This window comes from Serratia sp. Ag1 (genome assembly GCF_000743355.1).
Lineage (GTDB): Bacteria > Pseudomonadota > Gammaproteobacteria > Enterobacterales > Enterobacteriaceae > Chania.
The window spans coordinates 56,403-143,558 of record NZ_JQEI01000030.1 but is presented as its reverse complement, the minus strand read 5'-3'; the positions used below and the strand labels follow the sequence as shown (position 1 = coordinate 143,558).

The 87,156-nt window shown below is 52.8% G+C and carries 77 protein-coding genes, 6 tRNA genes and 1 riboswitch (1 of these 84 cut by a window edge); of the genes, 33 read left to right on the top strand and 50 right to left on the bottom strand.

All coding sequences use genetic code 11. The features are described from left to right. Nucleotides 1-310 precede the first annotated feature (310 nt). Nucleotides 311-1,759 carry a GGDEF domain-containing protein gene (locus IV04_RS18615; RefSeq protein WP_037398417.1) on the top strand — a complete coding sequence of 483 codons (1,449 nt, stop codon included), beginning with the start codon at nt 311-313 and terminating at the stop codon, nt 1,757-1,759. Nucleotides 1,760-1,762: 3 nt separating this feature from the next. Here IV04_RS18615 and IV04_RS26855 read toward each other — a convergent pair whose 3' ends face one another. Both IV04_RS26855 and IV04_RS18610 read right to left on the bottom strand, forming a co-directional pair. Further along, entirely contained in the window at nt 1,763-1,924 is a 162-nt protein-coding gene (locus tag IV04_RS26855) for a YnfU family zinc-binding protein (RefSeq protein ID WP_197062168.1), read from the bottom strand. Nucleotides 1,925-2,000: 76 nt separating this feature from the next. Further along, nucleotides 2,001-2,480 (bottom strand): cold-shock protein, encoded by a 480-nt coding sequence (locus IV04_RS18610; RefSeq protein WP_037398414.1) that lies wholly within the window; start codon nt 2,478-2,480, stop codon nt 2,001-2,003. Nucleotides 2,481-2,760: 280 nt separating this feature from the next. Between IV04_RS18610 and cspE the strand changes: the two genes are divergently transcribed. Then, nucleotides 2,761-2,970 carry a transcription antiterminator/RNA stability regulator CspE gene (cspE, locus tag IV04_RS18605; protein ID WP_002210315.1) on the top strand — a complete coding sequence of 70 codons (210 nt, stop codon included), beginning with the start codon at nt 2,761-2,763 and terminating at the stop codon, nt 2,968-2,970. Nucleotides 2,971-3,016: 46 nt separating this feature from the next. Here cspE and crcB read toward each other — a convergent pair whose 3' ends face one another. Beyond that, a complete protein-coding gene (crcB, locus tag IV04_RS18600) occupies nt 3,017-3,400 on the bottom strand; it encodes a fluoride efflux transporter CrcB (RefSeq protein ID WP_037398407.1) in 384 nt (127 codons plus the stop codon). Nucleotides 3,401-3,472: 72 nt separating this feature from the next. Further along, a riboswitch (Fluoride riboswitch) is annotated at nt 3,473-3,534 on the bottom strand. 68 nt (nt 3,535-3,602) lie between these two features. Continuing rightward, entirely contained in the window at nt 3,603-4,667 is a 1,065-nt protein-coding gene (locus IV04_RS18595; RefSeq protein ID WP_037398404.1) for a diguanylate cyclase, read from the bottom strand. Between the two features lie 219 nt (nt 4,668-4,886). Between IV04_RS18595 and tatA the strand changes: the two genes are divergently transcribed. Beyond that, nucleotides 4,887-5,093 (top strand): Sec-independent protein translocase subunit TatA, encoded by a 207-nt coding sequence (gene tatA / locus IV04_RS18590; RefSeq protein ID WP_037398402.1) that lies wholly within the window; start codon nt 4,887-4,889, stop codon nt 5,091-5,093. A 98-nt stretch (nt 5,094-5,191) separates the two neighbouring features. Here tatA and lipA read toward each other — a convergent pair whose 3' ends face one another. From lipA to leuS, 13 genes are all read right to left on the bottom strand, one after another. After that, nucleotides 5,192-6,157 (bottom strand): lipoyl synthase, encoded by a 966-nt coding sequence (gene lipA, locus IV04_RS18585; protein ID WP_037398399.1) that lies wholly within the window; start codon nt 6,155-6,157, stop codon nt 5,192-5,194. After that, nucleotides 6,150-6,818 (bottom strand): lipoyl(octanoyl) transferase LipB, encoded by a 669-nt coding sequence (gene lipB, locus IV04_RS18580; RefSeq protein WP_037398397.1) that lies wholly within the window; start codon nt 6,816-6,818, stop codon nt 6,150-6,152. The genes lipA and lipB overlap by 8 nt, the downstream gene beginning before the upstream one ends. 96 nt (nt 6,819-6,914) lie before the next feature. Next, nucleotides 6,915-7,181 carry a DUF493 family protein YbeD gene (gene ybeD / locus IV04_RS18575; RefSeq protein WP_021180010.1) on the bottom strand — a complete coding sequence of 89 codons (267 nt, stop codon included), beginning with the start codon at nt 7,179-7,181 and terminating at the stop codon, nt 6,915-6,917. A 103-nt stretch (nt 7,182-7,284) separates the two neighbouring features. Further along, nucleotides 7,285-8,496, bottom strand: a complete 1,212-nt coding sequence (gene dacA / locus IV04_RS18570) for a D-alanyl-D-alanine carboxypeptidase DacA (RefSeq protein ID WP_037398394.1) — start codon at nt 8,494-8,496, stop codon at nt 7,285-7,287. 179 nt (nt 8,497-8,675) lie between these two features. After that, nucleotides 8,676-9,746, bottom strand: coding sequence for an endolytic peptidoglycan transglycosylase RlpA (gene rlpA / locus IV04_RS18565; RefSeq protein WP_037398391.1), 1,071 nt, complete (start codon nt 9,744-9,746; stop codon nt 8,676-8,678). A 10-nt stretch (nt 9,747-9,756) separates the two neighbouring features. Then, on the bottom strand, nt 9,757-10,869 hold the full coding sequence (gene mrdB, locus IV04_RS18560; RefSeq protein ID WP_037398388.1) for a peptidoglycan glycosyltransferase MrdB: 1,113 nt from the start codon (nt 10,867-10,869) through the stop codon (nt 9,757-9,759). Between the two features lie 8 nt (nt 10,870-10,877). Beyond that, entirely contained in the window at nt 10,878-12,773 is a 1,896-nt protein-coding gene (mrdA, locus tag IV04_RS18555) for a peptidoglycan DD-transpeptidase MrdA (protein WP_037398386.1), read from the bottom strand. A gap of 38 nt (nt 12,774-12,811) precedes the next feature. After that, the gene (gene rlmH, locus IV04_RS18550) at nt 12,812-13,282 is read right to left on the bottom strand and encodes a 23S rRNA (pseudouridine(1915)-N(3))-methyltransferase RlmH (protein ID WP_004949595.1); all 471 of its coding nucleotides are present in this window, start codon (nt 13,280-13,282) and stop codon (nt 12,812-12,814) included. Nucleotides 13,283-13,285: 3 nt separating this feature from the next. Beyond that, nucleotides 13,286-13,603 carry a ribosome silencing factor gene (rsfS, locus tag IV04_RS18545; RefSeq protein WP_037398385.1) on the bottom strand — a complete coding sequence of 106 codons (318 nt, stop codon included), beginning with the start codon at nt 13,601-13,603 and terminating at the stop codon, nt 13,286-13,288. A 164-nt stretch (nt 13,604-13,767) separates the two neighbouring features. Continuing rightward, a complete protein-coding gene (gene nadD, locus IV04_RS18540; RefSeq protein ID WP_037398384.1) occupies nt 13,768-14,418 on the bottom strand; it encodes a nicotinate-nucleotide adenylyltransferase in 651 nt (216 codons plus the stop codon). Beyond that, on the bottom strand, nt 14,408-15,442 hold the full coding sequence (holA, locus tag IV04_RS18535; protein ID WP_037398383.1) for a DNA polymerase III subunit delta: 1,035 nt from the start codon (nt 15,440-15,442) through the stop codon (nt 14,408-14,410). The genes nadD and holA overlap by 11 nt, the downstream gene beginning before the upstream one ends. Next, the gene (lptE, locus tag IV04_RS18530; RefSeq protein WP_037398381.1) at nt 15,439-15,999 is read right to left on the bottom strand and encodes an LPS assembly lipoprotein LptE; all 561 of its coding nucleotides are present in this window, start codon (nt 15,997-15,999) and stop codon (nt 15,439-15,441) included. The genes holA and lptE overlap by 4 nt, the downstream gene beginning before the upstream one ends. A gap of 14 nt (nt 16,000-16,013) precedes the next feature. Beyond that, nucleotides 16,014-18,596, bottom strand: a complete 2,583-nt coding sequence (gene leuS / locus IV04_RS18525; protein WP_037398379.1) for a leucine--tRNA ligase — start codon at nt 18,594-18,596, stop codon at nt 16,014-16,016. Between the two features lie 252 nt (nt 18,597-18,848). Here leuS and IV04_RS18520 point away from each other — a divergent pair, with 252 nt between their 5' ends. Beyond that, the gene (locus tag IV04_RS18520; RefSeq protein WP_037398376.1) at nt 18,849-19,331 is read left to right on the top strand and encodes a zinc ribbon-containing protein; all 483 of its coding nucleotides are present in this window, start codon (nt 18,849-18,851) and stop codon (nt 19,329-19,331) included. 42 nt (nt 19,332-19,373) lie between these two features. Here IV04_RS18520 and IV04_RS18515 read toward each other — a convergent pair whose 3' ends face one another. The 10 genes from IV04_RS18515 to miaB form a co-directional block, all read right to left on the bottom strand. After that, complete coding sequence (locus IV04_RS18515; protein WP_037398373.1) at nt 19,374-20,099, bottom strand: amino acid ABC transporter ATP-binding protein; 726 nt, start codon at nt 20,097-20,099, stop codon at nt 19,374-19,376. Next, nucleotides 20,099-20,773 carry a glutamate/aspartate ABC transporter permease GltK gene (gene gltK / locus IV04_RS18510; RefSeq protein WP_037398370.1) on the bottom strand — a complete coding sequence of 225 codons (675 nt, stop codon included), beginning with the start codon at nt 20,771-20,773 and terminating at the stop codon, nt 20,099-20,101. Before gltK ends, IV04_RS18515 begins: the two co-directional genes overlap by 1 nt. Further along, nucleotides 20,773-21,513: an amino acid ABC transporter permease gene (locus tag IV04_RS18505; RefSeq protein WP_037398367.1), complete on the bottom strand. Its 741-nt coding sequence runs from the start codon at nt 21,511-21,513 to the stop codon at nt 20,773-20,775. The genes gltK and IV04_RS18505 overlap by 1 nt, the downstream gene beginning before the upstream one ends. Nucleotides 21,514-21,713: 200 nt before the next feature. After that, nucleotides 21,714-22,610, bottom strand: a complete 897-nt coding sequence (locus IV04_RS18500) for an amino acid ABC transporter substrate-binding protein (protein ID WP_037398364.1) — start codon at nt 22,608-22,610, stop codon at nt 21,714-21,716. A gap of 478 nt (nt 22,611-23,088) precedes the next feature. After that, the gene (lnt, locus tag IV04_RS18495) at nt 23,089-24,618 is read right to left on the bottom strand and encodes an apolipoprotein N-acyltransferase (protein WP_037398361.1); all 1,530 of its coding nucleotides are present in this window, start codon (nt 24,616-24,618) and stop codon (nt 23,089-23,091) included. A 7-nt stretch (nt 24,619-24,625) separates the two neighbouring features. After that, on the bottom strand, nt 24,626-25,504 hold the full coding sequence (gene corC / locus IV04_RS18490; RefSeq protein ID WP_037398357.1) for a CNNM family magnesium/cobalt transport protein CorC: 879 nt from the start codon (nt 25,502-25,504) through the stop codon (nt 24,626-24,628). Between the two features lie 73 nt (nt 25,505-25,577). Next, a complete protein-coding gene (gene ybeY / locus IV04_RS18485; RefSeq protein WP_037398354.1) occupies nt 25,578-26,051 on the bottom strand; it encodes an rRNA maturation RNase YbeY in 474 nt (157 codons plus the stop codon). After that, nucleotides 26,048-27,103 (bottom strand): PhoH family protein, encoded by a 1,056-nt coding sequence (locus IV04_RS18480; RefSeq protein ID WP_037398352.1) that lies wholly within the window; start codon nt 27,101-27,103, stop codon nt 26,048-26,050. Before IV04_RS18480 ends, ybeY begins: the two co-directional genes overlap by 4 nt. A gap of 214 nt (nt 27,104-27,317) precedes the next feature. Further along, nucleotides 27,318-27,653, bottom strand: coding sequence for a zinc ribbon domain-containing protein YjdM (locus IV04_RS18475; protein WP_037398350.1), 336 nt, complete (start codon nt 27,651-27,653; stop codon nt 27,318-27,320). Between the two features lie 88 nt (nt 27,654-27,741). After that, complete coding sequence (miaB, locus tag IV04_RS18470) at nt 27,742-29,166, bottom strand: tRNA (N6-isopentenyl adenosine(37)-C2)-methylthiotransferase MiaB (protein ID WP_037398347.1); 1,425 nt, start codon at nt 29,164-29,166, stop codon at nt 27,742-27,744. A gap of 184 nt (nt 29,167-29,350) precedes the next feature. Between miaB and ubiF the strand changes: the two genes are divergently transcribed. Further along, on the top strand, nt 29,351-30,532 hold the full coding sequence (ubiF, locus tag IV04_RS18465; RefSeq protein WP_037398344.1) for a 3-demethoxyubiquinol 3-hydroxylase: 1,182 nt from the start codon (nt 29,351-29,353) through the stop codon (nt 30,530-30,532). Nucleotides 30,533-30,623: 91 nt separating this feature from the next. Here the strand turns inward: ubiF and IV04_RS18460 are convergent. The 11 genes from IV04_RS18460 to nagB form a co-directional block, all read right to left on the bottom strand. Continuing rightward, nucleotides 30,624-30,698, bottom strand: a tRNA-Gln gene (locus IV04_RS18460). Between the two features lie 16 nt (nt 30,699-30,714). Beyond that, a tRNA-Met gene (locus IV04_RS18455) sits at nt 30,715-30,791 on the bottom strand. A gap of 30 nt (nt 30,792-30,821) precedes the next feature. After that, nucleotides 30,822-30,896, bottom strand: a tRNA-Gln gene (locus IV04_RS18450). A gap of 44 nt (nt 30,897-30,940) precedes the next feature. Continuing rightward, nucleotides 30,941-31,015: transfer RNA gene (locus IV04_RS18445), tRNA-Gln, on the bottom strand. 30 nt (nt 31,016-31,045) lie between these two features. Next, nucleotides 31,046-31,130: transfer RNA gene (locus IV04_RS18440), tRNA-Leu, on the bottom strand. Nucleotides 31,131-31,138: 8 nt separating this feature from the next. Then, nucleotides 31,139-31,215, bottom strand: a tRNA-Met gene (locus tag IV04_RS18435). A gap of 216 nt (nt 31,216-31,431) precedes the next feature. Further along, on the bottom strand, nt 31,432-33,096 hold the full coding sequence (gene asnB / locus IV04_RS18430; protein WP_037398341.1) for an asparagine synthase B: 1,665 nt from the start codon (nt 33,094-33,096) through the stop codon (nt 31,432-31,434). A 309-nt stretch (nt 33,097-33,405) separates the two neighbouring features. Next, a complete protein-coding gene (locus IV04_RS18425) occupies nt 33,406-34,158 on the bottom strand; it encodes an HAD-IIA family hydrolase (protein ID WP_037398338.1) in 753 nt (250 codons plus the stop codon). A 38-nt stretch (nt 34,159-34,196) separates the two neighbouring features. Then, nucleotides 34,197-35,417, bottom strand: coding sequence for an N-acetylglucosamine repressor (locus IV04_RS18420; RefSeq protein ID WP_037398335.1), 1,221 nt, complete (start codon nt 35,415-35,417; stop codon nt 34,197-34,199). 26 nt (nt 35,418-35,443) lie between these two features. Continuing rightward, entirely contained in the window at nt 35,444-36,583 is a 1,140-nt protein-coding gene (gene nagA / locus IV04_RS18415) for an N-acetylglucosamine-6-phosphate deacetylase (protein WP_037398332.1), read from the bottom strand. A 17-nt stretch (nt 36,584-36,600) separates the two neighbouring features. Continuing rightward, nucleotides 36,601-37,401 carry a glucosamine-6-phosphate deaminase gene (gene nagB, locus IV04_RS18410; protein WP_037398329.1) on the bottom strand — a complete coding sequence of 267 codons (801 nt, stop codon included), beginning with the start codon at nt 37,399-37,401 and terminating at the stop codon, nt 36,601-36,603. Nucleotides 37,402-37,782: 381 nt separating this feature from the next. Between nagB and nagE the strand changes: the two genes are divergently transcribed. The 4 genes from nagE to IV04_RS18390 all read left to right on the top strand — a co-directional run bounded on the left by nagE (nt 37,783) and on the right by IV04_RS18390 (nt 46,498). Continuing rightward, nucleotides 37,783-39,813: an N-acetylglucosamine-specific PTS transporter subunit IIBC gene (nagE, locus tag IV04_RS18405; RefSeq protein ID WP_037398326.1), complete on the top strand. Its 2,031-nt coding sequence runs from the start codon at nt 37,783-37,785 to the stop codon at nt 39,811-39,813. Nucleotides 39,814-40,001: 188 nt separating this feature from the next. Continuing rightward, on the top strand, nt 40,002-41,666 hold the full coding sequence (glnS, locus tag IV04_RS18400) for a glutamine--tRNA ligase (protein ID WP_037398320.1): 1,665 nt from the start codon (nt 40,002-40,004) through the stop codon (nt 41,664-41,666). A 579-nt stretch (nt 41,667-42,245) separates the two neighbouring features. Further along, nucleotides 42,246-43,691, top strand: a complete 1,446-nt coding sequence (locus IV04_RS18395) for an OprD family outer membrane porin (protein WP_037398317.1) — start codon at nt 42,246-42,248, stop codon at nt 43,689-43,691. Nucleotides 43,692-43,834: 143 nt separating this feature from the next. Then, on the top strand, nt 43,835-46,498 hold the full coding sequence (locus tag IV04_RS18390) for a beta-N-acetylhexosaminidase (RefSeq protein WP_037398315.1): 2,664 nt from the start codon (nt 43,835-43,837) through the stop codon (nt 46,496-46,498). 203 nt (nt 46,499-46,701) lie between these two features. Here the strand turns inward: IV04_RS18390 and fur are convergent, their stop codons facing one another. The 4 genes from fur to ybfF all read right to left on the bottom strand — a co-directional run bounded on the left by fur (nt 46,702) and on the right by ybfF (nt 49,634). Beyond that, nucleotides 46,702-47,148, bottom strand: a complete 447-nt coding sequence (gene fur, locus IV04_RS18385; RefSeq protein WP_037398312.1) for a ferric iron uptake transcriptional regulator — start codon at nt 47,146-47,148, stop codon at nt 46,702-46,704. A 318-nt stretch (nt 47,149-47,466) separates the two neighbouring features. After that, complete coding sequence (gene fldA / locus IV04_RS18380; RefSeq protein ID WP_037398310.1) at nt 47,467-48,006, bottom strand: flavodoxin FldA; 540 nt, start codon at nt 48,004-48,006, stop codon at nt 47,467-47,469. Nucleotides 48,007-48,257: 251 nt separating this feature from the next. Then, entirely contained in the window at nt 48,258-48,545 is a 288-nt protein-coding gene (gene ybfE, locus IV04_RS18375) for a LexA regulated protein (protein ID WP_037398308.1), read from the bottom strand. A 315-nt stretch (nt 48,546-48,860) separates the two neighbouring features. Then, nucleotides 48,861-49,634, bottom strand: coding sequence for an esterase (gene ybfF, locus IV04_RS18370; protein WP_197062167.1), 774 nt, complete (start codon nt 49,632-49,634; stop codon nt 48,861-48,863). Between the two features lie 295 nt (nt 49,635-49,929). On the opposite strand from ybfF, the gene seqA reads away from it, so the two are divergent. Together seqA and pgm are read left to right on the top strand one after the other, a co-directional pair. Continuing rightward, complete coding sequence (seqA, locus tag IV04_RS18365) at nt 49,930-50,466, top strand: replication initiation negative regulator SeqA (RefSeq protein WP_037398304.1); 537 nt, start codon at nt 49,930-49,932, stop codon at nt 50,464-50,466. Nucleotides 50,467-50,542: 76 nt separating this feature from the next. Next, entirely contained in the window at nt 50,543-52,186 is a 1,644-nt protein-coding gene (gene pgm, locus IV04_RS18360) for a phosphoglucomutase (alpha-D-glucose-1,6-bisphosphate-dependent) (RefSeq protein ID WP_037398301.1), read from the top strand. A 207-nt stretch (nt 52,187-52,393) separates the two neighbouring features. On the opposite strand, the gene kdpE is transcribed toward pgm, so the two are convergent. From kdpE to IV04_RS18325, 7 genes are all read right to left on the bottom strand, one after another. Continuing rightward, entirely contained in the window at nt 52,394-53,083 is a 690-nt protein-coding gene (gene kdpE, locus IV04_RS18355; protein ID WP_037398297.1) for a two-component system response regulator KdpE, read from the bottom strand. Beyond that, the gene (kdpD, locus tag IV04_RS18350; protein WP_037398294.1) at nt 53,080-55,785 is read right to left on the bottom strand and encodes a two-component system sensor histidine kinase KdpD; all 2,706 of its coding nucleotides are present in this window, start codon (nt 55,783-55,785) and stop codon (nt 53,080-53,082) included. Before kdpD ends, kdpE begins: the two co-directional genes overlap by 4 nt. Nucleotides 55,786-55,815: 30 nt before the next feature. After that, nucleotides 55,816-56,385 (bottom strand): potassium-transporting ATPase subunit KdpC, encoded by a 570-nt coding sequence (kdpC, locus tag IV04_RS18345; RefSeq protein ID WP_037398291.1) that lies wholly within the window; start codon nt 56,383-56,385, stop codon nt 55,816-55,818. An 18-nt stretch (nt 56,386-56,403) separates the two neighbouring features. Further along, complete coding sequence (gene kdpB / locus IV04_RS18340; RefSeq protein ID WP_037398284.1) at nt 56,404-58,473, bottom strand: potassium-transporting ATPase subunit KdpB; 2,070 nt, start codon at nt 58,471-58,473, stop codon at nt 56,404-56,406. Nucleotides 58,474-58,486: 13 nt separating this feature from the next. Further along, nucleotides 58,487-60,184 carry a potassium-transporting ATPase subunit KdpA gene (kdpA, locus tag IV04_RS18335; protein ID WP_037398282.1) on the bottom strand — a complete coding sequence of 566 codons (1,698 nt, stop codon included), beginning with the start codon at nt 60,182-60,184 and terminating at the stop codon, nt 58,487-58,489. Further along, a complete protein-coding gene (locus IV04_RS18330; protein WP_037398280.1) occupies nt 60,184-60,273 on the bottom strand; it encodes a K(+)-transporting ATPase subunit F in 90 nt (29 codons plus the stop codon). Before IV04_RS18330 ends, kdpA begins: the two co-directional genes overlap by 1 nt. A gap of 220 nt (nt 60,274-60,493) precedes the next feature. Continuing rightward, nucleotides 60,494-61,420 (bottom strand): LysR substrate-binding domain-containing protein, encoded by a 927-nt coding sequence (locus IV04_RS18325; protein ID WP_051916859.1) that lies wholly within the window; start codon nt 61,418-61,420, stop codon nt 60,494-60,496. 530 nt (nt 61,421-61,950) lie between these two features. Between IV04_RS18325 and IV04_RS18320 the strand changes: the two genes are divergently transcribed. From IV04_RS18320 to nei, 12 genes are all read left to right on the top strand, one after another. Continuing rightward, nucleotides 61,951-62,157 (top strand): YbfA family protein, encoded by a 207-nt coding sequence (locus tag IV04_RS18320; RefSeq protein ID WP_037398277.1) that lies wholly within the window; start codon nt 61,951-61,953, stop codon nt 62,155-62,157. Nucleotides 62,158-62,289: 132 nt separating this feature from the next. Beyond that, nucleotides 62,290-63,243 (top strand): 2-thiouracil desulfurase family protein, encoded by a 954-nt coding sequence (locus IV04_RS18315; protein WP_037398275.1) that lies wholly within the window; start codon nt 62,290-62,292, stop codon nt 63,241-63,243. Nucleotides 63,244-63,258: 15 nt separating this feature from the next. Then, complete coding sequence (phrB, locus tag IV04_RS18310) at nt 63,259-64,683, top strand: deoxyribodipyrimidine photo-lyase (RefSeq protein ID WP_037398273.1); 1,425 nt, start codon at nt 63,259-63,261, stop codon at nt 64,681-64,683. 22 nt (nt 64,684-64,705) lie between these two features. Next, the gene (locus tag IV04_RS18305; protein ID WP_037398272.1) at nt 64,706-65,686 is read left to right on the top strand and encodes an MBL fold metallo-hydrolase; all 981 of its coding nucleotides are present in this window, start codon (nt 64,706-64,708) and stop codon (nt 65,684-65,686) included. A 90-nt stretch (nt 65,687-65,776) separates the two neighbouring features. Next, the gene (locus tag IV04_RS18300) at nt 65,777-66,520 is read left to right on the top strand and encodes a type 2 GTP cyclohydrolase I (protein ID WP_037398270.1); all 744 of its coding nucleotides are present in this window, start codon (nt 65,777-65,779) and stop codon (nt 66,518-66,520) included. A gap of 132 nt (nt 66,521-66,652) precedes the next feature. Continuing rightward, nucleotides 66,653-67,309, top strand: a complete 657-nt coding sequence (gene pxpB, locus IV04_RS18295; RefSeq protein ID WP_037398268.1) for a 5-oxoprolinase subunit PxpB — start codon at nt 66,653-66,655, stop codon at nt 67,307-67,309. Then, on the top strand, nt 67,303-68,235 hold the full coding sequence (gene pxpC, locus IV04_RS18290) for a 5-oxoprolinase subunit PxpC (protein ID WP_037398266.1): 933 nt from the start codon (nt 67,303-67,305) through the stop codon (nt 68,233-68,235). Before pxpB ends, pxpC begins: the two co-directional genes overlap by 7 nt. Next, a complete protein-coding gene (gene pxpA / locus IV04_RS18285) occupies nt 68,225-68,962 on the top strand; it encodes a 5-oxoprolinase subunit PxpA (RefSeq protein ID WP_037398264.1) in 738 nt (245 codons plus the stop codon). The genes pxpC and pxpA overlap by 11 nt, the downstream gene beginning before the upstream one ends. Nucleotides 68,963-69,027: 65 nt before the next feature. After that, nucleotides 69,028-69,759, top strand: a complete 732-nt coding sequence (locus IV04_RS18280) for a DUF969 domain-containing protein (RefSeq protein WP_037398262.1) — start codon at nt 69,028-69,030, stop codon at nt 69,757-69,759. Then, on the top strand, nt 69,756-70,763 hold the full coding sequence (locus tag IV04_RS18275; RefSeq protein ID WP_037398259.1) for a DUF979 domain-containing protein: 1,008 nt from the start codon (nt 69,756-69,758) through the stop codon (nt 70,761-70,763). The genes IV04_RS18280 and IV04_RS18275 overlap by 4 nt, the downstream gene beginning before the upstream one ends. Nucleotides 70,764-70,771: 8 nt before the next feature. After that, nucleotides 70,772-71,416 (top strand): pyroglutamyl-peptidase I, encoded by a 645-nt coding sequence (gene pcp, locus IV04_RS18270; RefSeq protein WP_037398256.1) that lies wholly within the window; start codon nt 70,772-70,774, stop codon nt 71,414-71,416. Between the two features lie 68 nt (nt 71,417-71,484). Continuing rightward, a complete protein-coding gene (gene nei, locus IV04_RS18265; RefSeq protein WP_037398253.1) occupies nt 71,485-72,276 on the top strand; it encodes an endonuclease VIII in 792 nt (263 codons plus the stop codon). Between the two features lie 57 nt (nt 72,277-72,333). Here nei and IV04_RS18260 read toward each other — a convergent pair whose 3' ends face one another. Beyond that, a complete protein-coding gene (locus tag IV04_RS18260) occupies nt 72,334-73,623 on the bottom strand; it encodes a citrate synthase (protein WP_037398251.1) in 1,290 nt (429 codons plus the stop codon). A gap of 632 nt (nt 73,624-74,255) precedes the next feature. Here IV04_RS18260 and sdhC point away from each other — a divergent pair. The 10 genes from sdhC to cydB form a co-directional block, all read left to right on the top strand. Then, nucleotides 74,256-74,645 (top strand): succinate dehydrogenase cytochrome b556 subunit, encoded by a 390-nt coding sequence (gene sdhC / locus IV04_RS18255; protein ID WP_037398248.1) that lies wholly within the window; start codon nt 74,256-74,258, stop codon nt 74,643-74,645. Further along, a complete protein-coding gene (gene sdhD / locus IV04_RS18250) occupies nt 74,639-74,986 on the top strand; it encodes a succinate dehydrogenase membrane anchor subunit (RefSeq protein WP_037398246.1) in 348 nt (115 codons plus the stop codon). Before sdhC ends, sdhD begins: the two co-directional genes overlap by 7 nt. Further along, nucleotides 74,987-76,753, top strand: a complete 1,767-nt coding sequence (gene sdhA, locus IV04_RS18245; RefSeq protein ID WP_037398243.1) for a succinate dehydrogenase flavoprotein subunit — start codon at nt 74,987-74,989, stop codon at nt 76,751-76,753. A 16-nt stretch (nt 76,754-76,769) separates the two neighbouring features. Beyond that, nucleotides 76,770-77,486 (top strand): succinate dehydrogenase iron-sulfur subunit, encoded by a 717-nt coding sequence (locus IV04_RS18240; RefSeq protein ID WP_037398240.1) that lies wholly within the window; start codon nt 76,770-76,772, stop codon nt 77,484-77,486. Between the two features lie 262 nt (nt 77,487-77,748). Further along, nucleotides 77,749-80,556, top strand: a complete 2,808-nt coding sequence (gene sucA / locus IV04_RS18235; protein ID WP_037398237.1) for a 2-oxoglutarate dehydrogenase E1 component — start codon at nt 77,749-77,751, stop codon at nt 80,554-80,556. A gap of 139 nt (nt 80,557-80,695) precedes the next feature. Beyond that, nucleotides 80,696-81,907, top strand: a complete 1,212-nt coding sequence (odhB, locus tag IV04_RS18230; RefSeq protein WP_037398235.1) for a 2-oxoglutarate dehydrogenase complex dihydrolipoyllysine-residue succinyltransferase — start codon at nt 80,696-80,698, stop codon at nt 81,905-81,907. A gap of 113 nt (nt 81,908-82,020) precedes the next feature. Continuing rightward, nucleotides 82,021-83,187 carry an ADP-forming succinate--CoA ligase subunit beta gene (gene sucC, locus IV04_RS18225; RefSeq protein WP_037398232.1) on the top strand — a complete coding sequence of 389 codons (1,167 nt, stop codon included), beginning with the start codon at nt 82,021-82,023 and terminating at the stop codon, nt 83,185-83,187. After that, entirely contained in the window at nt 83,187-84,059 is an 873-nt protein-coding gene (gene sucD / locus IV04_RS18220; RefSeq protein ID WP_037398230.1) for a succinate--CoA ligase subunit alpha, read from the top strand. Before sucC ends, sucD begins: the two co-directional genes overlap by 1 nt. A gap of 777 nt (nt 84,060-84,836) precedes the next feature. After that, nucleotides 84,837-86,408, top strand: coding sequence for a cytochrome ubiquinol oxidase subunit I (gene cydA, locus IV04_RS18215; RefSeq protein WP_037398228.1), 1,572 nt, complete (start codon nt 84,837-84,839; stop codon nt 86,406-86,408). Nucleotides 86,409-86,422: 14 nt separating this feature from the next. After that, nucleotides 86,423-87,156, top strand: partial view of a cytochrome d ubiquinol oxidase subunit II gene (gene cydB, locus IV04_RS18210; protein ID WP_037398225.1) — the 5' portion only. The gene runs 406 nt beyond the window's last position; the window shows 734 of its 1,140 coding nt (coding positions 1-734); the start codon lies at nt 86,423-86,425; its stop codon lies off the right edge, out of view.

The window sequence follows — 87,156 nt, the reverse complement described above, 5'->3', positions numbered from 1 at the left end:
ACCCAGGCAACTTGAAGTATGGTGAGGATTAAGCTATACCCTGTTAGCTTGAGTCGATGAGCTATATTTAAAGTGATGAATGTTTAACTGGTTATTATATAAGACTTTTCTGATATAAAAGTGCGCCCATCAATGTGAACTTCTAATTCCGTAAGAGTGAATTAAGCTGATTCCATTAAATAAGGAGTTGTACAGTTTCTGACTGATTCATTTGGCTTTTCAGATGAGAACTCGTTTTGTCATTCTCATTTTGCCGGGAAAAGAATATGCATAAAGTTTTTGTGGTTATTATGACGCGGTGGTTCAAACGATGAACACTGTATTACATTCGAAACAACGTTTGCCCGCCTCGATTCTGTTGATAAATCTTTTTATTCTGACTTTCGTGCTTTCATTGATTGGCATTTTCACTCGTCCATTAGGCGCACTTTCGCTGTTCTGGCCGGTGAACGCTATTCTGCTCGGGCTGATGCTGCGTCAACCTGGTTATGACACCATCGTCGGATGGGTGGCTATTTACCTGGGTATGGTCGTTGCCGATTTGACTACCGCCGAGGGATGGCGGCTGGCATTGTGGCTGAATGCCTGCAACATGGCGCTGATTGCCAGTGGTTATAGCGTGATGCGAATGTTGCCACAGTCTCAGCGGCGCATGGGGAAACCGCAGGCGATTCTATATATGTTTATTGCCTGCCTGTTGGGGGCCGCACTCTCTTCCACGTTATCGGTGCTGCGCAATGACAGCCTGTTTAACAACACGGTTTTTACCGCCTGGGGAGCGTGGTTCAGCGAACAATTCTCGACTAACCTGCTGCTCTTGCCTGTGGTTCTGGCAGCTCCTCGTTTTAAACAACTGTTGCGTATCCAGATAAACTGGCAATGGCGTACCAGTATGCCGCTACTGGCTTTGCTGTGTTCCCTGGCGTTTAGCGTCTATATCGGTGGGCCGGGAGCGATAGCGTTCCCGATCCCGGCCCTGCTGTGGTGTGCTGTGCGCTATCACTTGTTTACCGTTACCCTGCTGACGCTGCTCACCGGAGTGACCCAGATTATCAGCATTTCCGTTAACATGATGTTGTATGAAATACCCGGTACCCATGCCGGTGTGTTTGATACGCTGATGTCTGCCCGTTTAGGTATCGCAATGCTGGTGATGGGGCCGTTGATTCTGGCCAGTTCTCAGGCCGTTAACCGCAAACTGCTGCGTCAATTGGACTATAACGCCAATCATGATGTACTGACCGGTGCCTTGGAGCGCTGTGTATTTATGCGTAAAGCCAGAGAGTTGCTGGAACATAAGCATCAAGCGAAAGAGGCGTTATCACTGCTGCTGATCGACATCGATCATTTTAAACTGATTAATGATATGTATGGCCATGTGAGCGGCGACCGGGTGTTGGCGACATTCTCCCGTCTCCTGCGGAGTGAATTGCGCCACGATCAGCTGTTTGGTCGCCTGGGGGGTAAGGAGTTTGCCATCGTGATGCCACGTGCGCTGGCAATGCAAGCGGTGGCATTTGGGGAATATCTGTGCCAGCGGATGGAGAGTATTGATATGAATCCTGAAGGCAAAACTCCGTTGCGCATCACGATCAGCGTCGGGGTTGCCAGCCTGGCGATGAATGAAGTGAAATCTTTCGAGCAGTTGATGAACAAGGCGGAGATTGCGCTATCCCGCGCCAAATCCCAAGGGCATAACCGTGTTGCATCGTTTAACATTATCAGCAGTAATACACTGAATAATAATATGTTTAAGTAAACTTCACCCTTGCTTTGGTGTGAACTGTGTACCGCAATTGGGGCAGATCAGCGTGATGTTTTTACGCAATCTAGAACATTGCTGTTTGGTAACATAGCTGCATTTAGGGCAGGCAATTTGGGTGCTGCGGTTGTTAAAACCTTTGACGCTGATGGATTCAGACATGGCATGTACCTGTGTCAGGTGAAAAACTACGCTAACACAGGCGATATTAAAAAGCTTTAATTGTTTTCCTACTGTTTTACAACGCCTTTAAGGCCTGGAGCGTTTCATCAATATCGACTTCATGTTCTGAGAAAGTGTGGGTCACATTCTGGAAGGTGGTAATCGACAGCATACGCAGCGTCTCTGTGGCTTGCGGTGTTTCAGCGGCTTGTGGGCGGATACGGTTCATCAGTAAACCGACCGAGAGCACGGTGTTTTCTTTATCAATATTTGCTTTTACCGGTACTTCTTTTGTAAAAGTGTGAAAGGATTTAATACTGGTTATTTTGATTCTTTCATTAGCAATAATGATGTATTTGCTGGGTGCCTGTACTTTTACCGCAAAGGCCGATGGCCCTTTGGCATTGTTGGTGGGTTCAAAAGTCACCAGCGCATTCTTTTTAATCAACTCTGGGTTTTGCACTTTAATCACGTGAAAATAACGATTTTCCCCGTTCTCGTCGGTGATAAAGCCGAAGCCTTTGTCTTCAAAAAAAGTCGTTATCTTGCCGTTCATCATCATTCTCATAAAGTCATTCGTAACAGTATTTATGATAGCGCGGAATGCCTCGCGGTGACAGGGGGCTATTCTGCGGGAAAGTGCCGGAAGTGCTCAGAGGATCGGGCTATGTTGCTAACGATTACCCAAGGTAACCGGCGATTTACTGTGCAGATTGCGGATTTTTCCACTTTTTATCGATTTTATGTGATCTCGGTTATGGACAAAATCCCATCTAATTGCTGTACTGTATCTGACACACACTTTGTGTCTTACATTCACGTTAAAGGTAAGTTTGATGTCTAAGATTAAAGGTAGCGTTAAGTGGTTCAATGAATCCAAAGGTTTCGGCTTCATTACCCCAGAAGATGGTAGCAAAGACGTTTTCGTCCATTTCTCTGCTATCGCTAGCAATGGTTTCAAAACTCTTGCTGAAGGCCAGCGTGTAGAATTTGAAATCACGAACGGTGCCAAAGGGCCATCTGCTGCTAACGTTATCGCTATCTAAGCTACAGTAGCCAAAATTCTTAAAACCCGCTCCATGAGCGGGTTTTTTATTGCCCGCTTAACGCATTAACCAGCACGAAAGCCAGCAGCGTCATGCTCAGCGAGCCCGCCAGGTTGAGCAACATATTGGCAATTGCCCAAAGCAGACGCCCATCCTGCAATAGATAAACCACTTCGACCGAAAACGTCGAGAAAGTGGTTAATCCGCCACAGAAACCGGTGGTGATCAGCAGTTTCCAGGTCGCATCCAGGTGAGTAACACGGGTAAACAGCGCAAGGGCTAAACCGATAATAAACCCTCCGAGCAGGTTCACGGTCAGCGTGCCCAACGGGATATGCTGATGCAGTGGATTCAATCTCATACTCACCAGCCAGCGCAACACGCTACCTAAACCGCCGCCAATAAACACGGCCAGCAAAGAACTCAACATGATCGAAAACCTTTTCACTAAAAATTGAGGAAGCTCAGAAAGGTTCAAGCATAGCGCTACGCCCCTCTGAGAGGTTGCGTAGACATCATCAGCCTGTGAGGCGGTTATGGAGGAATGTCATCTCCGTCTGTCGGCGCGGGTCTTTTGCCGTGCCGGAGGGATTTTACACGCTGTATCCGCTGTTTTGTAGTCTGACTTTACGTCAGGCTTGGGAGATGGCACGTTCCTGGCGGTTACGGCCATTGTTTTTGGCGCGGTACAGCGCACCATCTGCCGCTTTTAGCCACGCTTGGTAGTCGTGCATGCTTGGCTGATAGTCAGCGATTCCGGCGCTGATGCGCAACTTTAACTCGGGAGCTTCGCGGAAAATAATTTCATCTAAACGGTCTTGAATACGCTTCAGAGCCTGGCTGGCCTGGTCGGCATTAGTATTTGGTAACACCGCACCAAATTCATCACCGCCATAGCGGCCCACGATATCGACCACGCGTAAGCCTAATAACAATTCTTCTGCCAGAACGATCAAGGCTTCATCCCCTAACGCATGGCCAAAGGTATCATTAATCGTTTTGAAGTGATCAAGATCTATCAGGATCAGCGTAGCTTTGCGGTCATAACGTCGGCAACTGTCAAATTCGTTGTGCAGCAGATGTTCCCAGTGGCGGCGGTTATAGAGGCCCGTCAAACCATCCCGCATGCTAATACGCAACAGCTCCTGTTTTTTTTCTGCCAGGTGTCTGGCGGTATTGTAGGTGACAAAACCGAGGAATGTCGGGTAGATAAACAGCATGGGCAAACAGATATACACCTGCATGGGCGTGGTTTGCGGATAAAATGGGAACCCAAGCGCGGCGCTGGTCAGTACGGCTGCAGCAACCTGGGCTACCAGCCCTTTAAAAAACAGTGAAAGCCCGCCTGAGGCAATATTGTTCATGCCCATCATCGACAAGATCACCGCACTAGGTAATGCATTAAAACCCATGATCGCTGCCCAGATACCGCCCAGCGTGGCATCGATCAGCAGATTATTGGTTTCGGTTATGAACGGTTTTGCAGAGCGGATAGAACGCTGGTAGGCAATATGTGGCCAGATGAACCCATTGAATACCAGTAGGACCCATACGGCAAGCGGGGGTTGTAAGGGGAGAATTGTGGCAAGCACACAAAAAAAACCAATCCCCAGGCCGACGATACGTGGCAGGTAAGTCCGTTTGGCGAAACTGAGCCCCGACCGTCGGGCATTGACCGCTAATGGAGCGATTGGCATCTAACGCTTCCCCCTGTGATTAATGACGCAGCGTATCATCCACTTGTGAAACGCTAAATAGCGAGATTCGCCCCATGACGTTAAGCATAGAACATCTCTGAGAGATCTCACTCTGTTACATGTTGTTGTTGTTCTAAAGAGGGAAAAATAGCTAAATATTAATAGGCAAGGTTGGTTCCCTCGCCGCATCTTGCGGCCATAATGAAAAAGAAGGTGAATATGGAAGGTATCAGTATTACCAAACTTCTGGTGATTGCGGTGTTGGTCGTGCTGCTGTTTGGTACCAGCAAACTGCGCACCCTCGGCGCTGACTTAGGTGCGGCGTTGAAAGGCTTCAAAAAAGCCGTAGGGGACGAAACCCCGCCCGCGCAGAACAGCGCAGAAAACCCGTCGGCAGCGCAGAGCGTCGAGAAGAAAGACGTTTAATACAGCCAACCAGCGTTAAGCAATAAAAAACGGATGCCGTGAGGTCATCCGTTTTTTGGCGCGTTTACCGGCCTAAGCGTAACAAAAGATTACCGCGTTTATTTCACTTCCAGGCCTTTCGCTTGCAGATCGGCATGGTAAGAGGAGCGAACAAACGGGCCGCAAGCGGCATGAGTAAAGCCCATCGCCATCGCTTCTTCTTTCATCTCGTCAAACTCGGCAGGGCTGACATAGCGCTGTACCGGCAGATGATGGCGGCTCGGCTGCAAATACTGGCCCAGAGTCAGCATGGTCACCCCGTGGCGGCGCAGATCGCGCATGACGTCTACGATTTCCGCATTGGTCTCCCCCAAACCGACCATCAGGCCCGACTTGGTTGGGATATCCGGGTGCACTTCTTTGAAACGCTCCAGCAGTTTTAGCGACCACTCGTAGTTGGCCCCCGGGCGTACCTGGCGATAAATACGTGGCACGTTTTCCAAGTTGTGGTTGAACACGTCTGGCGGGGTCGCCGTCAGGATTTCCAGAGCGCGATCCATACGGCCACGGAAATCAGGAACCAACGTTTCAATTTTGATATTTGGGCTTTTGGCACGGATTGCGGCGATACAATCAGCGAAGTGTTGTGCTCCGCCATCGCGCAGATCGTCGCGATCCACTGAGGTAATCACGACATAGCGCAATGCCATATCGGCGATGGTCTGTGCCAGTTTCTCCGGTTCATTGGCATCTGGTGCCACCGGGCGGCCATGAGCGACATCGCAGAACGGGCAGCGGCGGGTGCAGATGGCACCGAGGATCATGAAGGTCGCCGTACCGTGGTTAAAACATTCTGACAGGTTCGGGCAAGAAGCCTCTTCGCACACCGAATGCAGGCCATTTTTGCGCATTGCGGCTTTGATGCCTTGAATGCGCGTAGAGTCGGCAGGGAGTTTGATCTTCATCCATTCGGGTTTGCGTAGCAGCTCCTGCCGTTCGGTGACCACCGTTTTTACCGGGATCAACGCCATTTTGTCTGCATCGCGGTATTTGACACCGCGTTCCATCTGAATCGGTTTACTCATAATCGTGCGGGTTCCAGTTATGAAGCTCGACCGTCTGGTAGCCGAGTAAATGAACAAATTCTTGTACCAGGATCGGATGAATGTCTTCTAGGCTAACGCCGGGCTCCAGCGCGCTAACTTGTGTCATTTGCATCCCGGCATAGCCACAGGGGTTGATACGCTGAAATGGGGCCAGATCCATGGCGACATTCAGTGCCAGGCCGTGAAATGAGCTGCCTTTGCGGATGCGTAAACCCAGTGAACAGATTTTCTGCTCGCCAACATAAACGCCGGGGGCATCAGGGCGTGCGCGTGAGGCGATGTTGAAATGGGCCAGGGTATTGATTACGGTCTCTTCCAGGGCGGTGACCAGTTGGCGTACGCCAACTTTGTTGCGTTTCAGATCCACCAGCACATACAGCACCTGTTGGCCTGGGCCATGGTAGGTTACCTGGCCGCCGCGATCGCTCTGAACCACCGGGATATCGCCAGGCATCAGAACGTGTTCCGCTTTGCCTGCCTGCCCTTGGGTGAACACCGGCTGATGCTGCACCAGCCACAGCTCGTCCGGGGTCGACTCGGTGCGGCTGTCGGTGAAGTGATGCATAGCTTGGGATACAGGCGCATAGGGCTGCAACCCCAGTTGACGCAAAATGATCTTATTATGTTGCAAACGAGTCATCGTCAGGTTACAGAAGTGAGAAAGTCATTATACCGAGCGCCCTGGCTGCCGACCAGCATTTATCCCACGGGTTGAAGCAAGGGCGTCAGGTTGAAATTACAGCACCATGCGGACAATCTCAATGTTGCCCAACTCTTCGTATAACGTTTCCACCTGATCGATATGGGTGGCGGTAATGGTGATGGAAACCGAGTGGTAATTGCCTTTGCTGCTCGGCTTAACCTGCGGGTTGTAGTCCCCAGGAGCATGGCGCTGCACCACTTCAACCACCTGGTCTACCAGCTCGGGGTGTGCCAGGCCCATTACTTTGTAGGTAAAGGTGCAAGGGAATTCGAGCAGTTCGTTCAGTTTAGTTTTTTGCATGTGAGTGCGCTCCGTGGTGTAGCTTATCTATAAATCATAACTCCCGCCGGAGCGGGAGTGAGTATTAACTATCATATGGGGCTGAAATCCCCGGTTTCAAGTCTTAACCAAACCAGTGATGGAACATCAGCCTGATGTAATCCACCAGACGGCTGAAGATGCCGCCTTCTTTCACTTCGTTTAACACCACCAGCGGGCGTTGATCGATGGTCTTGCCATCCAACTGGAAGTTGATACTGCCGACAACCTGATTTTTAGCCAGTGGCGCGTGGATTTCTGACGTATTCAGCACGTAGCTGGCTTTCAGATCTTTCATCCGGCCACGCGGGATAGTCAGGAAAACGTCTTTATCCACGCCCAGTTCGACACGGTCAGCATCACCAAACCAGACCGGTTCAGAGGCAAACTCTTTCCCGGCTTTCAGTGGGGCAACGGTTTCAAAGAAGCGGAAACCCCAGGTCAGCAACTTTTTACTTTCGGTTTCACGGCCTTTGAAGGTACGTCCGCCTAACACGGCTGAGATCAAGCGCATTTGGCCTTCGGTGGCGGAAGCCACCAGATTGTAGCCTGCCGCATCGGTATGGCCGGTTTTGATGCCGTCAACGTTCAGGCTGGTATCCCACAGCAGGCCGTTACGGTTCATCTGGCGGATATTATTGAAAGTAAACTCTTTCTCTTTATAGATAGCGTATTCGTCTGGGACGTCACGGATCAGCGCCTGACCGATCAACGCCATATCTCGTGCCGAGCTGAACTGGCCCTCGGCATCCAGGCCGTGTACGGTCTGGAAGTGGGTATTTTGCAGGCCAAGCTGTTTGACGTAGGTGTTCATCAGGTTAACAAAGGCATCCTGGCTACCGGCGACGTAATCAGCCATGGCGACACAGGCGTCGTTACCTGATTGCAGATTGATGCCGCGTGTCAGTTTGGAGACTGGCACCCGATCGCCAGGCTTCAGGAACATCAGCGAGGAGCCCTTGAATACCGGGTTACCGGTTGCCCAGGCATCCTGACCGACGGTGACCAGATCCTCTTGGCCAATCTTGCCAGACTTCAGCGCCTGGCCGATAACATAACTGGTCATCATTTTGGTCAGGCTAGCGGGGTCACGACGGGCATCGGCGTTAGATTCAGCCAATACTTTACCGGAGTTGTAATCAATCAGGATGTAAGCTTCCGCATCAATTTGCGGGACACCTGGAATCATGGTTTTGATATTAACATCGTCTGCATAGGCAACTGACGCTGCGCTTATCGCGATGACGGTGCCGAGCGTTATGCTTTTGATTAAGCGAAAAGAAGTTACATATTTCATGATCGGAACGACAACATCCGTGAGATTAAGTTTAAAAACGAGCCACACTATAACAGATGGGATCCCGACAGGCATTATGCATTCACCCGGCTGATAGTGGTTTGGGCCTATTTAGCTGAAAGAAAATGTTTCGGCTGAATAGGCCCTATCAACCGCGATGGCCTGACGGGGATCACGTTTTAGGGTGCAGCAGTGATAAAAGACTGTTGTTGTGCTTCGTTGGTCAAACGCTGCTGCAGTTCAGCTGCCTGCTGGCGATTATTGAACGGTCCTAACTGCACGCGGTAAACACTGCCATTGGTAGACACTTTACCCGGCACGCCAAACTGCTGGCTGAGCTGTTGCTGCCAACTGCGTGCGCGCTCGGCGTTGCTCAGGGCACCGACTTGAACGACGACACTACCGCTGGTATTGAGCGCTGTGACAGCCATGGGCGCGGCGGCGACAGGCGTGCTGACAATTGGGGGCGGCGGTTCAGAACCTTCCAGTACTCCGGCTGGCAAGGCGCTTGGCGCTCCGAGGAATCCACCGCTACGAACAGGCGAGCTGCCGTTGCTATCGTCGTTCAGACTGCTGTTATCAATCGGACGCGCTACAGCATCGTTGGCGATGGGGGCTTCCTGTTGTAATGGCGTCCCCATGTTGCTCGAACCGAGCTCCGGGCGCTGTGGCAGAGCGTAACTCTGCTTGGCAACGATGGTGCCAATGCTACCGGGGCCGCTAAGCGTGCCATCAGGCGCAACGCTGATAAAGTCCACCTTCACCTTGGTGTTGCTGGTCAGATTGAGACGGTCGGCTGCGGCTTTTGACAGATCGATAATCCGGCCTTGCGTATACGGGCCGCGATCGTTGACGCGAACCACCAACTGGCGGCCATTCGCCAGGTTGGTGACGCGCACATAGCTTGGGATCGGCAGGGTTGGGTGTGCCGCAGTCAGGGCATTATGATCGAATCGTTCACCAATTGCGGTGGTGTTGCCATTGGCCTCTTCGCCATACCAGGCCGCCAGGCCGGTCTGCGAAAAGTTTTGTGGATCTTTAACGATGCGATAAGTTGCGCCATTAGCCTTATAGTCCTGTAACGTACCAGGGTTATAGGGCTCATAGCGAGGCTCCACACCGCCGATTTCGGTCACTGGCCCGTTATAGGGTTGTTGCTGCGGAGCCGGTGGTTGTTCTTGCGTTGTGGTACAGGCTGAAAGTAATACTGTAATAGCCACTGCACCGACCCAAAGCCATTCCTTACGCATGACTTACCCCTTATAGATTTTTAGACAGCATTTTCCGATGCGTGTGGATCGACATAACGATGCCGAACCCAGCCATGAGGACGATCAGCGCCGAGCCCCCATAGCTGACCAGAGGCAAAGGTACGCCAACGACTGGCAAAATACCACTTACCATACCGATGTTAACAAACACATAGACGAACAGGATCAGCATCAATCCACCGACCATGACGCGGCCAAACGTGGTTTGCGCGCGTGCGGCGATCATGAGCCCACGAATGATGACCATCAGATAGAGCACCAGCAAGATCAGAACGCCGATCAGGCCAAGCTCTTCAGCCAGTACCGCAAAGATGAAATCGGTATGGCGTTCAGGCAGGAATTCCAACTGCGACTGTGTGCCGTGCAGCCAGCCTTTACCGGACAAACCGCCGGAGCCGATGGCGATTTTTGACTGAATAATATGGTAACCGGCACCCAGTGGGTCGCTTTCTGGATCGAGCAGCATCATCACGCGATCCCGCTGATAGCCGTGCATCAGGAAGAACCATAGCACCGGAATAAAGGCCGCCAGCAACACGGCGGCAAAAGCAATCAGCTTCCAGCTCATGCCAGACAGGAACAGCACAAACAGCCCGGAGGCAGCGATCAGAATTGACGTGCCGAGATCGGGTTGTGCGGCAACCAACAGCGTGGGCAGGAAGATCAGCACCAGCGCGATACCGGTATTTTTCAGCGAAGGTGGGCAGACATCGCGATTCATAAAGCGAGCCACCATCAGCGGTACGGCGATTTTAGCGATTTCTGATGGCTGGAAACGGACAAAGCCCAGATCCAGCCAGCGCTGTGCTCCTTTACTGATCTGGCCGAAGGCGTCGACTAAAATCAGCAGGATGACGCAAAAAATGTACAGATACGGTGCCCAGCTTTCATAAACGCGTGGCGGGATCTGTGCCATCACCCCCATCACGATCAGGCCCATCAAGATCTGGCCGATCTTACGTTCCATCATGCCGATATCCTGGCCGCTGGCGCTCCACATCACAAAGGCGCTATAGACCAGCAGGGCCAGAATAAATAACAGGAAAGTGGGATCGATGTGGATTTTGGTCCAGATGGAACCCTTTTGTTGGCTTTCAGTCATGTTCTACCTTAATCACCTTCTATACCTGGCGGCAGTGGGGCTGCATCCGGTAATTGCGTATTGTTGTCGCCCAACAGGATATGGTCGAGGATCTGGCGGGTGATAGTACCAACCGCCGGGCCTGAACCGCCGTTTTCCAGAATGATGGCGACGGATACCGTCGGGTTATCATACGGCGCGAAAGCGGTCATCAACTTATGGTCACGCAGATGTTCTGCGAGTTTGTGGGCGTTATAGGTTTCATAGCCAAATACCTGCGCCGTACCCGATTTTGCCGCTGCTTTATAGGGGGTTCCCTCAAAGTACTTGCGGGCCGTGCCGTTTGGCCGGTTGGCGACGCCGTACATACCGTCTTTGGCGATTTCCCAGAAGCCGGAGTGAATATCACCGATCTGTTTGTGTTCTTCCTGACGGAATGGCACCAGAGCGCCGTTGATTCTGGTGCTTTGCAGCAGGTGCGGTATTTTGACATCACCGTCGTTGATCAGTGTATTCAGTGCCTTTGACATCTGGATCGGCGTAGCGGTCCAGTAGCCTTGGCCGATCCCGACAGGAATGGTATCCCCTTGATACCAAGGTTTTTTAAACCGCTTGAGTTTCCACTCACGCGTCGGCATCAGGCCGGAACGCTCCTCAGAAAGATCGATACCGGTATAGTCACCGTAACCGAATTTGCTCAGCCAGCTCGATAGGCGATCGATGCCCATATCATAGGCAACCTGATAAAAGAAGGTATCTGCAGATTCTTCCAGCGCTTTGGTGACATTAAGGCGACCATGGCCCCACTTTTTCCAGTCGCGGAAACGCTTTTCGGAACCGGGCAGTTGCCACCAGCCAGGATCGAACACCACGGTATTACGAGTGATCACCCCGGCACTGAGGGCCGAGACGGCAATATAGGGTTTCACCGTTGATGCCGGGGGATATACCCCTTGGGTAGCGCGGTTGATCAACGGGCGGTTCGGATCGTTGAGCAATCCTTGATAATCTTTGCTGGAGATGCCGTCAACGAACAGGTTCGGATCGTAACTGGGGTTGGACACCATCGCCAGAATGCCGCCAGTGCGTGGATCGCTGACCACCACTGCTGCTCGGCTGCCCACCAGCAGTTGCTCGATATAGCGCTGCAGATTGAGATCGAGAGTCAGATAAACGTCTTTACCGGCGGAAGGCGGTTGTTCATGCAGCTGGCGGATCACCCGGCCACGGTTGTTGACTTCAACCTCTTCATAGCCGGTTTTGCCATGCAGGGTATCTTCATAAAAACGTTCAATGCCTAACTTGCCGATATCGTGCGTAGCCGCATAGTTGGCCAGTTTGCCATCTTTATCCAGGCGCTCGACGTCACGATCGTTAATCTTTGAAACATAACCGATCACGTGGGTGAGGGCAGAGCCATAGGGGTAGTAACGGCGCTGATAGCCTTTCACTTCCACGCCGGGGAAGCGGAACTGGTTGACGGCAAAGCGGGCGACCTGAACCTCGGTCAGCGCGGTTTTGACCGGGATCGAAACAAAACGCCGCGAACGCTTGCGCTCTTTTTCAAAGTTGGCGATGTCATCATCAGTAAGCTCAACAATCGGGCGTAATGCTTCCAGCGTGGCATTGAGATCGTCAACTTTTTCCGGCATTAACTCCAACTGGTAGATGGTGCGGTTGAGCGCCAGTGGTGTGCCGTTACGATCGTAAATAATGCCGCGGCTGGGGGGAATGGGCACCAGTTTGATGCGGTTTTCATTGGAACGGGTACGGTAATCCTCAAAGCGAACGATTTGCAGATTATACAGATTGGCAATCAGGATGCCTGTCAGCACCAGAATGACCAAAAGCGCCACCAGGGCACGGCGTACAAACAGGGCAGATTCTGCCGTATAGTCGCGAAAAGGGTTACTGTCTATTTTCATCCCGTTACTTTATTTCACTCGATTACTGTCACCGCCGGTCACTCCCGGTGGTAAGGATGATTGGTGGTAATACTCCAGGCGCGGTAGAGGCTTTCGGCGACTAAAACACGCACTAAAGGATGCGGTAAGGTCAATGGCGACAGCGACCAACTCTGCTCTGCCGCCGCTTTACACGCCGGGGCCAGCCCTTCGGGGCCACCGATCAGCAGGCTGACGTTGCGGCCATCCTGCTTCCAGCGCTCAAGCTGTTGTGCCAACTGGGGCGTTTCCCAAGGTGTTCCTGGGATGTCCAAGGTGACAATGCGGTTGCCTTTACCGACCGCCGCCAGCATCTGTTCGCCTTCTTTTTCCAGAATGCGTTTGATATCCGCATTCTTGCCGCGTTTGCCCGCCGGGATTTCGGTCAGCTCAAACGGCATATCTTTCGGAAAGCGATGCAGGTAATCCATAAAGCCGGTCTGCACCCAGTCTGGCATTTTGGTGCCGACGGCAACCAATTGCAGTTTCACCGTTTAGCTCCAGAGCTTTTCCAGTTCATACAGGTGGCGGCTTTCTTCCTGCATCACATGCACAATCACTTCGCCCAGATCGACCACGATCCAGTCTGAAGCAGCCTGGCCTTTCATGCCATACAGTTCCATGCCGATGGCACGGGCTTCTTCTATGACACGCTCGGCGATCGACATCACGTGACGGGTCGATGTACCGGTACAGATGATCATGCAGTCGGTGATGCTGGATTTGCCCTGCACATCCAGAGCGATAATGTCCTGGCCTTTCATGTCATCAATTTTATCAATGACGAAATCTTGGAGCGCTTTACCTTGCAAAGGTTCCCCCTCGGGTATGTTCTGTTTATCAGGCTGCAGTATGGCCTGAATAATGATGATATCGGTAGGATCCTGCTCTGTGTGTGCCTCGCGGCCACGGCCCGGTCAGCCAAGGTTTCCGGGTTTTTCAGCGGATACCTGAAAAAGAGCGGCGCAGTATAGCACTATCTGTATAAACCCTGTAACTCGATATAGCGTTGTACGCTGCGTGGTAACAAATCATCACAACTGAGCCCTTGATGGCGGCGCTGGCGTATCTCGGTTGCCGAGATATCCAGCAACGGAGTCTCTGCCAAGTAGACATAACCCTGCGGTTGCTGGCTGAGTTGGCGTGCATCGGTAACCTGATGTTGTTCCAACCATTGCTGTAATTCTGGCGTATCCATCCGATCGCTATAACCAGGGCGCGCCAGTACCAACAGGTGGCAGACCTCCATCAGGGCTTGCCAGCGGTGCCATTTGTGCAGCGTCAGCAGTGAATCCTGGCCAATGATAAACGCCAGAGGTAACGCAGTGCCACGTTCTTTACGAATCGTTTCCAACGTCTCGATGGTGTAGGAAGGTGTCGTGCGATGCAGTTCGCGGTCGTCCACGGTAAACAGCGGGCGATCGGCGATGGCTAATTCAACCATCCTCAGCCGTTGCTGCGGGCTGGCTTCCGGCTGCGGGCGGTGCGGAGGCACATGATTTGGCAAGAGGGTGATGCGGTGTAAGCCAACTTCCTGAGCCAGTGCTTCAACCGGGCGCAAATGGCCGTAATGAATCGGATCAAAAGTGCCACCAAAAAAAGCATGCAGTTGCGGTTTACTGAGCATCAGGGAGACTCGTGATAAGGGGTTTACCGCAAATCAGCATCGATAAGGCTTCCAGCCCTGACCAGACTGACTGGCCGTAATCTTGCTTCACGGTGATTTCAAGCTGGGACAGCAAGTGGACGGCCTGCTGCAATTGTTGGCCTGACAGGCGTTGCAGAGCCTGAGTAATCAGGCTGCGGCGGTTCTGCCAGACTTTGTGCTGGTCGAACAGTGTGCGCAGCGGGGTGCTTGCCATACTGCGTTGCAGGGTCAGTAACATCAGCAGTTCACGCTGTAGAGTACGCAACAGGATCACCGGTTCAACATCCTCCTGCTGTAACTGTTGCAGGATGTGCCAGGCGCGCTTGCTTTTGCCTGCCAGCAAGGCATCCAACCAGTGAAAGGGGCTGAAATGTGCGGCGTCATTAACCACCTGTTCAACGCGTGGCAGCGGCAACTTACCATCTGGATACAGCAAAGAGAGCCGTTCCAGCGCCTGCGACAGTGCCAGCAGGTTACCTTCATAGCAGTAACACAGCAGTTGATTGGCGGCGTTATCAAGATCCAACTGCATGGATTTCGCTCGTTGCGCCACCCAGCGGGGTAACTGTGCCTGCTCAGGCGTTTGGCAACTGATTAAAACGGCGTTAGGGCTGAGTGCTTTAAACCAGGCGCTGTTTTCTTGCGCTTTGGTCAGGCGCGGACCGCGCAGCACCAGCAAAATATCGTCATGCAGCAAGCCCGCCAACTTGACCAACTGTTCGCCCATCGGGGCGCTTGGGCCATTTTCCGGGAAAATCAGCAGCAGGGTTTGCCTGCTGGCAAACAGGCTCATCGCCTGACAGATACTGAAAATGGCATTCCAGTCAGTCTGGGCATCAAGAGAAATACTGTAGTGTTCGGTGAACTGCTGCTGTTGAGCCGCTTGGCGGATCAGATCCTGGCTCTCCTGCAGCAGCAGAGGATCGTTGCCGCTCAACAAATAACAAGCGCGCAGCCCCTCACGGAGCTGCGCGGCAAGTTGTTCAGGGTAGAGACGAATCATTGTGCTGATTGACTGGCTGTTTTTTCAGTGGCAGCGTCGGCTTTCTGTTGAGTCGCCAATTCTGCAGCATTAACCGTCATTAATTTGCGCACAATCTGCTGCGCGGCCTGCTGGCGCATTTCCTGCAGAATGATGTCCTGCTCGGCATCTTTAGCCAAGGCAGTCAAGGGGTTATCAAAGAACGAACGGAATACGGTGACGTTCAGTGGATAGATATCATGCCCCGGGATCAAGACCTGTGCCTGAACGGTCATTACCATCTGGTTTTCTGCCGTTTTACCATCCTGGAAGATCGAAACGGTATCCTGGGTCTGAGTTGAGCTTACGATACGCAGAGACGGCACATCCTTGCGAGTGGCATCGCTCACAATGGTGACGCCGTTGCTGCGCAACTGAGCACGCACGGCGCGCGTCAGTGGGCCAAACGGATCGTAGCTGTCCAGCATCAGCTTGTGCATTTCTGTGGGAACCTGCGTGGTGCCACGCAGGTGAAAACCGCAGCCAGCGGTGACCAGCACCGCCAACCCCAGCAACAGCGTCAGAATACGATGTCGCACAATGCCTCCTTGTGTTAACCCACAACCAGGTTAAGCAATTTGCCCGGAACGTAGATCGCTTTGCGTATCGTGACCCCTTCCAGATATTTGGCTACCAGATGTTCTTCCGCAGCACGTTCACGCACTTGCTCTTCGGTTGCATCGGCAGCCACGGTGATTTTGGCACGAACTTTACCGTTGATCTGAACCACCACCAGCTTGGAGTCTTCTACCATCGCAGCTTCATCGGCGACTGGCCACGCGGCGGTATCCACATCACCTTCGCCGTTCAGCGCCTGCCACAGGCTGAAGCAAATGTGCGGGGTGAATGGATACAGCATACGAACGACGGCCAGTAGAGCTTCCTGCAACAGGGCGCGATCCTGCTCGGTTTCCTGTGGCGCGCGGCCCAGCTTGTTCATCAGTTCCATCACGGCGGCAATCGCGGTGTTGAAGGTCTGACGGCGGCCGATATCGTCGGTCACTTTGGCGATAGTTTTGTGCACGTCGCGGCGCAGAGCTTTCTGATCGGCGTTCAATGCGGCCACGTCCAGCGGCTGAACGGCCCCTTTCTCCACGTGATCGTAAGCCAGTTTCCAGACGCGTTTCAGGAAGCGGTTTGCCCCTTCAACCCCGGATTCCTGCCATTCCAGCGTCATTTCTGCCGGTGAGGCAAACATCATGAACAGACGAACGGTATCAGCACCGTATTTCTCGACCATCAGCTGTGGATCGATGCCGTTGTTCTTCGACTTCGACATTTTGCTCATGCCAGCGTAAACCAGCTCGTGGCCTTCTGGGTCGACGGCTTTGGTGATACGGCCTTTTTCGTCACGTTCAACGATGGCATCTGCCGGGGAAACCCAAATGCGCTCGCCGTTGCTGCCGGTGTAATAGAAAGCATCTGCCAGCACCATGCCCTGGCACAGTAAGCGCTTGGCAGGTTCATCCGAATTCACCAGGCCAGCATCACGCATCAGCTTGTGGAAGAAGCGGAAATACATCAGGTGCATAATGGCGTGTTCGATCCCGCCGATATACTGATCGACCGGCAGCCAGTAGTTAGCCGCCGCCGGATCCAGCATCCCTTCGTCATACTGTGGGCAGGTGTAACGCGCGTAGTACCAGGACGACTCCATAAAGGTATCGAAGGTGTCGGTTTCACGCAGCGCTGGCTGGCCGTTGACGGTGGTTTTTGCCCACTCAGGATCGGCTTTGATCGGGCTGGTGATACCATCCATCACCACATCTTCAGGCAGAATCACCGGCAGTTGATCTTCTGGCGTTGGCATCACGGTGCCGTCTTCCAGTGTCACCATCGGGATCGGTGCGCCCCAGTAACGCTGGCGGGAAACCCCCCAATCGCGCAGGCGGTAGTTGACTTTACGCTGACCAACGCCAAGCGCGACCAGTTTATCCGCGATGGCATTGAAGCCCGCTTCGTGCTCTAAGCCGTCGAACTCACCGGAGTTGAACAGCACGCCTTTCTCGGTCATTGCTTCGCTAGCAATATCCGGCTGGCTGCCATCCAGATTCAGGATGACTGGCTTGATCTGCAGGCCATACTTGGTGGCGAACTCCCAGTCACGCTGATCGTGCGCAGGAACGGCCATCACCGCGCCAGTGCCGTATTCCATCAAGACGAAGTTGGCAACCCAGACCGGCAGTTTTTCACCGCTCAGCGGATGAATGGCAAACAGGCCGGTGGCCATGCCTTTCTTCTCCATGGTGGCCATGTCGGCTTCGGCAACCTTGGTATTACGGCATTCGTCGATAAATTCGGCCAGCGCCGGGTTGTTAACCGCCCCAAGCTGGGCCAGCGGGTGACCGGCAGCTACGGCCACATAGGTGGCACCCATAAAGGTGTCCGGGCGGGTGGTGTAAACGGTGACCTGCTCATCGCTGTTAGTCACGCTGAAGGTGATCTCTACGCCTTCAGAACGGCCAATCCAGTTACGCTGCATGGTTTTCACCTGCTCTGGCCAGCTTTCCAGCGTATCCAGATCGTTCAGCAACTGATCGGCGTAAGCGGTGATCTTGATGAACCACTGTGGAATTTCTTTGCGCTCAACCTTGGTATCACAGCGCCAGCAGCAACCGTCGATCACCTGTTCGTTGGCTAACACAGTCAGATCGTGCGGACACCAGTTCACCGCAGACGTCTTCTTGTAAACCAGGCCTTTTTCGTAAAGCTTGGTGAAGAACCACTGCTCCCAACGGTAGTAATCAGGCTTACAGGTGGCGATCTCGCGATCCCAGTCATAGCCGAAGCCCAGCAGTTTCAGCTGGTTCTTCATATATTCAATGTTGTCGTAGGTCCACGGAGCCGGTGCGGTATTGTTTTTCACCGCTGCGCCTTCTGCCGGCAGGCCGAAAGCATCCCAGCCGATCGGCTGTAGCACGTTTTTGCCCAACATGCGTTGGTAACGGGAGATCACGTCGCCAATGGTGTAGTTACGCACATGGCCCATGTGTAGGCGACCGGAAGGGTAAGGCAGCATGGAAAGGCAGTAATACTTTTCCTTGCTCGCATCTTCGGTAACCTTGAAAGTTTGCTTCTCTTGCCAGTGAAGCTGTACGTTCGACTCTATCTCTTCGGGGCGGTATTGCTCTTGCATGGCGGCCGGTGGTCCTGTAGGTGTGAAACAGCTACATCCGTAGCATTCTGTTGAGTACTTAGATCCGCATAGCATAGCTGATAAGACCTCCCGGCAACAACACCAAGCGCCTTGACGCCGCGTATTTAAAAAAAACATTGCCATGATGTGATCCACAACCGGCCAATCCGTCACACCAACCCAGTGTCATCAGTGTTTTAGGGCTAGAATGAAGGGATAAGTCCTGTCACAACAGTTCATCGAGGAGAGACTATGAACAAGGTTGCTCAGTATTACCGTGAGTTGGTGGCATCTCTGACGGAACGTTTGAAGAATGGGGAACGTGATATCGACGAACTGGTTGCCAGTGCCGAGAAACGTTTGGATGAGGTGGGTGAATTGACGCGTGCGGAGGTGGAGCAGGTGACGCAAGCCGTGCGCCGCGATCTGGAGGAGTTTGCCCGCAGCTATAAAGAGAGCCAGGATGATCTCACCGACAGCGTATTTATGCGAGTGATTAAAGAAAGCCTGTGGCAGGAACTGGCGGAGATCACCGACAAAACCCAGTTGGAATGGCATGAGGTCTTCAAGGATGTCAGCCATCACGGCGTGTATCACAGTGGCGAAGTGGTGGGGCTAGGGAATCTGGTGTGTGAGCAATGCCATCACCATTTGGCGTTTTATACGCCGGAAGTGTTGCCGCTGTGCCCGAAGTGTGGCCACGATCAGTTCCAGCGTCGGCCATTTGAGCCTTAAATGAATGATTGATGCGCCCCAGGCTGGGGCGCATCTGTTGAATTAATGAAGGATTTTAGCCAGGAAGTCTTTGGCACGATCGGATTGCGGATTGTTGAAGAAGTCATCTTTGTTGCGGTCTTCAACGATTTTCCCTTCATCCATAAAGATCACCCGATGGGCCACTTTGCGGGCAAAGCCCATTTCGTGTGTTACCACCATCATGGTCATCCCTTCTTGCGCCAGCTTCACCATGACGTCCAGCACTTCGTTGATCATTTCCGGGTCGAGGGCGGAAGTGGGTTCATCGAACAGCATGGCGATCGGGTCCATACATAGCGCACGGGCGATCGCTACGCGCTGCTGCTGGCCACCGGACAACTGGCCTGGGAATTTGTTGGCATGTGCGGACAGGCCCACGCGCTCAAGCAATTTCAATCCCTTTTCGCGCGCCGCTTCTTGGTCGCGTTTGAGCACTTTGATCTGCGCCAAGGTCAGGTTTTCAATGATCGACAGATGCGGGAACAGCTCAAAATGCTGGAACACCATGCCCACTTTGGAACGCAGTTGCGCCAGATTGGTGCTCTTGTTGTTAACCTGCGTGCCGTTGACCAGAATATCGCCTTTCTGAATCGGCTCCAGCCCGTTGACCGTTTTAATCAGGGTAGATTTGCCGGAGCCTGAAGGACCACAGACCACCACCACTTCGCCTTTTTTGACTTCGGTGGTGCAATCGGTCAGAACCTGAAAGTGACCGTACCACTTAGAAACATTTTTCAGGGATATCATCAAACAGTCCTTTTCTTCAAATAGCTTACCAGCGCCGATGCGGCGATACTGATAACAAAATAGACAAGTCCAGCAAACAGAATCATTTCAACCTGTGTGCCATCGCGTTCGCCAATGGTTGAGGCGGTACGGAAGAAATCTGCCAGGCTCAGCACGTAAACCAGCGAAGTATCCTGGAACAGAACGATCCCCTGGGTTAACAGCAGTGGCACCATGGCACGGAAGGCCTGCGGCAGGATCACCAGCCGCATGGATTGCCAATTTGTCATCCCTAACGCTAACGCCGCAGAAGACTGGCCGCGTGAGATGCTCTCAATACCGGCGCGGATAATCTCCGAGTAATAGGCCGCTTCAAACAGGGAAAAGGCTACCATAGCCGAGATCAGGCGAATATCGGTTTTCGGTGACAGGCCTAGAACCTGTTGTAATAAGCTTGGCACCACCAGATAGAACCACAGCAGCACCATAACTAACGGAACGGAGCGGAACAGGTTGACGTACAGCGCCGCAAACCAGCTGATTGGTTTAATCGGTGATAGGCGCATCACCGCCAGAACAGTACCCCAGATGATGCCAAAGACGATGGCGATCGCGGTAATTTTCAGCGTGACCGCCAAGCCCTGCAGCAGATACGGGAAGCTCGGGACAATCGAGCCCCAATCAAATTCGTACATTATTTACTCCCCATATGGCCGGGTAACTGCACTTTTCTCTCAACGATACGCATAAACAGCATAATGACGGCGTTAATGCCGATATAAGCGAGAGTGATGGCAGTAAAGGACTCATAAGCATGAGCGGAGTAGTCGAGCAGCTTACCGGCTTGGGCTGCCATATCTACCAACCCGATGGTGGAAGCGATGGCGGAGTTTTTCACCAGGTTGAGCATTTCCGACGTCATCGGCGGAACGATCACCCGGTAAGCATTTGGCAACAGCACGTAACGATAGGTCTGTGGCAGCGTCAGCCCCATTGCCAGCCCTGCGGCGCGTTGGCCACGCGGCAAGGATTGGATCCCGGCGCGTACCTGTTCGCAGACGCGGGCCGCGGTAAACAACCCAAGGCACAGCATGGAAGAGACGAAAAACTGAATATTGGGATCCAGCTCGGTTTTAAACCACATGCCAAGATTGGCAGGCAGCAGTTCCGGCATCACCAGATACCAGGTGAAGAATTGCACGATCAGCGGTACGTTGCGGAACAGTTCGACGTAACACGTGCCCAGTGTGGAAAGAAAACGGTTTGGCACGGTTCGCAAGATACCGAACAGTGAACCGACAAAGAAAGCAATAATCCAAGCACAGACGGAGAGGGCTACCGTGACTTGGAAGCCAGACCAAATCCAGCCTAAGTAAGTGGTATTCCCAAACGGGGCCTGCTGCAGGAAGATACCCCAGTTCCAATCTATCGACATAACAAACTCCGTTAAGCAAGTGCAAAGCACCTTAAAGCGTGATGACTATTCAGTCGGAGCAGCGCACGCCAGTCTGGCTGGCTTATTGTGTGCGCTGTTCTGTTTGAGAAGGAGAATGCGGGAGGGGAACGACCTCCCGCCGACCTGTCTGCCCATCGCCAGTCATCAAAAAAGCCGGTTGTTTAAGCTTTAATTGGCTTTTAGTTCAATGCTTTATCGTTAGGTTCTTTGAACAGTTGCTTCATGTCGTCAGACAGTTCGAAGTTCATGTTAAGATTTTTCGGTGGGATCGGTTGCTTGAACCAGACGTCAAACCGTTTGGCGGCTTCACCCGAGGTTTGTGCCTGAGCGATAGTGTCATCGACCAGTTTTTTGAATTCGGCGTCGTCTTTACGCATCATGCAGCCATAGGCTTCTTTGGACTGCGGTGCACCCACGATTTCCCATTGGTCAGGTTTCTTGGCTTTAGCACGCTCACCTGCCAGCAGGGCATCATCCATCATAAAGGCCACTGCGCGGCCACTCTCCAGAGTACGGAAAGAGTCACCATGGTCTTTGGCACTGATGATGCGCATCTTCATCTGGTCTTTGTCGTTCAGTTTGTTGAGCAGCACTTCAGAAGTGGTGCCCGAAGTCACGACAACCGGTTTGCCCGCCAGAGCTTTGAAATCTTTGATGTCGGAACCTTTTTTCACCAGCAGGCGAGTGCCGACGATGAAGATGGTATTGGAGAATGCAGCCTGCTGTTGGCGCTCAAGATTGTTAGTGGTGGAACCACACTCAAAGTCAAAGGTGCCATTTTGCAGCAGTGGAATACGGTTTTGCGAGGTGATTGGCAGCATTTTCACCTGCAGATTAGGGGCATTCAGTTTTTTCTTGACTGCGTCAACAATCAGGTTGGAGTAATCCTGGGAGTAGCCCACCACTTTCTGCTGGTTATCGTAGTAGGAGAACGGAACTGAGGATTCACGGTGGCCGACAACAATCACACCATTATCTTTGATTTTCTTCAGCGTACCGGTTAATTCTTCCGCATGGGCTACGCTACTCGCCATACCGATCAGCAGTAACGATAACGCCAATTTGCGCATTTGCATGGTCCAACTCCTCTGATGTTGTGATTGCCCGAGCTCAAGGAACATCGGGTTAAAGCGGCTATTAACGGCTCGTGTTTATACCCTTCATACTTCAAGTTGCTTGGGTGTTGGCTGCCTTCACTCACCCCAGTCACTTACTTGAGTAAGCTCCTGGGGATTCATTCAGTTGCCGCCTACAAGCAACTCGAATTATTTTGGGTATAGAGACTCTTAGACGTATTACCGATAGAAAATAGCCGATTGTGAACGGTATGAAACTAATTTGTTTCATTTTTTGCGACATCACGCGCACCAAATGGATGCAATAAATGGCCATTGCACTGCGAAGGTGCATATTGTGCTCTGGCGCTGTGCATTACGTGCCGCACGATGTCAGTACAAATCAATCAGTACCTGTTACCTGGTAATTAAAGCAAGGAACGTGCCAGAAGAGGGGAGCGCGAAGTGAGGCAGGGCGCAGTTGCGCCCTGAAAAGCAATTACTTACGGCGTAAGCGAGCGATCAGCGCCGCACCGCCCAGCAGGGCCGTGAGGAGCCAAACTGGCGCGGAACCAAAACGCGCATATGGCGTAACGCCAGTGGTTGGGGTGACATCCACCGCCAAAACCTTACGGGTGAATTGCGGGATCGAGGCCTGCACTTCGCCCTGCGGGCCAACCACGGCGGTCACGCCATTATTGGTGCTGCGCAGCAGAGGGCGGCCCAATTCCAGCGCCCGCATGCGTGCCATCTGGAAGTGCTGCCACGGGCCAATCGAATGGCCGAACCAAGCATCGTTAGAGATAGTCAACAGGAAGTTGGTATCTGGCCGGAAATTATCGCGTACTTGCTGGCCCAGCACGATTTCATAGCAGATGGCCGCCGTCAGGTTGAATCCCCGCACGCTTAACTGCGGCTGCACGTAATCGCCACGGCTGAAAGAGGACATCGGCAAATCGAACAGCGGGGCTAGCGGGCGCAGCAGTGTTTCCAACGGTACGAATTCGCCGAACGGCACCAGATGGTGCTTGTTGTAGCGGTTGGCTGCCGGGTAGTTGTACGGCGTTTCTTCACCTAAGACGATCACACTGTTGAAGAATTGCGTGCCTTGCGGAGTCGCACGCGCATCAACAATCCCGGTGATCAGGCTGCTATTTTTGGCGCGCATCAGGTCATCCATCATGGTGAGAAAACCGTTCTGGTTGCTTTCCACGTCTGGAATGGCCGATTCCGGCCAAATGATGATCGGTGCTTTACCCATAAATGGACGGCTTTCATCCAGATAGGTTTGCAGCGTATTGACCAGCGCTTTGGGATCCCACTTCATTGACTGGGCAATATTGCCCTGCACCATGGCGATCTTCACCGTTTTTTCCGGTTGTGGTGTAAACCAGTGAAGCTGACGCAGTGGCCAAGGTAACAACAGCATGGCAAGCGCAATGACCGCCGGAATAACACGGCGATGCGCTACGGCAAACACCAGCAGGCCGCTGAGGGACATCAGCAGCAGGGTGATCGCATCCACGCCCAGAAGGGGAGCAATACCTTGCAGCGGGCCGTCGATCTGGCTGTAACCAAACTGCAGCCAAGGGAAGCCAGTGAGCACCCAGCCGCGCAGGAACTCCGTTAATTGCCAGAGCGCCGGTGCAGCAATCGCCAGTCGCCACCAGGTGGTGCGTGGCCAGATTCGCGTCAGTAACCCGGCAAATAGCCCGGTATACAACGAAAGATAGGCTGCCAATAACACAACCAGGAAGATATTGATGGCAAACGGCATACCGCCGAAATCGGCAATGCTGACGTAAACCCAGTTCACACCACTGCCGAACAGGCCGAGCCCCCAGCAAAAGCCGAGCAGGGCAGATTGTTGGGTCGTGCGGTTGAGAGTAACCGCCAGCAGGCCAAACAGCGAGGCAATGGCGGCAGGCCAAAAATCGTAAGGGGAGAAGGCCAGCGTGCCGCAGGCACCTGACAATAGCGCCAGCAGGGCGCGAACCCGCTGGCGTTCAAGTAAATAGGCTTTAGCCATCTGTGATTTATTCTTCCAGTTTCGGTTGTGGAGAATCGTCCGGAATTTTGACATGTACCTGGATGATGCGTCGGCTGTCGGCCATCGCAACTTTAAACAGGTAACCTTCGATTTCGATGGTTTCCCCGCGTGCAGGCAGGTGACCGAAGGCTTGCATCACCAGGCCGCCGATGGTGTCGACTTCGTCATCACTGAAGTGAGTACCGAAAATCTCGTTGAAGTCTTCGATTGGTGCCAGCGCACGCACGGTAAACATGTGGCGGCTGAGCTGGCGGACATCACGATCTTCCTCATCGTCATATTCGTCTTCAATTTCGCCAACGATCAGTTCCAGAATATCTTCAATGGTCACCAGGCCGGATACGCCGCCGAATTCATCAATCACAATGGCCATGTGATAACGCTGCGAACGGAACTCTTTCAGCATCCGGTCAACCCGCTTGCTTTCTGGCACCACCACCGCAGGGCGCAGCACTTTGTCGAGGCTGAAAGGCTCGGAATCGGCGCGCATAAACGGCAACAGATCCTTGGCCATCAGAACGCCTTCAATGTGATCTTTATCTTCGCTGATCACCGGGAAGCGCGAGTGAGCGGATTCGATGATCACATCCAGGCACTCTTCGAGCTGTTGGTTACGCTTGAGCGTCACCATCTGGGAACGTGGGATCATGATATCGCGCACGCGCTGCTCGGCGATATCCATCACGCCTTCCAGCATGTCACGGGTATCGGGATCGATCAGGTCGTTTTGCTCGGAATCACGGATCAGCTCGACCAGATCGCCACGGTTTTTTGGCTCACCGTGGAATAACTGGTTAAGGATAAGAGTAAAAAACCCCTTTTTGGGACTGGGGCTGTCATTGCTTTGTGAATGGTCGTCGCTCATGGCGTTTAGTGAATATCACTCATGTCAGAGTTAAGGTGGTCAGCTTCAGCACCAGATGGGGCTGAAGCTGACATCAGTTGGGGTCTTTTTCCGCCAGATACGGGTCTGGATAACCCATACCTTGCATGATCTCGGTTTCCAAAGACTCCATTTCTTCGGCTTCATCATCTTCAAGATGGTCATACCCTAGCAGATGAAGGCTACCGTGAACAACCATATGCGCCCAGTGTGCTTCAAGCGTCTTCTGTTGCTCAATGGCTTCCTGTTCAACCACCTGACGGCAAATGATCAGGTCGCCAAGCAGTGGCAGTTCAATCCCCGGTGGTGCTTCGAACGGGAACGACAGCACGTTGGTGGGCTTATCTTTACCGCGGTAAGTCAGATTCAGCTCATTGCTTTCTGCCTCATCCACCAGGCGAATGGTGACTTCGGCCTCTTCCTGAAACTGCGGTAACACGTTTTCTAACCAGCGCTGGAAGGTGGCTTCATCCGGTAACCCCTGGCTGTCGGCACAGGCGATTTGAAGATCCAGAATAACCTGGCTCATGGTGCCTCCTGCTCAGAAGCAATATTTGCCTCACGCTTACGTTGTTCGGCGATGGCGTCTTTGCGTTTCTGCTCGGCGGCCTCCCAGGCTTCATAGGCGATCACCACCCGAGCGACAACCGGGTGGCGCACCACGTCTTCACTGTGGAAGAAGTTGAAACTGATCTCTTCCACTTCAGACAGCACTTCTACTGCGTGGCGCAGGCCGGATTTCTGGTTGCGTGGCAGATCGATCTGGGTGACATCACCAGTGATCACCGCTTTTGAGTTAAAACCGATGCGCGTCAGGAACATCTTCATCTGTTCGATGGTGGTGTTCTGGCTTTCGTCCAGAATGATAAAGGCGTCATTCAGGGTACGACCACGCATATAGGCCAGCGGGGCGACTTCGATCACGTTACGCTCGATCAGCTTTTCTACGCGCTCAAAGCCCAGCATTTCGAACAGGGCATCGTAGAGCGGCCGCAAATAGGGATCGACCTTCTGGCTCAGATCCCCCGGCAGGAAGCCGAGTTTCTCACCGGCTTCAACCGCCGGGCGGGTCAGCAGGATACGGCGGATGTCCTGACGCTCCAGCGCATCGACGGCAGCGGCAACCGCCAGGTAGGTTTTACCCGTGCCTGCCGGGCCGATACCGAAGGTGATATCGTGAGCGAAAATATTGGCGATGTACTGCGCCTGATTGGGGGTGCGTGGCTTAACCATGCCGCGCTTGGTTTTGATGGTGACGGATTTGCCGTAATCCGGCACGCGGTCGGCAACCTGTTCCAACACTCGGCTCTCTTTGATCGCCAGGTGGATCTGTTCTGGATCGATATCCGGGATCACCCCGCGAATCGGGGCGGTATCCACGTACAGATGGCGCAGGATATCGGCGGCGGCAACCACGCACAGGTTTTTACCGACCAGCTTGAAGCGGTTGTCACGGCGATTGATTTCAATGCCTAACCGGCGTTCGAGCTGTTTGATGTTGTCATCAAACGGGCCACACAGGCTCAGCAGGCGCTGGTTGTCTGCGGGCTCTAACAGGATTTCTTGTGTTGCGACGTTCAAACTATTCCTCAAGGCTCACTCAGGGCCTGGTTGATGTCACGTAACTGCGTTTTCAACGCACGCGTTCAGGACAAACCCCGAACTCTCTTTCTTGAATTATTCATGGTGCGCAGCGCGGGCGCAAGTATGGCCAGATCTATCTGTGCGCAGAGAGGAGAATTCAAGGGGGAAAATGATGAGGGCCAATTAACTTGGCCCTGGCAACCGGAAAGAATCAGTTCTTTTTCACAAACTCGGATTTCAGCTTCATCGGGCCGAAACCGTCGATTTTGCAGTCGATGTTGTGATCGCCTTCCACCAAACGGATATTTTTCACTTTGGTGCCGATCTTCAGCATGGAAGAACTGCCTTTAACTTTCAGATCCTTAATCACGGTGACCGCATCGCCATCGGCCAGCAGATTACCATTGGCGTCTTTGACGATCAGCGCATCTGCGTCTTCTGCCGCAGCGCTGTCGCTCCACTCATGGGCACATTCAGGGCAGATAAACATATCGTTGTCCTGATAGGTGTATTCGGAATTGCACTTCGGGCAGTGTGGAAGTTGCATTATAAGATTGCCTCATCATCAAAATAAAAAAAACGCCGGGCAAAAAAGAGCCCGGCAGAGAAAACGGGTTATGGCCATGCAAACGGTATCAAGGCTGGTAAGTGCCGACCCCTAAGTCATTTTCCTTACGAGTGCGTGCAATCACCGCCCCAGGGGATTCATGCACGCGCAGTTCCATCTGCTGCTCGGTGCGCACTACGGTACCGTGCAGTGAATTAGCGTGCACTCCGGTAATTTCGACATCAACAAATTGGCCGATCATCTCCGGCGAACCTTCGAAATTGACCGTGCGGCTGCATTCGGTACGGCCAGCCAGATGCATCACGCTCTTGCGTGAGGTCCCTTCGACCAGTATACGCTGTACGGTGCCTACCAGACGGTCGCTGAATTGTAATACATGCTGCTGAATACGATCCTGCAGGATATACAGCCGCTGCTTTTTCTCTTCTTCGCTGATATCGTCTGGCAGATCGGCTGCTGGAGTGCCGGGGCGCGGCGAATAGATAAAGCTGAAGCTGTTGTCGAATTGCACGTCGGCGATCAGGTTCATGGTCTGTTCGAAATCTTCCTGGGTTTCGCCAGGGAAGCCGACGATAAAATCGGAGCTGATGCGGATATTCGGGCGCGCTTTACGCAGCTTGCGGATAATGGCTTTGTATTCCAGCGCGGTATGGGAACGTTTCATCATGGTCAGAATGCGATCTGAACCGCTCTGCACCGGCAGATGCAGGAAGCTCACCAATTCCGGCGTGTCTTCATACACCGCAATGATATCGTCGGTGAACTCAATCGGATGACTGGTGGTGAAACGGACGCGGTCAATGCCGTCGATAGCGGCAACCAGGCGCAGCAGTTCAGCAAAAGAACAGATCCCACCGTCGTAAGTGGCACCACGATAGGCATTAACGTTCTGGCCAAGCAGGTTGATTTCACGCACGCCTTGCGCGGCGAGTTGAGCGATTTCAAACAGCACGTCGTCACTTGGGCGGCTGACTTCTTCACCTCGGGTGTAAGGGACTACACAGAACGTGCAGTATTTGTTACAGCCTTCCATGATCGAGACAAAGGCCGTTGGCCCTTCAGCTCGAGGTTCTGGCAGACGATCAAATTTCTCGATTTCCGGGAAGCTGATATCCACGATCGGGCTGCGGGTGCCTTTCACATGGTTAATCATCTCCGGCAGCCGGTGCAACGTCTGCGGGCCAAAAATGATGTCAACGCAAGGCGCTCGCTTGCGGATGTGCTCGCCTTCCTGCGAAGCCACACAGCCACCGACGCCGATAATCAACTCTGGATTACTTTCTTTAAGCAGCTTCCAGCGGCCCAGCATACCGAAAACTTTTTCCTGCGCTTTCTCGCGAATTGAGCAAGTATTCAGCAGCAACACATCCGCTTCTTCAACGTTATCAGTCCATTCGTAACCGTGTGTGCTTCCCAGAAGATCCGCCATTTTTGATGAGTCGTACTCATTCATCTGGCAGCCCCAGGTTTTGATATGCAGTTTTTTCATCATTGATTTGCCATTACTCAGTGCGAAGAGAAAATTGCGTTAAGCGCTATGCAAGTGGGGCATTGTAAACATTTGATGCGGTGGTGACCAGCAGAGCGACCTGAAGCCAAATTAAAAATCCGTTACACTGGCTGAAAATGCCGTAACCGGTCGGCCGATGCTTAATTAACTGAAAAGTACAATCAAAATGAAGACTTCTCAAAAACGGGTTGATGTGGTGGTGGTGGGCGGCGGTATGGTTGGCGCTGCCGCTGCTTTGGGGCTGGCACAGGCCGGGTTGTCTGTTGCCTTGCTGGAGCATCAGGCTCCAGAAGCGTTTGACGCGCAAAGCCCGCCGGACCTGCGTATTTCCGCTATCGGTTGCTCTTCCGTAAGCCTGTTGAAGCAGCTTGGTGCCTGGCAGGCGGTGGAGAAAATGCGTTTGGCACCTTATCGCCGTTTGGAAACCTGGGAGTGGGCATCCTCACTGGTCGCGTTTGATGCTGCATCGCTGGGGCTGCCAGAACTGGGGTTTATGGTTGAGAACCGTATTTTGCAACTGGCGCTGTGGCAGCAATTGGAACAGTGCGAGAATTTAACGCTCTACTGTCCTGCCACGCTGCAAGCGATGCAACGAGAGCACTCGGGCTGGCAAGTGACGTTAAGCTCGTCTGAGACCTTACAGGCGCGTTTAGTGATAGGGGCGGATGGTGCACATTCACAGGTGCGTAAACTGGCGGCGATTGGCACCAGTGGTTGGCAATATCGTCAGTCCTGCCTGTTGATCAGCGTAGAAACTGGCGCTCCGCAGCAGGATGTGACCTGGCAGCAGTTTTTCCCTTCTGGGCCACGCGCTTTCTTGCCCTTGTGCGGGCCATGGGCTTCGCTGGTTTGGTACGACAGCCCACAGCGAATCCGCCAATTGCAGGCTTTGCCGCTGGAGCAACTGGAGCGTGAAGTCGCTGCGGCTTTCCCGTCGCGCTTGGGCGCAGTGAAGGTACATGCTGCGGGTTCCTTCCCTTTGGTGCGCACTCATGCGCAGCGTTATGTGCAACCTGGATTAGTTTTGTTAGGTGATGCTGCTCACACCATTAATCCATTGGCCGGGCAGGGCGTGAATCTGGGATACCGCGATGTGGATGCTTTGTTTGATGTGATCATCGGTGCGCGTGAACTGGGGGAGGATTGGGCCAGCGAAGCGGTCTTGATGCGTTATCAGCGCCGTCGGCGTACCGATAACCTGTTGATGCAAAGCGGTATGGATCTGTTTTATGCCGCTTTCAGCAACAATCTAGCCCCGTTGGGCGTGGCGCGCAATCTGGCGTTGATGGTAGCGCAACGCGCGGGCAAGCTGAAGGAACACGCGTTGAAGTATGCGCTGGGTTTGTGATCTCTTGGTGGCCAGGCTCAGCCTTGTTGAGTTTGGTCTTGAGTTCAGCTTTAAAAAGCAAAAAACTCGCCAAAGCGAGTTCTTCTGAATTTGGCTGGGGTGCCAGGATTCGAACCTGGGTATGCTGGTATCAGAAACCAGAGCCTTACCGCTTGGCGACACCCCAGTGGGAAATTATGTGATGGTGGCTACGACGGGATTTGAACCTGTGACCCCATCATTATGAGTGATGTGCTCTAACCAACTGAGCTACGTAGCCGTCACTTACTGACAGGTCAATGGTGTTTGATGGCTGGGGTACCTGGATTCGAACCAGGGAATGCCGGTATCAAAAACCGGTGCCTTACCGCTTGGCGATACCCCAATAACACAATCAACTTTTAACAGCAGCCAGATTTAAAAAAAATATGGCTGGGGTACCTGGATTCGAACCAGGGAATGCCGGTATCAAAAACCGGTGCCTTACCGCTTGGCGATACCCCACCTGCTGCTAAACAACTCGATGAAAGAAAATGGTGCGGGAGGCGAGACTTGAACTCGCACACCTTGCGGCGCTAGAACCTAAATCTAGTGCGTCTACCAATTTCGCCACTCCCGCAAAAAAGATGGTGGCTACGACGGGATTCGAACCTGTGACCCCATCATTATGAGTGATGTGCTCTAACCAACTGAGCTACGTAGCCATCTTTTTTCGCGCAACCTTCATCGGCGTTGCGGGGCGCATTATGCGTATATGGCCGTTTTGCGTCAACAAGTTTTTTCCCGAAAAAGCGCCTGAGCGTATCGTTTGTCTGGGTTGTGAACAGCTTGGTGATAAAAACATCAATTAAGACAATTAATGTCTGAAAACAGCGACAAAGGCGAGCCCTCAGGCCCGCCGTAGGGTACAGCGTGTTGGCTTACTGGTAGGCTGACTGGTGAACACCGACAGCACGGCCAGATGGATCGTCCATCTTTTTGAAGGATTCATCCCATTCAATGGCTTTTGCTGATGAGCAAGCTACCGATGGGCCACCAGGAACGCACTCTGCTGCGCTCGGCAGTGGGAACAGTTCTTCAAAGATTTCGCGGTACAGGTAGCCTTCTTTTGAGGTCGGTGTGTTGTACGGGAAACGGAAACGCGCAGTTTCGAGCTGTTGATCGCTGATCTGTTGGGCTGCGACTTCTTTCAGCGTATCGATCCAGCTGTAACCTACGCCATCGGAGAACTGCTCTTTCTGCCGCCAAGCCACGCTGGCGGGCAGATAAGATTCAAAGCATTGGCGGATAATATGTTTTTCCATCTTGCCGTTGCCGCACATCTTGTCTTTCGGGTTAATACGCATCGCCACATCAAGGAAGTTTTTATCCAGGAACGGCACACGGGCTTCCACCCCCCAGGCCGACATGGCTTTGTTGGCACGGGCACAGTCATACATATGCAGCGCCAACAGCTTGCGCACGGTTTCTTCGTGGAATTCTTTGGCATTCGGCGCTTTATGGAAGTATAGGTAGCCGCCGAACACTTCATCAGCTCCTTCGCCAGACAGCACCATTTTGATCCCCATTGCCTTGATTTTACGTGACATCAGGTACATCGGCGTTGAGGCGCGGATAGTCGTTACATCGTAGGTTTCAATGTGATAAATCACGTCGCGGATCGCATCCAGCCCTTCTTGCACCGTGAAGTGGATTTCATGGTGGACGGTGCCAAGATGGTTGGCGACCTCTTGTGCCGCGCGCAGATCGGGTGAGCCTTCCAGGCCGACGGCAAAGGAGTGCAACTGCGGCCACCAGGCTTCGCTGCGCTCATCATCTTCCACACGGCGTGCGGCATATTTTTTGGTAATGGCAGAAATCACTGAAGAATCCAGGCCGCCGGAGAGCAGCACACCGTAAGGAACGTCGGACATCAGGTGACTTTTCACCGCTTCTTCCAGTGCGTTACGCAGGGCGTTGGCATCAGTGACATTGTCTTTAACGTTGTCAAAGTCAAACCAATCGCGCTGATAGTAGGTGCGGATCTCGCCGTCCTGGCTCCACAGGTAGCTGCCAGCCGGGAATTCTTTGATGCTGCGGCAGACCGGCACCAGGGCTTTCATTTCAGAAGCGACAAACAGGTTGCCGTGCTCATCGTGGCCCATATAAAGCGGGATGATGCCGAGATGGTCGCGGCCAATCAGATAGGTATCTTTTTCTGCGTCATACAGCGCAAAGGCGAACATGCCTTGCAGTTCGTCGAGAAAGTCCGGGCCTTTTTCCTGATACAGCGCCAGAATGACTTCACAGTCGGAACCGGTCTGGAATTCATAGCGATCGCTGAGTTGCTGGCGCAGTGCCTGATGATTGTAAATCTCACCATTGACGGCCAGAACGTGGGTGTGCGCTGCGTTGTACAGCGGTTGGGCACCGTTGTTCACGTCGACGATCGACAGGCGTTCGTGTGCCAGAATGGCTTTATCGCTGGCATAAACACCGGACCAGTCCGGGCCGCGATGGCGCATCAGGCGCGACAGTTCCAGCGCTTTTTTACGCAGTTCAACCGGATCGGACTTCAGATCGAGCACACCGAAAATAGAACACATACAAACTCTCCTAACGACTTTTCTTGGGCTGTGATGTTTACGGGCGGAATTACCGTTTTATCAAGGATGGCGCGGTTTTATTGCCTGTTGCTGATGAAAATGCGCCAAAACCTGAGGAAGATGCAAGCGTTTTAACGTTACGCTGATAAATAGTCAGACAGGTAGACTAAAATATTAGCGGATATTCAGTTTAAGGCCAAAAAAATTAGGGAATATGCAATTTTTGAGGTGATCTGGGGATTTTACTGGCATTAGCGGAGGGTGGGGCAAGGGTAAAACCGGGCGGCTGACATTTGCCGCCCAGCGGGCTTAGAAAATATTGATATCTGCAACCGAAGGGAAGATGTAACTCGGGCGGAATGGCATGGTTTCGACATCATTTAAGGTGGAAACGCCGGATAACACCAGAATGGTTTCCAGCCCGGCTTGGAAGCCCGCCAGGATGTCGGTACGCAGGTTATCGCCGACAATCACGGTTTCTTCTGAGTGGGCCTGCAGCTTGTTCAGTGCAGCGCGGATAATCCACGGGCTTGGTTTACCCACGTAGAACGGTTTGCGCCCGGTGATTTTTTCGATTGGTGCGCACAGCGCTCCACAGGCAGGAACGAACCCGTGGCCGTGGGTATCGGGATTGGTGGCAATAAAGCGTGCGCCATTGGTCACAAAATAGGCCGCTTTGTGCATCATATCCCAGTTGTACGATCGTGTTTCACCAACGATAACGAAATCCGGGTTGATATCGGTAATGGTAAAACCGGCTTTATACAGTTCGTGAATCAGTGCGCCTTCTCCGATCACATAGGCTTTTTTGCCCTCTTGGCGACGGAGAAAATCAGCGGTGGCCATCGCCGAGGTATAAAACGCACTTTCTGGCACCTCCAGCCCGGCGGCGGCAAAACGGTTCACCAGATCCTGCGCGGTTTGTGAGGGATAGTTGGTCAGCATCACCAGCGGCATCCCCTGTTCCTGAATGCGCGCCAGAAACACATCGGCACCCGGAACGGCGGTGTTGTCATGCATCAGTACGCCGTCGATGTCACATATTATATTTTTAATCATCATGATTGCTGTTTCTCTTGATTGAATTGCCGGAGAACGGTTCAGCTTTCCAGCAACCGCTGTAAGAGCACGCCATTGAGCATGGCGCGTTTGGCCAGGGCGAAAGCGCCGATCGCCGAGCGATGATTAAGCTCTGAGGTGACTACCGGCAAATTCTTGCGGAAATTCTTCAGCGCCTGAGTATTGATGCAACTTTGGATTGCAGGTAACAGCACTTTGTCTGCTTCGGTGATGTCACCCGCGATGACGACTTTTTGTGGGTTGAACAGGTTGATGGCGATCGCCACCGCTTTGCCGAGATAACGGCCAACGTGTTCGACCACTTCACTTGCCAACAGATCGCCACGGTTGGCGGCTTTGCAGATAGCGGCAATGTTACAATCATCGAGCGTCAGTTTGCTCGGGTAGCCTTGAGTGAGCAGGTGGCGGACACGTTGTTCGATCGCCGCATTCGACGCGACGGTTTCTAGGCAACCGAAGTTGCCGCAGTGGCAGCGTTCACCGAGGGGATCGATCTGAATATGGCCGATTTCGCCGACGTTACCGTTGTTGCTCAGGAAGATTTGGCTATTGACGATAATTCCGGCCCCGGTCCCACGGTGCAAGCGCACCAAGATCGAATCTTCGCAGTCGCGTGTGGCACCGAAGTAATGTTCTGCCAGCGCCAGGCTACGGATATCATGGCCGACAAAGCTGGTGACGTTGAAACGTTGCTGAAGGTTATCCACCAGCGTCCAGTTGTTGACGCTGATGTGCGGCATATAGTGCACCACACCCTGAGCAGGGGCGACTAAGCCCGGCAGGATCACGGCGATGGCGATCAGCTCGCGCAGTTTGCGCTGGTAGTGGTCAATAAACTGCTCAATGGCGTTGAACAGGGCTTCTTCCAGTGTCTCCTGGGTGCGTTCCGGCAGCGAGTAATGCTCTTCACCCAGCGATTTGCCGCTCATGTCGTACAGCGTTATGGTGGCATCATGGCGGCCAAGGCGCACGGCGACGGTGTGGAACTGGCGGGTTTCGGAGACAATGGATATAGCGCGGCGGCCACCGGTAGAAGCTTGCTGATCGACTTCTTTGATCAGCCCGCGCTCCAACAGTTGGCGAGTAATTTTAGTGACACTGGCGGGGGCAAGCTGGCTGAGTTCAGCAATCTGAATCCGCGAGATTGGGCCCTGTTGGTCGATCAGACGATAAACTGCTGCGCCGTTGAGTTGTTTGACTAAGTCAACGTTCCCTATTTGTGCCTGTCCGCCAGTGCTCATCAATAATTTTACTCTTTTGTCAGGAATTAAACCTCGTTACCGTTAACGAAGGTTGTGGTGATCTTATAATCACGGGTAAATGCGGTCAGGTTTGCCACCTTCCCAGCCTCGATCGTGCCCAAACGCTGTGCAACACCGATGGCGCGTGCCGGATAGAGCGTAGCCATACGCAGCGCTTCGTCCAGTGCGATACCCACGTGTTCCACACTGTTTTGCACGGCTTCGATCATGGTCAATGCCGAACCACTCAGGGTTCCGTTTTCATCAACACACAATCCATCACGATAGTATATTGTTTTACCAGCGAAAATAAATTGGTCAATCTCCGCGCCTGCGGGTGCCGTGGCGTCGGTAACCAGTACCAATTTATCACCTTTTGCCCGTTTAGCGTTACGGATACTCGCCCAGGCGACGTGGTGACCATCGGCGATGATGCCGGTATAGACTTCAGGCGTGTCGAAAATGGCCCCTGTCAGGCCAGGTTCACGCCCGGTAATATATGGCATGGCATTGTACAGATGTGTGGCGAAGCTAATACCCGCGGCGAAACCGACACGTGACTCAGCGTAAGTGGCATTCGAGTGACCGGCAGAAACCACAATACCCGCATGAACTAATTGCTCGATGAAATGTGGCTCAACCATTTCCGGTGCCAGCGTCACTTTAGTGATCACGTCTGCGTTAGCACACAGGTAGTCGATCATCTCGCTGGTGGGTTGACGGATAAACGCCGGGTTGTGCGTGCCTTTCTTGAGCAGGCTCAGGTATGGGCCTTCCAAGTGCAGGCCAAGCGCCTGATTCGGGTTATTCTTCAAGTAAGCGCGCATCACGTTGATGCCGTGCTTCATAAAATCGTCGCTGCAGGTGATCAGCGTAGGCAGATAACTGGTGCAGCCTGATTTTTCATTGGCACGCTGCATGATTTCCAGCGTTTTTTCTGAGATGGCTTCCAGTGAGTCGTTGAACTGCACACCGCCACAGCCATTGAGCTGAACGTCTATAAAACCGGGGGCTAGGATGGCGCCACCCAGATCGCGCGTTTCAATGCCAGCGGGCAGTTCAGCCAGCGGGCAGACTCGTTCAATCAGACCATCAGCAATCACTACCGCGTGGTCATCAAGCACGTCGTGGCCGGTAAAAATCCGGCATTGGGTTAAAGCGAACATGTAGCCCCCTGCAAAAATTAAAGACTATTAACGCTTTCCGCTTCTAACTCACGGAAATATTTAACGGTTTTCACCTTGAGTTCCATAGTGGAAGGCTCGTCGCACACCACAACGGACTTCGCGTGCAACTGCAGGCAACTGATGGTCCACATGTGGTTGACACAGCCTTCAACCGCAGCTTCCAGCGCCTGTGCCTTGCCGCGGCCAGTGACCAGGATCATCACTTCTTCTGCATCCAGCAGGGTGCCGACACCTACGGTCAGGGCGTACTTTGGTACCTGGCTGACATCGCCGTCAAAGAAGCGGGAGTTAGCGATGCGGGTTTCTTCCGTCAGCGTTTTGATGCGGGTACGTGAAGACAGAGAAGAGGCGGGTTCGTTGAACGCAATGTGCCCGTCAACACCGACGCCGCCCATGAACAGATGAACTTTGCCGTAGGACTTGATCTTGGCTTCGTACTGGCGGCACTCTTCGTCCACGTCCGGCGCATTGCCATTCAGCAGATTAATATTTTCATGCGGAATATCAACGTGATCGAAGAAGTTGTGATACATGAAAGTATGATAGCTTTCAGGGTGTTCCTGCGGCAGACCCACATATTCATCCATGTTGAAGGTTACCACGTGCTTAAAGCTGACTTCACCTGCTTTGTGCATCTTAATCAGATGCTTGTAAGCTTCAAGTGGGGTGCCGCCGGTAGGCAGACCGAGAACAAACGGACGATCGGCAGTGGGTTGGAATGCGTTAATACGCTGGACGATATGGCGTGCAGCCCATTTGCCGACTTGTGCGGTATCTTTCAGTGGAATAAGTCTCATCATACACCTCTTGGTAAAATAAACTGTGGCTATACTGTGATGGGGCCAGAACCTGAGCCTTAAGCGTAACTCAGCTTTGCGAAGCTCGCGTTAAACGTAAGCGCCCTTTGATTTTTTGAATGATAAAATAAGTTTTGTGCGATGGCTAGCAATGTGGCAGCTTAAGACTGCTTTTTGGTGATTTAAATCACAAAAAACGAGGTTTTAATTTGCGATACGAAATAAATTTTTTACACTCCGCATGAAGAGACAATATCCCACCACTGAATGCGGTGGGATATCGCCTGTGAATTGCCATACGATATGTATTTCTAAAAAGGTAGTGAGTTATTCTCAATAAACTACCAACAGGGTCCGTTCGCGGACGAATAGGGGGAAAAGGTGAACATTCTTAGTTATTTGCAAAAGGTAGGCCGGGCCTTGATGGTTCCGGTTGCCACGTTGCCTGCTGCAGCCATCTTGATGGGCGTCGGGTACTGGATTGATCCTATTGGTTGGGGCGGTGGCAATGCCTTTGCAGCTTTATTGATCAAATCCGGTTCGGCCATCATCGATAATATGCCGGTGCTGTTCGCCGTTGGTGTGGCTTATGGTATGTCAAAAGACAAAGACGGTGCTGCTGCGCTGACCGGTTTTGTCGGTTTCCTGGTGCTAACCACCCTTTGTTCGCCGGGTGCCGTGGCGATGATCCAGAAAATACCCGTTGATCAGGTGCCTGCTGCGTTCGGTAAAATCCAGAACCAGTTCGTTGGTATTCTGGTGGGTATCATCTCTGCTGAGATCTACAACCGTTTCAGCGGCGTTGAGTTGCCGAAAGCGCTGTCGTTCTTCAGTGGCCGCCGCCTGGTGCCAATCCTGATCTCGTTCCTGATGATCCTGGTGGCTTTCATCATGATGTACGTCTGGCCGGTAGTCTTCAGCGGCCTGGTGAACTTCGGTGAGCATATCCAGAAACTGGGTTCCGTGGGTGCGGGTATCTATGCATTCTTCAACCGCCTGTTGATCCCGGTGGGTCTGCACCATGCGCTGAACTCCGTATTCTGGTTCGACGTTGCCGGTATCAACGATATTCCTAACTTCCTCGGTGGCCAGCAGTCTATCGAATCCGGTAAAGGCATCGTGGGTATTACGGGCCGTTACCAGGCAGGCTTCTTCCCAATCATGATGTTCGGCTTGCCGGGTGCGGCATTGGCGATTTATCACTGTGCACGCCCTGAGAACAAAGCCAAAGTGTTGGGGATTATGCTGGCAGGGGCCTTTGCGGCCTTCTTTACCGGTATCACCGAACCGCTGGAGTTCTCCTTCATGTTCGTGGCTCCGGTGCTGTATGTGATCCACGCCGTACTGACCGGGATCTCGGTATTTATCGCCGCCAGTATGCAGTGGATTTCTGGTTTCGGTTTCAGTGCCGGTTTTGTGGATATGATGTTGTGGGTGCGTAACCCGCTGGCAACCCACTGGTATATGCTGATCCCACAAGGTCTGGTGTTCTTTGTCATTTATTACGTGGTGTTCCGTTTCACTATTAACAAGTTTAACCTGATGACTCCGGGCCGTGAACTGGCGGTTGCCGGTGACGAAACTGACGGTTATGACGTGAACGTGAATAACGACGGCGGTAAAGACGAAAACGAAACGACCACGCTGGCTCGCCGTTACGTTGGGGCGATCGGTGGTTCTGACAACCTGACCGGTATCGATGCCTGTATTACTCGTCTGCGTCTGAACGTGAAAGACTCTGCGTTGGTTAACGATGCCGTTGCCAAACGTCTGGGTGCTTCCGGCGTGATCCGTCTGAACAAGCAGAGCGTGCAGGTGATCGTGGGTACCCGTGCCGAACTGATTGCCAGTGCAATGCGTAATGTTATGGCCGCAGGCCCAGTACCTGCTGCGGCAGCACCCGCAGCGGCTGCAGAAGTGAAACCACAAGCAGTGCCTAATGCACCGAAAGCCTCTTTCCAGGCGTTGGTAGCACCGGTTACCGGTGAAGTGGTGGCGTTGGAGCAGGTGCCGGATGAAGCCTTTGCCAGCAAAGCGGTAGGTGACGGTGTGGCTATTCGCCCAACCGAGAAGACCGTTGTGGCACCAGCCGATGGCACCGTGGTGAAGATCTTCAACACCAACCATGCTTTCTGCCTGGAAACCGATAAAGGGGCAGAAATTGTGGTGCACATGGGTATCGACACCGTTGCGCTGAATGGCCAGGGCTTCAAGCGCTTGGTTGAAGAGGGTGCAGAGGTGAAAGCAGGTCAGCCGATTCTGGAAATGGATCTGGCATACCTGAATGCCAATGCTCGCTCGATGATCAGCCCAGTGGTGGTCAGCAATGCTGATGACTATGCCGGTTTGACTGCCTTAGCAACCGGTCATGTGGTTGCAGGCCAGACCACACTGTTCGAGATTCAAAAATAAGCCGTTTCACCTGAACTTTTTCAGGCGCTAAACGGGCCATCATCTTGGCGGGGAAAGAGCGATCTTTTCCCGCTTTTTTATTTTTGTTTGGCAGAGCGAATTTTCATGAAACTAACGGTTGTTTCCAGACGTGGCTTGTTGGAACATAGGGGGTTATGTGTAGCGCTTTGTATTTGAGGAATAGTGATATGAGTGAGGCCGAAGCCCGCCCAACCAATTTTATCCGTCAGATTATTGATGAAGATCTGGCCTCAGGGAAGCATTCGTCGGTACAGACCCGTTTCCCGCCGGAGCCAAACGGCTATTTGCACATCGGCCATGCGAAATCCATCTGCCTGAATTTCGGTATTGCCAAGGATTACCAAGGCAAGTGCAACCTGCGTTTCGATGATACCAACCCGGCAAAAGAAGACATCGAGTTTGTGGATTCCATCAAGCAGGATGTGGAGTGGCTAGGATTCAAGTGGAGCGGCGATGTCCGTTACTCTTCCGACTATTTCGATCAATTACATCAGTATGCGGTTGAACTGATCGGTAAAGGTTTAGCTTATGTTGATGAGCTGACGCCTGAGCAGATCCGTGAGTATCGCGGCACCCTGACCGCACCGGGTAAAGATAGCCCGTATCGTAATCGCCCAGTGGCAGAGAACCTGGCGTTGTTCGAAAAGATGCGCAAGGGCGAATTTGCCGAAGGCAGCGTGTGTCTGCGCGCGAAAATCGATATGGCTTCACCGTTTATCGTCATGCGCGATCCGGTTATCTATCGCATCAAGTTTGCCGATCACCACCAGACCGGCAACAAGTGGTGCATCTACCCGATGTATGATTTCACCCACTGCATTTCCGATGCGCTGGAAGGGATTACCCATTCGCTGTGTACGCTGGAATTCCAGGACAACCGCCGTCTTTACGATTGGGTGCTGGAGAACATCACTATTGATTGCCACCCACGCCAATATGAGTTTTCGCGCCTCAATCTTGAGTACGCCATCATGTCCAAGCGCAAGCTGAGCCTGCTGGTGAGCGAGAAAGTGGTGGAAGGCTGGGATGATCCGCGTATGCCGACCGTATCTGGCCTGCGCCGCCGTGGTTATACGGCTGCGTCTATCCGCGAGTTTTGCCAGCGTATCGGCGTGACCAAGCAGGACAATAACGTCGAGATGATGGCGTTGGAATCCTGTATCCGCGACGATCTCAATGAGAACGCCCCACGGGCGATGGCCGTGCTGGATCCAGTAAAAGTGATCATTGAAAACATGACGGACGATGTGCAGATGGTCACCATGCCTAACCATCCGAATAAACCGGAAATGGGTAGCCGCGCAGTGCCGTTCAGCCGTGAAGTGTATATCGATCGTGCCGACTTCCGCGAAGAAGCCAACAAGCAATACAAGCGCTTGGTATTGGGTAAAGAAGTTCGTTTGCGCAATGCCTATGTAATTAAGGCCGAGCGCGTCGAGAAGGACGCTGATGGCGAAATCACTGCCATCTACTGTACTTACGATCCTGATACGTTGAGCAAAGATCCGGCGGATGGCCGCAAGGTGAAAGGGGTAATCCACTGGGTCTCTGCGGCACACGCGCTGCCAGCAGAAATCCGCCTGTATGACCGCTTGTTCAGCGTCGCCAACCCGGCAGCGGCAGATGATTTCTTGTCTACCATCAACCCGGAGTCTTTGGTGATCAAGCACGGGTTTGTTGAGCCAAGCCTGGCAACGGCACAACCAGAGAAAGCCTATCAGTTTGAGCGTGAAGGCTATTTCTGCGCAGATAACCGTTGCTCTTCAGCAGAGCACCTGGTGTTTAACCGCACCGTTGGCCTGCGTGATACCTGGGCGAAAATCGGCGAATAAACGCTGATTTTGGTCTCTTTTTGAAGCGTAGCTCAGGCTGCGCTTTTTTATTGCTTGAAATAACCCTTTTTTCATCCACATCACGCCTGCTTTTCACCGATAACTTAGCGTTATCTCTTCTCTTTCTCTATAAAATTTCATGATGTTGAGATTTTTCACTGCTTATAGAGTTCCTCTTTGTATATTCGCGATGAAAATTAATATCATTTGTAGAGCGCTCTCATTTTTTTCATAAATTTTTGTCGTCATCAGGTCGAACCCTTTATTTTGTCAGGGTATTTACCTAATTATCATTATTTATTCTGATTTTATTGAATTTTTTATTCAAAAACAGCGGTTGCTCACTGCTGTAACAAAATCTTATCGATATGTGCTCCTTGTCATACTTTGACAATTCTATCTCACTTTTCATTTGATAATTCGCGTCGCGAAAAATAGTCTAGCGCTAGCAATAAAGCTGAGCAGGGTTTTCACCTGTCAGCAGAATTTTCACCCGATTGGGTTTTATTAGCGGCCGTTCAGGGCAGTGGTGAACACTGGCGGGCGCACTTTTAACGTCAAGTCAAAGAGGAATTTTCTATGGGTACGCACGGTGCTCAGCGTAAAACGCTGGTACTCGCTATCGCGGGTGCATTGTTAGGAACAGGATTTGTCATGGCACCTGAAGCGCAAGCTGCAGGGTTTATTGATGATTCGACGATGACTGGCGGGGTGTATTACTGGCAGCGCCAGCGCGATCGCAAAGATCTCAATGAAACAAGAGAAGAAACCTTACTCGATGGCACGAAAGTTACGGTAAAGAACCCTAACTATGACTCATTTGCAACCAACCTTTCGCATGCCACCGCTAACCTGAGCCTGGATTTTACTTCCGGCTATGCCATGGACATGTTCGGTTTGGATGTGGGGGCATTCAGCGCCATTGAGATTGCTGAGTCTAAAGAAAGTGGTCACCCTAATGAAATCGCCTTCTCCAGCCGTAATCGTACTTATGATGAAGATTACTCTGGCGATAAGAGTGGTATCAGCCTGTATAAAGCCGCCGGTAAATTCAAATATGGCCCGATGTGGGCGCGCGCAGGTTACATCCAGCCAAGCGGCCAAACGCTGCTTGCTCCGCACTGGAGCTTTATGCCAGGCACCTATCAGGGGGCGGAAGCGGGGGCCAACCTTGATTACGGTGATGCCGGTGCCCTGAGCTTCTCATACATGTGGGCCAACAAGTATAAAGCGCCATGGCATATCGAGATGGACGATTTCCGGCAGAATGACCGCGAGACGCGTGTTTCCTACCTGCATTCATTGGGTGCCAAGTACGACTTCAAAAACGATCTGGTGCTGGAAGCCGCTGTCGGTCAGTCACAAGGTTACGTGAATCAGTATTTCACCAAGGCTTCTTACAAATTTGATGTGGTGGGCAACCCGCTGACCACCAGCTACCAGTTCTACGGCGCTGAAGATCGTGTCAGTGACAGCCGCGATCCTAACAGCATCTATGACGGTTTGGCCTGGTTGCAGGCGCTGACCTTCGGCTATACCACCGGTCAGTTCAACTGGCGTCTGGAAGGCACCATGGTCAAGGCAGAGGGGAACCAAGGGTTCTTCCTGCAGCGTATGACCCCGACTTATGCTTCTTCCAATGGCCGTCTCGATATCTGGTGGGATAACCGTTCCGACTTCAACGCCAACGGTGAAAAAGCCGTTTACGGCGGCGTGATGTATGACCTGAGCAAATGGAACATTCCTGGTCTGTCGGTCGGGGCTTCTTATGTCTATGCCTGGGATGCGAAGCCTAGCACTAACCCGATTTACGATCAGAGTCAGCGCCTGAGAGAGAGCGCTTACAGCCTGGATGCGGCTTATGCTCTGCAGGATGGCCGTGCTAAAGGCACCTTGTTCAAGCTGCACTTCACGCAATATGACAACCATTCCGATCTGCCTAGCTGGAGCGGTGGTTATGGCAACATCTTCCAGGATGAAAGAGACGTCAAATTCATCGTGATTGCGCCATTCACCGTCTTCTAAAACTTGCCCCGGTGGTACTGCCACCGGGGCAATAACGTTTTAAAGCGAATCATGCTGCCAGCTGTTGCTAAAGCAAAAAGCACGTAGAGAAAGTCTGGCAAGAGATTCGCGACAATAACCACTGATTACCGAAGAGGTTGAAGATGAATAAGTTCAAGATGAGTGCGCTTGCAGCCCTAACGGCCACCGTTGGGCTGTTTGGCAGCCTGGGTTCAGCCGTCGCTAGCCAGCAGGTTGTCGATCAGCTCAGCCAGCTTAAAGTGAATCTGAAGATGCTGGACAACCGGGCTGCCGATAATGGCGTTGATTGTGCCAAGCTGGGCGCCGATTGGGCGTCATGTAATAAAGTGTTGATTACTCTGGCCAACGATGGCCAAGAGATTAAAGATAAAGACTGGGCTATTTATTTCCACAGCCCACGTCAGACGCTGAAAGTGGATAACGAGCAGTTCAAGATCACCCATATTACGGGCGATCTGTACAAGCTGGAACCTACAGACAAGTTCACCAGCTTCCCGGCCAAGCAGGCGGTTGAAATTCCGATTATTGCGGAATACTGGCAGGTGTTCCATAGTGACTTCCTGCCGCGCTGGTATGCCACTTCAGGCGATGCCAAGCCTAAGATCCTGGCGAATACCGATACCGAAGATGTAAACCAGTTTGTTACACCATTTACCGGTGACCAGTGGAAGCGCACCAAGGATGACCATAACATTCTGATGGTGCCTGAAAGCCGCTTCATCAAGAACCAAGACCTGAAGGTGTTGCCTGCCGCCGCATTGCGTGGCCAGATCCTCCCGACACCAATGGACGTTAAGGTGCATCCGCATGATGTGGATCTGAGTAAAGGCGTTGCCTTGGATCTGAGTGCCTTGACCAAACCTGCCGCAGATGCGGCAGCCAAGCGTTTTGAATTGCTGGGCGTGGCAAACCAGGCTGGTGGTTATCCGATCAAAACGGATATCCAGCCGAGCGCATTTAAAGGTGATTTGGCGGTTCCTGGTGCCTACCAACTGAAGATCGGTGAGAAGCAGGCCGTGATTACCGGGTTCGATCAGGCTGGGGTGTTCTATGGGCTGCAGTCTATTCTGTCGCTGATCCCGTCTGACGGCAGCAAGAAGATCGCCACGCTGGATGCCAAAGATGCACCGCGCTTCCAATATCGCGGCATGTTCCTGGATGTTGCGCGTAACTTCCACCATAAAGATGCGGTGCTGCGTCTGCTGGATCAGATGGCAGCGTACAAGCTGAACAAATTCCACTTCCACCTGACGGATGATGAAGGCTGGCGTATTGAGATCCCAGGCTTGCCAGAACTGACTGAAGTGGGTGGTCAGCGCTGTCATGATCTGAGCGAAACGGCCTGTCTGCTGCCGCAATACGGTTCGGGCCCAGAGCCGCACGGTGGCTTCTTCTCCCGTCAGGATTATATCGACATTGTTAAATATGCTCAGGCACGCCAGATAGAAGTGATCCCTGAGGTTGATATGCCTGCACACGCCCGCGCTGCCATTGTCTCCATGGAAGCTCGTTATAAGAAACTGCTGGCTGAAGGCAAAGATAAAGAGGCGAATGAGTTCCGTCTGCTTGATCCGACCGATACTTCTAACACCACCTCGGTGCAGTATTTTAACCGCCAGAGCTACTTGAACCCATGCCTGGACTCATCCAAAAACTTTGTTGATAAAGTGATTGGTGAAATTGCCCAGATGCATAAAGAAGCCGGTCAGCCGCTGAAAACCTGGCATTTTGGCGGGGATGAGGCGAAGAACATCCGTCTGGGAGCCGGTTATACCGACGTGAAGAAACCGGAAGCGGGCAAGGGGATCCTTGATCTGAGCAACGAAGATAAACCATGGGCCAAGTCTCAGGTTTGTCAGGCCATGATCAAAGAAGGCAAAGTGGAAGATATGGAACACTTGCCGAGCTACTTCGGGCTTGAAGTCAGCCAACTGGTGAAAGCGCACGGCATTGACAGAATGCAGGCGTGGCAGGATGGCCTGAAAGATGCCAAGGATTCGAAAGCCTTCGCGACCAAAAATGTTGCAGTGAACTTCTGGGATACCCTGTATTGGGGCGGTTTCGACTCCGTTAACGACTGGGCGAACAAGGGTTACGACGTAATCATCTCCAACCCGGATTATGTCTATATGGACTTCCCTTATGAAGTGACACCGGCAGAGCATGGTTATTACTGGGGCACCCGCTTCAGTGATGAGCAGAAGATCTTCAGCTTCGCGCCGGATAACCTGCCACAAAACGCAGAAACTTCGGTTGACCGCGACGGTAACCACTTCACCGCCAAGAGCGACAAACCATGGCCGGGTGCTTATGGTCTTTCGGCCCAGCTGTGGAGCGAAGTGGTGCGTACCGACCAGCAGATGGAATACATGATTTACCCACGCGCCCTGTCTGTCGCGGAACGCGCCTGGCACCGTGCGAGTTGGGAGCAGGATTACAAAGCTGGCCGTGAATATAAAGGCGGTGAAACTCATCAGGTCGATACCAAAACTCTGGAAAAGGACTGGCTGCACTTTGCTAACCTGATCGGGCAACGTGAGTTGGCCAAGCTGGATAAAGGTGGAGTGAGCTACCGTCTGCCAGTGCCTGGCGCACGCGTTGTCGATGGCAAATTGGAGGCCAATATTGCCTTGCCGGGTCTGGGGATTGAATATTCGACTGATGGTGGCAAGCAGTGGCAGCGTTATGACGATCGCGCCCGCCCTGCGGTTGCTGGTGATGTCCAAATCCGTGCCGTAAGCCCGGATGGCAAGCGCTTTAGCCGGGCCGAATCGGTAAAAGCCTAAGCCCAAACTCAGCCCATCTGCGTGTCGGCGGATGGGCTGCAGGTGTAGTCCCGTGTCAGCAAGAAGTGTTGCAAGAGAGTGTATTCATTTGGAGTTATCATTTCCCCCGGCCTGATGTCTTGGCCGGGTTTTTTTGTTGGTAACCAGCGGGCACAAAAAAACCGCCAAGACTTGAGGCGGTTTCTGATTCTGGCAGGCCAGCGTTATTTTTTGTCGTGCAGCGTTTCGTTCTCGCGGCAGTCACCAATTTCACAATGGCCGTACAGATACAGGCTGTGGTTAGTGAGCTTAATGCCGTGTTGCTTGGCGATATCGCGCTGACGTACTTCAATGGATTCGTCGCTGAACTCGATCACTTTGCCGCAGTCCAGGCAAATCAGGTGATCGTGATGATGCTGCTGGGTCAGTTCGAATACGGATTTACCGCCTTCAAAATTGTGACGGGTGACAATACCCGCATCATCAAACTGGTTCAGCACGCGGTAGACCGTTGCCAAGCCAATTTCTTCACCCATATCTATCAGTTTTTTGTACAGATCTTCCGCACTGACGTGATGGCATTCCGGATCCTGCAATACTTCCAGGATTTTAAGTCGCGGAAGCGTGACTTTTAAGCCGGCCTTCTTCAATGCGTTATTGTTGTCAGTCATGCGGATTCAGTCCTGTTACTATGCTAATCAAGTTGAGGCGTTTTCGCCTGTGGCATCGGTCGGCACAAAGAGTCAATTGCGTCTCATTATAGAACCGCCGGCCTTAAATAGAAACTGTCGGTTGTTAACAAAGATATGTATGCACCATTGCATACAGCACATGCAATGCCTTGATGGATGGGATAAACCGATAGCGCAGTCTACCGTGATGAGGTGGGAAGTTACAGGTTTGTAGCTTCTATTACTCTAATACGTGATGCCGATAGCAGCCCTGCATCTGACATTATGCGCTTTGCAGGGCTTTCTGGAACTTGGCGTTTAACCGACGATATCGGCCAGGCTCAGCTCTTCGCCGATCTGTTTGACCCAGGCATCTACGCGTTCGTTGGTCAGTTCTGGCTGGCGGTCTTCGTCAATAGCCAGGCCGACAAAATGATGGTCATCAGCCAAGCCTTTAGACGCTTCAAAGTGGTAACCTTTGGTCGGCCAATGGCCGATGATCGCAGCGCCGCGTGGTTCAATGATGTCACGAATGGTGCCCATCGCATCGCAAAAATATTCTGCATAGTCTTCTTGGTCACCACAACCGAACAGGGCAACCAGTTTGCCGTTGAAGTCAATGTCTTCCAACGTTGGGAAGAAGTCATCCCAGTCGCACTGTGCTTCACCGTAGTACCAGGTGGGGATACCCAGCAGCAGAATGTCGAAAGCTTCCAGATCTTCTTTACTGCTTTTGGCAATGTCGTGAATCTCCGCCACATCGTTGCCGAATTTTTGCTGAAGATTTTTCTGGATCATCTTGGCAATGTTTTCGGTATTGCCAGTATCGCTGCCAAAGAAAATGCCTACATGAGCCATATTGCAGATAACCTTTTTAATTCAATGAATATACGTTGGGAGTTCGCAGGTTGCTTGTCTGCAACATCGAGCCCTTGGGTATCGTCTTACATAAGATCAAGGCAAGAGTTCAACATCGGGACGCTCTTACCGCTAAATAACTATCATGCCAGAAATGTGCTCTGGGGTTTTATCGCATTTATGCGATGCCGGGGAATCTCGCCGCGCGGGGTGGCTTTGGCGTCATCCTTAACGCCGCACCGCTGAAGAGCTCATGGTTCTGATGGCTCTTCTGCCAGTTTTGCCAGCAGCATTTGCTCAATCAATTCGCTGCGGCTGATGTTGCGCTGGTCTGCCAGTTTGTTCAGGGCATCTACGGCGTCTGCGTTGATTTTGAGCTCTACACGCCGTAACCCACGCACTTTGTCACGCCGTAGCTGATTACGCTTATTGATCCTAAGCTGTTCATCACGGGAAAGCGGGTTGGTTTTCGGGCGCCCCGGACGGCGTTCATCTGCGAACAGATCCAGCGTCGTGCGATCCGTTTGTTCTTTTGCCATTGTTGCGGACTACTGCAAGGGAGTTTGCATCAGAGAGCGATTGCTTGCTTTCAGATGGTTCAGTTAACACCATTCGGGTCAATAAACCCTAACCCAAGTTCACCCCCAGCCAAGCGCTGAGTTGCACGCTGGACAGGGCGGCAAAATTATATCCCCGCAGAATTTCAAGGAGTTTGCCATCAACAAGACGGCAACTTGAAAGGCGTCGGAAATAGCGCGCCATATTACCCCAGCAGATAGAGCAACGACAATGCTTAACTTAGTGGGAAAAGCGCTAAGTTATTCTCTTTAGCGCATTTTTTCATCACTTTGTCTTCAGGCTTCGTTCAGAAAGCGGCGGATGGCTCTAAGCACGGCATCCGGCTTTTCCGCATGCACCCAGTGGCCGGTGCCTGCAACCACATAAGCGCGGGCCTGCGGGAATTGGCGGGCAATGTCTTCGCGGTGGGCGTCCTGCACATAAGGGGAAAGCCCGCCGCGAATAAACAGCGTGGGATGCGACCAAGAGGGGACATCTTGCCAGCCGATGATACTTGCGTATTGTGCGATCAAAACCGGCAGGTTAAAGCGCCAGGCTCCAGCATGAAAAGACTTCAGCAGAAACTGGATCACACCCTCTTCATCCAGGTATTCGCGCATGAGCTGTGCCGCCTGTTGCCGCTGGGTAATCCCGGCATCGCTCACCGCCTGCAGAGCAGCAAAAATCTTGTCGTGGCGGCGAACGTCATAAGCCACCGGAGCAATGTCGAGCACGATCAGTTGTGCAATTCGCTCAGGCGCTAGTGCTGTCAGCGCCATGGCCGCTTTACCCCCCATTGAGTGGCCAATAACGATGACCTTATCAAGCTGCAAATCATCCAGCAGGGTCAGCAGATCCTGCGCCATCGCCGGATAGGTCATCTCGTCAGCCTGCGGTGAGAGCCCATGGTTGCGTAAGTCGACTTTGATTACCGTATGCTGCTGGTTAAGATCGCGGGCCAGTACGCCAAGGTTATCCAGATTGCCGAACATTCCGTGGATCAGGATTACCGGCAATGTGTCGGCCTCGGCAGCCAAGAGTTGATAATGTAATTTCATGGTGAAGTTCACGAGTTAAAGACGTTTGGTCAGGGTAGCATGCTTAGGTGGCGAGTTGCCCGTTTGATCATCGGCGCAAGTAAAGAGTTCACTTTGTGGTGGTGCGATATGCCAGATAACAGCAGAGCATTGATATCTTTTACCCCTGCGGGGGAAGTTGGCTGGCCCTCTAGAGTCTGTTAATCTACCCCAAAGCAGTGAAATATCGTAAAACCAGATGGTTGGAAAAATGTTGGTCAACATTGAGCTGTTCTTTAATGGCCGTCAAACATTATAAAAATCAATTGAATTATTGTTTTGGATAAAGATGAAAACTATAGAAGTCGACGAGGAGCTTTACCGTTATATTGCCAGCCACACGCAACATATTGGTGAAAGTGCGTCCGATATTTTACGGCGTATGTTGAAGTTTACTGCGGGGGCACCTGTGCGTACCGCGCCGGTTGCCGCTGGCATCAAAGCAACGGAGCCAACGGTGGCGGTAGTACCTGCGCGCGATCGCGTGCGTGCCGTGCGTGAACTGCTGTTGTCAGATGAATATGCTGAGCAGAACAAAGCGGTCAACCGTTTTATGCTGGTACTTTCCACGCTGTACACCATTGACGCGGCGGGTTTCACTGCGGCAACCGATGCATTGCATGGCCGTACCCGCACTTATTTTGCTGGCGATCAGCAAACCCTGTTGGCGAACGGAACGCATACTAAACCGAAACACGTTCCTGGCACGCCTTACTGGGTAATTACCAATACCAATACTGGCCGCAAGCGCAGCATGATCGAGCACATCATGCAGGCGATGCAGTTCCCGGCGGAACTGATCGAGAAAGTTTGCGGAACTGTCTAATTTAAGCAAACAGCCCGTCACGGTGGCCGTCAGCGACACATTGCCCGGCGGCAGGACAGGCATTAGGGAGAGATCGATGGCGAATGACCCACGTGCCGGGCAACTTGCTCAGCAAAGTGATTTAATCAACGTAGCTCAGTTGACGTCACAATACTATGTGCTGCAACCGGAAGCTGACAATGCCGCTCATGCGGTAAAATTTGGTACTTCTGGCCATCGCGGCAGCGCGTTGCGCCAAAGCTTTAATGAAAACCATATTCTGGCTATCGCGCAGGCAATTGCTGAAGTGCGCCGCCAACAAGGCACCACTGGCCCTTGCTATGTGGGCAAAGATACCCATGCCTTATCTGAACCTGCGTTTATTTCCGTGCTGGAAGTGTTGACGGCCAACGGCGTTGACGTGGTGATTCAGGAAAACAATGGTTTTACTCCTACCCCAGCGGTGTCACATGCGATCCTGTGTTACAACCGCAAAGGCGGTGCGCAGGCGGATGGTATCGTGATTACCCCTTCGCACAACCCGCCAGAAGACGGTGGCATTAAATATAACCCACCTAACGGCGGCCCGGCAGACACCAATCTGACCTCGGTGATCGAGAAGCGTGCCAACGAATTGCTGGCGCTCAAGCTGCAAGGTGTTCAGCGCCAAACGCTGGCACAGGCCTGGAACAGCGGCCATTTGCATGCGCAGGATCTGGTGCAGCCGTATGTCGCAGGATTGGTTGACGTGGTTGATATGCCAGCCATTCAACGCGCTGGCCTGAAACTGGGTGTTGATCCGCTCGGTGGTTCAGGGATTGCCTACTGGCAGCGCATTGCCGAGCATTACAAGCTGGATCTGACGTTAGTGAATGACTCTATCGATCAGACCTTCCGCTTTATGCACCTCGATCACGACGGCATTATCCGTATGGACTGTTCGTCCGAATCCGCCATGGCTGGTTTGCTGGCGCTGCGTGACAAGTTTGATTTGGCGTTTGCCAACGATCCTGACTACGATCGCCACGGCATCGTCACGCCAAAAGGCCTGATGAACCCGAACCACTATCTGGCGGTTGCGATCAACTACCTGTTCCAGCACCGTCCACGCTGGGGCGCTGATGTTGCGGTTGGCAAAACGCTGGTTTCCAGCGCGATGATTGACCGCGTGGTGGCCGATCTGGGCCGTAAGCTGGTGGAAGTGCCAGTCGGTTTCAAGTGGTTTGTCGATGGTCTGTTTGACGGCAGCTTCGGTTTTGGTGGCGAAGAAAGCGCTGGAGCATCTTTCCTGCGTTTTGATGGGACACCGTGGTCTACTGATAAAGACGGCATTATCATGTGCTTGCTGGCAGCAGAAATCACCGCTGTAACCGGCGCTAACCCGCAGCATCACTATGATGGGTTAGCGGAACGCTTTGGTGCGCCAAGCTATAACCGTTTGCAGGCACCTGCCACCTCTGCACAGAAAGCGGCGTTGTCCAAGCTGTCACCTGAGATGGTTACCGCCAGCATGATGGCAGGCGATCCTATCACTGCACGCCTCACTGCTGCACCGGGGAACGGTGCGTCGATCGGCGGGCTGAAAGTGATGACCGACAACGGCTGGTTTGCCGCTCGTCCTTCCGGCACTGAAGAAGCGTACAAAATCTATTGCGAAAGCTTCCTGGGAGCCAAGCACCGCGAGCAGATCGAGCATGAAGCGGTTGAGATCGTGAGTGCGGTATTGGCTTCAGCCAAGTAATCTCTCCCTACTCTGCTGAAAAAGCGCTGTTTTGCAGCGCTTGAGGTTGATGACAAAGTGGTCTTTTAGCCCGAGATACTCGGGCCTAGCGCACCGAGGGGCGCTCCGGCGGCTTACGCCGCTACGACCCCTTCGGCACGCTCTCCCTAATAACGAGCTTTGTCAGTAGTCTGAAGTGTTTTTACAGCGCTTTTTCCTTACATATCTTCAGGGCATAAAGCGATAACCGACGCCGGTCTCAGTCAGTAAATGCTTGGGGCGCGCCGGATCGGCCTCCAGTTTTTGCCGCAGATGGCCCATATAAATCCGCAGATAGTGGCTATGCTCGACGTAATTCGGCCCCCAAACGTGGCTCAATAACTGGCGTTGGGTGAGCACCTTGCCGGAGTTGGCCAGCAGTTCGGCCAGTAAGCGGAATTCGATAGGCGTCAGATGCAAATCTTCATCGTTGCGCAATACGCGGCGGTTGATCAGATCGACGGTAATCTCGGCAAATGTCACCAACGGGCTTTCCTGCTGGCCATTTGAATGGCGTCGGAGTGCCACCCTCACGCGGGCCAGCAATTCACCGATGCCAAACGGCTTGCTGAGATAGTCATCGGCACCGGCATCCAGTGCAGCAATCTTGTCTTCTTCTGCATTGCGGGCAGAAAGCACGATCACCGGAATAGCACTCCATTGCCGCAGATCGCGGATATAGTTCAACCCGTCGCCATCCGGCAACCCCAGATCGAGGATAATCAGATCCGGCTTGCGCGTGCCAGCCTCGATCAGCCCACGCTGCAGCGTTTCGCTTTCGAATACCCGCAAACCTTCACTTTCCAGCGCGGTACGCACGAAGCGGCGGATCTCTTTCTCATCTTCAACAATCAGAATGTTGGTGGGTGTTGTGGTCACTGTACCTCTTTTAGGTCAAAGTCTTCATTATCCACTTCGGGTGGGGCCTCCAGCGGCAACATAAAGCGGAAGCTGGCACCACCATTCGCCCCGTTTTCTGCCCAGATGCGGCCACCATGTACTTCAATAATGGCACGACAAATCGCTAATCCCAAGCCAACGCCAGGAATAGCGGATTCTTTATTACCCCTGGAGAACTTGTCGAAGATAAGCTGCTTCTGATCTGCCGGGATGCCGGGGCCGCTGTCCCACACCTCCACCTCCAGCCAGTCTGGCAGCGTGCGGGCGCGAATCCCAATCATTGCCTCCGCCCCAGCATATTTATTGGCGTTTTCCAACAGGTTAGTGAATACCCGCTCCAGCAGGCTGCCATCACAGTTAATCAGCACCATTTCTGGCGGCAACTCAACTTTGATTTCGTGCTGGGCCAGCAGCGGTTCCAGCATATGCAGCGATGCGCCGACGATCTCTTCTAATGATTGCCACTCTTTGCGCAGGTTAAAACCCCCAGACTGAATGCGCGCCATATCCAGCAGATTATTCACCAGCCGGGTGGTGCTCAACACCTGTTGGCGGATCTGGCTGGCCTGTGCGGCATGCTTGGAGCCTTCGGCGGCCAGATCCAACGTCAGGATCTCTGCCTGACCGAACAGCACGGTAAGCGGTGTACGCAGATCGTGTGAAAGGGCGGCCAGCAGTGAGTTACGCAGTTGCTCGCGTTCGGCATCCAGTTTAGCCGCTTCGGCACTGCGCGCCAGATGCAGGCGTTCCAGGGCGCTGGCAATCAGCACGGCAAAGGTCTGCAGCAAGCGCTGTTGTTCTGGCACCATCAGTTGGCGCAGATTGGTGGGTTCGATCGCCAACAGACCGAAGGTTTGCTTGGACGTTTTAAGCGGCAAGAGCTGATAAGGCACGCCTGGCAGCGTGTCAGTGCCAGCCCCGGCTGGCATACCTTTGTCATAACTCCAGCGAGCGATGGCCTCATCTACCGACAGTAAACCACCTTCTTCACCGGCCATCTGTTTCAAGGAGCCGTCTTCCTGGGGTAACAACAACAGAATTTTTGCCTGGAAGCTGCTGGAAAGGAAGTGGCGGCTGGTTTTGGCAATATCCTCGTTGCTCAGCGCCTGGCTGAGCCCACGGGACATTTCATACAAATGCCGGGCTCGTTGTTCCCGATAGCGTGCGACCCGCGCCTGATAGCGCACCCCGGCGGTCAGGTTACCGATGGTAATACCGACGGTCAGCATCACGGCAAACGTCAGCAGGTATTGCACATCGCTGACGGCAAATGACCACTCCGGTTGCACAAAGAACAAATCAAAGCTGGCGACGTTGATCACCGCCGCAAACACCGATGGCCAGCGGCCAAAGAACAGGGCGACGATGGCCACTCCCAGCAGATAGATCATCACCAGGTTGGCCGAATCAAAGCCGGTCAAAAACCATTGAGAAAGCAGGGTAATAATGGCGCACAGCGCCACCGCCACTGCACAACCACGTAGCTGAAATCGCCATTTCTCGCTGAAGGTACGGTTATCATGCTCCTTGCTTTGCGGCAACGGAACGTCATTTTCTAAGGCCACAATCACCAGATCGAGATCCGGGCCGAGGTGGCCGAGCCGATCGGCAAAGCTGCCGCGCATTTTCCAACGCTGCTCACCCCGGCGGCCTATGATGATTTTGCCCAGATTATGTTCGCGGGCATAGCGCAGTACGGCACGTTCTTCCGAAGGATCAGAGAGCGTGGCGGTTTCTGCTCCAAGCTCCTGCGCCAAGCGCAGCGCACGCAAAATCGCCCGGCGTTGATTCTCCGGTAAGCGATGTAATTTAGGGGTTTCTACATAAACCGCATGCCAGTGGCAGCCGAGCCGAGCCGCCAAACGGGCAGCGATACGCACCAGCTTTTCACTGCCGCTGTTATGGCCGACACACAGTAGGATGCTGTCGCGGGTATGCCAGACTTTTTCCTGCCCTTGGCTGTCGCGAAAAGCACGCATCTGATCGTCAACGCGATCAGCGGTGCGGCGCAATGCCAGTTCGCGCAGAGCGATCAGATTGCCTTTACGGAAAAAGTGCTCAATGGCCCGCTCGGCCTGGCCAGGAATATAGACTTTGCCTTCGTTCAGCCGTTGACGCAGATCGTCCGGTGGCAAGTCCACCAGCACCACCTCCGTGGCTTCATCAAAAACGTGATCGGGCACCGTTTCTCTGACGCGCACCCCGGTCACGCCGCCCACGATGTCGTTGAGGCTTTCCAGATGCTGCACGTTCACGGTGGTCAGCACGTCAATCCCGGCATCCAGCAGTTCTTCAACATCCTGCCAGCGCTTGGGGTGGCGTGAACCATAGGCATTGCTGTGTGCCAGCTCGTCCATCAGGATCAGCGCCGGATGGCGCGCCAGAGCCGCATCCAGATCGAACTCGTGCAACAGGCGGCCACGGTGCTGGATTCGCTTTGGTGGCAGGATCGATAGCCCCTCCAGCAACGCGGCGGTTTCGCTGCGGCCATGGGTTTCAACCACCCCAATCAGTACATCCAGCCCCTGCGCGCGTTGGCGCTGCGCTTCTTGCAGCATCGCATAGGTCTTGCCCACCCCGGCGCAGGCACCGAAAAATACCTTCAGCTTGCCACGCGGTTTTTCATTGGCTAACGCCAGCAGGCTATCAGGATCGGGGCGTTGCTGTTCTTCATCCACCATTGCAAGTTCCTTGTATTCCGATGCAAACGCTTATTTCAGCTCATCCAGCGCCAGATTCAGCTTCAGCACATTGACTACAGATTCACCCATAAAATTGGGGGTGGCACGTTCGGTGTTTTCTGTAATCAGCTTGGCGATCTGCTCCGTAGGCAACTGACGGGCTTTGGCTACCCGCTCTAACTGGTACTGCGCTGCCGCCACAGAAATCTGCGGATCCAGTCCGCTGCCGGAGGCGGTCAGCAGATCGACCGGAATTTGCCCACTCATGGTCGGGTTAGCTTGGCGCAGTTGTTTCACCCGCTCGGCGATGGCTTTATCCAGCGCCGGGTTGGTGGTTGCCAAATTACTGCCGCCGGATGCCATGGCATTATAGGCCGAATCGGCAGTAGCAGAAGGGCGGCCCCAGAAATACCCCGGTTTGGAGAAGTTCTGGCCGATCAGGGCGGAACCGACGGCTTTGTCGCCTTGATATAACAACGAGCCGTTGGCGGTACGGCTGAACAGCAACTGTGACAGCCCGGTAGTCAGCAGTGGGTAAGCGATGCCAGTGATCAGCGTCAGCAGGAGCAAGATCACCAATGAAGGGCGTAAGTAAGACATCATTATTTCCTCATTATCTCAACTGGCCATATGCAGCGCGGTGAGCAGCAGATCGATCAGCTTGATACCGACAAACGGCACCAGCAGGCCACCCAAACCGTACAACCACAGGTTGCGCCGCAGCAGTGCCGCCGCGCTCAGTGCTTTATAACTCACCCCTTTTAGCGCCAGCGGGATCAGGAACACAATCACCAGTGCGTTGAAGATCACTGCCGACATAATGGCAGATGAGGGCGAATGCAGATTCATGATGTTCAGCGCATTCAATTGCGGATAGGTCGCCGCAAAGGCCGCCGGAATAATGGCAAAGTATTTCGCCACATCGTTGGCGATACTGAAGGTGGTCAGTGAACCGCGCGTCATCAGCATCTGCTTGCCGATATGCACCACTTCGATCAGTTTGGTGGGGTTGGAATCCAGATCCACCATATTGCCTGCCTCTTTAGCTGCCTGAGTGCCGGAGTTCATGGCGACCGCCACGTCGGCCTGTGCCAGCGCGGGCGCATCGTTGGTGCCGTCGCCGGTCATGGCAACCAGGCGGCCTTCGGCCTGATATTGGCGGATCAGCGCCAACTTGGCTTCAGGCGTGGCTTCTGACAGAAAATCGTCCACACCGGCTTCGGCGGCGATAGCCGCAGCGGTCAGGCGGTTATCCCCGGTGATCATCACCGTTTTGATGCCCATTTTGCGCAGTTCAGCAAAGCGCTCTTTGATGCCGCCTTTGACGATATCCTTCAGCGCCACGACGCCCAGCACGCGCGGCCCTTCTGCGACGACCAGCGGTGTACCGCCAGTACGGGCTACGCTTTCCACCAGATCGTCAACAGCACGCGGAAAGTGGCCGTTATTCGATTCCACATGGCGGCGAATGGCATCTACCGCGCCTTTGCGGATCATCCGATCCTGCACGTTAACGCCGCTCATACGGGTTTGGGCCGAGAAGGGGACGAAAGTGGCGTTCAAGGCCTGCAGATCACGTTCACGCAGATTGAAGCGCTGTTTCGCCAGCACCACGATGCTGCGGCCCTCTGGGGTTTCATCTGCCAATGAGGAAAGCTGTGCGGCATCGGCCAGTTCCTGCTCTTTGACGCCGGGGGCGGGCAGGAACTCCGAGGCTTGGCGGTTACCCAGAGTAATGGTGCCGGTTTTATCCAGCAGCAACACATCGACGTCGCCAGCGGCTTCTACTGCCCGGCCACTGGTGGCGATCACGTTGGCCCCGAGCATCCGGCTCATCCCGGCTACGCCGATGGCGGACAGCAACCCACCGATGGTGGTCGGGATCAGGCAAACCAGCAACGCCACCAGTACCGTGATCGAGACTACGGTACCGCTGCCTGCGGCTTCCACGCTGTATTGTGAATAAGGGAACAGAGTGGCGGTTGCCAGCACAAAGACGATGGTCAAGGCGATCAGCAGAATGGTCAGCGCCACCTCATTCGGTGTTTTACGGCGTTTGGCCCCTTCCACCATGGCGATCATGCGATCGAGAAACGTTTCACCCGGGTTCACGCTGCATTGCACCACCAGCCAGTCAGACAGCACGCGCGTCCCGCCGGTAACGGACGAAAAATCGCCGCCGGATTCGCGGATCACCGGTGCTGATTCGCCAGTGATGGCACTTTCATCCACCGAGGCGCCACCTTCCAGCACTTCGCCATCGCACGGAATGGTGTCACCGGCCTCCACCAGTACGATATCCCCTTTGCGCAGGCTTTCGGCTGAGACTTTCTCGCTGGCCGCATCGCGTTTGGCGTTGGCCAGTTTCTTCGCCCAACTGGTTTTTTTGGTGCCCTTCAGGCTGGCTGCCTGAGCTTTACTGCGGCCTTCTGCCAAGGCTTCGGCAAAATTGGCAAACAGCACAGTAAACCACAACCACAGCGAGATACTGCCAGTGAAAGCGGCGTTGCCGTCGGTTTTACCGGCCAGAATGGTTAACCAGATGGTGCTGGTCAGGAGACTGCCGATGTACACCACGAACATCACCGGGTTGCGCCACTGCACACGCGGATCCAGCTTTTTCATTGCATCAAGCAGCGCGGTTCGCACCAAGGCGGGCTCAAACAGCGCACGTTGTTTACGAGTCATCGTTTTATTCTCTCTATGACTGTGAGTTTGCCAACCAAAGCTGTAAATGCTCGGCTACCGGGCCCAATGCCAGCGCGGGTACGAAGGTCAATGCGCCTACCAGCAGAATGGTGCCGATTAACAGACCGATAAACAGTGGCCCGTAAGTCGGCAACGTTCCGTTGCCCGCAGGTTGGCGTTTTTTGACGCACAGCGAACCGGCAATCGCCAGAACCGGCAGGATCACCCCGAAGCGGCCAACAAACATGGCAAAGGCCAATAACAGGTTGTAAAACGGCGTATTGACGCTTAAGCCAGCAAAGGCGCTACCGTTGTTGTTGGCGGCGGAAGACACGGCGTACAGCACTTCGCTGAAACCATGTGCACCGGGGTTGAGCATGCCCGCGCGACCGGCGTCGGTAGCTATCGCCAGCGCCGTGCCCAGTAGCACCAGCGTTGGGGTAACCAGGATCGCCAGTGCGGTCATTTTCATGTCGTAGACATCGATCTTCTTGCCCAGATATTCCGGGGTGCGGCCAATCATCAAGCCAGCGATGAATACCGTTAGCAACACGAACAGCAGCATGCCATACAGGCCGGAGCCGACGCCGCCGAATACCACTTCACCAATCTGCATCAACCACAGCGGCACCAGGCCGCCCAGCGGGGTGAAGGAGTCGAGCATGGCGTTGACTGCGCCGCAGGACGCTGCCGTGGTAACCACCGTGAACATACTCGAGGCGAGAATGCCGAAGCGGGATTCTTTGCCCTCCATATTGATATTGCTGGCGCTGCCTAATGTGCTCAGATGCGGGTTACCCGCCAGTTCGGCATACATTACCACCACTACGGCAATCACGAAGATCAGCGCCATCGCCCAGATCAGCGTATGGCCCTGATGGTTTTCACCGGCAACCTGACCAAAAGCAAAGCACAACGCGCAAGGGATCAGGAAGATCGCCAGCATCTGCACAAAGTTGGTTAATACCGTTGGGTTCTCGAACGGATGCGCAGAGTTGGCCCCGAAGAAGCCACCGCCGTTGGTCCCCAGCATTTTGATTGCTTCCTGCGAAGCCACCGGCCCCATCGGCAACGTCTGCTGCGCCCCTTCCAGGGTATTGAGATGGAGATAAGGCAACAGGTTTTGCAGTGAACCCTGGCTGACAAAAAACAGTGCGATGAGCAGCGACAGCGGCAGCAACAGGTACAGGGTTATGCGCAGGATATCGATCCAGGCATTGCCAATAGTGGCACTGGAGCGGCGGGCAAAGGCGCGGATCAGCGCAAAGGCCACGGCAATACCGGTGGCGGCAGACAGGAAGTTCTGCACCGTCAACCCAACCATCTGGCTGAAATAGCTGAGGGTGTTTTCACCGCTGTAGGCTTGCCAGTTGGTATTGGTAATAAAACTGACTGCCGTATTAAGCGCCAGATCCCAAGATAGCCCGGCGAATCCTTGCGGGTTAAGTGGCAAGGATCCCTGAGCCATCAGCAGTGCCAAGAGTAGCACTAAACCCAGCAGGTTGAACCCCATAATGGCCAAGGCATACTGCCACCAGCTCATTTCAGCACTGTTATTACCGCAACAGCGCCAGACGGTGCTTTCAAAATGACGCAGCACCGGCAGTGGCTCACCTTCGATCAGGCGCGCAATAAAGCTGCCCAGAGGTCGGGCTAGCAAGAGAAGCACCAGCATAAAGCTGGCGATCAGTAAAAAGGCTGAAGCGGCCATCAGAAATCCTCCGCATTAAACAGGGCATAAATCAGATAACCCAACAGCAGCAGAACCAGCAGCGCACCACCAATAACGCTGAAACTCACGGGACACCTCCAGATGAGTAATTTTTGATAAGCTGAGTGTAGGGAATAAGGTGGAAAGAAGATGAAAAAATAACGCAGCGCGGTATAAAGAAAGTGTAAAAATGGCTGAAAGTTAAGCAGCTACAGAGCGTGCGTTACTCGGCCTGGATTAAGAGCCTATTGGGATGGCTCTAAGCCACCGCGAGTAACTCGAACTATTTAGGGTATAGACCAGTGCCTATTACTTTGGAAAATCACAATCAGTGCCCCAATAATCACAATGCTCTTTTATGCTGGATTTAAGTTCATCAATCAACCATTTAGCTCCTGGAGATAACGGGAATTTACTCTGGTGTATCACGCAGTATAATGCGTTAGGTATTTTTTCTTTAACATTAATAATGACTAAGTTATCTTTAAGTAAGTAATCATTAAAGACAGCAGCAGGTGAGATTGTAATATAATCAGTATTTAAAACCATGCTGAATCTGGTTTCACTGGAATCCCCCCGAAGGATTTTCTTGCTTGTTTTGCACTGGAATATTATTGATTCGATTTCTTTTTGATAACCAAATGAATTTGAGGGTAAACACCAATCTGCGCAGGCAAGCTCTTTTATGGATAAGCATTTTTCTAGCGGATGCCCTTTCCGGGCAATAATATAAAAAGGCATGCTAAAAAAGGAATCAATAACAAAATCACTGAGCGATATACTATCTGAAATAACAGAGATACAGAAATCCAACTCTCCCGTACGTGCTTTGGGCAGCAATTCCGTCAGTTGCCCCTCGATGAGGTTAATCTCGATTTCGGGGAAGTAGCCCTGAAAACGTTTGATGGTGTTGGGTAACACGGTGTAAGTGAGCGATGAGGAAAAGCCAAATGAGATGCTGCGGTTGCGGAATTTTACCACCTCCCGAACTTCATTTTTTGTTGACTCAAGATCCCTGAGTATTTGCTCCGTACGAAACTTAAATATTTTGCCCGCTTCTGTCAACGTAATACCATTTGCACCTCTTATGATTAAGTCAACCTCCAGCGAGGCTTCCAGCTCTTTAAGGCTGCGAGTCAACGCCGGTTGCGTAAGGTGCAGTGCTGCTGATGCTGCCCTTATACTTCCTAAGTCGGCGACCATTTGAAAAATCTTCAATTGCTGTAACTTAATCATACAAAGGCTACCTTTTGGTTTTTACGCAGGTGTTATTACTTTAAAAGTATATGTTCAAATTATTTCTAGTGACGGAATTTTTTAAGATCTTTCTAAATAACCCTGCTCTTAAAGTGAGAATTATCTGCGATCTGGTTGCTGGAATTTTATCTGTTGTTCTTTCTCTATCATTTATGGATTTATTTTATTGTTATACTTTTAGTGTGGATTTATATAAGTAAAAAACTTGTAGGATATGTCAGGAAAAACGGTTTTATTTCTATTTTTTTAAGGTTTTGTATTTTTTAAGACTATGTGGATGACACAGAACGTCTAATACTTTCTAACCAATGTTGAATTTTTTGTTAACTTTCATGTAACAAAATTACGCGATTGCGGTTTTGTTGGTGATTTTTTGCCTCATTTAGTGGTCTGATCAGTAGTAAAATTACAATAATTGCGGTAAAATTTTGTACAGTTTTCAGATTATCTATTTTTGCATCCATACGGTTCCTGATAGTTCCGTTGCAGGTGCTTTCAAGGAGGTTCGCATGTCTAACTATCACGCCTATCCACTGCATCGGATCTTCCTGCGCCGCAGCGCAGTGCTGCTGGCGATGCTGCTCACTTTGCCGGTAATGTTGTTCCGTTCAGATCGCGCCCGTTTTTACAGCTATCTGCATCGCGTCTGGTCAAAAACCAGTGACAAACCGGTCTGGTTGCAGCAGGCAGAGGCCGCATCTGGCGATTTCTATTGATTACCAGTAGCCGCTCTACACTGAAACCCTCGTCCTTTTTGGCGGGGGTTTTTTGTTTCTGCATGACAAGGTCGTACTAACGCGCGAATTCCTCTACACTTTTTGCATCATCTAACCTCTTGGGGCGCGAATATGAATGAAAAAATTCCAGTGGGGATCAGTGCTTGTCTGTTAGGTGGGCCGGTGCGTTTCGACGGTGGGCATAAGCGCTTCGATTTTGCCGTAGATCAATTGGCTCCCTATGTTCGTTTCGAGCCAATTTGCCCTGAAATGGCGATAGGCTTACCTGCGCCACGGCCCGCATTGCGGCTGGTGAAGAAACAGCAACAGATCCTGCTGTGCAACAGTAACGACAGCACAGTCGATGTCACCGACAAGATGCAGCAGTTCTCTGAGCAGCGCGTTGCTGAGCTGCAGGAGTTATGCGGTTATATCGTCTGCGCCAAATCGCCCAGTTGCGGTATGGAGCGGGTTAAAGTGTATGGCGAAAACGGTGAAGGGGCGCGTAAAAGCGGTGTCGGCTTATTTACTGCCGAACTGATGCGCCAGATGCCGTGGCTGCCGGTAGAGGAAGATGGCCGCCTGAGCGATCCGGTGCTGCGTGAGAACTTTGTCGAGCGGGTATTTGCACTCTATGAACTGAATATGTTGTGGCGGAAAGGGTTGACGCGCGGTGGGCTGATCGCTTTCCACAGCCGTTATAAACTTTCATTGCTGGCGCATTCACAACCTGAATATCGCGAACTTGGCCGCTTTGTGGCTGGGATTGAAAAATGGGCGTCACTGGAAGAGTTTGCTGTGGAATACCGCAGCCGTCTGATGGCGTTGTTAAAACACAAAGCCACCCGGCGTAATCACACTAACGTATTAATGCACGTGCAGGGCTATTTCCGCCGTGAGCTGAGTTCCGCTCAGCGTCAGGAACTGGCGCAATTGATCGATCGTTATCGCCAGGGGATGCAACCATTGCTGGCCCCGATCACGCTGATAAAGCATTACATGGCTGAATATCCTGACAGTTATCTGGCGCAGCAGCGCTATTTTGAACCCTACCCGGAAGCGCTGCGCTTGCGTTATGGTCATTAATCAGAAGGGAAGATTATGAAGACCCATTTGGTCTGGTTGCGCAATGATTTGCGCATTACCGATAACAAAGCGTTGCATGCGGCCTGTAGCGATCCGGATGCTAACGTATTGGCGGTGTTTGTTGCCACCCCGGGCCAATGGCGCAAGCATGAGATGGCCCCACGTCAGGCTGCCTTTATCCATGCCAACCTGCTGCGGGCTCAACAGGCGCTGGCGGAGCGCGGTATCGCGTTGATTGGCCATCAGTGCCATGACTTTGCAGAATCAGTGGCCTGGTTGGTGGATTTTTGCCAGCAACGGCAGGTTAGCGCGCTGTTTTACAACCGCCAGTATGAAATTAACGAGCGCCAGCGTGATGCTCAACTTGAACAACGGCTGGCTGGGAGCGTGATTTGCCACAGTTTTGACGACAGTTTGCTGTTACCGCCGGGCAGCGTGCTTACTGGCGGTGGGGAGATGTTCAAGGTTTACACGCCGTTTCGCCGGGCGTTTATCCAACGCCTGACGGAGTCTGATGTCAGTTCAGTACCCGCCCCCCGCGCTCGTGGTGAAGCGCTGAACGTTACCGTGCCAGAAGCGTTCGATTATCCGCTGATGGAGTTTGGGGAGGCGTATCCGGCAGGTGAAGAAGCGGCGCTGCAACGGTTGCGCAGTTTTTGCCGTGAACAGGTGCAGGACTATGTGAAACAGCGCGATTTGCCTGCCATCGCAGGCACCAGCAACTTGTCGCCGTATCTGGCCATTGGCGTGTTATCCCCGCGCCAGTGTTTTAACCGGTTACGGGCAGAATGCCTGGATGTGCTAGAAAACACCGAAAGCGGCGCTTTCTGCTGGCTGAACGAACTGATCTGGCGTGAATTTTATCGCCATCTGATGGTGGCGCATTCTGCGTTATGCAAGCATCGTCCCTTTATCGCATGGACCGATAAGGTGCGCTGGCAGGTTGATGATAAGGCGCTACTGGCTTGGCAACAGGGCCAGACCGGTTACCCGATCGTTGATGCGGCGATGCGTCAACTGAATCAAACCGGGTGGATGCACAACCGGTTGCGTATGATCAGCGCCAGCTTTTTGGTAAAGGATCTGTTGATCGATTGGCGTGCCGGTGAGCGTTATTTCATGTCTCAACTGCTGGATGGCGATCTGTCCGCCAATAACGGTGGCTGGCAATGGGCGGCTTCTACCGGTACGGATGCGGCACCTTACTTCCGCATTTTCAACCCGACGACACAGGGTGAACGTTTTGATCCACAAGGCACTTTTATTCGCAAGTGGTTGCCTGAACTGGCGGATGTACCGGACAATGACATTCATCAACCCCATCGCTGGGCAGAAAAACAGCGGCGCGTGCTGAAATACCCGTTGCCGATTGTCGATCACAAACAGGCCCGGTTAGAGACGTTGGCGGCTTTCGAAGCGGCCAAGCGAGAGGGATGTTAAAGCAATACCAAGGAGCTCCCTGATGATGAAAAAAATGCTGGCGCTGTGTCTGAGCGGCTACTCTGCACTGGCAATGGCGGGTTTTGACGTAGTGGCGCTGGGCGTCGACGGCGGCGTCAGCGATGGCAATCTGACCTCTTACCTGATCCGCAGCGACAACCAAACGCAATATCTGGCACTGGATGCCGGTTCACTGCTGCCGGGCATCGCCAAAGGGTTGCAGAATGGCAGCTTCCCACAGGTGACGCCTGAACTGGCGGCCCCTTATACGCCACAGGGGTACGTGTTCCGCCAGCTTATTGATAGTTACTTTATCAGCCATGCGCACTTGGATCATGTCGCCGGGCTGATTATTGCCTCACCGGAAGACCAGAAGAAAACCATTTATGCGCAGGCGGATACCGTTCTGACGTTGCGCAATCACTACTTCAACTGGAAGGCCTGGCCCAATTTTACCGATGCGGGTAATGGCACCCGGTTGGGGACTTACCGCTTGCAGACGGTGCGCCCCCAGCAGCGTTTCACCTTAGGGTTAACGGGGCTGAGCGGCGTCATGTATCCGCTCAGCCACGATCGTTACCCTTCCTCGATGTTATTGGTTTCTGATCGTGAAGGTTTATTCGCCTATTTTGGCGATACTGGCCCGGATGCGCTGGAACAGTCGCGCAATCTGGACACCATCTGGCGGGCGTTGGGGCCGCTGATTGAGCAGAAGAAGCTGAAAGGCATGATTATCGAAACTTCTTACCCTAACGGCGTGGAAGATAAATCGCTCTATGGTCATCTGACCCCTGCCTGGTTGCTGAAAGAGCTGAAAAACTTACAGCAATACAGCGGGGGAGAGGGCTCGCTGAAAGATCTGCCGGTAGTGATCAGCCATATCAAACCCAGCTTCAAGCAGGGCGAGGATGTGCGTGCCGCCATCAAACAGCAACTGGAGCAGGGTAATGAGTTGGGCGTGAAGTTTATCGTGATGGAACAGGGTGAACGGCAGCAATTTTGAATCATACCCATTGTCTTGAAATCTACAGGGTATACACCCGTCATACTTCAAGTCGTTCGAATTATTTTGGGTATAAAAAGTGAGAAAACAATGAACAACCTCGATCTGGAAAATCTGATCAATACCGAACTGAACTGCGCCGCTTTTCAGGACTATGCGCCGAACGGCCTGCAGGTGGAAGGGCGCGCGCAGGTGCAGCGCATTGTCACTGGCGTAACGGCGTGCCAGGCACTGCTCGATGCCGCTGTGGAACATCAGGCGGATGCCATTTTGGTGCATCACGGCTATTTCTGGAAAAACGAAGCGCCATCGGTGCGTGGTATGAAACGTAATCGGCTGAAAACGCTGTTGAGCAATGATATCAACCTGTATGGCTATCATTTGCCGCTGGACGCGCATCCGCTGCTGGGCAATAACGCTCAACTGGCCCAAATGCTCGGGATCCGCGTGTTGGGCGAGGTTGAATCCTTGCTGCCCTACGGTGAGTTTGAGCAATCGCTCAGTGCTGATGAGCTGCAACAGCGTATTGAAAACAGCCTGGGGCGGGCGGTATTGCACTGTGGCGATAATTCGCCTGAACGTATCCGCAAAGTGGCTTGGTGTACCGGTGGGGGCCAAGGTTTTATCGACAGCGCAGCACGGTTTGGCGTTGATGCTTTTATCAGCGGTGAGGTTTCTGAACAGACCATCCATACGGCGCGGGAAATGGGCCTGCACTTTTTTGCGGCTGGGCATCATGCCACCGAACGCGGCGGTATCAAGGCACTTGGGGAGTGGTTGGCTCAGCAACATGGCTTTGATGTGACCTTTATTGATATCCCGAATCCCGCCTGATTTCCCCTATGGGTTCGCGTAGCCGGACCCTAAAAAATTCTAATCCATTATTTTGGCAAGGGTTTTCCTATTGACAGCGGTAATGCTGTCACGCATAACTGATGCGTTTTGTAATGAATTAAGGAGAACAAGGTGCAGCGAGCACAATATTACCTGTTAGGGGAAAGAGCTGTCGTGCTTGAATTGGCACCACCGGTTACGTTGCAGAGCCAGCAACGAATTTGGGCATTGGCAGAAAAGCTAAACCACCATGCTGATGTGCGTGAAGTGGTCCCGGGTATGAATAACCTGACGCTGTTGTTGTATACGCCACAGGCGGATGCTGCAGCCATGTTGGCACTGTTGCAGCAGGGCTGGGAAGGGAACGAAAGCCTGGTGCTGGAATCCCGTGAGGTGGATATCCCGGTGATTTATGGTGGCGAATATGGCCCCGATCTGGATGAGGTGGCTCAATATACGGGCATGACGCCGCAGCAGGTAGTGGAATGCCATTCTTCGGGGGCTTATGTGGTGTATTTTCTCGGTTTTCAGCCGGGGTTCACCTATTTGGGTGGGATGCCGGAACGGCTGGCGATGCCACGTCGTGCGGAGCCGCGCCTTTCGGTTGCCGCCGGTTCGGTGGGTATCGGGGGCGGCCAGACGGGGATTTATCCGCTCGTCACGCCCGGTGGCTGGCAACTGATTGGCCGCACGCCGCTGGCCCTGTTTAACCCCAATGAAATGCCACCGACGTTGTTGCGCCCTGGCGACAATGTGCGCTTCGTGCCGCAGAAGGAGGGAGTATGCTGAAAATTCTGCGTGCTGGTATTTACACCACGGTTCAGGATTTGGGCCGCAACGGTTTCCGGCGTTTAGGCATCAGTCAGGGTGGTGCGCTTGATATACCTGCGCTGAAAATTGCCAACCTGCTGGTGGGCAACCCGGTGGAAGCTGCCGGTTTGGAGATTACGCTTGGGCAGTTCAGCGCCGAGTTTAGCCAAAATGGTTGGATCGCTCTGACCGGCGCCGGTTGCGATGCACAGTTAGAGGGGAATTCTCTGTGGACCGGGTGGCGCTACCCGGTCAAAAAAGGCCAAAAGCTCACGCTGAAAATGCCTAAGCGTGGAATGCGCAGTTATCTGGCGTTGTCAGGTGGGATTGCGGTGCCAGAGATGTTGGGTTCGCGTAGTACCGATCTGAAAGCGGGGTTCGGTGGTTTTGGCGGGCGGCAGTTGAAAGATGGCGATGTTTTGCCCTTGGGCAACAGCCAGAAATTACCGGTCAACAGCCTGGGTGTGAAGCAGTTACTGTTCAATAACCGGGTCCGGGCTCTGCCGGGGCCAGAGTATGAAGAGTTCAGCAAAGAAGCGCAGGATGCCTTTTGGCGCACCGCTTGGCAGCTCAGCCCGCAAAGTAACCGTATGGGTTATCGCCTGCATGGCAGCACGGCTCTGACAAGAACGACCGAGCGTGAAATGCTCTCCCACGGGTTGTTGCCAGGAGTCATTCAGGTGCCGCATAACGGCCAGCCGATCGTACTGATGGCCGATGCACAAACTACTGGTGGTTACCCGCGTATTGCCTGCGTGATCGAAGCCGATCTCTACCATTTGGCGCAGGTTCGGCTAGGTGAAGCTATTCATTTTATCCCTTGCACATTGGCTGACGCGCAACGCGCCAAGGCTGAGCAGGATCACTTTATTCAACAGATTGCCTGGGGGCTCCATGATCGTTGATTTGAACGCCGATCTCGGCGAAGGCTGTGCTAATGATGAGGCGCTGCTGCAACTGGTCAGTTCCGCCAATATCGCCTGCGGCTTTCATGCGGGAGATGCGCAAACCATGCGGCAGTCGGTGCGTTGGGCGCTGCAATATGGCGTAGCTATCGGTGCGCACCCGAGCTTCCCCGACCGGGAAAACTTTGGCCGTACCCGTATGCAGTTGCCTGCGGAAACGGTCTATGCGCAGGTGATTTATCAACTGGGCGCGCTGGCGGCGATCGCGCGTGCCGAAGGCGGTACCATGGTGCACGTGAAGCCTCACGGCATGCTGTATAACCAGGCTGCGGTGGAGCCCGAACTAGCTGAAGCCATTGCCCGTGCGGTGCTGGCGGTGGATCCGACCTTGCGCTTGGTCGGCCTGGCAGGCAGCGAGCTGATTCGTGCCGGGCAAAGGCTGGGTTTGGCGACGTGGCAGGAAGTGTTTGCCGATCGCGGCTATCAGGCCGATGGCACTTTGGTACCGCGTGGCCAGCATGGGGCACTGATTGCCAGTGATGAGCTGGCATTGGAACAAACGCTCGAGATGGTGCGCCATCATCGGGTGCGCACCGTAACAGGAACCTGGGCTGCGGTTCAGGCCGAAACGGTCTGCCTGCATGGCGATGGCGAACATGCGTTGGCGTATGCCCGTAAGTTGCGCGAGAGTTTCAGGCAGCAGCAGATCCGCGTCAGTGCGGATTAGTAAGAGTATTGAGATAAAAATAAGAAACACAGCAAACACAACGTAGAAAAGAAGGGACAAAAACTATGGAACAAACCGTAAATCTCTGGCCACTGATTGGGATTGCCGCCATCGTGGTTGGGTTCGTTTTGCGCTTCAACCCGGTGCTGGTGGTGATCGTCGCCGGGATTGTTACCGGGCTGGCGGCCTTGATGCCGTTAGACGTGATTCTGGAAAAGCTGGGCGAGGGCTTTATCAACACCCGCAACTTGCCGTTGATCCTGTTGTTGCCATTGGCGGTTATCGGCCTGCTGGAGCGTCACGGGCTGAAAGAGCGCGCGCAGGCGTGGATCGCTAAAATCAAAAGTGCCACCGCCGGGCGCTTGCTGATCGTTTATCTGTTTGTGCGTGAAATTACTGCGGCAATGGGGCTGACCAGTTTGGGTGGCCACCCGCAAATGGTGCGCCCGCTGTTGGCTCCAATGGCCGAAGGCGCAACAGAAAACCGTTATGGTGAATTGCCTGAGCGCGTGCGCCATCGGCTGCGAGCGATGTCAGCCGCGACGGACAACGTCGGCCTGTTCTTTGGTGAGGATATTTTCGTCGCTTTTGGGGCGATCATCTTCATGCATAACTTTATGCTGGAATCGGGTGGTATTCAGACCGAGCCGCTGCATATTGCGCTGTGGGGGATCCCAACAGCGATCTTTGCCTTCCTGATCCACGCATTCCGTCTGTATCGCATGGATAAGCAACTGACTGCTGAACTCAGCAAGCTCAATCAAGCCGCGCTGCAGGCGAAAGGAGATGGCAAATGAATTTCCAGCAACAATATCTTTATTGGCTAGCCGGTGTTGTATTACTGATCGTCGCGGTGATGTCGTTCCGCGATCGTGCCAATCCTCGTCGTATCACTACCGGCCTGTTCTGGGCGCTGTATGGTTTGGTTTTCCTGATAGGGGATTGGACTTACGGGTTGTTCGGCAGCGGTGCAGAAGCCAAACGCCAATTACACATAGTGGTCGGTGTGCTGGTCGTCGTGATGGCGTTGATTGCCGGTTTCGGCGGTGTACGCCTTGGCAGTTATCATCAGCGTAGCCCGCAAGAGCGCGAAGCCAGCGCGCAGCGTTTGGGGAACCGCCTGTTTATTCCCGCTCTTGCCATCCCTGTTGTAACGGTTATCGGCGTATTGTTGTTCAACAATATTCCGGCATTGCAAAATGCGGTGTTTGGCAGCGGTAATCATGCCACCCTGATCACATTATTCTCCATGGCGGTCGGTTGTGTGCTGGGCCTGCTTATTGCCGTGAAAATGACGCATGAAAAAGCCCTACAGCCGATTCAGGAAGCGCGCCGTTTGCTGGATTCCATCGGCTGGGCATTTATTCTGCCGCAGATCTTGGCTACGTTGGGCCTCTTGTTCACTACTGCTGGTGTTGGCACTGCGATTTCTCATCTGACGCAAGAATACTTGGCAGTGGATAACCGTTTCATTGCCGTGGCGGTATACGCTATTGGTATGGCGGTGCTGACTATGGTGATGGGCAATGCGTTTGCTGCCTTCCCGATTGTCACTGCGGGCATCGGTATCCCGATCCTGGTGCTGCAACACGGTGGTAATCCGGCGGTGATGGCGGCTATCGGTATGTTCTCCGGCTATTGCGGTACGTTGATGACGCCAATGGCGGCTAATTTCAACATTGTGCCTGCGGCATTGCTGGAACTGCCGGACAAGAATGCGGTGATCAAAGCGCAGATCCCGACCGGGGTCACTTTGCTGTTGGTGAACGTTTTCCTGCTTTATTTCCTGATGTTCCTGTAGGTGCAGATATGCAAAAAGTACTGATTACCGGCTTTGAGCCGTTCGGCGGTGAGCGGGTCAACCCTTCGTGGGAAGTGGTGAAGCAACTCGATGAGCGTGAAGTGGCCGGTGTGCGTGTGGTGGCGCGCCAACTGCCTTGTGTGTTTGGTGAGGCGCTAACGGCGTTGAATGCCGCCATTGATGAGCTGCAGCCGGTGTTAGTCTTGGCGATCGGGCAAGCGGGCGGGCGTGTTGATATTACCCTGGAGCGGGTAGCGATTAACGTTGACGACGCGCGTATTCCTGATAATCGCGGGCAACAGCCGATCGATCAGGCGATTGTTGAGCACGGACCCGCTGCTTATTTCAGTACATTGCCCATCAAAGCCATGGTGAGTGCAATGCGTGAAGCCGGGATCCCCGCTTCGGTTTCGCAAACTGCCGGAACCTATGTCTGTAACCATGTGATGTATGGCCTGTTGCATCGTTTGTCTGAGCAACCGGCGGTGAAAGGCGGTTTTATCCATATTCCGTATCTGCCGGAACAGGCTGCATTCCACCCTGGTGAACCCAGTATGGCTGCTGAAAACGTGCTGTTAGCACTGGAGTTGGCTATTTTGATCGCGTTACAGGTTGAGGATGATTTGAAAGTGGTCGGTGGAACAACGCATTAAGGCGTGTTCCCGTAGTTTAAATCCAAGGGCTCTGTACGCAGGGCCTTTTTCAGTTACAGGAGTAGGGTATGCCGGAAGGGCCGGAGATCCGCAGGGCGGCAGATAAACTGGCAGCGGTGATGATAGGCCAACCGTTGACTGAAGTCTGGTTCGCTTTTCCCCAATTGCAGCACTATCAGGCTGATTTAGTGGGCGAATGTATTACCGCCATTGAACCAAGGGGAAAAGCCTTGTTAACCGACTTTTCCAACGGTTTGACGATGTACAGCCATAATCAGCTGTACGGTGTGTGGCAGGTGGTGAAAGCCGGTGAGACGCCGCAAACCAAGCGCGATCTGCGCGTTAGGCTGGGAAATGCGGACTGGGCGATTTTGCTGTATAGCGCTTCTGATATCACTCTTGCAGCGCGTGGTGAAATTGAACAGCATCCATTTTTGAAACGTATCGGCCCCGACGTGCTGGATATGGCATTAACGTTGGAGCAGGTTAAACAGCGGCTGTTGTCTGCCAAATTCTGCAAACGGCAATTAGGGGGAATGTTGCTCGATCAAGCCTTTTTGGCCGGGTTGGGGAACTATCTGCGTGCCGAAATTTTATGGCAAGCGCAATTGGCACCCAAGCATAAGCCGTGTGAGTTAACAGCAGCAGAGTTGCACCGATTAGCGCAGGCGTTACTCGCTATTCCCCGGTTGTCTTATCACACCCGAGGCCAAGTGGATGATAATCGCCATCATGGCAGCCTGTTCCGTTTTAACGTGTTCCATCGCAGTGGTGAACCTTGCCCACGGTGTGGTGCGATGATCGAGAAAACAGCCCTCTCATCACGGCCATTTTATTGGTGCCCTGGATGCCAGAAATAGCCAATAAAAAACCGCCCGGCTTGAGACGGGCGGCTTGGTATAGCGGAAACGACAAGCTTACTTATTGTTCTGTGACTTGAAATCACGCTCGGCGTAGCCAGTGTACAACTGACGTGGGCGAGCAATCTTGATGCCTTCGTCGTGCATTTCGTTCCAGTGTGCGATCCAGCCGATGGTGCGGGCAATGGCGAAGATAACGGTGAACATGGAAGACGGAATACCCATGGCTTTCAGGATGATGCCAGAGTAGAAGTCAACGTTCGGGTACAGTTTCTTCTCAATGAAGTACGGATCGTTCAGCGCGATGTGCTCCAGCTCCATTGCGACTTCCAGCAGGTTGTCGTCTTTCTTGTTCAGCTCTTTCAGCACTTCATGGCAGGTTTCACGCATCACGGTGGCGCGCGGATCGTAGTTTTTGTATACGCGGTGGCCGAAGCCCATCAGACGGAATGAATCGTTCTTGTCTTTGGCGCGCTTGATGAATTCTGGAATGTGTTCAACCGTTTTGATTTCTTCCAGCATCTTCAGTGCGGCTTCGTTGGCACCGCCATGCGCAGGCCCCCACAGGGAAGCGATACCGGCGGCGATACAGGCAAATGGGTTAGCGCCAGAAGAGCCAGCGGTGCGCACGGTAGAAGTTGAGGCGTTCTGCTCGTGATCGGCGTGCAGGATCAGAATACGGTCCATTGCACGTTCCAGCACTGGGTTCACCACGTATTCTTCGCACGGTGTGGCAAACATCATGCGCAGGAAGTTACCGGCGTAAGAGAGATCGTTACGCGGATAAACGAAAGGTTGACCGATTGAGTACTTGTAACACATGGCCGCCACGGTCGGCATTTTGGACAGCAGACGGAACGCGGTAATTTCACGGTGGCGCTCGTTGTTGACGTCCAGCGCATCATGATAGAAGGCTGCCAGAGCACCGGTCACGCCGCACAGTACTGCCATCGGGTGTGAATCACGGCGGAAACCACGGAACAGATGGGTAATCTGATCGTGAATCATGGTGTGGCGGGTCACGGTGGTTTTGAAGGTTTCAAATTCTGCTTTGCTCGGGGCTTCGCCGTACAACAGGATGTAACACACTTCCAGGTAAGAAGATTCTTTTGCCAACTGCTCGATAGGGAAGCCGCGGTGCAACAGAATACCTTTATCACCATCAATAAAAGTGATCTTGGATTCGCAGGAAGCGGTAGAAGTAAAGCCGGGATCAAATGTGAAATAACCTTTGGAGCCCAAGGTGCGCACGTCAAGGACATCGGGGCCTAGTGTTGGGGTGAGCACGCCCAGTTCGATCGGAGCTTCGCCGTTATTGATACTTAGCGTCGCTTTCTTATCAGTCATTTACAGTCTCCTTAGCGCCTTATTTTAAAAACCTCTAACAACTGAAATACCTTAAATCTCGGCTGGTTGCCCGCAATAAAATGGAGCGGGCGCTAACTCTGTGAGCGACTGCGCAAATGTGCGAGTTGAGTACAGAGGGCTGACCCGGCAAGCGAGATGGGTTGCCAGTTGCTAACGATTCTTCGGGATTCGTTATTTTTTAATTACTGCCTACGATATGTCTGAAATGCTAACGAGACACACTGTTGCATAACTTAAGCATAGGGGGAAGTGTATCTGTAGACTGGTAGCGCATCATAGGACCGATTGCTACCCTATTTGTAATTGAAATGTTGATCTCTTGTCAAATCAGATAATTAATTTAGTGTGAAATGTGAAAATCGTGATCTGAATCACTGTTCGAGGGAAATGTCCCCAAAGGGATTGTATGGGAATTGTAATAAGAATGTGATCCTCCTATACTGCCGCCAGGTCTCCGGATTACCCTGAAGTAGGAGCACCCAGCGTTATAACTACGCGCCGTTTGAGCACAATGGAAGTCGATGTTTGAGCGCGTGACGTGTAAGGGTTTTGGCTCTTAACGCTGTCTGATCCCCGCCCAGGCCCGGAGGAACGAAAATAATAAGAGCTGTGTGGGCAAAAACGTGAAAAAACAAAGACCTGTCAACCTGGATCTGCAAACGATCCGGTTTCCTGTAACTGCGATAGCGTCCATCTTACACCGAGTCTCTGGCGTAATTACCTTCGTTGCCGTAGGTATCCTTCTCTGGCTGTTGGGTTTGTCTCTTTCCTCTCAAGAGGGATTCCTGCAAGCTGCCTCCATCATGAATAGCTTCTTCGTGAAATTCGTCTTCTGGGGGATCCTCACTGCGCTGGCCTATCACATTTGCGGTGGCATCCGTCACTTGTTAATGGATTTTGGCTATGTCGAAGAGAGTTTAGCTGCAGGTACCCGTTCTGCCCAAGTGGCGTTCGGCCTGACCGTCGTGCTGTCTATTCTGGCTGGAGTCCTCGTATGGTAAGCAACGTTTCTGCATTAGGGCGCAACGGCGTACACGATTGGTTGTTACTGCGTGCTTCCGCTATCGTCATTACCCTTTATGTTCTGTATATCCTGGGCTTTGTCGTCACCGCTCCAGACATCACCTATGAAATATGGCGTGGTTTTTTTGCCACCTCTATTACGAAAGTATTCACCTTGCTGACGCTGTTATCCATCCTGGTTCACGCCTGGGTTGGAATGTGGCAGGTGCTGACGGACTATATCAAGCCATTGGCGTTGCGCCTGGTGTTGCAACTGGCGATCGTTGTCGCGTTGCTGGTCTATTTACTGTATGGAACAATCGTAGTGTGGGGTGCTTAAATGAAACTGCCAGTCAGAGAGTTTGATGCAGTTGTGATCGGTGCAGGCGGCGCAGGTATGCGCGCTGCGCTGCAGATTTCCCAGGCGGGTTCAACTTGTGCCCTTTTGTCTAAAGTATTTCCGACCCGTTCCCATACCGTGTCTGCACAAGGTGGTATCACCGTAGCCTTGGGTAATAGCCACGAAGATAACTGGGAATGGCACATGTACGATACGGTGAAAGGCTCCGATTATATCGGTGACCAGGATGCGATCGAATATATGTGTAAAACTGGCCCGGAAGCGATTCTGGAGCTGGAACACATGGGCCTGCCATTCTCCCGTCTGGATGATGGCAGCATTTATCAGCGTCCGTTTGGCGGCCAATCGCTGAATTTTGGTGGCGAACAGGCTGCACGTACCGCCGCTGCCGCTGACCGTACCGGCCACGCCTTGTTGCACACGCTGTATCAGCAGAACCTGAAAAACCACACCACCATTTTCTCTGAGTGGTACGCGCTGGATCTGGTGAAAAACCAGGATGGTGCGGTGGTTGGTACGACTGCTATCTGTATTGAAACCGGTGAAGTGGTGTACTTCAAAGCTAAAGCCACCATCCTGGCAACCGGTGGTGCGGGCCGTATCTATCAATCCACCACTAATGCGCACATCAACACGGGTGACGGTGTGGGGATGGCATTGCGTGCCGGTGTGCCGGTGCAGGATATGGAGATGTGGCAGTTCCACCCAACCGGTATCGCTGGTGCAGGTGTTCTGGTCACTGAAGGTTGCCGTGGTGAAGGGGGTTACCTGCTGAACAAGCACGGTGAACGTTTCATGGAGCGCTACGCACCTAATGCCAAAGATTTGGCGGGCCGTGATGTGGTTGCCCGTTCAATCATGATTGAAATCCGTGAAGGCCGTGGCTGCGATGGTCCATGGGGCCCACATGCCAAACTGAAACTGGATCACCTGGGTAAAGACGTTCTGGAATCCCGCCTGCCGGGTATTCTGGAATTGTCCCGTACCTTTGCTCACGTCGATCCGGTGAAAGAACCTATCCCGGTTATCCCAACCTGCCACTACATGATGGGTGGTATCCCGACCAAAGTGACCGGCCAAGCATTAACCGTGAACGAAAAAGGCGAAGACGTGGTGATCCCAGGGCTATTTGCCGTTGGTGAAATTGCCTGCGTATCGGTACATGGTGCCAACCGTCTGGGCGGCAACTCGTTGCTGGATCTGGTGGTGTTTGGTCGTTCTGCTGGGTTGCATTTGCAGGAGTCTTTGGCCGAACAGGGTGAAAGCCGTGATGCCAGCGATTCTGATGTAGAAGCGTCGCTGGATCGCCTCAACCGTTGGAATAACACTCGTTCTGGTGAAGATCCGGTCGAAATCCGTAAAGCATTGCAATCCTGCATGCAGAACAACTTCTCGGTATTCCGTGAAGGTGATGCAATGGCTAAAGGGTTGGAAGAGCTGAAAGTGATCCGTGAACGTCTGAAGAATGCACGCCTGGATGATACCTCCAGCGAATTCAACACTCAGCGTATTGAATGCCTGGAGTTGGATAACCTGATGGAAACTGCGTATTCCACCGCCGTATCGGCCAACTTCCGTACTGAGAGCCGTGGCGCACATAGCCGCTTCGACTTCCCAGAGCGTGATGATGCCAACTGGCTGTGCCATTCGCTGTATCTGCCGCAATCGGAAAGCATGACGCGTCGTGAAGTCAATATGCAGCCGAAACTGCGCGCGGCATTCCCGCCGAAAGTGCGTTCTTACTAATTGCGGAGCTTGATCGATGAAACTTGAATTTTCTATCTATCGCTATAATCCGGACGTTGACGCCGCTCCGCATATGCAGGATTACACCCTGGAAGCGGAAGAAGGGCGGGACATGATGCTGTTGGATGCGTTAATCCAACTGAAAGAAAAAGATCCGAGCCTGTCGTTCCGCCGCTCCTGTCGTGAAGGGGTATGTGGTTCAGACGGCCTCAACATGAACGGTAAAAATGGCTTAGCCTGTATTACCCCCGTCTCGTCGTTGAGCAAAGGTAACAGCAAGATCGTGATTCGCCCGTTGCCAGGGTTGCCGGTCGTGCGCGATCTGGTGGTGGATATGGGGCAATTTTATGCCCAATATGAAAAGATTAAGCCATTCTTATTGAACGATGGCAAGAATCCTCCTGCGCGTGAGCACCTGCAGTCGCCAGATCAGCGGGCTAAACTGGATGGTTTGTATGAATGTATCCTGTGTGCCTGCTGCTCAACCTCGTGCCCGTCGTTCTGGTGGAATCCTGACAAGTTTGTTGGCCCGGCAGGCCTGTTGGCAGCTTACCGCTTCCTGATTGATAGCCGTGATACGGAAACAGAAGCACGTTTGGATGATCTGAACGACGCTTTTAGTGTTTTCCGCTGCCATAGCATTATGAATTGTGTCAGTGTATGTCCTAAGAGCTTGAATCCGACGCGTGCAATCGGCCATATCAAGTCTATGCTACTGCAACGCGGCGCATAATTGGGATGAGATGCTGCGCCGGGGCTTTCCCGGCGCACATTCTAAGAGGGAGTCTCTAAAAGCGGTTGTTCTAGACAATTATGCTGGTTCATCCGTTTTTAGAGGTTCCTTGTAAGGGATCGTAAGGTCCAAAACAGAACGTGCATTTAAGCTGTATCAGGTTATAAGCACGTCGAGTGAACCGTTTTACGGCAAACCGTACCATCACGGTAATTATGTTAACCACGGCGAAAACTGAAGCTTTAAAGCTTAAGGGATCATAATGCAGAACGGCGCAATGAAGGCCTGGCTGGATTCCTCCTATCTGGCGGGCGCGAACCAGTCCTACATAGAGCAGCTCTATGAAGACTTTTTAACCGATCCGAGTTCCGTTGAAGATAGTTGGCGTTCCATTTTTCAACAGCTACCAACTGCGGGTGTTAAACCCGATCAGCTCCACTCCCAAACGCGAGACTACTTCCGCCGCCTGGCGAAAGACTCTTCACGTTACAGCACCGCTATCAACGATCCTGAAACTGATGCTAAACAGGTCAAGGTATTGCAACTGATCAACGCCTTCCGTTTCCGTGGGCATCAGCATGCCAACCTTGATCCACTCGGCTTGTGGCAGCAGGAGCGTGTTCCCGATCTTAGTCTTGCCTATCATAACTTGAGTGAAGCCGACTTCCAGGAAACCTTCAACGTGGGGTCTTTTGCTATCGGCAAAGACACCATGAAGTTAGGCGATCTGTATACCGCGCTGAAGCAGACCTACTGTGGCTCCATTGGTGCAGAGTATATGCACATTACCAATACCGAAGAAAAACGCTGGATCCAACAGCGTATTGAATCGGTTGTGGGGCAGGCCAGTTTTTCTGCCGCCGAGAAGCATCGTTTCCTGAACGAACTGACCGCAGCGGAAGGCTTGGAGCGTTATCTTGGTGCTAAATTCCCAGGTGCGAAACGCTTCTCGCTGGAAGGTGGCGATGCACTCGTGCCAATGCTGAAAGAAATGATACGCCATGCGGGTAAAAACGGTACTCGTGAAGTGGTGCTGGGTATGGCGCACCGTGGGCGTCTGAACGTACTGATCAACGTACTGGGTAAAAAACCTGCCGACCTGTTCGACGAGTTTGCTGGCAAACATAAAGAACACCTGGGCACTGGCGACGTGAAATATCACCAGGGCTTCTCTTCTGATGTCGAAACTGAAGGTGGCATGGTTCACCTGGCATTGGCGTTCAACCCGTCGCACCTGGAAATTGTCAGCCCGGTAGTGATGGGCTCAGTGCGCGCCCGTCGCGATCGTCTGGATGAAGCGCGTAGCAACATGGTGCTGCCAATTACTATCCACGGCGATGCCGCCATTGCTGGTCAAGGCGTGGTTCAGGAAACCCTGAACATGTCGCAGGCACGTGGGTATGAAGTGGGGGGGACGGTACGCATCGTCATCAACAACCAGGTTGGTTTCACGACTTCTAACCCGTTGGATGCGCGTTCTACCCAGTATTGTACCGACATTGGCAAGATGGTTCAGGCACCGATCTTCCATGTGAATGCTGACGATCCAGAAGCTGTGGCATTTGTTACCCGTCTGGCGCTGGATTTCCGTAATACCTTTAAGCGTGACGTGATGATCGATCTGGTCTGTTATCGCCGCCACGGGCATAACGAGGCCGATGAGCCAAGTGCAACCCAGCCGGTGATGTACCAGAAGATCAAGAAGCACCCAACGCCACGCAAGATTTACGCTGATGTTTTGGCTGAGCAGAATATTGCCAGCCTGGAAGATGCCACTGAAATGGTCAACCTGTATCGTGATGCCCTGGATCGCGGTGATTGTGTGGTTGAAGAATGGCGTCCAATGAACCTGCATTCCTTTACCTGGTCGCCGTATCTGAATCACGAATGGGACGAAGCGTACCCAAACAAGGTTGAGATGAAGCGTCTGCAGGAGCTGGCTCGTCGTATCAGCACTGTGCCTGAAGCGGTCGAAATGCAGTCGCGCGTAGCGAAAATCTACTCTGATCGGGCTGAGATGGCTGCGGGTAATAAAGCATTTGACTGGGGCGCGGCTGAAACGCTGGCCTATGCCACATTGGCAGATGAAGGCATCCCAATCCGTATCTCTGGTGAAGATGCTGGTCGTGGCACCTTCTTCCATCGCCATGCCGTGGTGCACAACCAGAAAAATGGTTCGGTTTATGTTCCATTGGCTAACATTCATAGCGGGCAGGGTGAGTTCAAAGTTTGGGATTCCGTCCTGTCGGAAGAAGCCGTTTTGGCGTTCGAATACGGTTATGCCACTGCTGAACCACGTACACTGACTATCTGGGAAGCGCAGTTCGGTGATTTCGCCAACGGTGCGCAGGTGGTGATTGATCAGTTCATCAGTTCTGGTGAGCAGAAATGGGGCCGGATGTGTGGCTTGGTGATGCTGTTACCGCACGGTTACGAAGGCCAGGGGCCAGAGCACTCTTCTGCTCGCCTTGAGCGCTATCTGCAACTGTGTGCAGAGCAGAACATGCAAGTGTGCATCCCGTCTACACCAGCTCAGGTCTACCATATGCTGCGTCGTCAGGCGTTGCGCGGTATGCGCCGTCCGTTGGTGGTGATGTCGCCTAAGTCTCTGCTGCGCCATCCGCTGGCGACGTCTTCTCTGGAAGAATTGGCAAACGGCACTTTCCAACTGGCTATCGGTGAGATCGACGAACTGGATCCGCAGGCGGTGAAACGCGTCGTGCTGTGTTCCGGTAAGGTTTATTACGATCTGCTGGAACAGCGCCGTAAGAATGACCAGAAAGACGTTGCCATCATACGCATTGAGCAATTGTACCCATTCCCGCATCAGGCAGTTCAGGCGGTCTTGGAGCAGTACGCGCATGTGCATGATTTCGTCTGGTGCCAGGAAGAGCCGCTGAACCAGGGAGCTTGGTACTGCAGTCAGCACAATTTCCGCGAAGTGATCCCATTTGGGGCTTCTTTACGTTACGCCGGGCGCCCAGCCTCCGCCTCTCCGGCGGTGGGTTATCTGTCCGTACACCAGAAGCAGCAGCAGGCTCTGGTCAATGATGCGTTAAACATTGATTAATACCCTATAGATTTCAAGGGGCGGTAAGGCGGTATCGAATCATTCCCCAGGCATGTGGCTAACCCACTGCCTGGGGGAAATAACTGCCAGCCTTACTGCACTTTGCAAGATCAAGGGTAAAAAACTTAAGGGAAAGCTAATGAGTAGCGTAGACATTCTGGTTCCTGAACTTCCTGAATCGGTTGCTGATGCAGCCGTAGCCACTTGGCATAAAAAACCAGGCGATGCGGTAAAGCGTGATGAGGTTCTGGTTGAGATCGAAACTGATAAAGTGGTGTTGGAAGTACCGGCTAGTGAAGCGGGGATCCTTGATGTGGTTCTGGAAGATGAAGGGGCAACGGTAACCTCTCGCCAGATCCTTGGGCGTATCCGTCCAGGTGACAGCTCCGGCAAGCCGACCGAAGCGAAACCGCTGAGTAAAGAAGCCACCCCAGCACAGCGCGCCACAGCGAGTCTGGAAGAAGAGAATAACGACACACTGAGCCCGGCGATCCGTCGCCTGATTGCTGAGCACGATCTCGACGCTGCCGCTATCAAAGGTAGCGGAGTCGGTGGGCGTCTCACCCGCGAAGACGTGGAAGCCCACTTGGCCAGCAGCAAGAAGGCGGATAAGCCAGCCGCAGTTTCAGCACCGCAGCCTGCTCTGAGTGGCCGTAGCGAAAAACGCGTGCCGATGACCCGCCTGCGTAAGCGTGTGGCAGAGCGCCTGTTGGAAGCGAAGAACAGCACCGCAATGCTGACGACTTTCAACGAAATCAACATGCAGCCGATCATGGATCTGCGCAAGCAATATGGTGAGGCTTTCGAAAAACGTCACGGTGTACGTTTGGGCTTTATGTCCTTCTACATTAAAGCGGTAGTCGAAGCCCTGAAACGCTTCCCAGAAGTGAATGCTTCTATCGACGGTAGTGATGTGGTTTACCACAACTACTTTGATATCAGCATTGCGGTATCGACTCCACGTGGGCTGGTGACGCCGGTATTGCGTGACGTAGACACCATGAGCATGGCGGATATCGAGAAGAAAATTAAAGATCTGGCGATCAAAGGCCGTGACGGCAAACTGACGGTGGAAGAACTGACCGGTGGTAACTTTACCATTACCAATGGCGGTGTTTTTGGCTCCCTGATGTCCACGCCGATCATCAACCCACCACAGAGCGCCATCTTGGGCATGCACGCGATCAAAGATCGCCCGATGGCGGTTAACGGCCAGGTTGTGATTCAACCGATGATGTATCTGGCACTGTCTTATGATCATCGCCTGATCGATGGCCGTGAATCCGTAGGTTATCTGGTGACGGTAAAAGAGATGCTGGAAGATCCGGCTCGTTTGTTGTTAGACGTTTAATCCCTGCCAAGGTGCGGTAATTACCGCACCTAAACTCTGTGCTATGTGGCCTGTACTGAGATTGTTTGAAGGTGACAGGCTAAAACTTTTCAGACCTGAATGGATAGAACATCATGAATTTACACGAATATCAGGCAAAACAACTGTTTGCTCGGTATGGTATGCCGGCACCAACCGGTTACGCCTGTACTACACCGCGTGAAGCAGAAGAAGCCGCCTCTAAAATCGGCTCCGGCCCGTGGGTGGTGAAATGTCAGGTTCATGCTGGTGGCCGCGGTAAAGCTGGCGGTGTTAAAGTTGTTAACAGCAAAGAAGACATTCGTGCTTTTGCTGAAGCCTGGTTGGGTAAACGTCTGGTGACTTATCAGACTGATGCATTGGGTCAGCCGGTGCACCAGATTCTGGTGGAAGCAGCAACGGATATCGACAAAGAGTTGTATTTGGGTGCTGTCGTTGACCGTGCGAGCCGTCGCGTGGTGTTCATGGCATCCACTGAAGGTGGCGTCGAGATTGAAAAAGTTGCGGAAGAAACGCCGGAATTGATTCACAAAATGGTCATCGATCCACTGGCAGGGCCACAGCCTTACCAAGGGCGCGAGCTGGCGTTCAAACTGGGGTTGACCGGCAAGCAAGTCAATCAGTTTGCCAAGATCTTTATGGGTCTGGCAACACTGTTCCTGGAGCGCGACTTGGCGATGGTTGAGATCAACCCGTTGGTGATCACCAAGCAGGGTGACCTGATTTGCCTGGATGGTAAATTGGGTGCGGATGGCAATGCTTTGTTCCGCCAGCCTGAACTGCGCGAAATGCGCGATCCGTCTCAGGAAGATGAGCGTGAATCCCGTGCGGCTCAATGGGAGCTAAACTACGTGGCTCTCGACGGCAATATCGGTTGCATGGTCAACGGTGCTGGTCTGGCGATGGGCACTATGGACATCGTAAAACTGCACGGTGGTGAACCTGCCAACTTCCTGGATGTGGGCGGTGGTGCAACCAAAGAGCGCGTGACCGAAGCATTCAAAATCATTCTGTCCGATGACAAAGTGAAAGCGGTTCTGGTGAATATTTTTGGTGGTATCGTGCGTTGCGATCTGATCGCCGACGGTATCATTGGCGCCGTTGCTGAAGTTGGGGTTAACGTCCCGGTAGTCGTGCGTCTGGAAGGGAACAATGCCGAACTGGGTGCCAAGAAACTGGCAGACAGCGGTTTGAATATCATTGCTGCGACCAGCCTGACAGATGCGGCTCAGCAAGTTGTTGCGGCAGTGGAGGGGAAATAATGTCCATTTTAATTGATAAGAACACCAAAGTCATTTGCCAGGGTTTCACCGGTAGCCAAGGTTCATTCCACTCTGAACAGGCTATTGCTTATGGAACAAAAATGGTCGGCGGTGTTACACCGGGTAAAGGTGGTACCGTGCATCTGGGCCTGCCAGTGTTTAACACTGTGCGTGAAGCGGTTGAAGCTACCGGTGCAACCGCCTCGGTCATCTATGTTCCCGCGCCGTTCTGTAAAGACTCCATCCTGGAAGCGATTGATGCAGGCATTAAGCTTATCATCACCATTACTGAAGGCATCCCAACGCTGGATATGCTGACGGTGAAAGTGAAGCTGGATGAAGCCAGTGTACGCATGATCGGCCCTAACTGCCCAGGCGTGATCACTCCAGGTGAATGTAAAATTGGTATTATGCCAGGCCATATCCATCTGCCAGGCAAAGTGGGTATCGTTTCCCGTTCAGGTACGCTGACTTATGAAGCGGTAAAACAAACGACCGATGCGGGTTTGGGCCAGTCAACCTGTGTAGGTATCGGTGGTGATCCGATTCCAGGTTCTAACTTTATCGATATTCTGAAGATGTTCCAGCAAGATCCGCAGACTGAAGCGATTGTGATGATCGGTGAGATCGGCGGTAGCGCTGAAGAAGAAGCGGCTGCTTACATCAAAGATCACGTGACCAAGCCGGTTGTTGGCTATATCGCGGGTGTTACTGCGCCGAAAGGTAAGCGTATGGGCCACGCAGGCGCCATCATTGCTGGTGGTAAAGGTACTGCGGATGAGAAGTTCGCGGCTCTGGAAGCTGCTGGCGTCAAAACCGTGCGCAGCCTGGCTGACATCGGTGACGCAGTGAAAGCCGTCTTGAATCGCTGATATTTAAAGATAAAACAGTTTTTCGACATGTTTGGCCACTCTATGAGTGGCCTTTTTTATCCCTTGAACTATCGATTGCAGGGCGTTCAAAAAAGCGGTTTTTGGCCTGAATCCACGTAACTACCATAGCCATTCTCCTATATTTACATGATTTGCGATCAATCTCTCAATATGGTCTATGATTAATAAGTTGCAAGTCAATTTGTGAGTTAAATCACTGCAATTAATTATTGGAAATAAAAAGTTAATATATCTCGAATGATTATCCTCAATTAACACAGCGATGATTATTTTAAATTACATTTATTTAACACAAAAGTATCAATAAAAAACAATTAAACTATTACGCAACATAGCAGCAGGAAAGTTACGTGAAAATACGCAATAGAATCTGGAAATAATATGCAGATAGGCTTAAATTGTTCTGGATCAAAATAAGCTTGAATACCTCTTTAGGCTTCTTTTTGACCTGTCGCCAAAAGTCTAAGCCATGTCACGTAAAAACCTATTTATTGTATGGGATTTGGCGAGTATCATGCCATTGTGTAATTAGGGATGGTAAGTCTTGTTGCATTTGTTATCCGCTGTCGGTTTTCATCGGTATGTTTGACTCCCAGCTACTAGGGTCTGGCAGTGAATGTGCGATTGAAAGTGGGCAGACGGGATCAAATTTGTTGTTTTTAAGGGCATTCACTGCGGGGCGTTACCGGATACTCTTCACGGAGTCATACCGATAACCGCAAGTCGGAGTCTTCCTGCGAGGAGCAAGGAGTCAAGATGTTTGATATTGTCGAACTGTCGCGCTTACAGTTTGCTTTAACAGCTATGTATCATTTTCTATTTGTTCCATTAACGCTGGGTATGGCGTTTTTGTTAGCAATTATGGAAACGGTATATGTGCTGTCCGGCAAACAAATTTATAAAGATATGACCAAATTCTGGGGCAAGTTATTTGCAATTAACTTCGCTCTGGGTGTGGCCACCGGTTTGACCATGGAGTTTCAGTTCGGGACTAACTGGTCATATTTCTCTCACTACGTCGGTGATATCTTCGGGGCCCCGTTGGCTATCGAAGGTCTGATGGCGTTCTTCCTCGAGTCAACGCTGGTAGGTCTGTTCTTCTTCGGCTGGGATCGCCTGAGCAAGGTACAGCACCTGACGGTAACCTGGTTTGTCGCTCTTGGCTCAAACCTGTCTGCTTTGTGGATTTTGGTTGCCAACGGTTGGATGCAGAACCCGATCGCTTCTGACTTCAACTTCGAAACCATGCGTATGGAGATGGTCAGCTTCTCCCAACTGGTGTTGAACCCGGTTGCACAGGTGAAGTTTGTTCACACCGTGGCTTCAGGTTATACCACCGGTGCCATGTTCATTCTTGGTGTCAGTTCTTACTATCTGCTGAAAGGCCGTGATATCGCATTTGCCAAGCGTTCTTTTGCGATTGCTGCCAGCTTTGGTATGGCTGCGATTCTTTCCGTTATCGTGCTGGGTGATGAATCTGGTTACGAAATGGGTGACGTGCAGAGAACCAAACTGGCTGCCATTGAGGCCGAATGGGATACTCAACCTGCTCCAGCGGCATTTACTCTGTTCGGTATACCGAATCAGGAGCGAATGGAGAACTCCTTTGCGATTCAAATCCCATGGGCACTCGGCCTGATTGCTACCCGCTCCTTTGATACCCCGGTTATTGGCTTGCGGGATTTGATGGCGCAGCACCAGGTTCGTATCCGTAACGGTATGAAGGCATACCAGTTGCTGGAAAGCCTGCGTGGTGGCAATACCGATCCTGCTGTACGCACAGAATTCAATAATATCAAGCAGGACTTGGGCTATGGCCTGTTGCTGAAGCGTTATACCGAAAACGTGACTGACGCGACAGAAGAGCAGATCCAACAGGCAACTAACGACTCGATTCCGCGTGTTGCTCCGCTGTATTTCTCGTTCCGTATCATGGTGGCTTGCGGCGTGATCATGCTGTTCATCATCGGCATGTCGTTCTGGAGCGTATTGCGTGGCCGTATTGGCGAGAAGAAATGGTTACATCGTGCAGCGCTGTATGGCATTCCATTGCCTTGGATTGCAGTAGAGGCCGGTTGGTTTGTCGCTGAGTATGGTCGTCAGCCGTGGGCAATCGGTGAGGTGCTGCCAACAGCAGTAGCCACTTCTTCGTTGACTGCAGGCGATATCCTGTTCTCGATGGGGCTGATTTGCGGCTTGTACACCCTGTTCCTGGTGGCCGAAATGTACCTGATGTTCAAGTTTGCGCGTCTGGGGCCAAGCAGCCTGAAAACTGGCCGCTATCATTTTGAACAACCGACTGCCGCCGTGCAGGAAGCAGCGCGCTAAACAGGAGTCCACTTATGTTTGACTATGAAGTACTACGATTTATCTGGTGGGTTCTGGTTGGCGTATTGCTGATCGGCTTCGCGGTAACGGATGGTTTTGATATGGGTGTCGGTATCCTGATGCCTGTATTGACTAAAAACGATACCGAACGCCGGGTAATGATCAACTCTATCGCTCCGCACTGGGACGGTAACCAGGTGTGGCTGATCACTGCCGGGGGGGCGCTGTTTGCTGCCTGGCCGATGGTTTATGCTGCCGCGTTTTCAGGCTTCTATATCGCCATGATCCTGGTGTTGGCTGCGTTGTTCTTCCGTCCGATCGGTTTTGACTACCGTTCGAAGCTGGAGAATAGCCGCTGGCGTAATATGTGGGATTGGGGCATTTTCATCGGCAGCTTTGTGCCTGCGGTGGTATTCGGTGTGGCGTTTGGTAACCTGCTGCAAGGGGTACCGTTCCACATTAATGAATACATGCGCCTGTTCTACACCGGCAATTTCTTCCAACTGCTGAATCCGTTCGCACTGTTGGCAGGTATTGTCAGCCTGACGATGCTGGTCAGCCAGGGGGCAACTTATCTGCAGATGCGTACCACAGGTGAACTGCACCTGCGTTCACGCGCTGCGGCACAGGTCGCGACTTTGGTGATGGCTGTCTGCTTCCTGTTGGCGGGTATCTGGCTGGTGAAAGGGATTGATGGCTTTGTGGTGACCTCGGTTCTGGATACTGCGGCGGAGTCCAACCCGTTGCG

What these genes read in the sequence shown, in the direction of transcription:
- IV04_RS18615 (WP_037398417.1), top strand. Translation starts at nt 311, where the DNA reads ATGAACACTGTATTACATTCGAAACAACGTTTGCCCGCCTCGATTCTG.
- IV04_RS26855 (WP_197062168.1), bottom strand. Translation starts at nt 1,924, where the DNA reads ATGTCTGAATCCATCAGCGTCAAAGGTTTTAACAACCGCAGCACCCAA.
- IV04_RS18610 (WP_037398414.1), bottom strand. Translation starts at nt 2,480, where the DNA reads ATGAACGGCAAGATAACGACTTTTTTTGAAGACAAAGGCTTCGGCTTT.
- cspE (WP_002210315.1), top strand. Translation starts at nt 2,761, where the DNA reads ATGTCTAAGATTAAAGGTAGCGTTAAGTGGTTCAATGAATCCAAAGGT.
- crcB (WP_037398407.1), bottom strand. Translation starts at nt 3,400, where the DNA reads ATGTTGAGTTCTTTGCTGGCCGTGTTTATTGGCGGCGGTTTAGGTAGC.
- IV04_RS18595 (WP_037398404.1), bottom strand. Translation starts at nt 4,667, where the DNA reads ATGCCAATCGCTCCATTAGCGGTCAATGCCCGACGGTCGGGGCTCAGT.
- tatA (WP_037398402.1), top strand. Translation starts at nt 4,887, where the DNA reads ATGGAAGGTATCAGTATTACCAAACTTCTGGTGATTGCGGTGTTGGTC.
- lipA (WP_037398399.1), bottom strand. Translation starts at nt 6,157, where the DNA reads ATGAGTAAACCGATTCAGATGGAACGCGGTGTCAAATACCGCGATGCA.
- lipB (WP_037398397.1), bottom strand. Translation starts at nt 6,818, where the DNA reads ATGACTCGTTTGCAACATAATAAGATCATTTTGCGTCAACTGGGGTTG.
- ybeD (WP_021180010.1), bottom strand. Translation starts at nt 7,181, where the DNA reads ATGCAAAAAACTAAACTGAACGAACTGCTCGAATTCCCTTGCACCTTT.
- dacA (WP_037398394.1), bottom strand. Translation starts at nt 8,496, where the DNA reads ATGAAATATGTAACTTCTTTTCGCTTAATCAAAAGCATAACGCTCGGC.
- rlpA (WP_037398391.1), bottom strand. Translation starts at nt 9,746, where the DNA reads ATGCGTAAGGAATGGCTTTGGGTCGGTGCAGTGGCTATTACAGTATTA.
- mrdB (WP_037398388.1), bottom strand. Translation starts at nt 10,869, where the DNA reads ATGACTGAAAGCCAACAAAAGGGTTCCATCTGGACCAAAATCCACATC.
- mrdA (WP_037398386.1), bottom strand. Translation starts at nt 12,773, where the DNA reads ATGAAAATAGACAGTAACCCTTTTCGCGACTATACGGCAGAATCTGCC.
- nadD (WP_037398384.1), bottom strand. Translation starts at nt 14,418, where the DNA reads ATGCTCAGTAAACCGCAACTGCATGCTTTTTTTGGTGGCACTTTTGAT.
- holA (WP_037398383.1), bottom strand. Translation starts at nt 15,442, where the DNA reads ATGATTCGTCTCTACCCTGAACAACTTGCCGCGCAGCTCCGTGAGGGG.
- leuS (WP_037398379.1), bottom strand. Translation starts at nt 18,596, where the DNA reads ATGCAAGAGCAATACCGCCCCGAAGAGATAGAGTCGAACGTACAGCTT.
- IV04_RS18520 (WP_037398376.1), top strand. Translation starts at nt 18,849, where the DNA reads ATGAACAAGGTTGCTCAGTATTACCGTGAGTTGGTGGCATCTCTGACG.
- IV04_RS18515 (WP_037398373.1), bottom strand. Translation starts at nt 20,099, where the DNA reads ATGATATCCCTGAAAAATGTTTCTAAGTGGTACGGTCACTTTCAGGTT.
- gltK (WP_037398370.1), bottom strand. Translation starts at nt 20,773, where the DNA reads ATGTACGAATTTGATTGGGGCTCGATTGTCCCGAGCTTCCCGTATCTG.
- IV04_RS18505 (WP_037398367.1), bottom strand. Translation starts at nt 21,513, where the DNA reads ATGTCGATAGATTGGAACTGGGGTATCTTCCTGCAGCAGGCCCCGTTT.
- IV04_RS18500 (WP_037398364.1), bottom strand. Translation starts at nt 22,610, where the DNA reads ATGCAAATGCGCAAATTGGCGTTATCGTTACTGCTGATCGGTATGGCG.
- lnt (WP_037398361.1), bottom strand. Translation starts at nt 24,618, where the DNA reads ATGGCTAAAGCCTATTTACTTGAACGCCAGCGGGTTCGCGCCCTGCTG.
- corC (WP_037398357.1), bottom strand. Translation starts at nt 25,504, where the DNA reads ATGAGCGACGACCATTCACAAAGCAATGACAGCCCCAGTCCCAAAAAG.
- ybeY (WP_037398354.1), bottom strand. Translation starts at nt 26,051, where the DNA reads ATGAGCCAGGTTATTCTGGATCTTCAAATCGCCTGTGCCGACAGCCAG.
- IV04_RS18475 (WP_037398350.1), bottom strand. Translation starts at nt 27,653, where the DNA reads ATGCAACTTCCACACTGCCCGAAGTGCAATTCCGAATACACCTATCAG.
- miaB (WP_037398347.1), bottom strand. Translation starts at nt 29,166, where the DNA reads ATGATGAAAAAACTGCATATCAAAACCTGGGGCTGCCAGATGAATGAG.
- ubiF (WP_037398344.1), top strand. Translation starts at nt 29,351, where the DNA reads ATGAAGACTTCTCAAAAACGGGTTGATGTGGTGGTGGTGGGCGGCGGT.
- asnB (WP_037398341.1), bottom strand. Translation starts at nt 33,096, where the DNA reads ATGTGTTCTATTTTCGGTGTGCTCGATCTGAAGTCCGATCCGGTTGAA.
- IV04_RS18425 (WP_037398338.1), bottom strand. Translation starts at nt 34,158, where the DNA reads ATGATGATTAAAAATATAATATGTGACATCGACGGCGTACTGATGCAT.
- IV04_RS18420 (WP_037398335.1), bottom strand. Translation starts at nt 35,417, where the DNA reads ATGAGCACTGGCGGACAGGCACAAATAGGGAACGTTGACTTAGTCAAA.
- nagA (WP_037398332.1), bottom strand. Translation starts at nt 36,583, where the DNA reads ATGTTCGCTTTAACCCAATGCCGGATTTTTACCGGCCACGACGTGCTT.
- nagB (WP_037398329.1), bottom strand. Translation starts at nt 37,401, where the DNA reads ATGAGACTTATTCCACTGAAAGATACCGCACAAGTCGGCAAATGGGCT.
- glnS (WP_037398320.1), top strand. Translation starts at nt 40,002, where the DNA reads ATGAGTGAGGCCGAAGCCCGCCCAACCAATTTTATCCGTCAGATTATT.
- IV04_RS18395 (WP_037398317.1), top strand. Translation starts at nt 42,246, where the DNA reads ATGGGTACGCACGGTGCTCAGCGTAAAACGCTGGTACTCGCTATCGCG.
- IV04_RS18390 (WP_037398315.1), top strand. Translation starts at nt 43,835, where the DNA reads ATGAATAAGTTCAAGATGAGTGCGCTTGCAGCCCTAACGGCCACCGTT.
- fur (WP_037398312.1), bottom strand. Translation starts at nt 47,148, where the DNA reads ATGACTGACAACAATAACGCATTGAAGAAGGCCGGCTTAAAAGTCACG.
- fldA (WP_037398310.1), bottom strand. Translation starts at nt 48,006, where the DNA reads ATGGCTCATGTAGGCATTTTCTTTGGCAGCGATACTGGCAATACCGAA.
- ybfE (WP_037398308.1), bottom strand. Translation starts at nt 48,545, where the DNA reads ATGGCAAAAGAACAAACGGATCGCACGACGCTGGATCTGTTCGCAGAT.
- seqA (WP_037398304.1), top strand. Translation starts at nt 49,930, where the DNA reads ATGAAAACTATAGAAGTCGACGAGGAGCTTTACCGTTATATTGCCAGC.
- pgm (WP_037398301.1), top strand. Translation starts at nt 50,543, where the DNA reads ATGGCGAATGACCCACGTGCCGGGCAACTTGCTCAGCAAAGTGATTTA.
- kdpD (WP_037398294.1), bottom strand. Translation starts at nt 55,785, where the DNA reads ATGGTGGATGAAGAACAGCAACGCCCCGATCCTGATAGCCTGCTGGCG.
- kdpC (WP_037398291.1), bottom strand. Translation starts at nt 56,385, where the DNA reads ATGTCTTACTTACGCCCTTCATTGGTGATCTTGCTCCTGCTGACGCTG.
- kdpB (WP_037398284.1), bottom strand. Translation starts at nt 58,473, where the DNA reads ATGACTCGTAAACAACGTGCGCTGTTTGAGCCCGCCTTGGTGCGAACC.
- kdpA (WP_037398282.1), bottom strand. Translation starts at nt 60,184, where the DNA reads ATGGCCGCTTCAGCCTTTTTACTGATCGCCAGCTTTATGCTGGTGCTT.
- IV04_RS18325 (WP_051916859.1), bottom strand. Translation starts at nt 61,420, where the DNA reads ATGATTAAGTTACAGCAATTGAAGATTTTTCAAATGGTCGCCGACTTA.
- IV04_RS18320 (WP_037398277.1), top strand. Translation starts at nt 61,951, where the DNA reads ATGTCTAACTATCACGCCTATCCACTGCATCGGATCTTCCTGCGCCGC.
- IV04_RS18315 (WP_037398275.1), top strand. Translation starts at nt 62,290, where the DNA reads ATGAATGAAAAAATTCCAGTGGGGATCAGTGCTTGTCTGTTAGGTGGG.
- phrB (WP_037398273.1), top strand. Translation starts at nt 63,259, where the DNA reads ATGAAGACCCATTTGGTCTGGTTGCGCAATGATTTGCGCATTACCGAT.
- IV04_RS18305 (WP_037398272.1), top strand. Translation starts at nt 64,706, where the DNA reads ATGATGAAAAAAATGCTGGCGCTGTGTCTGAGCGGCTACTCTGCACTG.
- IV04_RS18300 (WP_037398270.1), top strand. Translation starts at nt 65,777, where the DNA reads ATGAACAACCTCGATCTGGAAAATCTGATCAATACCGAACTGAACTGC.
- pxpC (WP_037398266.1), top strand. Translation starts at nt 67,303, where the DNA reads ATGCTGAAAATTCTGCGTGCTGGTATTTACACCACGGTTCAGGATTTG.
- pxpA (WP_037398264.1), top strand. Translation starts at nt 68,225, where the DNA reads ATGATCGTTGATTTGAACGCCGATCTCGGCGAAGGCTGTGCTAATGAT.
- IV04_RS18280 (WP_037398262.1), top strand. Translation starts at nt 69,028, where the DNA reads ATGGAACAAACCGTAAATCTCTGGCCACTGATTGGGATTGCCGCCATC.
- IV04_RS18275 (WP_037398259.1), top strand. Translation starts at nt 69,756, where the DNA reads ATGAATTTCCAGCAACAATATCTTTATTGGCTAGCCGGTGTTGTATTA.
- pcp (WP_037398256.1), top strand. Translation starts at nt 70,772, where the DNA reads ATGCAAAAAGTACTGATTACCGGCTTTGAGCCGTTCGGCGGTGAGCGG.
- nei (WP_037398253.1), top strand. Translation starts at nt 71,485, where the DNA reads ATGCCGGAAGGGCCGGAGATCCGCAGGGCGGCAGATAAACTGGCAGCG.
- IV04_RS18260 (WP_037398251.1), bottom strand. Translation starts at nt 73,623, where the DNA reads ATGACTGATAAGAAAGCGACGCTAAGTATCAATAACGGCGAAGCTCCG.
- sdhD (WP_037398246.1), top strand. Translation starts at nt 74,639, where the DNA reads ATGGTAAGCAACGTTTCTGCATTAGGGCGCAACGGCGTACACGATTGG.
- sdhA (WP_037398243.1), top strand. Translation starts at nt 74,987, where the DNA reads ATGAAACTGCCAGTCAGAGAGTTTGATGCAGTTGTGATCGGTGCAGGC.
- IV04_RS18240 (WP_037398240.1), top strand. Translation starts at nt 76,770, where the DNA reads ATGAAACTTGAATTTTCTATCTATCGCTATAATCCGGACGTTGACGCC.
- sucA (WP_037398237.1), top strand. Translation starts at nt 77,749, where the DNA reads ATGCAGAACGGCGCAATGAAGGCCTGGCTGGATTCCTCCTATCTGGCG.
- odhB (WP_037398235.1), top strand. Translation starts at nt 80,696, where the DNA reads ATGAGTAGCGTAGACATTCTGGTTCCTGAACTTCCTGAATCGGTTGCT.
- sucC (WP_037398232.1), top strand. Translation starts at nt 82,021, where the DNA reads ATGAATTTACACGAATATCAGGCAAAACAACTGTTTGCTCGGTATGGT.
- sucD (WP_037398230.1), top strand. Translation starts at nt 83,187, where the DNA reads ATGTCCATTTTAATTGATAAGAACACCAAAGTCATTTGCCAGGGTTTC.
- cydA (WP_037398228.1), top strand. Translation starts at nt 84,837, where the DNA reads ATGTTTGATATTGTCGAACTGTCGCGCTTACAGTTTGCTTTAACAGCT.